This window comes from Streptomyces sp. NPDC086147, from assembly GCF_040702165.1.
Classification (GTDB): domain Bacteria; phylum Actinomycetota; class Actinomycetes; order Streptomycetales; family Streptomycetaceae; genus Streptomyces.
In genome coordinates this window covers 1-101,352 of sequence record NZ_JBFBJO010000021.1, presented here as the reverse complement: position 1 = coordinate 101,352, position 101,352 = coordinate 1, and the positions used below count along the sequence as shown (strand labels likewise).

The 101,352-nt window shown below is 74.5% G+C and carries 93 protein-coding genes; 51 read left to right on the top strand and 42 right to left on the bottom strand.

Annotation, left to right across the window (positions count from 1 at the left end):
* Nucleotides 1-142: 142 nt before the first annotated feature.
* A complete protein-coding gene (locus tag AB0398_RS29605; RefSeq protein ID WP_366378714.1) occupies nucleotides 143-1,045 on the top strand; it encodes a LysR family transcriptional regulator in 903 nt (300 codons plus the stop codon).
* A 27-nt stretch (nucleotides 1,046-1,072) separates the two neighbouring features.
* Here the strand turns inward: AB0398_RS29605 and AB0398_RS29600 are convergent, their stop codons facing one another.
* Nucleotides 1,073-2,881, bottom strand: coding sequence for a serine hydrolase (locus tag AB0398_RS29600; protein WP_366378713.1), 1,809 nt, complete (start codon nucleotides 2,879-2,881; stop codon nucleotides 1,073-1,075).
* 136 nt (nucleotides 2,882-3,017) lie between these two features.
* On the opposite strand from AB0398_RS29600, the gene AB0398_RS29595 reads away from it, so the two are divergent.
* The 3 genes from AB0398_RS29595 (at nucleotide 3,018) to AB0398_RS29585 (ending at nucleotide 6,315) form a co-directional block, all read left to right on the top strand.
* Complete coding sequence (locus AB0398_RS29595) at nucleotides 3,018-3,497, top strand: MarR family winged helix-turn-helix transcriptional regulator (protein WP_366378712.1); 480 nt, start codon at nucleotides 3,018-3,020, stop codon at nucleotides 3,495-3,497.
* A gap of 42 nt (nucleotides 3,498-3,539) precedes the next feature.
* Nucleotides 3,540-4,637 (top strand): ionic transporter y4hA, encoded by a 1,098-nt coding sequence (locus AB0398_RS29590; protein WP_366378711.1) that lies wholly within the window; start codon nucleotides 3,540-3,542, stop codon nucleotides 4,635-4,637.
* 169 nt (nucleotides 4,638-4,806) lie between these two features.
* Nucleotides 4,807-6,315 carry a fatty acyl-CoA synthetase gene (locus tag AB0398_RS29585; protein ID WP_366378710.1) on the top strand — a complete coding sequence of 503 codons (1,509 nt, stop codon included), beginning with the start codon at nucleotides 4,807-4,809 and terminating at the stop codon, nucleotides 6,313-6,315.
* Here the strand turns inward: AB0398_RS29585 and AB0398_RS29580 are convergent.
* Together AB0398_RS29580 and paaK are read right to left on the bottom strand one after the other, a co-directional pair.
* Entirely contained in the window at nucleotides 6,312-6,563 is a 252-nt protein-coding gene (locus tag AB0398_RS29580) for a hypothetical protein (protein ID WP_366378709.1), read from the bottom strand. The genes AB0398_RS29585 and AB0398_RS29580 overlap by 4 nt on opposite strands.
* A gap of 55 nt (nucleotides 6,564-6,618) precedes the next feature.
* Nucleotides 6,619-7,911, bottom strand: coding sequence for a phenylacetate--CoA ligase PaaK (paaK, locus tag AB0398_RS29575; RefSeq protein WP_366378708.1), 1,293 nt, complete (start codon nucleotides 7,909-7,911; stop codon nucleotides 6,619-6,621).
* A gap of 282 nt (nucleotides 7,912-8,193) precedes the next feature.
* Here paaK and AB0398_RS29570 point away from each other — a divergent pair, with 282 nt between their 5' ends.
* A complete protein-coding gene (locus AB0398_RS29570) occupies nucleotides 8,194-9,417 on the top strand; it encodes a cytochrome P450 (RefSeq protein ID WP_366378707.1) in 1,224 nt (407 codons plus the stop codon).
* A 73-nt stretch (nucleotides 9,418-9,490) separates the two neighbouring features.
* Nucleotides 9,491-10,312 carry a GNAT family N-acetyltransferase gene (locus tag AB0398_RS29565; RefSeq protein WP_366378706.1) on the top strand — a complete coding sequence of 274 codons (822 nt, stop codon included), beginning with the start codon at nucleotides 9,491-9,493 and terminating at the stop codon, nucleotides 10,310-10,312.
* Nucleotides 10,313-10,330: 18 nt separating this feature from the next.
* Here AB0398_RS29565 and AB0398_RS29560 read toward each other — a convergent pair whose 3' ends face one another.
* Nucleotides 10,331-11,146, bottom strand: a complete 816-nt coding sequence (locus AB0398_RS29560; protein ID WP_366378705.1) for a pentapeptide repeat-containing protein — start codon at nucleotides 11,144-11,146, stop codon at nucleotides 10,331-10,333.
* Nucleotides 11,147-11,270: 124 nt separating this feature from the next.
* Between AB0398_RS29560 and AB0398_RS29555 the strand changes: the two genes are divergently transcribed.
* Complete coding sequence (locus AB0398_RS29555) at nucleotides 11,271-12,794, top strand: alpha/beta fold hydrolase (protein ID WP_366378704.1); 1,524 nt, start codon at nucleotides 11,271-11,273, stop codon at nucleotides 12,792-12,794.
* 13 nt (nucleotides 12,795-12,807) lie between these two features.
* Here the strand turns inward: AB0398_RS29555 and AB0398_RS29550 are convergent, their stop codons facing one another.
* Entirely contained in the window at nucleotides 12,808-13,158 is a 351-nt protein-coding gene (locus AB0398_RS29550) for a helix-turn-helix domain-containing protein (RefSeq protein ID WP_366378703.1), read from the bottom strand.
* A 100-nt stretch (nucleotides 13,159-13,258) separates the two neighbouring features.
* Between AB0398_RS29550 and AB0398_RS29545 the strand changes: the two genes are divergently transcribed.
* The 4 genes from AB0398_RS29545 (at nucleotide 13,259) to AB0398_RS29530 (ending at nucleotide 15,441) form a co-directional block, all read left to right on the top strand.
* The gene (locus AB0398_RS29545; RefSeq protein ID WP_366378702.1) at nucleotides 13,259-13,927 is read left to right on the top strand and encodes an NAD(P)-binding domain-containing protein; all 669 of its coding nucleotides are present in this window, start codon (nucleotides 13,259-13,261) and stop codon (nucleotides 13,925-13,927) included.
* A 24-nt stretch (nucleotides 13,928-13,951) separates the two neighbouring features.
* Complete coding sequence (locus AB0398_RS29540; protein WP_366378701.1) at nucleotides 13,952-14,362, top strand: ACT domain-containing protein; 411 nt, start codon at nucleotides 13,952-13,954, stop codon at nucleotides 14,360-14,362.
* Between the two features lie 195 nt (nucleotides 14,363-14,557).
* Entirely contained in the window at nucleotides 14,558-15,058 is a 501-nt protein-coding gene (locus AB0398_RS29535) for a hypothetical protein (protein WP_351182495.1), read from the top strand.
* Between the two features lie 17 nt (nucleotides 15,059-15,075).
* Nucleotides 15,076-15,441: an RNA-binding S4 domain-containing protein gene (locus tag AB0398_RS29530; RefSeq protein ID WP_366378700.1), complete on the top strand. Its 366-nt coding sequence runs from the start codon at nucleotides 15,076-15,078 to the stop codon at nucleotides 15,439-15,441.
* A gap of 47 nt (nucleotides 15,442-15,488) precedes the next feature.
* Here the strand turns inward: AB0398_RS29530 and AB0398_RS29525 are convergent, their stop codons facing one another.
* From AB0398_RS29525 to AB0398_RS29515, 3 genes are all read right to left on the bottom strand, one after another.
* Entirely contained in the window at nucleotides 15,489-17,684 is a 2,196-nt protein-coding gene (locus AB0398_RS29525; protein ID WP_366378699.1) for a terpene synthase family protein, read from the bottom strand.
* A 162-nt stretch (nucleotides 17,685-17,846) separates the two neighbouring features.
* On the bottom strand, nucleotides 17,847-19,766 hold the full coding sequence (locus tag AB0398_RS29520; RefSeq protein WP_366378698.1) for an N-acetylmuramoyl-L-alanine amidase: 1,920 nt from the start codon (nucleotides 19,764-19,766) through the stop codon (nucleotides 17,847-17,849).
* Between the two features lie 339 nt (nucleotides 19,767-20,105).
* Nucleotides 20,106-21,233 carry an aminoglycoside phosphotransferase family protein gene (locus AB0398_RS29515; RefSeq protein ID WP_366378697.1) on the bottom strand — a complete coding sequence of 376 codons (1,128 nt, stop codon included), beginning with the start codon at nucleotides 21,231-21,233 and terminating at the stop codon, nucleotides 20,106-20,108.
* A 233-nt stretch (nucleotides 21,234-21,466) separates the two neighbouring features.
* Here AB0398_RS29515 and AB0398_RS29510 point away from each other — a divergent pair, with 233 nt between their 5' ends.
* Complete coding sequence (locus tag AB0398_RS29510) at nucleotides 21,467-22,960, top strand: hypothetical protein (RefSeq protein WP_366378696.1); 1,494 nt, start codon at nucleotides 21,467-21,469, stop codon at nucleotides 22,958-22,960.
* 50 nt (nucleotides 22,961-23,010) lie between these two features.
* On the opposite strand, the gene AB0398_RS29505 is transcribed toward AB0398_RS29510, so the two are convergent.
* Nucleotides 23,011-24,492, bottom strand: coding sequence for a SpoIIE family protein phosphatase (locus AB0398_RS29505; RefSeq protein WP_366378695.1), 1,482 nt, complete (start codon nucleotides 24,490-24,492; stop codon nucleotides 23,011-23,013).
* A 361-nt stretch (nucleotides 24,493-24,853) separates the two neighbouring features.
* Between AB0398_RS29505 and AB0398_RS29500 the strand changes: the two genes are divergently transcribed.
* Nucleotides 24,854-26,632, top strand: coding sequence for an NlpC/P60 family protein (locus tag AB0398_RS29500; protein WP_366378694.1), 1,779 nt, complete (start codon nucleotides 24,854-24,856; stop codon nucleotides 26,630-26,632).
* Between the two features lie 62 nt (nucleotides 26,633-26,694).
* A complete protein-coding gene (locus AB0398_RS29495) occupies nucleotides 26,695-27,225 on the top strand; it encodes a GNAT family N-acetyltransferase (RefSeq protein ID WP_366378693.1) in 531 nt (176 codons plus the stop codon).
* A 25-nt stretch (nucleotides 27,226-27,250) separates the two neighbouring features.
* On the opposite strand, the gene AB0398_RS29490 is transcribed toward AB0398_RS29495, so the two are convergent.
* Nucleotides 27,251-27,835 carry a YdeI/OmpD-associated family protein gene (locus AB0398_RS29490; RefSeq protein WP_366378692.1) on the bottom strand — a complete coding sequence of 195 codons (585 nt, stop codon included), beginning with the start codon at nucleotides 27,833-27,835 and terminating at the stop codon, nucleotides 27,251-27,253.
* A gap of 87 nt (nucleotides 27,836-27,922) precedes the next feature.
* On the opposite strand from AB0398_RS29490, the gene AB0398_RS29485 reads away from it, so the two are divergent.
* Nucleotides 27,923-28,837 carry a PfkB family carbohydrate kinase gene (locus AB0398_RS29485; protein WP_366378691.1) on the top strand — a complete coding sequence of 305 codons (915 nt, stop codon included), beginning with the start codon at nucleotides 27,923-27,925 and terminating at the stop codon, nucleotides 28,835-28,837.
* Nucleotides 28,838-28,906: 69 nt separating this feature from the next.
* Here the strand turns inward: AB0398_RS29485 and AB0398_RS29480 are convergent, their stop codons facing one another.
* Together AB0398_RS29480 and AB0398_RS29475 are read right to left on the bottom strand one after the other, a co-directional pair.
* On the bottom strand, nucleotides 28,907-29,263 hold the full coding sequence (locus AB0398_RS29480) for a DUF805 domain-containing protein (protein WP_366378690.1): 357 nt from the start codon (nucleotides 29,261-29,263) through the stop codon (nucleotides 28,907-28,909).
* A gap of 202 nt (nucleotides 29,264-29,465) precedes the next feature.
* Nucleotides 29,466-29,825 (bottom strand): SPW repeat protein, encoded by a 360-nt coding sequence (locus AB0398_RS29475; protein WP_366378689.1) that lies wholly within the window; start codon nucleotides 29,823-29,825, stop codon nucleotides 29,466-29,468.
* 329 nt (nucleotides 29,826-30,154) lie between these two features.
* Here AB0398_RS29475 and AB0398_RS29470 point away from each other — a divergent pair, with 329 nt between their 5' ends.
* Nucleotides 30,155-30,520: a cupin domain-containing protein gene (locus AB0398_RS29470; RefSeq protein ID WP_366378688.1), complete on the top strand. Its 366-nt coding sequence runs from the start codon at nucleotides 30,155-30,157 to the stop codon at nucleotides 30,518-30,520.
* On the opposite strand, the gene AB0398_RS29465 is transcribed toward AB0398_RS29470, so the two are convergent.
* Both AB0398_RS29465 and AB0398_RS29460 read right to left on the bottom strand, forming a co-directional pair.
* A complete protein-coding gene (locus AB0398_RS29465; protein ID WP_366378687.1) occupies nucleotides 30,502-31,977 on the bottom strand; it encodes a sulfatase-like hydrolase/transferase in 1,476 nt (491 codons plus the stop codon). The genes AB0398_RS29470 and AB0398_RS29465 overlap by 19 nt on opposite strands.
* The gene (locus AB0398_RS29460) at nucleotides 31,974-32,981 is read right to left on the bottom strand and encodes a TauD/TfdA family dioxygenase (protein WP_366378686.1); all 1,008 of its coding nucleotides are present in this window, start codon (nucleotides 32,979-32,981) and stop codon (nucleotides 31,974-31,976) included. Before AB0398_RS29460 ends, AB0398_RS29465 begins: the two co-directional genes overlap by 4 nt.
* Nucleotides 32,982-33,485: 504 nt before the next feature.
* Here AB0398_RS29460 and AB0398_RS29455 point away from each other — a divergent pair.
* The 9 genes from AB0398_RS29455 (at nucleotide 33,486) to AB0398_RS29415 (ending at nucleotide 44,391) form a co-directional block, all read left to right on the top strand.
* On the top strand, nucleotides 33,486-34,718 hold the full coding sequence (locus AB0398_RS29455) for an ROK family protein (RefSeq protein ID WP_366378685.1): 1,233 nt from the start codon (nucleotides 33,486-33,488) through the stop codon (nucleotides 34,716-34,718).
* 76 nt (nucleotides 34,719-34,794) lie between these two features.
* A complete protein-coding gene (locus tag AB0398_RS29450) occupies nucleotides 34,795-34,866 on the top strand; it encodes a putative leader peptide (RefSeq protein ID WP_313896399.1) in 72 nt (23 codons plus the stop codon).
* Nucleotides 34,867-35,243: 377 nt separating this feature from the next.
* Complete coding sequence (locus AB0398_RS29445; RefSeq protein WP_366378684.1) at nucleotides 35,244-36,842, top strand: ABC transporter substrate-binding protein; 1,599 nt, start codon at nucleotides 35,244-35,246, stop codon at nucleotides 36,840-36,842.
* 1 nt (nucleotide 36,843) lies between these two features.
* Nucleotides 36,844-37,788, top strand: coding sequence for an ABC transporter permease (locus tag AB0398_RS29440; RefSeq protein ID WP_366378683.1), 945 nt, complete (start codon nucleotides 36,844-36,846; stop codon nucleotides 37,786-37,788).
* 5 nt (nucleotides 37,789-37,793) lie between these two features.
* Nucleotides 37,794-38,651, top strand: coding sequence for an ABC transporter permease (locus tag AB0398_RS29435; protein WP_366378682.1), 858 nt, complete (start codon nucleotides 37,794-37,796; stop codon nucleotides 38,649-38,651).
* Nucleotides 38,648-40,582, top strand: coding sequence for an ABC transporter ATP-binding protein (locus AB0398_RS29430; protein WP_366378681.1), 1,935 nt, complete (start codon nucleotides 38,648-38,650; stop codon nucleotides 40,580-40,582). Before AB0398_RS29435 ends, AB0398_RS29430 begins: the two co-directional genes overlap by 4 nt.
* 137 nt (nucleotides 40,583-40,719) lie before the next feature.
* Nucleotides 40,720-41,544 (top strand): formylglycine-generating enzyme family protein, encoded by an 825-nt coding sequence (locus AB0398_RS29425; RefSeq protein WP_366378716.1) that lies wholly within the window; start codon nucleotides 40,720-40,722, stop codon nucleotides 41,542-41,544.
* Entirely contained in the window at nucleotides 41,541-43,883 is a 2,343-nt protein-coding gene (locus AB0398_RS29420) for an arylsulfatase (RefSeq protein WP_366378680.1), read from the top strand. Before AB0398_RS29425 ends, AB0398_RS29420 begins: the two co-directional genes overlap by 4 nt.
* Nucleotides 43,884-43,953: 70 nt before the next feature.
* Nucleotides 43,954-44,391, top strand: coding sequence for a nuclear transport factor 2 family protein (locus tag AB0398_RS29415; protein WP_366378679.1), 438 nt, complete (start codon nucleotides 43,954-43,956; stop codon nucleotides 44,389-44,391).
* Here the strand turns inward: AB0398_RS29415 and AB0398_RS29410 are convergent.
* Nucleotides 44,382-44,747: a hypothetical protein gene (locus tag AB0398_RS29410; protein ID WP_366378678.1), complete on the bottom strand. Its 366-nt coding sequence runs from the start codon at nucleotides 44,745-44,747 to the stop codon at nucleotides 44,382-44,384. The two genes, AB0398_RS29415 and AB0398_RS29410, sit on opposite strands and share 10 nt — an antisense overlap.
* A 144-nt stretch (nucleotides 44,748-44,891) precedes the next feature.
* On the opposite strand from AB0398_RS29410, the gene AB0398_RS29405 reads away from it, so the two are divergent.
* Together AB0398_RS29405 and AB0398_RS29400 are read left to right on the top strand one after the other, a co-directional pair.
* Nucleotides 44,892-46,130, top strand: a complete 1,239-nt coding sequence (locus AB0398_RS29405) for an MFS transporter (protein WP_366378677.1) — start codon at nucleotides 44,892-44,894, stop codon at nucleotides 46,128-46,130.
* A gap of 153 nt (nucleotides 46,131-46,283) precedes the next feature.
* Entirely contained in the window at nucleotides 46,284-48,518 is a 2,235-nt protein-coding gene (locus tag AB0398_RS29400) for a sulfatase-like hydrolase/transferase (RefSeq protein ID WP_366378676.1), read from the top strand.
* A gap of 36 nt (nucleotides 48,519-48,554) precedes the next feature.
* Here the strand turns inward: AB0398_RS29400 and AB0398_RS29395 are convergent, their stop codons facing one another.
* The 4 genes from AB0398_RS29395 to AB0398_RS29380 all read right to left on the bottom strand — a co-directional run bounded on the left by AB0398_RS29395 (nucleotide 48,555) and on the right by AB0398_RS29380 (nucleotide 52,373).
* A complete protein-coding gene (locus AB0398_RS29395; protein WP_366378675.1) occupies nucleotides 48,555-48,971 on the bottom strand; it encodes a universal stress protein in 417 nt (138 codons plus the stop codon).
* A gap of 1 nt (nucleotide 48,972) precedes the next feature.
* A complete protein-coding gene (locus tag AB0398_RS29390; protein WP_366378674.1) occupies nucleotides 48,973-50,496 on the bottom strand; it encodes an APC family permease in 1,524 nt (507 codons plus the stop codon).
* A gap of 293 nt (nucleotides 50,497-50,789) precedes the next feature.
* Nucleotides 50,790-51,227 (bottom strand): OsmC family protein, encoded by a 438-nt coding sequence (locus AB0398_RS29385; protein WP_351973942.1) that lies wholly within the window; start codon nucleotides 51,225-51,227, stop codon nucleotides 50,790-50,792.
* 492 nt (nucleotides 51,228-51,719) lie between these two features.
* Nucleotides 51,720-52,373, bottom strand: a complete 654-nt coding sequence (locus AB0398_RS29380; RefSeq protein WP_366378673.1) for a methyltransferase domain-containing protein — start codon at nucleotides 52,371-52,373, stop codon at nucleotides 51,720-51,722.
* A 120-nt stretch (nucleotides 52,374-52,493) separates the two neighbouring features.
* Here AB0398_RS29380 and AB0398_RS29375 point away from each other — a divergent pair, with 120 nt between their 5' ends.
* Entirely contained in the window at nucleotides 52,494-54,884 is a 2,391-nt protein-coding gene (locus AB0398_RS29375) for a molybdopterin cofactor-binding domain-containing protein (RefSeq protein ID WP_366378672.1), read from the top strand.
* Nucleotides 54,885-54,898: 14 nt separating this feature from the next.
* Nucleotides 54,899-55,378, top strand: a complete 480-nt coding sequence (locus tag AB0398_RS29370; protein ID WP_366378671.1) for a (2Fe-2S)-binding protein — start codon at nucleotides 54,899-54,901, stop codon at nucleotides 55,376-55,378.
* A gap of 175 nt (nucleotides 55,379-55,553) precedes the next feature.
* On the opposite strand, the gene AB0398_RS29365 is transcribed toward AB0398_RS29370, so the two are convergent.
* The 5 genes from AB0398_RS29365 to AB0398_RS29345 form a co-directional block, all read right to left on the bottom strand.
* On the bottom strand, nucleotides 55,554-56,453 hold the full coding sequence (locus AB0398_RS29365; RefSeq protein WP_366378670.1) for a PRC and DUF2382 domain-containing protein: 900 nt from the start codon (nucleotides 56,451-56,453) through the stop codon (nucleotides 55,554-55,556).
* Nucleotides 56,454-56,638: 185 nt separating this feature from the next.
* Nucleotides 56,639-57,472: a hypothetical protein gene (locus tag AB0398_RS29360; RefSeq protein WP_366378669.1), complete on the bottom strand. Its 834-nt coding sequence runs from the start codon at nucleotides 57,470-57,472 to the stop codon at nucleotides 56,639-56,641.
* Nucleotides 57,472-58,749, bottom strand: a complete 1,278-nt coding sequence (locus tag AB0398_RS29355; protein ID WP_366378668.1) for a VWA domain-containing protein — start codon at nucleotides 58,747-58,749, stop codon at nucleotides 57,472-57,474. Before AB0398_RS29355 ends, AB0398_RS29360 begins: the two co-directional genes overlap by 1 nt.
* A gap of 78 nt (nucleotides 58,750-58,827) precedes the next feature.
* Nucleotides 58,828-59,106 (bottom strand): DUF6296 family protein, encoded by a 279-nt coding sequence (locus tag AB0398_RS29350; protein ID WP_366378667.1) that lies wholly within the window; start codon nucleotides 59,104-59,106, stop codon nucleotides 58,828-58,830.
* Nucleotides 59,107-59,163: 57 nt separating this feature from the next.
* Entirely contained in the window at nucleotides 59,164-60,027 is an 864-nt protein-coding gene (locus tag AB0398_RS29345) for an N-formylglutamate amidohydrolase (protein ID WP_366378666.1), read from the bottom strand.
* Nucleotides 60,028-60,212: 185 nt separating this feature from the next.
* Between AB0398_RS29345 and AB0398_RS29340 the strand changes: the two genes are divergently transcribed.
* The 3 genes from AB0398_RS29340 to AB0398_RS29330 all read left to right on the top strand — a co-directional run bounded on the left by AB0398_RS29340 (nucleotide 60,213) and on the right by AB0398_RS29330 (nucleotide 63,054).
* The gene (locus AB0398_RS29340) at nucleotides 60,213-60,830 is read left to right on the top strand and encodes an HPP family protein (protein ID WP_366378665.1); all 618 of its coding nucleotides are present in this window, start codon (nucleotides 60,213-60,215) and stop codon (nucleotides 60,828-60,830) included.
* Nucleotides 60,831-61,208: 378 nt separating this feature from the next.
* Nucleotides 61,209-62,735, top strand: coding sequence for a SulP family inorganic anion transporter (locus AB0398_RS29335; protein ID WP_366378664.1), 1,527 nt, complete (start codon nucleotides 61,209-61,211; stop codon nucleotides 62,733-62,735).
* Nucleotides 62,736-62,829: 94 nt separating this feature from the next.
* The gene (locus tag AB0398_RS29330) at nucleotides 62,830-63,054 is read left to right on the top strand and encodes a DUF6458 family protein (RefSeq protein WP_351973659.1); all 225 of its coding nucleotides are present in this window, start codon (nucleotides 62,830-62,832) and stop codon (nucleotides 63,052-63,054) included.
* A 119-nt stretch (nucleotides 63,055-63,173) separates the two neighbouring features.
* Here AB0398_RS29330 and AB0398_RS29325 read toward each other — a convergent pair whose 3' ends face one another.
* Nucleotides 63,174-63,605: an ATP-binding protein gene (locus tag AB0398_RS29325; RefSeq protein ID WP_366378663.1), complete on the bottom strand. Its 432-nt coding sequence runs from the start codon at nucleotides 63,603-63,605 to the stop codon at nucleotides 63,174-63,176.
* A gap of 203 nt (nucleotides 63,606-63,808) precedes the next feature.
* Between AB0398_RS29325 and AB0398_RS29320 the strand changes: the two genes are divergently transcribed.
* Nucleotides 63,809-64,654, top strand: coding sequence for an RNA polymerase sigma factor SigF (locus AB0398_RS29320; RefSeq protein WP_366378715.1), 846 nt, complete (start codon nucleotides 63,809-63,811; stop codon nucleotides 64,652-64,654).
* An 83-nt stretch (nucleotides 64,655-64,737) separates the two neighbouring features.
* Here the strand turns inward: AB0398_RS29320 and thpD are convergent, their stop codons facing one another.
* The 6 genes from thpD to AB0398_RS29290 form a co-directional block, all read right to left on the bottom strand.
* On the bottom strand, nucleotides 64,738-65,622 hold the full coding sequence (thpD, locus tag AB0398_RS29315; RefSeq protein ID WP_366378662.1) for an ectoine hydroxylase: 885 nt from the start codon (nucleotides 65,620-65,622) through the stop codon (nucleotides 64,738-64,740).
* Nucleotides 65,623-65,700: 78 nt separating this feature from the next.
* Nucleotides 65,701-66,129, bottom strand: coding sequence for an ectoine synthase (locus AB0398_RS29310; RefSeq protein ID WP_366378661.1), 429 nt, complete (start codon nucleotides 66,127-66,129; stop codon nucleotides 65,701-65,703).
* A 64-nt stretch (nucleotides 66,130-66,193) separates the two neighbouring features.
* Nucleotides 66,194-67,465 (bottom strand): diaminobutyrate--2-oxoglutarate transaminase, encoded by a 1,272-nt coding sequence (ectB, locus tag AB0398_RS29305; RefSeq protein WP_366378660.1) that lies wholly within the window; start codon nucleotides 67,463-67,465, stop codon nucleotides 66,194-66,196.
* A gap of 67 nt (nucleotides 67,466-67,532) precedes the next feature.
* A complete protein-coding gene (ectA, locus tag AB0398_RS29300; RefSeq protein ID WP_366378659.1) occupies nucleotides 67,533-68,072 on the bottom strand; it encodes a diaminobutyrate acetyltransferase in 540 nt (179 codons plus the stop codon).
* 314 nt (nucleotides 68,073-68,386) lie between these two features.
* Nucleotides 68,387-69,190 (bottom strand): endonuclease, encoded by an 804-nt coding sequence (locus AB0398_RS29295; protein WP_366378658.1) that lies wholly within the window; start codon nucleotides 69,188-69,190, stop codon nucleotides 68,387-68,389.
* A gap of 199 nt (nucleotides 69,191-69,389) precedes the next feature.
* A complete protein-coding gene (locus tag AB0398_RS29290; RefSeq protein ID WP_366378657.1) occupies nucleotides 69,390-69,854 on the bottom strand; it encodes an Lrp/AsnC family transcriptional regulator in 465 nt (154 codons plus the stop codon).
* A gap of 196 nt (nucleotides 69,855-70,050) precedes the next feature.
* Here AB0398_RS29290 and AB0398_RS29285 point away from each other — a divergent pair, with 196 nt between their 5' ends.
* Nucleotides 70,051-71,121, top strand: coding sequence for an asparaginase (locus tag AB0398_RS29285; RefSeq protein ID WP_366378656.1), 1,071 nt, complete (start codon nucleotides 70,051-70,053; stop codon nucleotides 71,119-71,121).
* Between the two features lie 81 nt (nucleotides 71,122-71,202).
* Here the strand turns inward: AB0398_RS29285 and AB0398_RS29280 are convergent, their stop codons facing one another.
* Nucleotides 71,203-71,643: a GNAT family N-acetyltransferase gene (locus AB0398_RS29280; protein WP_366378655.1), complete on the bottom strand. Its 441-nt coding sequence runs from the start codon at nucleotides 71,641-71,643 to the stop codon at nucleotides 71,203-71,205.
* A gap of 188 nt (nucleotides 71,644-71,831) precedes the next feature.
* Between AB0398_RS29280 and AB0398_RS29275 the strand changes: the two genes are divergently transcribed.
* A complete protein-coding gene (locus tag AB0398_RS29275; protein WP_366378654.1) occupies nucleotides 71,832-72,614 on the top strand; it encodes a hypothetical protein in 783 nt (260 codons plus the stop codon).
* Between the two features lie 74 nt (nucleotides 72,615-72,688).
* On the opposite strand, the gene AB0398_RS29270 is transcribed toward AB0398_RS29275, so the two are convergent.
* A complete protein-coding gene (locus tag AB0398_RS29270) occupies nucleotides 72,689-74,068 on the bottom strand; it encodes an NAD(P)/FAD-dependent oxidoreductase (protein WP_366378653.1) in 1,380 nt (459 codons plus the stop codon).
* 254 nt (nucleotides 74,069-74,322) lie between these two features.
* The gene (locus AB0398_RS29265) at nucleotides 74,323-75,471 is read right to left on the bottom strand and encodes a YncE family protein (RefSeq protein ID WP_366378652.1); all 1,149 of its coding nucleotides are present in this window, start codon (nucleotides 75,469-75,471) and stop codon (nucleotides 74,323-74,325) included.
* 232 nt (nucleotides 75,472-75,703) lie between these two features.
* Between AB0398_RS29265 and AB0398_RS29260 the strand changes: the two genes are divergently transcribed.
* Entirely contained in the window at nucleotides 75,704-76,135 is a 432-nt protein-coding gene (locus AB0398_RS29260; RefSeq protein WP_366378651.1) for a protein-tyrosine phosphatase family protein, read from the top strand.
* Nucleotides 76,136-76,156: 21 nt separating this feature from the next.
* Here the strand turns inward: AB0398_RS29260 and AB0398_RS29255 are convergent, their stop codons facing one another.
* Together AB0398_RS29255 and AB0398_RS29250 are read right to left on the bottom strand one after the other, a co-directional pair.
* Entirely contained in the window at nucleotides 76,157-76,738 is a 582-nt protein-coding gene (locus AB0398_RS29255; RefSeq protein ID WP_366378650.1) for a dienelactone hydrolase family protein, read from the bottom strand.
* A 123-nt stretch (nucleotides 76,739-76,861) separates the two neighbouring features.
* Nucleotides 76,862-77,197 (bottom strand): hypothetical protein, encoded by a 336-nt coding sequence (locus AB0398_RS29250; RefSeq protein WP_366378649.1) that lies wholly within the window; start codon nucleotides 77,195-77,197, stop codon nucleotides 76,862-76,864.
* A gap of 193 nt (nucleotides 77,198-77,390) precedes the next feature.
* On the opposite strand from AB0398_RS29250, the gene AB0398_RS29245 reads away from it, so the two are divergent.
* The 5 genes from AB0398_RS29245 (at nucleotide 77,391) to AB0398_RS29225 (ending at nucleotide 82,406) form a co-directional block, all read left to right on the top strand.
* Nucleotides 77,391-78,599 carry an RNA ligase gene (locus AB0398_RS29245; RefSeq protein WP_366378648.1) on the top strand — a complete coding sequence of 403 codons (1,209 nt, stop codon included), beginning with the start codon at nucleotides 77,391-77,393 and terminating at the stop codon, nucleotides 78,597-78,599.
* 2 nt (nucleotides 78,600-78,601) lie between these two features.
* Nucleotides 78,602-79,519 carry an AAA family ATPase gene (locus tag AB0398_RS29240; protein ID WP_366378647.1) on the top strand — a complete coding sequence of 306 codons (918 nt, stop codon included), beginning with the start codon at nucleotides 78,602-78,604 and terminating at the stop codon, nucleotides 79,517-79,519.
* Nucleotides 79,520-79,573: 54 nt separating this feature from the next.
* Nucleotides 79,574-80,278, top strand: a complete 705-nt coding sequence (locus AB0398_RS29235; RefSeq protein ID WP_366378646.1) for an RNase H family protein — start codon at nucleotides 79,574-79,576, stop codon at nucleotides 80,276-80,278.
* A gap of 287 nt (nucleotides 80,279-80,565) precedes the next feature.
* The gene (locus AB0398_RS29230; RefSeq protein ID WP_366378645.1) at nucleotides 80,566-81,249 is read left to right on the top strand and encodes a GNAT family protein; all 684 of its coding nucleotides are present in this window, start codon (nucleotides 80,566-80,568) and stop codon (nucleotides 81,247-81,249) included.
* A 95-nt stretch (nucleotides 81,250-81,344) separates the two neighbouring features.
* Nucleotides 81,345-82,406: an enoyl-CoA hydratase/isomerase family protein gene (locus AB0398_RS29225; RefSeq protein ID WP_366378644.1), complete on the top strand. Its 1,062-nt coding sequence runs from the start codon at nucleotides 81,345-81,347 to the stop codon at nucleotides 82,404-82,406.
* Nucleotides 82,407-82,438: 32 nt separating this feature from the next.
* Here AB0398_RS29225 and AB0398_RS29220 read toward each other — a convergent pair whose 3' ends face one another.
* On the bottom strand, nucleotides 82,439-83,149 hold the full coding sequence (locus tag AB0398_RS29220) for a lysophospholipid acyltransferase family protein (RefSeq protein ID WP_366378643.1): 711 nt from the start codon (nucleotides 83,147-83,149) through the stop codon (nucleotides 82,439-82,441).
* A gap of 214 nt (nucleotides 83,150-83,363) precedes the next feature.
* On the opposite strand from AB0398_RS29220, the gene AB0398_RS29215 reads away from it, so the two are divergent.
* The 3 genes from AB0398_RS29215 to AB0398_RS29205 all read left to right on the top strand — a co-directional run bounded on the left by AB0398_RS29215 (nucleotide 83,364) and on the right by AB0398_RS29205 (nucleotide 86,721).
* Nucleotides 83,364-83,828, top strand: coding sequence for a hypothetical protein (locus AB0398_RS29215; protein ID WP_366378642.1), 465 nt, complete (start codon nucleotides 83,364-83,366; stop codon nucleotides 83,826-83,828).
* A gap of 140 nt (nucleotides 83,829-83,968) precedes the next feature.
* Nucleotides 83,969-86,260, top strand: coding sequence for a protein translocase subunit SecD (secD, locus tag AB0398_RS29210; protein ID WP_366378641.1), 2,292 nt, complete (start codon nucleotides 83,969-83,971; stop codon nucleotides 86,258-86,260).
* A gap of 62 nt (nucleotides 86,261-86,322) precedes the next feature.
* Complete coding sequence (locus AB0398_RS29205; RefSeq protein ID WP_366378640.1) at nucleotides 86,323-86,721, top strand: DUF6193 family natural product biosynthesis protein; 399 nt, start codon at nucleotides 86,323-86,325, stop codon at nucleotides 86,719-86,721.
* Between the two features lie 7 nt (nucleotides 86,722-86,728).
* Here the strand turns inward: AB0398_RS29205 and mgt are convergent, their stop codons facing one another.
* Nucleotides 86,729-87,925, bottom strand: coding sequence for a macrolide-inactivating glycosyltransferase (gene mgt, locus AB0398_RS29200; protein ID WP_366378639.1), 1,197 nt, complete (start codon nucleotides 87,923-87,925; stop codon nucleotides 86,729-86,731).
* Between the two features lie 277 nt (nucleotides 87,926-88,202).
* Here mgt and AB0398_RS29195 point away from each other — a divergent pair, with 277 nt between their 5' ends.
* The 3 genes from AB0398_RS29195 to AB0398_RS29185 all read left to right on the top strand — a co-directional run bounded on the left by AB0398_RS29195 (nucleotide 88,203) and on the right by AB0398_RS29185 (nucleotide 91,590).
* Nucleotides 88,203-88,970 carry an NPP1 family protein gene (locus AB0398_RS29195; RefSeq protein ID WP_366378638.1) on the top strand — a complete coding sequence of 256 codons (768 nt, stop codon included), beginning with the start codon at nucleotides 88,203-88,205 and terminating at the stop codon, nucleotides 88,968-88,970.
* 84 nt (nucleotides 88,971-89,054) lie between these two features.
* On the top strand, nucleotides 89,055-91,040 hold the full coding sequence (locus AB0398_RS29190) for an NAD-binding lipoprotein (protein WP_366378637.1): 1,986 nt from the start codon (nucleotides 89,055-89,057) through the stop codon (nucleotides 91,038-91,040).
* Nucleotides 91,041-91,143: 103 nt separating this feature from the next.
* Nucleotides 91,144-91,590, top strand: a complete 447-nt coding sequence (locus tag AB0398_RS29185; RefSeq protein ID WP_366378636.1) for an ATP-binding protein — start codon at nucleotides 91,144-91,146, stop codon at nucleotides 91,588-91,590.
* A 43-nt stretch (nucleotides 91,591-91,633) separates the two neighbouring features.
* Here the strand turns inward: AB0398_RS29185 and AB0398_RS29180 are convergent, their stop codons facing one another.
* The gene (locus AB0398_RS29180; protein WP_366378635.1) at nucleotides 91,634-92,404 is read right to left on the bottom strand and encodes a response regulator; all 771 of its coding nucleotides are present in this window, start codon (nucleotides 92,402-92,404) and stop codon (nucleotides 91,634-91,636) included.
* Nucleotides 92,405-92,510: 106 nt separating this feature from the next.
* On the opposite strand from AB0398_RS29180, the gene AB0398_RS29175 reads away from it, so the two are divergent.
* Nucleotides 92,511-94,118, top strand: coding sequence for a CHASE3 domain-containing protein (locus AB0398_RS29175; RefSeq protein WP_366378634.1), 1,608 nt, complete (start codon nucleotides 92,511-92,513; stop codon nucleotides 94,116-94,118).
* Complete coding sequence (locus tag AB0398_RS29170) at nucleotides 94,115-95,317, top strand: fused response regulator/phosphatase (RefSeq protein ID WP_366378633.1); 1,203 nt, start codon at nucleotides 94,115-94,117, stop codon at nucleotides 95,315-95,317. The genes AB0398_RS29175 and AB0398_RS29170 overlap by 4 nt, the downstream gene beginning before the upstream one ends.
* Nucleotides 95,318-95,333: 16 nt before the next feature.
* On the opposite strand, the gene AB0398_RS29165 is transcribed toward AB0398_RS29170, so the two are convergent.
* Nucleotides 95,334-96,095 carry a class I SAM-dependent methyltransferase gene (locus AB0398_RS29165; RefSeq protein WP_366378632.1) on the bottom strand — a complete coding sequence of 254 codons (762 nt, stop codon included), beginning with the start codon at nucleotides 96,093-96,095 and terminating at the stop codon, nucleotides 95,334-95,336.
* 190 nt (nucleotides 96,096-96,285) lie between these two features.
* Between AB0398_RS29165 and AB0398_RS29160 the strand changes: the two genes are divergently transcribed.
* On the top strand, nucleotides 96,286-97,461 hold the full coding sequence (locus tag AB0398_RS29160; RefSeq protein ID WP_366378631.1) for a lactate 2-monooxygenase: 1,176 nt from the start codon (nucleotides 96,286-96,288) through the stop codon (nucleotides 97,459-97,461).
* A gap of 20 nt (nucleotides 97,462-97,481) precedes the next feature.
* Here the strand turns inward: AB0398_RS29160 and AB0398_RS29155 are convergent, their stop codons facing one another.
* Nucleotides 97,482-98,756 carry an aromatic acid exporter family protein gene (locus tag AB0398_RS29155; RefSeq protein WP_366378630.1) on the bottom strand — a complete coding sequence of 425 codons (1,275 nt, stop codon included), beginning with the start codon at nucleotides 98,754-98,756 and terminating at the stop codon, nucleotides 97,482-97,484.
* Between the two features lie 254 nt (nucleotides 98,757-99,010).
* Between AB0398_RS29155 and AB0398_RS29150 the strand changes: the two genes are divergently transcribed.
* Nucleotides 99,011-99,688, top strand: coding sequence for an HAD family hydrolase (locus AB0398_RS29150; RefSeq protein ID WP_366378629.1), 678 nt, complete (start codon nucleotides 99,011-99,013; stop codon nucleotides 99,686-99,688).
* On the opposite strand, the gene AB0398_RS29145 is transcribed toward AB0398_RS29150, so the two are convergent.
* Nucleotides 99,619-101,202 carry a helix-turn-helix transcriptional regulator gene (locus AB0398_RS29145; protein ID WP_366378628.1) on the bottom strand — a complete coding sequence of 528 codons (1,584 nt, stop codon included), beginning with the start codon at nucleotides 101,200-101,202 and terminating at the stop codon, nucleotides 99,619-99,621. The two genes, AB0398_RS29150 and AB0398_RS29145, sit on opposite strands and share 70 nt — an antisense overlap.
* Nucleotides 101,203-101,352 lie beyond the last annotated feature (150 nt).

Here is a 101,352-nt window from a genome sequence, read left to right as displayed (position 1 = left end):
CGGGGGGGGGGGGGGGTTGGGGGGCCCCCCCCCCCGCGGGGGCGGGCCCCGCCGCCCCCCCCCCCCCCCCCGCCCGGGGGGGGCCGGGGGGCCCCCCCCCCCCCGGACCGGAGCGGACCCTCCGGCCTGCGAGACTGGGGACATGATCGAAGCGCGGCGGTTGCACATCCTCCGTGCGGTGGCCGACCACCGCACGGTCACCGCGGCGGCCGCCGCGCTCTACCTCACCCCCTCCGCCGTCTCCCAGCAGCTCGCCGCTCTGGAGCAGGAGACCGGCCACCGTCTGGTCGAGCGGAGCGCCCGGGGCGCCCGCCTCACCCCGGCCGGCGAGATCCTGCTGAGCCACGCCAACGCCGTCCTGGCCCAGCTGGAGCGCGCCGAGGCCGAGCTCGCCGCCTACGGCTCCGGCGAGGCCGGCACGGTCACGGTCGCCGCCTTCGCCACCGGCATCGGCCTCGTCGTGGCCCCCGCCCTCACGGCGCTCGCCCGCACCGCGCCCGGCATCCGGGTCCGGGTGCGGGACGCCGAGGGCGACGAGAGCCTGCTCATGGTCCTGGACCGGCAGGTGGACGTGGCCGTCGCCGTCGAGTACCGGGGCGCCCCCGGCGAGGACGACGACCGCCTCACCCGCGTGCCGCTCTACGCGGAGCCCTTCGACGCGGTCCTGCCGCCCGGCCACCCCCTGGCGGCCGGCGGGCGGGTCGCGCTCTCCGCCCTCGCCAAGGACGACTGGATCGGGCAGTCCACCGGCAACCCCTGCCACGACGTCACCGTCCTGGCCTGCGAGTACGCCGGCTTCGCCCCCCGCTTCGCGCACGTCTCCGACGACTTCCGCGCCGTCGTCGCCCTCGCCTCCGCCGCCGCCGGGGTCGCCCTCGTGCCGCGCTCGGCGCTGCGCGGGATGGACCTCACGGGCGTCGAGGTCCGCCCGGTGGAGGGGGTCGCCCCCACCCGCCGGGTCTTCGCGGCGGTACGGCGCGGAGCCGAGGAACACCCCCTGATCAGCCCGCTCCTGACGGAGCTGCGCACGGCCGCCGCCGACTGAGGGCGGCCCCGGGGCCGGTCCGGCCGGTCAGTCCCGGGACGCCGTCCAGCCCACCGCCTCGATCCGCGCGCCGTCCGCCGGCCGGGCCTCGTCGAAGAGCGGGCGCCCCGCGCCGTCGAGGACCCGCACCCCGTCCACGTACACCCCGCGTCCGACGTACCGCGCGTCCGTCGCGTACCGCCACCGCAGCCGTACGGGGACGGATCCCCGGGCCGCCTCCGGCACCTCGGCCGCGAGCCGGTGCCAGGCGCGCCCGGACCAGCCGCCCGCCGTCCCCGCCGGGTGCGGCGACGGCTCCTCCCTCGGACGCGCGGTGACGAACGGCAGCGGCTCCCAGGTCACCCCGCCGTCGCGGGACGCCTCCAGGAAGACCGCGTCCGCGTCCGGTTCGGTGTCCCACCACAGCGCGCACTCCAGCCGCGCGGCGCCGGGGACCGGGGGCAGGGCGAGGGTGGCGGTGGCGCCGCTCCCCATGCCGGAGAACCAGGCCGTGCGTCCCCGGGCCGGCCGTACCGGTACGGCCCTGGCCAGCCGGTTCGCGGTGGCGACGCGCGGCGCGGAGCCGGAGCGCCAGGAGCGCACCGGGTGCACGGAGTTGCCGAGGACGATCAGGAAGGCGTCGGTCGTCGGGTCCAGGACGAGGCTGGTGCCGGTGAAGCCGGTGTGCCCGGCCGTGCGGGGCGTGGCCATCGCGCCCATGTACCAGTGCTGGTGGAGCTCGAAGCCGAGCCCGTGCGCGTCGCCGGGGAAGGCGGTGTTGAAGTCGGTGAACATCAGCTCCACCGACGCGGGGGAGAGGATGCGGGCCCGGCCGTACGCCCCGCCGTTGAGCAGGGCGCGGGCGAGGACCGCCAGGTCCCAGGCGCGCGAGAAGACCCCGGCGTGCCCGGCGACCCCGCCGAGCGCGTACGCGTTCTCGTCGTGGACCTCGCCCCACACCATGCCCCGGTCCAGGCCCGACCAGGGCGGCCGGGCGTCCTCGGTGGCGGCGATGTCCGGCCGCCAGGAGGGCGGCGGGTTGAAGCGCGTGCGGTCCATCCCGAGCGGAGCGGTGATCTCGTCGTGGAGCAGGACGTCCAGGGCGCGGCCGGTGACCTCCTCCAGGACCGACTGGAGCGAGATCAGGTTGAGATCGGAGTAGAGGTACGCGGTCCCCGGCGGGTTCGCGAGCCGCTCCTCCCAGAGCAGCCGCAGCTTCCCCTCCCGCGTCGGCTCCCGGTACAGCGGGATCCAGGACCGGAAGCCGGAGGTGTGGGTGAGCAGTTGGCGCACCGTCACGTCCCCCTTCCCGCCGCCGCCGAACTCCGGCAGGTACGCCGTGACCCTCGCCTCCAGATCGAGCACCCCGCGCTCGATCTGCTGCACCGCCAGGATCGAGGTGAACAGCTTGGAGACCGAGGCCAGGTCGAAGACGGTGTCCTCGGTCATCGGCCGCTGCCGCTCCGGCGGCAGTTCGACGCCGGTGCCGGTCTTCTCGTCGTACGCGGCGTACCGCACGGCCGAGCCGATCGCCCGGTGCAGGGCCACGGTCCCGCCGCGCCCGGCGAGCAGGACGGCGCCCGCGTACCAGGGGTGCGCGGGGGAGGGGGCGAGGAACGCCTCGGCCTCCGTCACCAGCCGGTCCAGGTGCGGCGCGAGCAGTCCGGCCCGCGCGGCCGAACCGCGCCGCAGCGTGGTCCGCCGCGCGACGGACCCGGCCCCGGACCCGCCTCCGGCACCCGCCGCGAGGCCGGCCCCCGGCACCGCACCGATCGCCACGGCTCCTCCGAGGGCCAGCAGCCCGCCGCCGAACGCGCGCCGGGTCGAACGTCCTTGTCTCGCCGCATCCTCCGTCATGCCCACTGTCTCCCACCGGGGGCAGCCGCCAAACGGCCCTGCTCGAACATGCCTTCCGGTAGCATCGTCCGTAAAGATATCTTTGCTTTGAAAGCAAAACGAAGAGTGTGAAACCGAAACGAAGGGGGAAGGTGCGATGGCGAACGCCCACGAGGAGGACGAGGACCCCGGACCGGATCTGGACGAGGCCGTACGCACGTTGCTGCTGCTGATGCCTCGGACGGTCGCACGGGTCAAGCGCGTCAGGATCCCCGAGGACCTGCAGTCGCTCACCCTCGCGCCCCGCCACCTCTCCCTCCTCGCCCACCTCCTCTTCGACGGACCGCTGAGCGTCAACGAGCTCGCCGCCCACCTGGAGGTGGCCCCCACCACCGTCAGCCTGATGGCGGGGGACCTGGTGAAGAAGGGCGTCCTGGAGCGGGTCGAGGACCCCGCCGACCGCAGGCGGAAGATCGTCTCCATCTCCGAGCGGTACCGGGCCGCCATCGACGGCTGGCTCGGACGCAGCGCCGACGCCTGGCGTACGGCCCTGGCCCCGCTCGACGCGCGGGAGCGGCGGATGTTCATCGAGACGCTCGCCGCGTACGAGCGAGGCCTCACCGAACCCCTGGAATGACCGAAATCGGGCGAAAGCCCCCTTTGTGGCAGGATGCGGATCATGAGTTCGAGCACGGCGGCAATGACACGTCAGTGGACCACCTGGGGACCAGTGGTGGCGGCGCTGGCCATGGGCGCGGCCTGGGGGCGTGACCTCCCCGGCTTCGCCGTGGGGCTGATCGCGCTCTGCCTCCTCGTGGCGGTCCTCGCGGCGGTCCACCACGCCGAGGTGATCGCCCACCGCGTCGGCGAACCCTTCGGCTCGCTCGTCCTCGCCGTGGCCGTCACCGTCATCGAAGTCGGACTCATCGTCACCCTGATGGCCGGAGGCGGCGACAAGACCTCCACCTACGCCCGCGACACCGTCTTCGCCGCCGTCATGATCACCTGCAACGGCATCGTCGGCATCTCCCTCCTCGTCGGCGCGCTCCGCAACCGCGTCGCCGTCTTCAACGCCGAGGGCTCCGGCGGCGCGCTCGCCATCGTCTGCACCCTCGCCACGATGACGCTGGTCCTGCCGACCTTCACCACCAGCCACCCCGGCCCCGAGTTCTCCGGCGCCCAGCTCATCTTCGCCGCCGTCGCCTCCCTCTTCCTGTACGGCGTGTTCGTCGGCGTCCAGACGGTCCGGCACCGCGACTACTTCCTCCCGGTGCCGCGCCCCGGCCACGAGTCGGAGGACGAGCACGCCGCCCCGCCGGGCAGCCGCGAGGCCTGGACCAGCCTCGGCCTGCTCCTCCTCGCCCTCGTCGCCGTCGTCGGCAACGCCAAGCTGGTCTCGCCCACCATCGAGGACGCCGTGGAGTCGGCCGGTCTGCCCAAGGCGGTCGTCGGTGTCGTCATCGCCCTGATGGTGCTGCTCCCCGAGACCCTCGCCGCCGTCCGCGCGGCCCGCCGGGACAGGATGCAGACCAGCCTCAACCTCGCCTACGGCTCCGCGATCGCCAGCATCGGCCTGACCGTCCCGGCGATCGCGCTCGCCTCGATCTGGCTCTCCGGGCCCCTGGTCCTCGGCCTGGGCCCCCTCCACCTGGTCCTGCTCGCCCTCACCGGTGTGGTGAGCGCCCTGACCGTGGTGCCGGGACGGGCCACGCTCCTCCAGGGCGGCGTCCACCTCTCGATCTTCGCCGCCTTCGTGTTCATGTCGTTCAGCCCCTGACGGGCCCCCGGCCGGTCGGTCCCGTCGGCCGCCAACCGCAGCGCCGGCGAGCGCGGGACGCCCTTCTCGTGGAAGCGGGAGGCCGCCCGGCGCTCGTCGGCGCACAGCCGTGTCCCGGCGCGCCGCCGAGTACTTGACCCCGCGTGCGGTGCGCGCCGAGGATCGCGCCATGAGCCGACTCCCCAGCCGCACCGTCGACGGCGTCCTGCGCGCGAGCGCCCGGCGCGTCCCCGACCGGACCGCCCTCCGCTACGCCGACCGGAGCTGGACGTACGCGGAGCTGGACGCGGCCGTCTCCACCGCCGCCGCCGTCCTGCGGGAGGCCCACCACGGCATCGGGCTGCCGGAGTACGCCCGGGTCGCCACCTACGGCCACAACTCCGACGCCTATCTGATCGCGTTCCTGGCGTGCGCCCGGGCCGGCCTGGTCCACGTGCCGGTCAACCACCACCTGACCGGCGACGACCTCGCGTACGTCCTGGAGCAGTCGGACAGCTCGCTCGTCCTCGCCGACCCCGCCCTCGCGGACCGGATCCCGGACGGCTTCCCCGTCAAGCCGCTGCGGGACGCGCCCGGTTCCCTGCTCGACGCGCTCGCCGAACCGGAGGCGTACGACACCGACCGCGACGCCCGCGACCTCGCCCAGCTGCTCTACACCTCGGGCACCACCGCCCAGCCCAAGGGCGCGATGATGACCCACCTCGCCCTGGCCCACGCGTACGCGAGCGCCGTCGAGGCCCTCGACCTGCGCGAGGACGACCGGCCCGTGCACGCGCTGCCGCTCTACCACTCGGCGCAGACGCACGTCTTCCTGCTGCCCTACCTCGCCGTCGGCGCCGAGAACACCCTCGTCGACGGCCCCGACCCGGCCGTCCTCTTCGACCTGGTCGAGGCGGGCCGGGCCGACAGCCTGTTCGCCCCGCCGACGGTCTGGATCGGCCTCGCCAACCACCCGGAGTTCGCCACCCGCGACCTCTCCGCGCTCCGCAAGGCCTACTACGGGGCCTCGATCATGCCCGTGCCCGTCCTGGAGGGCCTGCGCGCCCGTCTGCCGGAGCTGCGCTTCTACAACTGCTTCGGCCAGTCCGAGATCGGCCCGCTCGCCACGGTCCTCGGACCCGACGAGCACGAGGGCCGGATGGACTCCTGCGGCCGCCCGGTCCGCCACGTCGAGGCCCGGGTCGTCGACGAGAAGGGCGACGACGTCCCCGACGGCACCCCCGGCGAGATCGTCTACCGCTCGCCGCAACTGTGCGAGGGCTACTGGAACAAGCCCGAGGAGACCAGGGCGGCCTTCAGGAACGGCTGGTTCCACTCGGGCGACCTCGCGGTCCGCGACGCCGAGGGCTACTACACGATCGTCGACCGGGTGAAGGACGTCATCAACTCCGGCGGCGTCCTGGTCGCCTCCCGTCAGGTCGAGGACGCCCTCTACACCCACCCCGGGGTCGCCGAGGCGGCCGTGATCGGCCTCCCCGACGAGCGCTGGATCGAGGCGGTCACGGCGGTGGTCGTCCCGCGCGGCGAGGTCACCGAGACCGAACTCCTCACCCACGCCCGCGAGAAGCTCCCCCACTTCAAGGCTCCGAAGCGCGTCCACTTCCTGCCCGAACTGCCCCGCAACGCGAGCGGCAAGATCCTCAAGCGCGAACTCAGGGACCGGTTCGCGGAAGCCTAGGACGTGCCCGGCGGGTCAGGGGCGCGGCCCCGGCCATGATCCGCCGCGCACCGCTGCTCGTCCTGCTCGCGGAGCGCAGCCGCACCCATCGCGCCGCCGAGGTCGCCGACCGGGTCCGGCGCGCGCTCCCGGAGGCCGAGGTGGTCCTGCTGCCCGGAGCCGCCCACCACTCCCTGCCGCTCGTCGAACCGCACCGGCTCGACGAGCGGCTGCTCGGCTTCCTGGGCCGACCGCACCGGCCGGAGCACGTTTCCCCGGCCCACCGGACAGGACCTGTCCGGACAGGTCCCACCCAAACGGGAGCTACGCGGAGTCCCGCAGGTCCACGATCCGCCGGATCTTGCCCACCGAGCGCTCCAGCGTCTCGGGGTCGACCACCTCGACCCCGACCGAGACGCCGATGCCGTCCTTGACCGCCGCCGCGATCGCCCGGGCCGCCTCCGCCCGCTCCCCGGCCGTCGCGTCCGGCCGGGCCTCGGCCCGTACGGTCAGGACGTCGAGCCTGCCCTCCCGGGTCAGGCGCAGCTGGAAGTGCGGGGCCACGGCCGGGGTGCGCAGGACGATCTCCTCGATCTGGGTGGGGAAGAGGTTCACCCCGCGCAGGATGATCATGTCGTCGCTGCGCCCGGTGACCTTCTCCATCCGCCGGAAGACCCGCGCGGTGCCCGGCAGCAGCCGGGTCAGGTCCCTGGTCCGGTAGCGGACCACCGGCATGGCCTCCTTGGTGAGCGAGGTGAAGACCAGCTCACCCTCCTCCCCGTCCGGCAGCACCTCGCCCGTGAACGGGTCCACGACCTCCGGATAGAAGTGGTCCTCCCAGATGTGCAGGCCGTCCTTGGTCTCCACGCACTCCTGCGCCACGCCCGGCCCCATGACCTCCGACAGTCCGTATATGTCGACCGCGTCGATCGCGAACCGCTCCTCGATCTCCTTGCGCATCTCCTCCGTCCACGGCTCGGCCCCGAAGACGCCCACCTTCAAGGAGGTCGACCGGGGGTCCACGCCCTGCCGCTCGAACTCGTCGAGGAGGGTGAGCATGTACGAGGGGGTGACCATGATGACCTCGGGCCGGAAGTCCTGGATCAGCCGCACCTGCCGGGCCGTCATGCCGCCCGAGGCGGGGATCACCGTGCAGCCCAGGCGCTCCGCCCCGTAGTGGGCGCCGAGCCCGCCGGTGAACAGGCCGTAGCCGTACGCCACGTGGACCTTGTGCCCGGGGCGCACGCCGGCGGCGCGCAGCGAGCGGGCCACCACGTCCGCCCAGACGTCCAGGTCGCCCTCGGTGTAGCCGACGACGGTGGGCCGGCCGGTGGTGCCGCTGGAGGCGTGGATCCGCCGGATCCGCGACGGGTCGACGGCGAACATCCCGAAGGGGTAGTGGTCGCGCAGGTCCGACTTGGCGGTGAAGGGGAACCGCGCCAGGTCCGCCAGCGTGCGGCAGTCGTCCGGGGAGACCCCGGCCGCGTCGAAGGAGCGCCGGTGGAAGTCCACGTTCTCGTACGCGTGCCGCAGGGTCGCGCGCAGCCGCTCCAGCTGGAGCGCCGCCAGCTCCTCCCGGCCGAGCCGCTCGCCGCCGTCCAGCGGTTCTTCCGTCATGCGCCGCTCCTCCACGCTCTTCACCGCGCTCCTCGCCGTACTCTCGAAGCAACCTACCGATCATTCGGTAGATCCGCTCGGGCCAGTAAAACCGGAGGTACGGGGGGCTTGGCAAGGGGTCGGACGCGAGGGGGCCGGAGACGGGGCGCCCGATCGCCCGCATGGACCACGCCTCCCGCGCCGTCCAGACCCCTTTGTGTGCTTTCGCGGCGGCCCGGTGCCCGTGGCCGGGCGGGGCGGGAAGGAGGGGAGCGCCCCCGTCCCGCAGAAAGACAGGTCCCCGTGCTCGACGCCCCCGCCCCCGACGCCGCCGACGCCCCCCGGATCCGCTTCTGGGCCGTCCCCCACCTCACCGGCCTCGACTTCGACCCGCTGCTCGCCGAACTGCTCCACGAGGACCCCGTCACCCGGATCCGGCTGCCGCACGGCGACGGCCACGCCTGGCTCGTCACCCGCTACGAGGACGTCAGGTTCGTCTCCGCCGACCCCCGCTTCAGCCGCCGGGCCGCCCGCGGCCGCCCCGTCACCCGGGTCGCGCCCCGGCCCGTCCCGCTGGAGGGCGACGTCGGCTTCGCGGACCCGCCCGACCACACCCGGATGCGCCGGGTCCTCGCCCGCGCCTTCGGCCCCGGCCCCCTGCGGACCCTGCGCGACCGCGCCCAGGAGGCCATGGACCGGCTCCTGGACCGCGTCGAGGACCACGGCGCCCCCGCCGACCTCGTGGAACTCGTCCACCGGCCCTTCCCGCTCGCCGTGGCCGGCGCGCTCATGGGCGTGCCCGAGGGCGACCGGCCCCTGCTCGCCCACTGGGCCGCCACCGCGGTCTCCGCCGACGCCGGCCGGCGCGCCGGCGAACGGGCCAGGGCCGACGCGGTCCGCTACTTCACCGAACTCGTCGGCCGCAGCCACGGCAGCGGCGGGGAGACCCTCGCCGCCGTCCTCGCCGACGCCGTCGACGACGGGGCCCTCACCGGACGCGAGGCCGCCGGACTCGCCTTCCTCGTCCTGACCGGCGGGACCCACGCCGTCCGCAACAACACCGCCCACATGGTGTACGCGCTGCTCACCCACCCGGAACACCTCGCCCGGCTGCGCGCCGAACCCGCCCTGCTGCCGCGGGCCGTCGACGAACTCCTCCGCTACATCCCGCACCGCGACGCCGTAGGGCTCCCCCGGATCGCCCTGGAGGACGTCGAGGTCGGCGGGGTCGTCATCCCGGCCGGGGACCCCGTCTACGTCTCCCACCTGACCGCCAACCGCGACCCGGCCGTCTTCCCCGAACCCGACCGGCTCGACTTCGACCGGGACCGGGCCCCGCACCTCGCCTTCGGCCACGGCCCCCACGCCTGCCCCGGTGCCGCCCTCGCCCGGATCGAGTCCGAGGTCCTCGTCGCCTCCCTGTGGGACCGCTTCCCCGACCTGCGCCTCGCCGTCCCCGCCGAACGGCTCCGCTGGCAGCGCGGCACCTCCGTCCGGGGCCCCGAAACCCTGCCGGTGACGTGGTGACCCGCCGACCGGGGCCGCGCCCACCCGCCGAAACCCGTTGCCGGGCGCGGGCCCGGCTGCTGGAGTGGCCGCCATGGAATCCCCGCACCCGAGCACCCCGCACCCCGCGCGCGACCCCCGTGAACTGCTCGACCTGTACGACCGCCAACTGCGCCGAGAGGCCCGCCCCGACGGCCCCGGCAGCCGCGTCGAACGCGTCGGAGCCGTCGTCCGCCAGACCGGCCCCGCCCACGCGTGGAACGGCGTCCTCTGGTCCGGACTCGACGCCGGCGACACGGCGGGCGCCGACGCCGCCGTCGCCGCGCAGATCGCCCACTACCGGACCGCCGGCCTGCCCTTCGAATGGAAGCTGTACGGGCACGACGCCCCCGCCGACCTCGGCGACCGGCTCCGCGCGGCGGGCTTCACCGCAGGGGAGCCCGAGACCCTGATGGCCGCCGAGGCCGCCGCCCTGCCCCGGGACGTCCCGCTGCCCGAGGGCGTCGAACTCCGCGCCGTCACCGACGAGGCGGGCGTGGGCCAGGTGGTCGAGGTCCACGCACGCGCCTTCGGCACCGACAGCGCCCCTATCGGGCGCCAGCTCCTCGACCACCTCGCGGTCGCGCCCGACGCCGTCGCCGCCGTCGTCGCCGTCGCCGACGGCGAACCCGTCAGCGCGGCCCGCCTCGAACTCCACCCCGGTACCGACTTCGCCGGCCTCTGGGGCGGCGGCACCGTCGAGGGCTGGCGCGGGCGGGGCCTCTACCGCGCCCTCGTCTCCCACCGCGCCCGCGTCGCCGCCGACCGGGGCCACCGCTACGTCCAGGTCGACGCGGCCCCCACGAGCCGCCCGATCCTCCGCCGCCTCGGCTTCCTGGAGCTGACGACCACGACCCCGTACACGTACGAGCTCTGAACCGGCCTCCCCGGCCGCTCAGGCCGTCCAGTGCGCGGGACGCTCGAAGGCCTCCGGGAGGCGGGTGGCGGCGTCCCCGCGCGCCGCGTTCAGCTGGGGCTGGGTGAGGAACAGGGCGTCCGTCAGGTCCGCGCCGGACAGGTCGGCGTCCCGCAGGTCGGCGCCGATCAGATCGGCGAGCGACAGGTCCGCCCCCGTCAGGTCGGCGGCGATGAGCAGCGCCCCGCGCAGGTCCGCGCCCCGCAGTTTCGCCCCGCGCAGCCGCTTGCCGATCAGGTCCGCCCCGCGCCGGCTCTTCGGCCGCCCGCCGGCCGTGGCGCGGACCAGCTCGCTCGTCCGGAGCAGCAGCGGGTTCACCTCGCCCCGCACGGCGTTCACGTCCAGCTTCCCCAGCGCGTCCGGCGTTCCCGCCGCGAGCGCCTCGACCCGGGCGAGCGCCGCCCGCACCTCGGCGTGCACGGGCCGGGCGGCGCGCAGCGCCAGCGCCTCGGTGAGGTACCGCAGCAGCTCGTGGAGCCCGCGCACCACCGGGAACACCTCGTACATCGGCCGGGCCGTCTCCGGTGCCTCGCGCCACGACACCCCGCCGAAGGTCACCTGCGACACCCGCTGGCCCGCGCCGAAGCAGTCGTACACCGTGCAGCCCTGGAAACCGCTCGGCCGCAGCCGCGTGTGGATGCCGCAGCGGAAGTCCTCCCGCAGGTTCCGGCAGGGCTCGCCGGAGGACTTGTCCACGGCGAAGTCCGCCGACTTGGCGAAGGGCAGCGCCACGCAGCACAGGCCGAAGCAGTTGGCGCAGTCGCCGCGCAGCGCGGATTCCCGGGTGTCGGGCACGGTGAAACGGTTCCTTAGGGGTGAGGGAGAGCGCCGGGGACGGCCCGTCCACCGTATCGCGCCCGGTCCCGCGCTCTCGGCGAAATACGTTGCCAAGATCATCGGGGCCGGTGAGGATCGGCGCATGCCGACGTTCACCACGTATGACGGAACCGAACTCGCCTACCGCACGCAGGGGGAGGGCGAGCCGCTGGTGTGCCTGGCGGGCGGGCCGATGCGGGACGCCGCCTACCTCGGTGACCTCGGCGGGCTCGCCGCCCACCGCACGCTCGTCCTCCTCGACGCCCGGGGCACCGGGGCGAGCGCCGAGCCCGCCGACCCCGGCACGTACCGCTGCGACCGGCAGGTCGGCGACGTCGAGGCGCTCCGCGCCCACCTCGGCCTGGAGCGGATCGACCTCCTCGGCCACTCGGCGGGCGGCAACCTCGCGACCCTCTACGCCGCCGCCCACCCCGAGCGGATCCGCTCCCTCGTCCTGGTCACCTCCGCCGCCCGCGCGCTCGGCGTCACCACCACCGACGAGGAGTGGGACGCGGCCGCCGAGGTCTTCGCCGACCGGCCCTGGTACCCGGAGGCCAGGGCCGCGCTCGACGCGACCGGCCCCGAGACCCCGCTGTCCCGCGTGTGCGCCGTCGCCGCGCCCTTCGCCTACGGCCGCTGGGACGAGGCCGCCCGGGAACACGCGGCCGCCGCCGACCGGCAGACCCGCTGGGAGGCCGCCGGCACCTACCACGGCGAGGGCGCCTACGACCCGGCGGCGACCCGCCACGCCCTCGCCGCGCTCACCGCGCCGGTCCTGGTCCTGGCGGGCGAGCACGACGCCGGACCGACCCCCACCAAGGCCGCCGAGGCGGCCGCCCTCTTCCCGTCCGCCGAGCTCGTTGTCCAGCCGGGCGCCGGCCACCACCCCTGGGTGGACGACCCGGACGCCTTCGTCCGCGCGGTCGCCGCCTTCCTCGATCCCGCCGTCCGCACGGTCACCGTGGACGGCGTCCGCCTCGCCCACCGGGTCACGGGCCCGGAGGACGCCCCGCCCGTCGTCCTGGTCCACGGACGCGGCGAGAACGGCACCACCTGGGCGCGGGTGGCGGCCGACCTCGCCGCCGACCACCGGGTGTACGCGCTCGACCTGCGCGGCCACGGACTCAGCGGCCGACGCCCCGGCGGCTACGGCTTCGACGCCTTCCGCGACGAGCTCGGCGGCTTCCTCAGGGCCCTCGGCCTCACCGGCGCCACCGTCGTCGCCCACTCGATGGGCGCCGCCGCCGCGTACCTCCTCGCCCGGGACGAGCCCGGCCTCGTCGGCCGCCTCGTCCTGGAGGAGCCCCCGGTCTTCTTCCCGCTCGACCCGCCGCGCCCCGTCGCCGAGCGCCCCGAGGGCCCCCTCGGCTTCGACTGGGAGATCGTCCCGGCCACCGACGCCCAGCTCAACGACCCCGACCCCGACTGGCGCGACCGGCTCGCGTCGATCACCGCCCCCACCCTGGTCCTGGCCGGCGGCCCGACCAGCCACGTGCCCCAGGAGCGGCTGTCCTGGCTGGCCGGCCGGATCCCCGGAGCCCGCCTCGCCACCCTCGACGCCGGACACCTCGTGCACGCCGACCGCCCGGACGAATTCCTTTCAATGGTAAGGGAGTTCGGCCTGTAGGGAGAGACCCCTCTCACCCGCCGTGCCGCTCCTGCGCGGCCATCACCTCGTCGCCGTGCTCGAAGGCCCACTCCCCGAACGCGCCGATCGGGCCGAGCAGGGTCCGGCCCAGCGGGGTGAGCGCGTACGCGGCCCGGGACTCCGCCCCGGCGCTCACACGCCGCTCCACCAGGCCGTTGAACTCAAGCCGCCGCAGCGTCTCGGTGAGGACCTTGGAGCTGATGCCGCCGATCCGCCCGCGCAGCTCGACGTGGCGGCTCGGGCCGTCGCGCAGGGCCCAGAGGACCACCGAGTTCCAGGTGTTGGCGAGCAGGTCGAAGGCCAGGCGGGCACGGCAGTCCGCGAGGTATGCGTCGGAAGTCACGTACCGGATGGTGCCCGACCGGCTCCCTAGTGTCATCCCCGAAGTGCCGGACGACGGCACCGGAGGACCGGGAGACCGGACGACCCGAAGGACAGGAACGATGAGGATCGGTGTACTGGGAACGGGCAACATGGCGGACGCCCTCGCCACCCACTGGGTGCGGGCGGGCCACGAGGTGCTCGTCGGCGGCCGGGACGGACGGCGGGCGGAGCGGCTCGCCGCCCGGCTGGGCGGCGGGACGCGGCACGGGACCCCGGAGGAGGCGGCCGGGTTCGGGGCCGTCGTCCTCGCCGCGCTGCCGTACGGTGCCGGGGCGGAGGTCGTCGCGGACGTACGGGCCTCCCTGGCCGGGCGGGTCCTGCTGGACTGCTCCAACCCGGTGGGCCCCGGCTTCCGGCTGCTGACGGAGGGCGGCCCCTCCGCCGCCCGCCGACTGGCCGACGCGGCGCCCGGGGCGCGGGTCGTCAAGGCCTTCAACCTCTGCCACGAGGACGTGTGGCGGATGACCCCGCCCGTCTTCGACGGGAGCCCCCTCGCCGTCCCGGTCTGCGGCGACGACGGGGAGGCGCTCGCGCTGGTCGGGGAGCTGGTGCGGGACGCGGGCTGCACCCCGCTGGCCGGGGGCGGCCTCGACCGCGCCGGCCTGCTCGAAGCGACCGCCGCGCTCTTCATCGGGCTGTGGGTCGGGGAGGGCGCGGACGCCCGGGCGATCGCCCCGCCCCTGGCGTTCGCGACGGGACCGGCGGAGGGCGCCCCGCCGCGCCCGTGACCCCGGCCGCCTACCCTGGCGCCCATGAACGCGGAACGTGATCTGACCCGGCTCCTCGCCGGCCTGCGACCGGAACTCGACCCCGGCCGGTACGTCTTCACCACGGTGGACGGCCCCGCCCCGGCCGGGCTCGCCCCGGTGGTCACCGTCGCCGAACCCGAGGGGCTCACCCTCGTCGTACGGCAGGAGGAGGCGGACGCCGCCTCCCTCGCGTACGACTACGTGGCGGGCCGGATCACGCTGCGGGTGCACTCCGCGCTCGACGCCGTCGGGCTCACGGCCGCCGTCGCGCGCGAACTCGCCGACGCCGGCCTGAGCTGCAACGTGGTGGCCGGGTTCCACCACGACCACCTCTTCGTCGAACACGCCCGCGCCGAGGAGGCCTTGGACCTCCTGACCCGGCTCGCGGAGCGCTCCGGGGGCCGGGGCGAGTGACGCGTACGCGTGGCCCCGGGCCCCGGCCGGCCCCATGGGCGCGCCGAGGCCCGGTCGCCCGAACGGCGCACCCGGGGCGACCGGCCGGACACCCCGGGTGACCGCCGGGGCGCCCGGCCTCCGGGCGCGATCGGGACGGCCGTACGGAGCCGCCCGGCGCGTCGCGTCCCGCCCCGGGGCACGTACCATGGCCGTATGTCCTTCCTCCGCCGCCGCAGCGCCGCCACACCCGCGGGTCCGGACTTCGACGTCCTGGCCATGGACCCGGGGGACTGGCCGGGCAATCTCGGCGCCGGCCTGCTGCCCGCGCCCGACGGCTCCTGCCAGGGCGTGTTCCTCCGGTACGACCTGTTCGGCGGCCGCGGCCCCGCGATGATCATCGGCAACCTGCCGGCGGGCTCCCCGGCCCGCGAGCTCGCGGACGGCCAGATCCCCTTCGAGGTGGCGCAGCTCCTCGCCGCCCTGGAGAACGACGAGCCGGTCGAGGTGCTCGACACCGAGGACGTCCCCGTGATGCAGGGCGACAACCTCCTCATCGTCCGCCGCCTCAAGCTCTCCGAGAGCCGCATCTCCTGCGTCCAGTTCGACCGCAGCGACAACGTCCTCGTGACGATCGCCAGTTGGGACCGGCCGATCACCGACGACCTGTACGCACTGCTCAAGCCGCTGCCCGCCGAGCTGTTCCAGCAGGGCTGACGGGGGAACGGGGCAGCGTGAGCGCGCGCGTCGACAGCTGGATCTGGGCGGTCCGCCTGACCAAGACCCGCTCCCAGGCCGCGGCGGCCTGCCGGGCCGGACACGTCAAGGTCAACGGTGAGCGGGTCAAGCCCGCCCAGCCGGTGAAGCCCGGCGACGAGGTCCGGGTCTTCCACGGCGGCCGGGAGCGGATCGTCGAGGTCAAGGTGCTGCACACCAAGCGGATCGGCCCGCCGGTCGCCGCCGAGGCGTACGTGGACAACAGCCCGCCCCCGCCGCCCCGCGAGCACGTCGCGGTCGCCGCCGTCCGCGACCGGGGCGCCGGCCGCCCCACCAAGCGCGAGCGCCGGGAGATCGACGAACTGCGCGGCCGCCGCGCCTGAGACCTGAATGAAGGCCCCCGGGAATTCCCCGGGGGCCTTCGCACGCGTCAGCGGGGCACGGCCCCGAGCAGCTCCGTCACCCGCGCGGCCGAGGTGCCGAGCCCCTTCGGGCCGTGCCGCAGGAGCGGGGTCCCGGCGCCCGAGCGCACGTCCTCGGCCCGGTAACGCCGCACGTTCCGGTGCCAGTTGAGGATCCCCGCGAGCCAGTCCTCCAGCTCCCGCAGATACGCCCCGAAGGCCGCCCTGCCCTCCTCGTCGAGCCCGAAGTCCTCGTACAGCAGCGGCACTTCGTGCTTCTTCACGTGCTCGTACTGGCGCAGCCTGCCCCGCATCAGGTCGTCGACCATCGCGACCGCCGTCGGGTAGTCGCAGTCGAAGAACTTCTGGAGCACGAGCACGCCGTTGTGCACCTCGCCCTCGACCTCGATCTCCTTCTGGTACGAGAAGAGGTCGTTGAGGAGCGTCGCGTAGTCCATGACCGACCGCTCCAGGGCGCGCACCGTGCCCGTGCGGTGGAGCGCGGCCGGCAGCGCGTCGGCGTGCCGCAGCCGGCACAGCAGGGTGGTCAGCTCCGAGCCGAAGGTGGAGCGGCGCATCTCGATGTAGTCGACCGGGTCGGGCACCCGGTGCTGCGCCTGGTTGTGCAGCTCCCACAGCCAGCTGTCCAGCATGGCGTCGAGCGCGTGCCGCAGCTGCCCGCGCGCCTCCGGCGGCATCGGGCCCGCCGTCCGCGCCCACAGGTCGGCGAGGGAGCGCTCCATCGGGTTCACGGCGAACGCCGCCCCCAGGGCCGGGTCCTCCAGCGGCATGCAGGCCTTGAACCGCTCGGTCTGTCCCTTCGCTCCGGCGAGGTCGCGCGGTCGGCCGAAGACCAGCGGGTAGTGGTCGTCCCCGTACGTCCCCCAGGTGAGCCACTCGGAACTGAGCTCCAGTTCCTCCAAGGTGGCGTCCGGGTCGAGTCCCGCCGCGCACAGCGCCAGGTCGAAGCCGTCCATCATCGGCCGGTCCCAGATGTCGTCCAGGAGGCCCATCCGCTCGGCCCAGTCCCCGGAGCGCCGCTTCGCCTCCGCGTGGTGCGGGCTGAGCGCCAGCGGGTACGGCAGGTCGAACTCGGGCAGCAGCGACGGCCCCACGTACTGGTGGGGCACATGGGTGAGGGCCCGCAGCCGCGAGGCCGCCGGCCGCCCGAAGAGGTTCCGGACGTCCAGGGCCGAGGTGCCGACGACCCCGTCCAGGTGCGAGGAGCCGCCGACCATGCCCTCGTTCATGTACCGGCTGGAGCGCATGTGCCACTCGTGCCCGCCGGACTGCCAGTCCTGGAGCCCCTTCGCGTACGCCGCGACGGCCGCGCACTCCTCCGGCGTGAGTCCCTTCTCGGCGGCGAGCGCCGGCACCTCGGTGAGGGCCGTGTTCTCGAACTGGTGGAGCCGCGAGGTCAGCAGGTCGTTGACGGCGTTCGCCGCCTCCTGCGTCGTGCAGCCGAGGAACCGCTCCAGGACGAGCACGCCGTTGCTGTTCTCGCCCTCCTCCTCCACCTCGCGCTGGTACGAGAAGAGGTCGTTGCGCAGGTGCACCGCGTCCGAGAAGGTGTCCCGCAGCACGCACAGCGGCCGGGAGCGCGCCACCCGGTCCGGGACCTCCGCCCCCGCCGCGTACTCGACGAGCCCCGCCGACCAGGGCGCCCCGCCCACCTTGCGGCGCATCTCGATGTACTCGACGGGGTTGGCGACGCGCCCCTCGTTGATGTTGTCGAGCTCCCAGAGCGACTCGTACAGCAGGTGCTCCGTGGCCTCCGCGAACCGCTCGCGCCAGCCCTCGGACATCGCGGGAACGGTCCGCCGCCAGAGGTCCGCGAGACCCGCCTCGACCGGGTTGGTCGGCTCGGGCACGACCGCCGGGTCCGCCGGCATGAACATCGGCAGCCGGTCCAGATAGGCCTTGCCCCCGGCCCGGTCCTGGGTGCGCTTGAAGACCTCCAGGAAGTGGTCGTCGAAGAAGAAGACCCAGGTGTACCAGTCGGTGACGAGGTTCAGGACCTCCTCGCCGCAGTCCGGGTGGGTGTAGGCGCAGAGCAGCGCGTAGTCGTGGGAGTCGAGGTCGTGCTCCTCCCAGACCCCCGAGCCCTCCAGCATCCCCCTCCCGCGCGCCCAGGCACGCGTGTGCGTGCGGGCGGCCTCCACGTGGGGGTTGAGGCGCGCCGGATACGGGACGTAGAAATCCGGCATGACGAAGGGCTGCGGCATGTGCTGGGGGGCCTTCCGGTGTATGAGGAGCGGTCCGACCGGCCCAGCCTTACCCCTCGCCCGTACGGCGCACACGATCTCCTGAATAGTCGTATGAACGCCGACGGGGTGGCGCCGGACCGTGCGTCCGGCACCACCCCGAGGCTTTCGGCCATCCCTCCGTCAGATGCGGGAAACCCGCACGTCGGCGGCCTTCACGAAGGCCACCCGATGGCCGAACTGGATCTCGTAGTACTCCTCCCGGCCCCGGACGACCGTGTGCCCGGCCGTGTCGAACGTCGGTGCGAAGAGGTACTCGCCCGGGGTGCGGCCGCCCACCACGTACCGCTGACCGGCGAGCAGCCCGTACGGCAGCGGCGACACCGCCTGCACCGGCACGCCCGCCGGATAGGCCGAGGCCTCCGGGTAGGCCCGCCCGTACACCGGCACCTCCGCGAGCCCCGGCCTCGGCGTCAGGACGAGCCCCCGCCCGTCCACCGCCGTGGGCTGCCTGCGCGGGTTGTGGAACCACGCCTTCTGACCGAGGTACCAGACCGCCGTCCAGTCGCCCCGGCGCTCCGCCACCGCGAAGCTCTGCCCCGTCGAGGCGCGCGCCCCCGTGTCGTTGACGCCGGTGGTGGAGTCCTCCCCGCCCGGCCGCAGCCCGACGTCCTTGACCAGGGGCGCGTCGGCACTCGGCGCGGTGTGCAGGCGCACCGCCCCGCTGCCGTGCGGCGCGCACGCCGTCCCCGCCGTCACGCAGCCCGTGTGGACCGGCCGGTGGGCGTCGTAGTCCGGCCGGATCGTCACCACGCCCGCGTGCGGACCCGCGCTCGGGACGATCGGACGGCCGAGCAGACGGAAGTAGTGCGCCCAGTCCCAGTACGGACCCGGGTCCGTGTGCATGCCCCGGATCGAGGACGTCACCGTGCCCGGCACGTTGTCGTGGCCCAGGACGTGCTGCCGGTCCAGCGGGACGTCGTACCGGTCGGCGAGGTACCGCACCAGGCGCGCCGACGACCGGTACATCGCCTCCGTGTACCAGGAGTCCGGCGCGGTCAGGAAGCCCTCGTGCTCCAGGCCCACCGACTTGGCGTTCACGAACCAGTTGCCCGCGTGCCAGCCGACGTCCTTCAGCGGCAGGTGCTGCGCGACGTGCCCGTCGGAGGAGCGCAGCGAGTACTGCCACGACACGTACGCCGGGTCCTGCACCAGCCCCAGGGTGACGTCCCAGGTGGCCTCGGTGTCGTGGATCACGATGTAGTCGATCGACTGGGAGACGGGCCGGTCCGCCTTGTCGTGGTTGCCGTAGTCCCCGTCGCCGAACTCCTCGTACGGCGCGGGGATCCACTCGCAGGCCACCGTCCGCGGGCACTCCACGGGACCGGCGGCCGGCGCGCGCAGGCCGAGCGCCGACACCTGCCCCGTGGCGGGCGCCACCGACGGGTCGGCCGGGAGCGTCACCACCTGCCCGCCGTCCGTCGTCCGGGTCTCCCCGGTCCGGATCACGTCGAACACGTCGTTCGCGTACGTGGCCGCCGTCGCCGAGTCGTCGGCGCCGGAGTACCGCGCCACGGCCCCGTACCAGTCGGCCGGGTCCGCGCTCGCGGGCAGCCCGGCCTCCCGCTGCGCGGTGGCGAGCAGGGCCGCGCCGCCCTCGATGTTGGCGGCCGTCCGGGTCCGCAGCTCCTCGGCCGGGATCCCGGACAGCGCGGACGCCCGCTCCAGGGTCCGCAGCCGCTCCGGCAGCCGGCCGGCGGACGGCACCGGCGCGGGCGCCCCGGTGCGCGCCGGGCGCGAGGAGTCGCCGCGCGGGTCCTCCTCGCCGTCCGAGTGGTGCGGGGCGGCCCGCGTCAGGGCCGTCACCGCGTCCGTCAGGTGCATCGGCCCGTACCCGCCGGTCACGCTCGGCGCGCCGCCGTGGCCGTCCCACCGCGACTGGAGGTAGGAGACGGCGAGCAGCACGCTCTCGGGCACGCCGTGGCGCGCCGCCGCCCGGGCGAACTGCCCCTGGAGGGCACCCGCCTCGGGCGCGTCGGCACCGGCCGGCGGCGCGGCGGACAACAGGGGGAGCAGCAGGGCGGCGGACGCCAGGGCGCCCACCGCCCTCGGTGTGCGTCGGGGGAACCCGGAACGGAGCAAAGCGGCCTCCAGGGGCGTGGGGGTGGCACGGAGGGGCGTGCGGGGCCGAACCCGTACAGGGGTATCGGCTCCCGGACGATCCGTCAATCACACCCGCGACGAGGGAAGTTCCCACGTCAGAGCCGGAATGGAGGCCGGACGGCGGAGTTTCGCGGCGACGGGCCCCGGGCCTGGGACGCGTCACTGGAGTGGACCACTGGAGGGGCGGGCGCGGCCGGGAAGGCCGGTGCGCCGCGTCCCGGTGTGTCGGCACCGGGCGCACGGCGCACCACCCCCGTGGGGGTCGGCAGGACCCGCTCCTCAGCGCGTCCCGACCGCCGCGCGCACGGCCCGCCGTGCCATGGCGCAGTCGTCGTGCAGCCGCCTCAGGAGCAGCCGCTGTTCCTCCCCGGGCGCCAGCGCCCCCGAGGGCACCGGCACGGAACCGGCCGGCGGGGCCTCCTTCATGGTGCGCTGCACCGCCGTCTCGTAGGTGCGGATCTCCCGCGTCAGCACGATCATCAGGTTCACCAGGAAGGCGTCCCGGGAGGCCGGGCCCGCCTGCTGGGCGAGCTGACTGATCTGGCGCCGGGCCAGCGGCGCGTCACCGAGCACCGCCCACAGGGTCGCCAGGTCGTAGCCGGGCAGGTACCAGCCCGCGTGCTCCCAGTCGACGAGGACGGGACCCGCCGGGGAGAGCAGGACGTTGGAGAGCAGCGCGTCGCCGTGGCAGAACTGGCCCATGCCCTGGCGGCCGCCCGCGTGCGCCAGACCGTGCAGGAGCTTCTGCAGGTCGTCCCGGTCCCGGTCGGTGAAGAGACCGAGCTCGTGGTAGCGGGCGATCCGGGCGCCGTAGTCCAGCGGGGCGTCGAAGGTGCCGGCCGGCGGCCGCCAGGCGTTGAGCCGGGCGATCGCGCCGAGCGCGGCCCGCACGTCGGCGCGGGGCGGGGCCTCGGCGGGGTGGCGCGAGAGCGCCGCCGCCCGTCCGGGCATCCGCTCGATCACCAGCGTGCAGTTCTCCGGGTCCGCCGCGATCAGCCGGGGCGCCCGCACCGGCGGACGGTGCCGGACGAAGGCGCGGTAGGAAGCTATTTCGTGCCGGAACCGCTCGACCCAGGCCGGCGAGTGGTCCAGTAAACACTTCGCGACCGCCGTGGCCCGTCCGGTCGTCCCGACGATCAGTACGGAACGACCGCTGCGCCGCAGGACCTGCACCGGCTTGAACTCCGGGCAGATGCGGTGAACCGAGGCGATCGCCATCTTCAGCTGCGCGCCCTGGGGGCCGGACAGATCGATTCTTCCGCTGACCGGCTGGGTACCGGTGCCGCCCGCCCAGCGCCTCGGCCGGACGGCCTGGGGAGCGGGGGCCAGGTACGGTCCGGCGCCGGCCGGGACGATGCGGTGCTGCGGCCGGGGCGGGGCGGACACGGAGGACGATGCTGTGTACATGGAGGTGACAGATCCCTTCGTGCGCCGACGAGTTGCGTGCGTCGCCCCGCCCGCCCCCGGTCCGCACCCTGGGGAATGAGGGCCGGTCGGCGGGGCGGGGTGGCGCGTTCCTACCTGACACCCGCGCGCGGGTGGCGGAACACCGGGCGACCCCTGGCGAAAGCCTGGCGAATAGTCCCCGGCCCCATGACAGGGGTTACTGTCAACTCAGCCGAGAACCTGGGGGCTTAGACGTGACCGGAGAAACCAACACCCGCCTTGCGGACCTGTTCGGCCTGGCCGGATGGTCCAAGGGCGAACTCGCGAGGCTCGTCAACCGGCAGGCGGCGGCCATGGGCCACCCCCAGCTGGCGACCGACACCTCGCGGGTGCGGCGGTGGATCGACCGGGGCGAGACCCCGCGCGATCCCGTCCCCCGGGTGCTGGCAGCACTGTTCACCGAGCGACTCGGCCGTGTCGTGACCATCGAGGACCTCGGGTTCGTACGACACGGGCGTGCGGGGAAACGGCAGGACGTCGGCAAGACGGAGAACCCTGACCAACTGCCCTGGCCACCCGATCGTACGGCGGCGGTCCTCACCGAATTCACGGGAATGGACCTCATGCTCAACCGACGCGGCCTGGTGGGCGCGGGTGCCGCGCTCGCCGCCGGCTCCGTACTCAGCAACGCCATGCACGACTGGCTGCAGACCGACCCCGCCCGCCCGGGCGCCGTTCCGCGTGCCGCCGATCCCCTCCACGCCGACCCCGCCGGGTTCGACCGCTACGAGGCCGCCCCCATCGGGTCGGAGGAGATCGACGCACTGGAGCGTTCCGTGGAGGTGTTCCGTGCCTGGGACGCCTCCCGGGGCGGCGGTCTCCAGCGCAAGGCCGTGGTGGGCCAGCTCAACGAGGTGGGCGGCATGCTCGCCTATCGCCACCCCGACCACCTCCAGCGGCGCCTGTGGGGCGTCGCCGCCAACCTGGCCGTCCTCGCGGGCTGGATGTCCCACGACGTCGGCCTCGAACCCACGGCGCAGAGGTACTTCGTCATCGCCGCCCACGCGGCCCGCGAGAGCGGCGACCGGCCCCGGGCCGGCGAGGCGCTCTCCCGCGCCGCCCGTCAGATGGTGCACCTGGGCCGGCCGGACGACGCCCTCGACCTGATGAAGCTCGCCAAGACGGGCTCGGGCGAACGGCTGCTGCCCAGGACCCGGGCCATGTTCCACACCATCGAGGCCTGGGCGCAGGCGTCGATGGGCCGGGGGCAGGCCATGCGCCGCACCCTCGGCGAGGCCGAGGACCTGTTCGTGTCGGACCGGCGCGACGAGGCGACGCCGAACTGGATGCAGAACTTCGACGAGGCCGACATGCACGGCATGGAGGCCCTCGCCTACCGCACCCTCGCCGAGCACGACCCGGCCGCCGCGATCCCCGCGCAGCGCCACGCCAAGCTCGCTCTCGACCTGCGGAGCAAGGGGCACGAGCGGTCCAAGCTCTTCGACCACATCTCCCTCGCCTCGGCCTGCTTCATCGCCGACGACCCGGAGCAGGCCGACCGGTACGCCCGGCTCGCCCTCATCTCCATGGGGGACACCTCCTCCCACCGGACCTGGGACCGGCTGCGGGAGATGTACCGGCTCACCGGCCAGTACGCCGACCACGCCAGGACCGACAGCCTGCGCGAGGAGATCGAGCTGGCCCTGACCCGGTCGCCCGTGGTCCGCCCGAGGCCCGGACAGGCCTGATCCCCGGCCCTTCGGGGGACCGGGGACCAGAACCGCGGTCGCCGGGCGGCTCAGTGGCCGACCCGGACCACCATCACGCAGGCGTCGTCCTCGCGCGACTCCTCGCCGAACTCCTCCACCACCATCCGTACGCCCTCCTGCGCGTCCCGCGCCCCGGCGAGCCGGGGGCCGAGGGCGAGCAGTCGCCGTGCGCCCGTGTCGTCGTCGTGCGCGGCACCGCCGCCTCGGGTCAGCCCGTCGGTGTGCAGGACGAGCAGGTCGCCCGGGAGCAGCCGGGTCTCGGCCTCGTCGTACGCGGCGCCGGTCGTCGCCCCGAGGAGGACGCCCTCGGGCCGCCGCAGGGCGCGCCCCGTCCCGTCGCGGAAGAGCAGCGGGGCGGGGTGGCCGGCCTGCGCCCAGGTCAGGGTCTGGGCGACGGGGTCGTACCGGCAGCACATCGCGCTGCCCAGCGCGGGCTGTACGGAGGTCTCCAGGAGCTGGTTGAGGTGGCCCATCAGGGCGGCGGGACGGATGCCGGCGACGGCCATGCCGCGCAGCGCGCCGAGGAGCATCGCCATCGAGGAGGTCGCGGCGACCCCGTGGCCGGTCAGGTCGCCGACGGTCAGCAGGGCGTCCCCGTCCGGCAGCGCGAGCGCGTCGTACCAGTCGCCGCCGATCAGTCCGGTGCTGGCGGCCGGGAGGTAGTGCGCGGCCACATCGAGCGGGGCCGGTCCCTCGTGGGCGAAGTGCAGCGAGCCGTGCCACGGCGGCAGGACCGCCTCCTGGAGTTCGACGGCGACCCGGCGCTCGGTGCGCTCGATGTCCCGGCTGCGCTCCAGGCCGGCCCGGCTCTCCCTGACCGCCCGCTGGCTGCGCCGCAGTTCGCTGACGTCGCGGACGACGGCCCACATGGAGGCGGTGCAGCCGTCGGAGTCGAGGACGGGCTCGCCCGTCATGTGGACGGTGCGCACCCGGCCGTCGGTCCGTACGATCCGGAACTCGCCGTCGATCGGCTTCCCGTCGATCAGACAGTCCGTCACCATCCCCTGGAGGAGGGGCTGGTCCTCGGCGAAGACCATCGTGGGCATCTCGTCGAGCGACAGCGGGCCGCTCTCCCGGGTGCGGCCGAAGATCCGGTACAGCTCCTCGGTCCAGCTCACCTCGTCGGTGAGCAGGTTCCACTCGGCGCTGCCGACCCGCGAGAGCAGCGCGCCGGTGCGCGTCGGGGCGGCCTGGCCGTAGGCGGTGCCGGGGTCGGTCGCGAACCCGGTGTCGGGGACGGCCTCTCCGCCGGCCTCCGCCCCCGGCGGGACCTCCACCGGGACGCCCGCCCGGAGCTGGCCCAACTGGGCGCCAAGATCGTCGAGTTGGTGCACGGCGAGGTCGCACAGGGCACGCTGCCACCGCTGCTGCGGGTCGTCCTCGTTCGCCACGGCGTCCCGGCGGACGGCGTCGACGTCGCCGCGCAGGCGGCGGGTCTGCGAGATCAGCGCGTCCACCGCACCCGGCACCGGCGGCTGGGCGGGGCGGTCCGCGAACAGAGGGGACGGCATGTCGTACTCCGATACAGGCGCGGCACGGCCACGTGTGAGGGGAAGGCCCGCATACGACTGTCGCACAGCCCGGGACGGCTCGTAAGAGGTTTGGCAACACTCGATCCGGTGGTGCTCCTGGCATATGTCAAAGGCCCGACGGCTATCGGCCACGAAGGGGCCCTCCATGGCGGAAGACGGTCGGTGGCCGCGGAAACGCGCTGGTGGGACGTGGGCGGGGGAGGAGCGGGACGGACGGGGCAAAGGTTCGAAGCGTGCGGAAGCGTGTACGAGTCCGGTCGAGGAGAGGACGATCGGCCCCACCCCGGCTTTTCGGCACCCGGTCGCGGACCGCCTCCCGGCCGTCCGGATGATGGCTCCCATGACTCACACCTCCCACGGCGGCGGCACCTCCCGGCGCACCCTGCTGACCGCGCTGACCGCCACCGCGGCCGCCGTTCCCCTCGCCTCGCTGGCCGCGACCCCGGCCCGCGCCGCGCAGGCGGCTGCTCCCGCCGCCGCCCCGACCGGCGCCGCGCTCCCGGCCGGCCTCGGCGGCCCCCGTTCCGCCGTGACCGTCGCCCCTCTCGGCGCCGACTGGTTCACCTCCGTGACCCTCGGCGCGCTCGACACCGCCGTACTGCCCGGCACCCCGGCCCGCACCGAGGTCACCTCCGGCGGCAGACGCGTCGCGCTCCTGACGCACGGCGCCCGCACGGTGGTCCTCCCGGGTCCCGAGCGCACCTTCACCGAGGACAAGAGACCCTTCGTCGACGACTTCCGGCGCACCCTGCCGGACCCGGCCCTCCCGGAGGCCGACCGCGTGTACTGGGGCACGGCGCCCGGCGGTGGCGGCTGGACCACCCTCGGCGGTCCGGCCGACGACTACGCGGTCACCCCCGGCGCCGGCGTCATCAACCTGACCACGGACTACGCGAGCCGCCACGCCAGCGTCCGCGACGGCGAGATCACCGACGTCGACGTGCGCGCGACGGCCTCGTTCGACAAGGTGCCCACCGGCCAGGCGTGTTCGTACGCCCTGTCCTTCGGCTACCAGGACACCCGCAACAACTACCGGGCCCGGCTGTCGTTCACGACCTCGGGCGCGGTCGAGCTCCGCGTCGAGAAGGAGGTCGCCGACACCGTCACGCAGCTGGCGCCGGCCGTCCCCCTGGCCACCGGGGTCGCCGCCGGCACCGCGTGGACCGTACGGGTCCGCCGCGAGGGCACCGGGATCAGGGCCAAGGCCTGGCGCACGGCCGGCGCCGAGCCCGCCGCCTGGACCGTCGAGGCCGACGACGCCACCTTCGGCAAGGGCCGGGTGGGACTGCGCGCCCTCGCCAACGACGGCTGCACCAACCTGCCGGTCAGGCTGACCGTGAGCCGCTTCGAGGTGACCGCCGCGACCTGGGAGGCCCCGCCGACCGTCACCCACGGCGACTGGGTGCGCGTCCTGGACCGGCCGTTCGACGGCACGTGGACCCCGGACCTCGAGGCGCGCGTCCGGGCCTGGGCCGGTTCGACCGCACCCGACGTGCTCGCCTGCGCGGCGATGTTCCTGCCGGGCGGCCCGGCCGTGACCGCGGGGGCCGGTCCCGCGGCGGGCCGCCAGGTCCTCGGCCGGGCCGGCTACGGCAACCTCGACCCGCGGGGCAACCGCTACGAGGGCGCCGACTTCCACGAGTACATGAACCTCGGCTGGACCTTCCCGGACGGCACGTACACCGGTCCGTCGAGCGCGCAGGTCGGCAACCTGGACTGCTCCGGCTACACCCGGATGGTCTTCGGCCACCACCACGGCGTCCCCCTGGCGGCCGGGGCGGACACCTCCGGGACCCGGCTGCCCCGCAAGTCCCGCGACATGGCGGACCACGCGCCGGGCGTCCGCGTCGACCGGACGGCCGGCGGCGCCCCGCCGGCCGCGGCCCAGCTCCAGCCGGGCGACCTGGTCCTCTTCAACGCCGACTCGGGCGACGACGGCCAGACCGCCGCGGTCGACCACGTCGGCGTCTACCTGGGCAGGGACACGAACGGGAAGCGCCGCTTCCTCTCCAGCCGCAAGACCTGCAACGGACCGACCATGGCCGACCTGGGCGGAGCCTCCACCCTGGACGGCACGGGCACGTACGCCGTCAAGCTCCACACCGTGCACCGCCTCTGACACGGCGGACCGGGGCCCGGGGCCGCTCCGCGCCGGGCCGGACGGGCTGAGAGGATGGACCGGTGCCCACCTCAGAGAGCCCGGCCCGGGCCCCGGTCCCGGCGGCGCGGCCGCTCCGCACCGAGCGGCTGCTGCTGCGGCCCGTCCGCGCCGGCGACCTGCCGGCCGTGACGCGGCTGTGGACCGATCCCGACGTACGGCGCCACCTCGGCGGCCCCGTCACCGAACCCGTCATCCGCATCCGGCAGCGGCGGATCGTCGGAGCACCCGGCTTCCACGCCGTGATCCGCGCCGAGGACGGCGTCCTCCTCGGGCTCGTCACGGTGCAGGACGGCGGACGGGACGGAGAGACGGAGGTCTCCTACCAGTTCCTGCCCGAGCACTGGGGACACGGCTACGCGCGCGAGGCGGTCGGCGCGGCCGTCGCGCGGGCCCTGGAGAGCACGCCGAGCGTGGTCGCGGTCACCCAGGAGGCCAACCACCGCTCCCGTGGGCTCCTGGAGGCCGTCGGCCTGGAGCACGCGGAGTCCTTCGTGGAGTGGGACGCCCACCAGGTGCTCTACCGGCGGCGCCGGGACGACCGGGCCGCCTGAACCCCTCCGCGCCGCCCGCCGTTTCTCACCGCGGCCGCCCGCCCGCCGCCAGCGCCGCCACCGCCCGCTCCAGCCGCGCCGCCCTCGTCCCGGCGGTGCGGGCCTGCCAGAGGCTCAGGATCACCAGGTAGCGGTCCGTCCTGCCCAGGGCCTCGAAGGCCGCCGCGGCGCGCGGCTCGGCCGCCAGGGCCGCCGCGAGGTCGTCCGGGACGGTCGCGTCCTTCTGGGAGGGGTACGCGGCCTCCCACCGCCCGTCCGCCCGCGCCGCCCGCACCTCGGCGAGGCCCGGCTCGCGCATCCGGCCGGCGGCGGTCAGCTCCTCGACCTGCCGCACGTTGACCTGGGACCAGAGGCTCCGGGGCCGGCGCGGGGTGATCTTCTGGAGGTAGCACCGCTCGTCGCGCGCCATGCGCTTGCCGGTGATCCACCCGTAGGCGAGCGTGGCGTCCAGGATCTCCCCGGCCGTCGGCGAGGCCAGGTCCGCGCCCTTGCGGGCGAGCAGCAGCCAGATGCCCGGGGTGTCGCCGTGGTGGCTCTCCAGCCAGTCCTCCAGCTCCTTTCCACCGCCGAACGACACGACCGCGAGTCCCTCGACCGTCTCTGTCTCCACCCGAACCTCCCCACGACAGGACCTGGACGGTGACACGATACGGTCGGCGGCCGGGACGCCCGCTCCCGCTCCGAGGAGATCCGACCCATGTCCTTCCTGGTGATCGGCGAGTGCGTCGCCGACATCGTCCGCGCGCCCGGCGCCGCCGACCGCGTCCACCCCGGCGGCAGCCCCGCCAACGTCGCGTACGGACTCGCCCGCCTCGGCCGGGACGTCACCCTGCTCACCCAGCTCGCCGACGACCCCGCCGGGCACCTGATCGGCGCCCATCTGAAGGGCGCGGGCGTACGGGTGGAGACCGGCGGCCACCCCGGGCGCACCCCGTCGGCGGTCGTGGGCCTCGACGCGGAGGGCCGGGCCGCGTACGCCTTCGACATCGCCTGGACGCTGGAGGCCGGAGCGCTGCCCGCGCGGGCGCCCGCCCATGTGCACATCGGCTCGATCGCGGCCGTCACCGCTCCCGGCGCGGCGGCCGTCCTGGCCGGGGCCGAGCGGTTCCGCGACCGGGCCACGGTCAGCTACGACCCCAACGTGCGGCCCGAGCTGATGGGGGAACACGCCCCGGCCGTCGCCCGGGTCGAACGCTGCGTCGCCCTCGCCGACCTGGTCAAGGCGAGCGACGAGGACCTGGCCTGGCTGTATCCGGGGGAGGAGCCGGAGGCGGTCGCCGCCCGCTGGCTGGCCCTCGGCCCGGCCGTCGTCCTGGTCACCCGGGGCGCGGCCGGCTCCTTCGCCGTCACGCGGCACCACACGGTCGCCGCCGGGGCGCCCCCGGTCGACGTCGTCGACACCGTCGGCGCGGGCGACTCCTTCATGTCCGCCGTCCTGGACGCGCTGGCCGCGCGGGACCGGGCGGCCCTCGGCGCCCTCTCCGCCGGTGAGTTGGCCGAACTGCTCGCGCGGGCCGGGGCGGCGGCGGCCGTGACCGTCTCCCGGGCCGGGGCCCACCCGCCCGACCGGGCCGAACTGGACGCGGCCCGCCGGGATCCGGCCGGGGCGTGACACGGCCGTGGCCCCCGGAGGAATCCTCCGGGGGCCACGGGCATGTGTGGTGCTTCGGCGCGGGGACCGTCAGTAGGCCGGGGCCAGCTTCGGGTTCGGGCCGTACGCGTTCTGCTGCTGCTCGCCCTCGAGGCAGTTGAAGACCAGCAGGGTGATGCCGCCGACGATCGGGACTATGCCGAACAGGAGCCACCAGCCGGAACGGCCGGTGTCGTGCAGGCGGCGGACGGACACGCCGAGGGAGGGCAGGAAGACGGCCAGGGCGTAGATGCCGTACAGCAGCGGGAAGGTGCCGAGCAGCGAGTCGACGGTCGCGAGGACGGCGATCGCGATCACGTTGAAAAGCGCGAACATCCAGAATTCCTTGCGGCGCGCTCGGCCGCTGAACACCGCGTACTTCTTGAGAACGTCGAGGTACCAGTTCACTTTGTCCCCCCAAGGACTGGGTATGCGAGCGGGAGAGCCTGTCCCTGTGGAGCAAGCTTTACGCAGAACTTAGGTGGCCGAAACCGCGTGGGTCAATTCGTTACCGTGTGGATGCGGTTCGCCCGTGGGGGACGGCGAACGGCGGCACCTCCTGGGAGTTGAGGTGCCGCCGTTCCGGACGGGGTCGGGGAGGATCCGGAGATCACGTCCTCCGCTTGCTCATCAGCAGTCCGCCGGCCGTGAGGGCGAACAGGCAGACGCACGCCCCGGTGATGACGTTGTTGAGGATCATGCCCGTGTCGGGGCCCCGCGTGACCACCCACGGCGAGACGATCAGCCACGCACCGAGCAGCAGGACCACGAAGTTCAGGTCCTGCGACCGCTCCGGGACCATCGACATGCACAGGCCGAGGACCGCGATGCCGATGCCGACGACCAGGTTGCTGATGGCGAGTTCCGGTCGTGCCGCGGCGAAGTGGACCGTCCACGCCGAGATCGCGGTGTAGATCCCGGCGAGGATCACGAGTTCCTCGACCGCCGCCACACCTCGGGTCTGGAGCATACGGGCGTATCGGTCCCGCATTTCCGGTGCGTCGGGGTGTCCCGAGATATCACCGTGGCGATGAGAGACGTCGGCCATGTGACTCGCCTCCTTCTGGCGTCTTGCATGTCGGGCCGCGCTTGCGGCGCATTGCGCCGCTGTTTCATTGTGCTCTTATCTGGCCTTTATGTGTAGTTCTGTCCCCTGGGGGATGTGTACAGAATTCGCACTGCGGATGTGCTGGGTTCCGCCAAAGGGAATCGACCGTTCGGCAAGCGGCCGGCCTGCGGAGAACGGCGTAGCCTGGAAGGGAACTCGGGGAACCGACCTTTCAGCGCCGGGAGCGGACGATGACCGGCATCGTGCGGAGAAGCTTCGATTCAGCCGACGAGACCCGTCCCTTCGAGGACGGCAAGGGCAGGCTCGACCTGCTGACCGACGAGCGCGGCCCGGTCGGCCGCGCCGTGTTCGAACCGGGCTGGCGGTGGACCGAACACGTCGGGCCGATCGCGGGCACCGACAGCTGTCGGGCCGCCCACGTCGGGTACGTCGTCAGCGGCCGGTTGAAGGTCGTCATGGACGACGGCGAGACCGAGGAGTTCGGACCGGGCGACTTCATGAAGGTCGAGCCCGGTCACGACGCGTGGGTCCTCGACGACGAGCCGTGCGTGGTCCTCGACTGGTCGGGCTTCGGCGACTACGCCAAGCCTGCCTGACCTGCCTGACCTGCCTGACCTGCCTGACCCGTGGTCGCGCGTCTCAGTGGTGCCCGAACCTCACCCCCCTCCCACGGCACCCGCCCGTGCGGGAAGGAGTCCGGGCTCCGCTGGGGGAGCGAGCGCGGCTCGGCCGGTTCGACCGCCGGCTCCGTCCCCTCCACCCGCAGCAGCCACCCGGCCAGCGCCTCCCGCAGCCCGTCGGCCACCTCCCGGTGCGAGGCGAGCCCCACCAGGTTCTCCAGCTCGTACGGGTCGGAGTCCAGGTCGTACAGCTCCGTCTCCCGGTAGCGGTCGGCCGCCGTCTCGCGCCAGGCGTCGGTCCCGGGCGGCGCCGACACCACGTACTTCCACCGCTCGGTCCGTACGGCCCGGCCCACCTGGTCCTCGCTGATCTGGACGAAGACCGACTCCGGCCGGCCCGGGTCCGTCCCGCCGCCGACCAGCGGCAGCAGCGACCGGCCCTGCACCCCCTCGGGCACGTCGAGCCCCACCGCCTTGACCAGCGTCGGCATCAGGTCGGCCGTGGACACCGGCCGCCGGACCAGCCCGCCGCCCCGGAAGCCGGGACCGGTCAGGGCCCACGGCACCCGCACCGAGGAGTCGTGCGCGGACCGCTTGTACTCGGAGTTCCGCGTACGGAAGTGGGAGCCGTGGTCGGCGGTCCAGGCGAGGACCGTGTCGTCCTCGACGCCCAGGGAGCGCAGCGCGTCCCGGAGCCGGCCCACGCCCTCGTCCACCCGCCTGACCTGCCCCAGATAGCCGCCGAGGTGCCGGTGCGCGCCGCCGTGCGGGGCGCCGGGGCTCAGCGCGGCGAGGTCGGGCGGCAGCCAGCGGCCCTCGTACCGCTCCCGGTACCCGGCGGGGGCCGGGTAGTCGTCCGTGGGGTTCTGGTGGTGCGGTTCGAGCAGCGAGAGGAAGAGCAGGAACGGCCGGTCGTGGTGGTCGGCGACGAACCGGATCGCCGCGTCCACCAGGGCGTCCGAGCGGTAGCCCGGCAGCCGGACCGGCTCGCCCTCCTCGTCGTGCACCACCGTGCGGTACGCGTCCGAGGTGAACTCCAGCCGGTCCGAGGCCAGCCAGTGGGCGTAGCCGCCCCGGAGCCCGGGCGGCACGGGGCCGTCCGGGTTCTCCTCGCCGGCCAGGTGCCACTTGCCGATGTAACCGGTCGCGTACCCCGCCGCGCCGAGGACCGAGGCGAGGGTGGGGACGTCCTCCGGCAGCGGGAGGCCGTTGCGGAAGACCCCGGTGGAGGTCGGCCAGCGGCCGGTCTGGAGCGCCGAACGGGCCGGCGCGCAGACCGGGTTGGGGGTGATCGCCCGCTCGATCAGCGTGCCCTCGCGGGCCATCCGGTCGAACTCGGGGGTCACCCCCGCCGGGTTGCCGTGGACGCCCGCGGTGTCCCACCGCTGCTGGTCGGTGAGGACCACGATCACCCGGGGCGGGACTCCCGTCATGCGGCGGAGGTCTCCGCCACGCCGGCCGCCGCATCGGCCGTCGCGTCCGCCGCCGAGGCGCCGGAGGCGATGCCGAACGCCGGGTCCGGCACCGACTCGGGCGCGAGCAGCACCGAGGAGCGCCCGTCCACGCCGACGGGCACGTCGCCGTCGATGGTCACCCGGCGCAGCTTGCGGTCGTGCTCGTCGGAGTCGTCCACGCCGTAGTGCTGGGTGGCGCGGTTGTCCCAGATGGCGACGTCGCCGACCTGCCACTGCCAGCGGACGGTGTTCTCCGGGCGCTCGACATGCCGCTGGAGGAGGGAGAACAGGTCCCGCGAGTCGGCGCCCGTCAGACCGCTGATCCGCTGGACGAAGTTGCCGATCAGCAGGGTCCGCTCGCCGGTCTCCGGGTGGACCCGTACGACCGGGTGCTCGGTCAGGAACTTGGTGGAGGAGAAGATCTCGCGGAAGCGCGCGAGCTGCTCGGGCAGGATGCCGGGGCGCAGGGCCGCGTAGTCGTAGTCGTTGGAGTGCACCGCGCGCAGGCTGTCGGCCAGCGCCCGCAGCGGCTCGGGGAGGTTCTCGTACGCGGTCGCCGTGTTCGCCCACAGAGTGTTGCCGCCGTACGGCGGGACGACGACCGCGCGCAGGATCGAGAAGGCCGGGTAGGCCGGGACGAAGGTGACGTCGGTGTGCCACTGGTTGGCCCGGCCGCCGAAGTCCGAGTCGATCGGCAGCGAGTAGCGGCCGTCGGCGGAGGGGACGGTGGGGTGGGCGACGGGCGTGCCGAGGAGGCGGCCGAAGGCCTCGTGGGCCTCCTCGTCCAGGTGGTCCTGGCCGCGGAAGAAGACGACCTTGTGCGCCAGGAGCGCGGCGCGGATCCCGGCGACGGTCTCGGCGGGCAGGTCGCCGCCGAGGCGGACGCCGGAGATGACGGCGCCGAGGCGCCCGCCGACCTTCCGGACGGTGATCCCCTGGTCGGTGTCCTGCCGGACGTCGGGAGAGGTGGTGGCGGTCGCCATGGCGGGTCCTTTCGGAGGTCCGGGTGAACAGGCCCGGAGGAATTAATCTCGGAGCGGAAGTAATGAACCGACGGAGAGGCCGGACCGGAGGCGTATGCCCACCGGGCCCGGGAGCGGGGTGAAGAGCCCGGTGCGGTACGGAGCGGGTCCGGCGGCGGCCGGGTCACGGGAGCGGAGCCGGCGAACCGGTCACGCGGAGGGTCGCGAGGGTCAGACGCCGGAGACGGCGGGACAGGAGGAGGTCGCGAACATGTCCCGGAGCCTCGCAGCGCCCGCCGCCGCCCGTCAAGCGCCCGTCCGCTCCCCGAACCGCCGCCCCCGGTGGTTGAATCGGCGCCTGCCCGGTGCCGCCGGCCCGCCCTCCCGCACCCCGCCGGACACCCCTTGACCAGCGATGATCCCCTCCCGTCCGGCGGACGCGGCCGGTTCCGTACGGCAGGCGGCGGCCGTACCGGCGGGCGTACGGGATTTCACACCGCCGCAACAGTGACCAGAGAGGCACCCATGACCACGACCAGCCCGCACGGCCCCCGGATGGCGGGCGACGGCAGGCGCGAGGCGAACGCCGCCACCGTCCTGCGGACCGTCCTCGACCACGGGCCCGTCGCCCGCAGCGCCGTCGCCCGGCTCTCCGGGCTCAGCCCCGCCGCCGTCTCCCGCCAGGCCACCGACCTCACCCGGCTCGGCCTCCTGCGCGAACTGCCCGAACTCGCCGGCGGCGGGGGAGTGGGGCGGCCCCAGATCCCCGTCGACCTGCACATCGGCGCCGGTGGAGGACCCGTCGTCGGCGGCGTCCACCTCGGCGTCCCCGGCTCGACCTTCGCCCTGGTCGACCTGCGCGGCCGGGTCCTGGCCCGCCACACCCACGCGCACGGGGGCATCGCACCGGACGACCTGCCTGGGGAACTCGCCCGCGAGCTGCGCGGCTTCCTCGACGAGCACACCCGGAGCCGGCCCCTGCTCGGGGTCGGCGCCGCGATCGGCGGCTGGGTGGACCCCGCCGAAGGGACGGTGGTCCGCCACGACGCCCTCGGCTGGCGCCGCAGACCGCTCGCCGCCGAACTCGCCCGGGGCCTCGGCGGACGTACCGTGCGCCTGGACAACCACGCCCGTTCCATCGCCCAGTCGGAGATCCTCTTCGGCCGTCCCGCCGCCCGCCGCAGCCTCGTGCACCTCTTCGTCGGCAACGTCGTCGACGCGGCCGTCGGGCTCGCGGGGGTCGTGCACCAGGGGCCCGGGGCGGCGGCCGGCGACGTGGCGCACCTGCCCGTCCCCGACTCCACGGTCCCCTGCTCCTGCGGGCGTTCGGGCTGCCTGGAGGCGACCGCGTCGAACACCGCCCTCGGACGGACCGCCGTGCGCCGCGGCATCGTGCCCGAGCCCGACACCTCCCTCGTGGTGGACGCGGCGGCGGCCGGGGACCGGCGCGCCGACCGGCTGCTGCGCGAACGGGCCCGCGCGGTCGGCCGCGCGGTGGCGCTCCTGCTCGACGTCCTCAACCCCGACCTGGTCGTGGTGACCGAGCAGGCCAGCGTCATCGAACCGGAGTACCTGGAGGAGATCCGGGGCGCCGCGATCGACCTCTCGCACGTCTGCGGAGACCCCGAACGCATCGTCAGTCCACATGCCGGACCGGCCACACTGCCCGTCGCGGCGGGCACGGTTCTCCTGAATCCCCTGTTCAGAAGGCCTCTTGAGACCCTCGAAGAGCTTCTGCCCACAGGGGAGGGAGAGTGATTCCGTCTCGGAATGCGGTCAACGCCGGTTGACCGCTCCGCGAAGCCGCTGTCATATTGCTCCCGTGAATCCGGACATGCGCCTCATCTCCCGCAGGCACGTCGACCTCTGTCGACAGGCCAGCGCGGTCTGTGCCGTCCGCGCCTGACCCCGGCGCCGGTCGTCGCACCGGCCACGCCCCTCCCGCACCGGCCCCGCCGGACCCGGGCCGCCCGCCGCACCCCCGTCGCCGACGGCCGGCGAGCGCCCCGACGCTCCGGCCGCCGACCGGTCGCACCGCCACGGCTCCGTGACGCGAAGGCCCCGAAGCCTCCTCCGCGGCTCCGTGGCACGAAGGTCCCGGAGCCCGCGGCTCCGTGACCCCCGGCTCCCCGCCACCGCACCCCTTCGCCGCCCGTAGCCGGTCCCGCGCACCTCCGTACCCGGCTCCGCGCACCCTCGTACCCCTTCGTAGTTCTTTCCTTCCGCAGCGGAAACAATTCCGCGCGCCCTGCGGACCTCCACCCCTTTCACAGGCAGGCACCGATGACCGAGCTGCACCCCACCACGCCCACCGCCCTCTCCCGGCGCACCACCCTGCGCGCCGCGGGCGGCGGCACCCTGCTGCTCGGGCTCGGCCTGGCGGGCTGCCGTTCGGCGGTCTCCGAGGCCGGACCCGAGGCGGCCGGCGCCGAGGCGGCGGCGAAGCCCCGGCGCGGCGGCACCCTCAGCGTCGCCGTCAACTCGGACTTCACGCCCAGCCTGCTCTTCGCCCAGAGCAGCCAGTCGCTCCAGCAGCGCCTGGTCTACAACACCCTCATCCGCTACGACGACCGACTGACGCCGCAGCCGGAGCTCGCCACCTCCTGGGAGTACGCCGAGGACGGCCGCGGCATCACCCTGAAGCTGCGCACCGGCGTCACCTACCACGACGGCCGGCCCTTCACCGCCGACGACGTGATCTTCGCCGTGAAGAACCTCCAGAACCCGCTGCGCGCCGCCCAGTTGAGGTCAACCGCCGCCGCGATCACCGGTTTCGAGAAGCGCGGCGACCACGAGCTCGCCCTCAAGCTCGCCCACCCGGTGAACAACCTGTTCGACCTCTTCGAGTTCATGATCATCACCGACCGGAACAGCGTCGAGGAAGCCGTCGCCGGCAAGAAGCTCAACGGCACCGGCCCCTTCAAGCTCACCAAGTGGAGCCCCGGCACCGGCCTCAGCCTCACCCGCAACGAGAAGTACTGGCAGCCCGACCGCCCCTACCTGGACGCCGTCGAGTTCCGCGTCATCTCCCAGGCCGACGCACTCCTCTCCTCCCTGCGCACCGGACAGACCCAGCTCTCCTACGGCGTCCCCGGCCGGAACCTCGCCACCCTCGCCGCCGATCCCGAACTCGTCATCAGCGAGTACGCCACCGGCGGCGGCGCCCACTACCTCGGCGTCAACACCACCGTCGCCCCGCTGAACGACAAGACCGTCCGGCAGGCCCTCGCGTGGGGCATCGACCGCGAACGGATCCTCAAGCAGGTCCTCGGCGGCTACGGACTCGCCTCCGCCACCCCCTGGCCCAAGTCCTCGCCCGCCTTCAGCGAGGCCGGCCGCACCCACTACACCTACGACCCGGGCAAGGCCCGCGAACTCCTCAAGTCCGCCGGCCACACCACCCTCGACCTGCCGCTCCTCCACATCAACCTGCCCGGCGACACCGCGGTGGCCGAGGCCGTCCAGTACGACCTCAAGCAGATCGGCGTCCGGGTCACCCTCGGACCCACCGACCCCGCCACCGCCCAGAAGAACCTCATCTCCCAGTCCATGCCCGGCCTCTGGACCATGAGCCACGGCTTCGCCCAGGTCCAGCCGTCCACCCTCGCCGTCAGCGCCTATCCCTTCAACGAGGCCAAGAACACCTCCAGGTTCCGCTCCGCCCACTACACCAAGGTCGTCCGCGACGCCTGGACCACCCCCGAGACCGGCGCCCGCGCCAACGCCCTGCGGCAGCAGATCACCGACACCCTCCTCGACGAGGCGTTCATCATCGACCTCGTCATCCGGGGCTCCGTCCAGGTCGCCGCCAAGAAGCTGCGCGGCGTCACCCTCAACAAGTTCACCTACCTCAACCTCGACGACGCCCACCTGGCGGGCTGAGATGCGCGGCTACCTGCTGCGGAGGCTCCCCTCCGCGCTCCTCGTCCTCCTCGTCGCCTCCTTCGTCGCCTTCGCCGTCCTCCGGCTCGTCCCCGGCGACCCGGCGGCCGTCCTCGCCGGACCCGACGCGAGCGCCGAGACCGAGGCCGCCATCCGGGCGCGCCTCGGCCTCGACGAACCCCTGCCCGCCCAGTACCTCCGCTGGCTCGGCGACCTCCTCACCGGTGACCTCGGACCGTCCTACGCGATCGGCGGACAGACCGCCGACCTCATCGGCGACGGACTCGGCGCCACCGTCGAACTCACCCTCGGCGCACTGCTGTTCGTCGTCGTCCTCGGCGCCGCCCTCGGCATCCTCGGCGCCACCTCCCGCAACCGCTGGGTGCGCACCGCCGTACGGGTCCTCACCACGGGAGCCCTCGCCGTGCCGCCCTTCGTCACCGGCGTCCTCCTCGTCCTCCTCTTCTCCGTCCTCCTCGGCGTCCTGCCCCCGGGCGGCCGCGTCCCCCTGCTCGCCGCACCCGACCTGGGCGTCCAGTACCTGCTGCTGCCCGCCCTCTGCCTCGCCCTGCCCAGCGCCGCCGTCCTCGGCCGCTACCTCAAGGACGGCATCGAACGCGCCCTCGGCGAGGACTACGTCCGCACCGCCACCGCCGCCGGCGTCGCCCCCCGCCGCCTGCTGTGGCGCCACGCCCTGCCGAACGCGCTCCCGCCCGTCGTCACCCTCCTCGGCATGCAGACCGGCAACCTCCTCGGCGGCGCCGTCCTCGTCGAGGCGATCTTCGCCTGGCCCGGCCTCGGCCAGCTCGCCGAACAGGCCCTGGTCCGCCGGGACTACCCCGTCGTCCAGGACCTCCTGCTCCTCCTCGTCACCGTCTTCGTCCTCGTCCAGCTCCTCACCGACCTCGTCCACGCCTGGCTCGACCCCCGGATCAGGTGGGAGTGACCGCCATGAGCACCCTCACGAAGGCCGCGCCGCCCCTCGCGCGCCGGCCGCGCCACCCCTACCGGGCCGCCCTCGCCACCGCGCGCGGCCGCACCGGACTCGCCCTCGTCGGCCTGGTCGTCCTCGCCGGACTCCTCGCCCCGCTCCTCTCCGGCCACGGCCCCACCGACCAGAGCGCCCTGACGCTCGCCGGACCCGGCACCCCCGGACACCCGCTCGGCACCGACGACCTCGGCCGCGACCTGCTGTCCCGGCTGCTCCACGGCATCCGCGCGGACCTCGGCATCATCGCGGTCTCCGTGCCGCTCGGCGCGCTCCTCGGCTGCCTCCTCGCCCTGGCCGCCGCCGCCCACCCGGTCGCCGACACCGTCGTCCAGCGCCTCTTCGACCTGGTCCTCGCCTTCCCCGGACTGATCCTGGCGCTCGCCATCACGGCCATCCTCGGCCCCGGCCGGCTGCCCGTGATCCTGGTGATCGCCCTGGCCGAGATCCCCGTCTTCGGACGGCTGCTGCGCACGGGCATCCTCGTCCAGCGCGGCCGGGAGTACGTGACGGCCGCCCGCGTCGGCGGCACCTCCGGCGGCCGGATCCTCACCCGGCACGTCCTGCCCAACGCCGCCGACCCGCTCGTCGTCCAGATCGCCGTCTCCCTCACCGTCGCCGTCTTCATCGAAGGCGCCATGAGCTTCCTCGGCGTCGGCGTCCGGCCGCCCGAACCCACCCTCGGCGCCGTCCTCAGCCAGTCCATGCCCTATCTGGCCCAGGCCCCGCACTTCGCCGCCGGACCGCTCGTGACCGTGACCGCGCTCGTCCTCGGCCTCTCCCTGGTCGCCGAGGCACTGAACCGGGAGATACGCCGATGACCACCCCTCCGCTCCTCGAAGTCCGGGGCCTGGACGTGGGGTTCACCACCCCCGACGGCCGGCCCCTGCACGCCGTGCGGGACGTCTCCTTCACGCTCCGCAGGGGCGAGACGCTCGCCGTCGTCGGCGAGTCCGGCTCCGGGAAGTCCACCACCGCCCTGGCCCTGCTCCGGATGCTCCCCGGCACCGGCCGGATCACCGGCGGCTCCGTCCTCCTCGACGGGGAGGACCTCGCCACGGCCACGGAGGACCGGCTGCGGGAGGTGCGCGGAGCCCGGATCGGCATGATCTTCCAGGACCCGATGACGGCCCTGAACCCCGTCCTCAGCATCGGCCGCCACCTCGACGAGGTGCTCAGGGCGCACGGCGACCGGGACCGCACGGGCGCGAACGGCACCGGCACCGGCACCGACGGGGCCGCCGACAGGCCCGCCCGCCCCGACAGGCCCGCCCGCCCCGGCAAGGCCGCCCGCCGCGCCCGCGCCCTCGAACTCCTGCGCCTCGTCGGCATCCCCGACCCCGAGCGCCGCCTCGACGACCACCCGCACCAGTTCTCCGGCGGCCAGCGCCAGCGCATCCTCATCGCCATGGCCCTCGCCGGCGAACCCGACGTCCTCCTCGCCGACGAGCCCACCACCGCCCTCGACGCCACCGTCCAGGACCAGATCCTCACCCTCCTCGGCGACCTCACCCGCACCACCGGCACCGCCCTCGTCCTCATCACCCACAACATGGGCGTGGTCGCCCGCGCCTGCGAACGGGTCCTCGTCATGTACGGCGGCACCGTCGTCGAGGACGGCCCCACCGCCGAGGTCCTCACCCGCCCCCGGCACCCCTACACGGCCGGCCTGCTCGCCGCCGTGCCCCGGCTCTCCGCGCCCTCCGGCACCCGTCTCACCGGCATCCCCGGCACTCCTCCCGACCTCTCCCTGCCCCTCGCCGGCTGCGCGTTCGCCGCCCGCTGCGCCCTCGCCGAGGACCACTGCCACACGACCGCGCCCCCGCTCGTCGCCCTCACCGGCACCGTCCGCGCGGCCTGCCTGCCCGCCGCCGAACGCGCCGAGCCGCTGCCGCCGCCCCCGCCGCCCGCCCGGATCGACCGGCCCGCGCCCGGCGCCGTCGTCCTGGCCGCCGAAGGGCTCCGCAAGACGTACCGGGGCCGGGGCCGCCGCACCTTCACCGCCCTCGACGACGTCTCCCTCACCCTCGCGGCGGGCGAGACCCTGGGCATCGTCGGGGAGTCCGGCTCCGGCAAGTCCACCCTCGCCCGGGTCCTCGCCCACGCCCACCCGTCCGACGGCGGCCGGATCCTCCTCGACGGAGAGGACGTCACCCGCCCCGGCCGCGCCGAGCTGCGCGCCGTGCGCCGCCGCGTCCAGATGGTCTTCCAGGACCCGTACGCCTCCCTCAACCCCCGCATGAGCGTGGGGGAGATCGTCGCCGAGCCGCTGCGGGCCTTCGGGACCGTCGCCCCGGCCGAGCGGGCCGACCGCGTCGCGGAGCTCCTGCGCCTCGTCGGCCTCGACCCGGCCGCCGCCGACCGGCACCCGCGCTCCTTCTCCGGCGGCCAGCGCCAGCGCGTCGGCATCGCCCGCGCGCTCGCCCCGGAGCCGTCCGTCCTCATCTGCGACGAACCCGTCTCGGCGCTCGACGTCTCCGTCCAGGCGCAGATCGTCGGCCTCCTCACCGACCTCCAGCGCGACCTGGGCCTCGCCCTCGTCTTCATCGCCCACGACCTGGCCGTGGTCCGCCAGGTCAGCCACCGCATCGCCGTGATGCACGAGGGCCGGATCGTGGAGACCGGCGCCGCCGACGAGCTGTGCGAGCGGCCCCGCGACCCCTACACCCGCGCGCTGCTCGCCGCCGCGCCGGAACCCGTACCGGTCACGGCCGCGCCCGTGCCCGCCACCGCCGGGGCGGTGTCCGCGTGAGCGCCTGCTGCACCCCCGGCCGCACCTGCGCGGGCGGGAGCGGCCACCCGGCCGCCGTCGAACTGCTCCCGCTGCCGACCGTACGGACCGCCCCGCCGCCCCAGCCCCTGCTCGAACTGGCGGGCGGCGCCTTCCGCATGGGCGACGCCTTCGGCGAGGGCTACCCCGCCGACCACGAGGGGCCCGCCCGGGAGGTGACCGTCGCCCCCTTCGCGATCGGCGCCACCGCCGTCACCAACGAGCAGTACGCGCGGTTCGTCGAAGCCACCGGACACCGCACCGATGCCGAACGCTTCGGCTCCTCCTTCGTCTTCCACCTCCTGCTCCACCCCGCCGCCGAGCGCCACGTCCTCGGCCGGGTCCCGCAGGCCCCCTGGTGGCTCGGCGTCGAGGGCGCCTCCTGGCACGCCCCGGAGGGCCCCGGCTCCGACCTCGAAGGCCGCGCCGACCACCCCGTCGTCCACATCTCGTACGACGACGCCCTCGCCTACTGCGCCTGGGCGGACGTCCGGCTGCCCACCGAGGCCGAGTGGGAGTACGCGGCGCGCGGCGGCCTCGACGGCGCCCGCTACCCGTGGGGCGACGACCTCACCCCGGACGGCCGGGAGAGGTGCAACACCTGGCTCGGGGACTTCCCGCACCGCTCCGACCGGCCCGGCGGACGCGTCGGCACCGTCCCGGTCACCGCGTACGAGCCCAACGGCCACGGCCTGTACAACACCTCCGGCAACGTCTGGGAGTGGTGCGCCGACGCCTTCGCCCCTGCCGACGCCTTCGACCCGACCGGTTCCGCGGAGACGGCCGAGCGCGTCATCCGCGGCGGCTCCTACCTCTGCCACTCCTCCTACTGCAACCGCTACCGGGTCGCCGCCCGCTCCCACAACACGCCCGACTCCTCGACCGGCCACGGCGGCTTCCGCGTCGCCCGCTCGCTCCTCCCGGAAGGACCCGCCCCCGCATGACCACCGGCACCCCCGGCGAAACCGCCCCGACCGCCCCCCGCCGCGACCCCTACGAGGGCTTCGCCGGACGCGTCGGCCGCACCTTCGCGGAGTCCGAACCCGCCTGGCCCGCCCGTACCGCACCGCCCGCCAAGGCCCCCAACATCGTCGTCGTCCTCGTCGACGACATGGGCTTCAGCGACATCGGCCCCTTCGGCTCCGAGATCCCCACCCCGGTCCTCGACGCCCTCGCCGACGACGGCGTGCGGCTCACCAACTACCACACCATGCCGCTCTGCTCGCCGGCCCGCGCCGCCCTGCTCACCGGCCTCAACCCGCACCGCGTCGGCTACGCCATGGTCGCCAACTCCGACCCCGGCTTCCCCGGCTACGGCATGGAGATCGCCGACGACATCCCCACCCTGGCCGAACTCCTCCACGACGCCGGCTACGCCACCTACGCCGTCGGCAAGTGGCACCTCGTCCGCGACTCCGCCTCCAACGCCGCCGACCACCGGGGCAACTGGCCGCTCCAGAAGGGCTTCGACCAGTACTACGGAGTCCTGGAGGGCCTCACCAGCCTCTTCCACCCGCACCAGCTCGTCCGGGACAACAGCCCGCTCGACATCGACGAGTTCCCCGACGACTACTACTACACCGACGACATCACCGACCAGGCGATCTCCATGGTGAAGTCGCTGCGCGCCCACGACCCCGACAAGCCCTTCTTCCTCTACCTCGCCCACAACGCCGTCCACGGCCCGCTCCAGGCCAGGGCCGAGGACATCGCCCGCCACCGGGGCCGCTACGACGAGGGCTGGGACGTCCTGCGCGAGCGCCGCTTCGCCGCCCAGCTCGCCGCCGGACTCTTCCCGCCCGGCACCGAACTCCCCGCCCGCAACAGCGAGGCCGGACTCGACGTGCCCGCCTGGGACTCCCTCACCGAGGAGCGACAGCGTCTCTACGCCCGCTACATGGAGGTGTACGCGGCCCTCGTCGACAACATCGACCAGAACCTCGGCCGGCTCACCGCCACCCTCGACGCGCTCGGCGAACTCGACAACACCATCGTCGTCTTCACCTCCGACAACGGCGGCACCGGCGAGGGCGGCGCGGAGGGCACCCGCTCCTACTTCAGCCGCTTCGTCCACCACCCCCGCCTCCCCGGCGACTGGAACCCCGACGTCGACCGCGACCCCGAGCTGATCGGCGGCCCCCGCAGCCTCGTCCACTACCCGCGCGGCTGGGGCATGGCCTCCAACACCCCCTTCCGCCTCTACAAGGGCCACACCTACGCCGGCGGCGTCCGCGTCCCCTTCGTCCTGTCCTGGCCGGAGGGCGTCCGCGACGGCCGCCTCGCCGCCGGGCTCCGTCCCCAGTACCAGTACGTCACCGACATCGCCCCCACCCTCCTCGAACTCGCCGGTCTCGCCCGGCCGGAGAGCCGCCGGGGCGTCCCCCTCCAGGAGCCGGACGGCGTCAGCTTCACCCCCGTCCTCGCCGACCCGGCCCACGACTCGACCCACCCCGAGCAGTACTGCGAGATGACCGGCAACCGCAGCCACTACCGCGACGGCCACAAGCTCGTCACCCTGCACCGCCCCGGCGCCCCCTACGACGACTCCGAGTGGGCCCTGTACGACATCAGGACCGACCCCACCGAGATCCACGACCTCGCCGCCGACCACCCCGACCTCGTCAAGGAGCTGTCGGCCGCCTGGGAGGACGCCGCCCGGCGCAACGGCGTCTTCCCGCTGCCCGACCACAGCGGCGCCCTCGCCCGCCGCAACCCCGCCGAGCAGCGCCTGACCCGCCCGCTCACGCTGCTGCCCGGCACCCCCGAGCTGGAGCGCTACCGCTCCTCCCGGCTCGTCTCCCTGCGCTCCTTCGAGATCGCCGTCGACATCGAGGAGACCGGCGACGGGGTCCTCGTCTCCCACGGCGACCAGGGCGGCGGCTACAGCCTGTACGTCGAGGACGGGCGCCTGGTCCTCGCGTACAACGAGTACGGCACCCTCCACGAGACCGACGCCGGACCCCTCGGCCCCGGCCCGCACGACGTCCGCGTCACCGCCACCGCCGAGGAGGGCCTGCGCTGGCGGTTCGCCGTCACCGTCGACGGCGAGCACCGGGCCGCACCCGACAGCGTCCACCAGCTGATCGGCATGGCCCCCTTCCAGGGCATCAGCGTCGGCGTCGACCGCAAGTCCCCCGTCTCCTGGCCGCTCCACGAACGCCACCGCTCCTTCCGCTTCACCGGCCGCCTCCGCTCCGTCACCTACCGGCCCGGCGCCCCCGGCCCCGATGCGCCCGAGACCGTCGCCGCCGCCCTGAAGGAGGCCGCCGCGGCCTTCGAGTAGGAGCCCGCCCCGTATCCGCCGACCCGGAAAACGCCTGGTCGGCGGGTACGGGGGAGGGGACAATCCCGTCATGGAACAAGACCGCCGAGCGCTTCCCGCCGACCATCCCGACCCCTCCGGCCACCCCGACGTCGCCGAGGCCGTCGAGGGCGAACTGCGCCTCCTCGACCCGGCCGTACGCCTCTCCCGCCCGCTCGCCGCCGAACTCCTCGACCCCGAGTTCACCGAGGTCGGGGCCTCGGGCCGCCGCTGGACGTACGAGGAGATGCTCGCCGCCCTCCCCGACATGGCCGGCGACCCCGAGGACGGAACGCACTACCGGCCGTCCGCCGTCACCGGGACACCGCTCGCGCCCGGCGTCGTCCACCTCACGTTCGAGACGGTCCGCGACGGCCACCGGGCCCGGCGCAGCTCGGTCTGGCGCCGCGCCCCCGAGGCCGACGGCGGACGCATGCGCATGTACTACCACCAGGCGACGCCCGTGCCCGGGGAGGACGCTCAGCCGTAGGCGTCCGTCACGCAGTCGGCGGCGCACCGCCCGTGCTCGTACCGGCGCCGCAGCGCCGCCGCCGCGTGCCGCCGCTCCACCGTGTCGTACCCGTAGCGCTCCTCCGCCGTCCGCACCACGGCCGCCACGGTGACGATCGCCGGTTCGCCCTCGCCGGCGGCCCGGCGGGCCGACGCGATCACGTGGTCGGCCGCCCGCTGGAGGTTCCGGGAGTACTCCCGCTGGGCGAAGCCACGCGCGCGCGAGGCGGCGAACGGCCGCACGGACCACCCCTCGCGGAACATGCCCGTCGCGATGAGTCCCAAGGCGGTCAGGACGACGAGCACCCCCACCAGGGCGTCGACGCTCCACCTCATCACCGGCTCCCTTCCGCCTGGACCTCCCGATTTTAGGACCCGCCGCCCGGCGTACGAGCGCGCATTTGGCCGGGGCGCCCCGATCCGGCTTTGATGGGCGGCCGGTGCGCGACCGCGCCGGGACGACGAGAGGGGTACGGGCACATGGCGGGCGGGACGCCCCTCGGGCGGGACTTCGGACGGCTGTGGGCGGCGTACGCGGCCAGTGCCGTGGGCACCCGGCTCGCGTTCGACGCCTTCCCGCTGATCGCGATCACGGTGCTGCACCGGGGCGCCGCCGAGGTGTCGGCCCTGGCAGCCCTCGGGGCCGCCGTGGGCGCGGCCGCCGCGATCCCGCTCGGCCCCTGGACGGAGGCCCGCCGCAAACGGCCCGTGATGGTCGCGGCGGACCTCGTCCGCTGCGCGGCCTTGCTGAGCGTCGCCGCCGCGTACGCGTTCGGCCTGCTCGGCTTCACCCACCTCCTGGTCGCCGCCGTCGTCGTGGCGGCCTCCGACATCGTCTTCGGCGCGGCCTCCGGCGCCTTCCTGAAGTGGCTCGTCCGCCCCGACGACCTGGTCACCGCCCAGGGACGCCTGGAATCCACGAACTGGACCGCCACCGTCCTGGGACCGCCGCTCGGCGGCGGCCTGATCGCCCTCCTCGGCCCGGTGGCGACGGTGGTGGCCGACGCGGTGAGCTACGTCCTCTCGGCGGCGGGCCTCCGGTCGATCCGGGCGGAGGAGCCCCGCAAGCATCCCGCCGGGCGGCCGCCCCGGCCGGACGCCGGGGACCTGCTCACCGGCTGGCGCCACATCCTCGCCCACCCCGTCCTGCGCCCCCTCTTCCTCCACACCGTCCTCGTCAACGGCCTGATCATGGCCGTCGCGCCGCTGCTCGCCGTCCTCATGCTGGGACCGCTGGGCTTCCCGCCCTGGCAGTACGGCCTCGCCTTCGCCGTCCCCTGCCTCGGCGGCCTCCTGGGCGCGCGCCTGGCCGGACGGCTCGTCGCACGGTTCGGCCGGCACCGGGTCCTGCGCACCGCGGGCACGCTGCGCGCCCTCTGGTCGGTCGGCCTCGCCTTCGTCCACCCCGGCGTCACCGGCCTCCTGCTCGTCATGGCGGTCGAGTTCGCGCTGATCGCCTGCACGGGCGTGTTCAACCCGGTGTTCGCCGCCCGGCGCCTCACCCTGACGCCCTCCGACCGGGTCGCCCGCGTCCTGACCGCCTGGTCGGTCACCGGCAAGATCTCCATCGCTGCCCTGACCGCCCTGTGGGGCCTCCTCGCCGCGGTCACCGGGCCCCGGACCGCCATCGCCCTGGCGGGCGTCCTGCTGCTCGCGACCCCGCTGCTGCTCCCGCGCCGGGAGGCCCGGGAGGAGACGGAGCCCGCGCGCACGCCGTGACCGGCCCCCGCCCGGCGCCGTGTCACACGTTCTTCATGCCCCGTGCATGGTCCGCCGGGCCGGGCGCGTCCATGATCGGCGGGGGCCGGAAGCCCGTACGGCTGCTTCCCGGCCCTCCCGTCCCTCACCCGCCCTCTGCCCGAGGAGCCCGCCATGCCCAGCCGCCGCCGTTTCCTCGCCGGGTCCGCCGCCACGCTCGGCCTCGGCGCCCTGCCGGCGACCGGCACCGCCGAGGCGCGGGAGACCGGGACGGCGCGGCAGGCGTCCGGGACGGCCGCCGTCCGGCCGCCGAACCTGATCGTCGTCCTCGCCGACGACCTCGGGTACGGCGAGCTCGGCGTGTACGGCCAGAAGCTCATCTCCACCCCGCGCGTCGACGCGCTCGCCGCCGACGGACTGCGGTTCACCGACGCCTACTCGACGGCCGCCGTCTGCGCCCCCTCCCGCTGCTCGCTCCTCACCGGCCTGCACACCGGGCACGCGACCGTACGGGCCAACCCGTCCGGGGCCCAGGGCTCCCTCACGGCCGCCGACACCACCTTCGCCCAGCTGCTCGGGGCCCGCGGCTACCGCACCGGCCTCATCGGCAAGTGGGGCTTCGGACCGGAGAGCGCCGGCCAGGACAGCCACCCCAACGCCCGGGGCTTCGAGGAGTTCCACGGCTACATCGACCACGGCCACGCGCACCAGTACTACCCGGCGTACCTCTGGCACGACGGCGCCAAGGAGACGATCCCCGCCAACGCGAACGGAGCGAAGGGCGCCTACGCGCCGGACCTGCTGAGGCGGCGGGCCCTCGACTTCATCGACCGGCACGCGGCCGAACCGTTCCTCCTCTTCCTCACCCCGACCGTGCCGCACGCCCCCAGCGACGTCCCCGACACCGGCGCGTACGCCTCCCGGAACTGGAGCGAGGCGAACAAGGGGCACGCCGCCCAGGTGAGCCTCTTCGACGCCCTCGTCGGCGACGTCGTCGACCGGCTGCGCGCCCTCGGCCTGGAGGACGACACCGTCCTCCTCGTCACCAGCGACAACGGCCCCCACGAGGAGGGCGGGGTCAACCCGGACCTGTTCGACTCCAACGGACCGCTGCGCGGCTACAAGCGCAACCTGTACGAGGGCGGCGTCCGCGTCCCCCTCGTCGCCTGGGGTCCCGGCCGGGTCCTGCCCGGCACCACCGACCGCCCGACCCCGCTCACCGACCTCCTGCCCACCCTCGCGGAGCTCGGCGGCGCCCCCGCCCCCGCCGACGTGGACGGACTGTCGGCCGCGCCCCTCCTCACCGGCGGCACGGAACCGGCCCGCCACGACCACCTCTACTGGTACCGCGACGAGAAGGGCGTCACCTCCCGCGCCAACGCCCAGGACAAGCAGCGCGCGACCTGGCTCGCCGAGGCGCTCCGCAAGGACCGCTGGAAGGCGGTCCGCTTCGCCCCCGTCCGCGACCGCGCCCTGCCCGACGACCAGTGGCAGGTCGAGCTGTACGACCTGGCCACGGACAAGGGCGAGACGTCCGACGTCGCGGCCCGGTACCCGGCCCGGGTCGCCGAACTGGTCGCCCTGATGCGCTCCTCCTGGAGCGACCGGTACCCCCGCACCCCGTTCGGCGCGTCCCTGACGGTCCCGCCCCTCGCCGTGCCGGGAAAGCCCTTCACCGCCACCGCCGTCCTCGCCAACGGCTCGGCGCGCCCCTGGACCTCGGCCGCCCTCGCCCTGAACGCCCCGGCCGGCTGGACCGTGCGCGCCACCACGGCCACCACCGCGGCGCGGCTCGCCCCCGGGGCGCGGCTCACCGCCGCCTGGCAGGTCACCCCGCCCGCGGGCGCCCCGGCGGGCACCCCGTGGACGCCGACCGCCGAGGGCACCGCCACCGCCCCGGGCGGCCCGGTGCGGTACGCGGCGGCCGGATCCGTCACCACTCCGCCCCCGGCGCCCACCCGGGACAGCCACCTCTCCGATCTGCCCTGGATCAGCGCCGTCAACGGCTGGGGCCCGGTCGAGCGCGACGCCTCCAACGGCAAGAACGCCGCGGGCGACGGCACCCCGATCTCCTTCGGCGGCACCACGTACCCCAAGGGCCTCGGCGTCCACGCGTACAGCGACGTCGCCTTCCACCTGGGCGGCGTCGGCGACCGCTTCACCGCCCTCGTCGGCATCGACGACTTCTCGGCCCGCCAGAGCTCCGTCGGCGCCACCCGCGCCACGGTGTACGGCGACGACCGCGTCCTGCACGCCACCGGCGTCCTGACCGCCGCCACCGGCCCCGTCGCCCTGGACCTCGACGTCCGGGGCGTCCGGGTCCTCCGCCTGGAGGTCACCGACGCCAACGACCGGACCTCCTTCGACCACACCTCCTGGGCCCTGGCCCGGGTCACGGTCGTCCGCTGACCCGGCCGTCCCCGGGGCCCGCCGTCCGGACGGCCCTCACTCCTCCGGCGGCACGCAGAGCACCGGCACCGTCGACATGTGGAGGAGCTTGTGCGGGGTGGAGCCGAGGAGGGCGCCGCGGATCGGGCTCTCGCTCCAGCTGCCGACCACGATGGCCCGGGCCGCGTGCCGGGTCGCCGCGTCGACGAGGGCCTGGGCCGGCTTCTCGTCGATCACCTCGACGACGGTCGGCACGCCCGCCCGGTCGGCCTCCGCGACCGCGTGTTCGAGGCCGGTGCGGCCGGCCTGCCGGATCGCGTCGTAGTGGGAGCGGTACTCCTCCCCGGTGGGGCCGGGGGCCGCCGCCCCGTAGACCAGGACGAGGGTCTCGTCGAAGGCGGCCGCCACCTCGACCGCGATCCGCAGCGCGCGGGCGGCCCCCGGCGACTCGTCGTACCCGAGCACGATCGACATCTCAGCCCTTCCCTCCGTGACCGTCCCCGCCGTCCCGGACGCCCCGGACCACGTCCGGATCGGCCACTCCCGGGCGTTCGTCCCAGAACGCGGGCGCCCGCAGCCGCCACACGATCATGACGACCACCCCGACGGCGGCGATGCCGAGGCCGATGACGAGCGGCGGGCCGAGACCGAGCCACGAGCTGCCGCTGTACGAGTTCGCGGGGTCGGCCATGTCCGAGACCGACCGCACGAGCAGCCACGTCAGCAGCCCCGCGCCCACCAGCGGGCCGAGCCCGATCAGCAGGAAGTTGTGCAGGCTCTCGAAGAGGTGGCGGCGGTAGTAGACCGCGCAGGCCACCCCGGTGAGCGCGTAGTAGAAGGCGATGAGCAGCGACAGGGCCGTGAGCGAGTCCAGGAGCGCGTTCTCGCTGATCTGGTTCACCGTCAGGTACCAGGCGATCGCGATCCCGGCGACCCACCACGTACTGACGTCGGGGGTGCGGAAGCGGGTGCTGATGTGCCCGTAGTACGCGGGCAGCGCCCGGCGGCGGGCCATCGACAGGGCGGTCCGGGAGGCCGGGATGATCGTGGTCTGGGTGGAGGCGATCGCCGACGTGCACACGGCGAGCAGCAGCACCCAGTCCCAGCCGCCCAGGACGTCCCCGGCCAGCTGGGCGAAGACGAACTCCTCCTCGCCGGCGTTCTCGGCGAGGAACGCGGGACCGGCGTAGGCCACCACCGCGAACCCCACGGACACGTAGGTCACGAGCAGGATCACGGTCGACCACAGGCCCGCCTTGCCGGGGGCGGTCGCGGAGTCCTCGACCTCCTCGGTGAGGTTGACCGCCGACTCCCAGCCCCAGTAGATGAAGACGCCGAGCAGCAGTCCGCCGGTGAGGGCCGCGCCGCCGGCGCCGAACGGGTTCAGCCAGTCGAGCGACGGATCCACCGAGTCGTACGAGCTGGTCCCGGCGTACACCTTGGCCAGCGCCACGCAGACGAAGACGAGCAGGAAGGCGACCTGGGCCAGGATCAGCACGTTCTGCACCTTGGCGGACAGCTCGGTGCCGATGACGCAGACGGCCGTCATCACGAGGATGAGCAGCACGGTGAGCAGCTGGCGCACGAACGCGTTCTCCACCCAGCCGTCGAGGCCGACGGCGAGCAGTCCGAAGCTCACGGCCACGTCGGCGAGCGAGCCGACGACCAGGACGCCGGTCATCGCGATGGCCCAGCCGCCCAGCCAGCCCGCCCAGGGCCCCATCGCCCGCGTGACCCACGAGAAGGTCGTGCCGCAGTCCTGGTCGGCCTTGTTCAGGTAGTAGAACGCCGACGCGATCAGCAGCATCGGGACGAAGGACGCGACCATCACCCCGGGGGCGTAGATCCCCGCGAGCGCGACGATCGGGCCGATGACGGCGGCGATGGAGTACGCGGGCGAGGTGGAGTTGAGCCCGATGACGAGCGCGTCGACGAAGCCGATCGCGTTGTGCTTGAGATCCGCCGGCCGGCCCTCGGAGGCGGGGTCCTCGACTGCCATGTTCCCTCGCTCCCGTTCCGCTCGGACCGAGCGGAGAGACGTGTCCCTCCACCGATCGTAGGAAGGGGTGGTCCCGCCCGCATGCCGGGCGGCCCGAACCATCGTCCGTCCGGGGCGCCGGCCGCCGGCATCGCGGGGGCCCGCCGCCCCCTCCGCTCACGGATCGGACCGCCCGTCTTCTCGTACGGGGGCCACGCCCCCGGCCCCGTGCGCCTCGACCCGCGCGAGCCGGACGCGCTGCGCTCCGCGCGGTTCGGGGAACACGAGGCGACGGGGCCCGGCCCCGCCGCGCCTCAGCCCTCGAAGCCGACCGTGCCGTCCGGCAGGACCGCCTCGACCCGGGCGCCGTGCTCCACGGTCCGGCTCACCGTGCAGAACTTCTCGTGCGTCAGACGCACCCCGCGCGCGAACACCTCCGCCGCCTTGGGGTTGCTGTCCGGCAGGTCGAACTCGTAGCTGACCCGGATCCGGCCCACCCGGCCGTCGTCCTCCGGGCCGGAGACCGACTCCACCACGATCCGCAGGTCGTCGTGGTCCACCGCCCGCGCGGTCCGGTCGATCACCAGGCCGCCGCAGCCGCCCATCGCGGCGAGCAGCAGCTCGACCGGAGTGAACGAGGGCTGCGCGTCGGCGTCGTCCGCGGCGGCCATCCGCACCTCCGCGCCCCGGTCGTTGCGGGCGGTCCAGTTCCGGTACCCGGTGCGGACGGTCTCGATCCGGTAGTCGGCCATGGCGGCGGGGCTCCTTCGTGCTCGTACGGTCGGCCCGCCCACGGTACGCCGGGGCGGTTCGGCGGGCTCGCGCGGACGGACGCCGGCCCCGGCGGCGAACTCCCCGGGACCCCGTGCGCACCCCCGCCTGAGTAGCGCGGCGCGCGCGTCTGAGTACGCCGACCGATACGGCGGGCGCCCGTCCGCCGCTTGACTGGGGACATGACCTCCGAAGCCCGGCGCACCCGCCCCCTCCAGCACGTCACCGCCACCGGTACGGCCCTCGCGGTGGCCCTCGGGCCGGTGCTCGTCGGCGCCCTGATCGCCCGGTCGGTCGGCGCGGACCCGATGGCCTCCGTCAACGCCCTGATCGCGGGCGGCGGCCAGCGCGCCCGGATCTCCCGCGCCCAGCTCAGGAGCGGCGCGGGACTCCGGAAGGGGGCCGGGCTCCGGAAGCGCGCCGGCTCCCGGAGCGGTGCGGAGGCCCGGTGCGGCGCGCGCCCCCGGTTCGGTTCAGCCGCGCGGCCTGCGCGCCAGGAGGAAGCCCTGCGGCGTCTTCTCCTCGGGATCCGGCTCCCGCACCAGGCGGGCCGACTCGACGAGACCTGCCGCGGCCAGGAGTTCCGCGACGCGGTCGGGTGACCGGCGGTACACGTCGAGGGCGACCTCGTGCCCGTACGCCCGTTCCAGCCGCACCCGCTCGTCGCCCACCTCGAAGGCGATCAGGAGCCGCCCGGCCGGTACCAGGACGCGGTGGAACTCCGCGAAGGAGGAAGCGAGTTCGTCCTCCGGCATGTGCACCGTCGAGTACCGGGACAGGACCCCGCCCAGCGAGGCGTCCGGCAGGTCGAGCGCCGTCGTCGACCCCACCTCGAAGCGCACCCCCGAACAGGTCGCGCGGGCGACCGCGACCATGCCCGGCGACAGGTCCACCCCGAAGGCGTCGGCGCCGAGGCTCCGCAGGTGGGACGTCACCCGGCCCGTCCCGCAGCCCAGGTCCCCGATCGTGCGGGGCCCGCCGGCCCGTTCCACCTCCTCCACGAGCCCGGCGATCACCGCCCGGTCCAGCGGGACCGCGTCCAACTGACCGGCGAGCAACCGCGCGTAGTCGGCGGCGACGGTGTCGTACGAGCGGCGGGTGGCGGTGACGTGCGCGGCTTCGGTCATGGCGGCACCCTACGATCGCCTCCTCCGACCCCTCCCCGCGGGCCGCCCACATGAGCGATGATCGGCGCATTCGAGGTGACCCGGCGGTACGGGCCGGGGCCGTGGGGAAAGGGCAACCGGATGACGAGGCGCCGCCCGGGGCGTGACGACCACCAGACGAGCGGCGCCGACGGGCCGTACACGGACGGCGAACCGGGCCCCGGCGACGGGACCGGCATCGATCGCCGCCGCTTCCTCGGCTACGTCCTCGCCGCCCCCACCCTCACCGTCGCCGCGCAGTTCGGCGCCGAGGTCCTCGCGCCCCGCGAGGCCGTCGCGGCCCCGGCGCTCGTCCCCTCGCTCCCGGGCCCGGCCGAACTCCTCGACCTCAACGACCTGCTCACCCTCGCGGCCCTGCCCACCAGCCACCTCCTCACGATCCGCCTGGACCCCGACGGCACGGCCCACCTCGCCCTGCCCCGCGCCGAGGTGGGACAGGGCGTCACCACCTCCAGCGCCATGCTCGTCGCCGAGGAGCTCGACCTCCCCCTGGAGAAGGTGCGGGTCACGCTCGCCGACGCCCGGCCCGAGCTGCTCTTCAACCAGCTCACCGGCGGCTCCAACACCACCGTCTCCACCTACACGCCCCTCCGGGTCGCCGCCGCCGTCGCCCGGGGCCGGCTCCTGCACGCCGCCTCCCTGGTCCTCGGCCAGGCCGTCGGCACCCTCACCACGAAGGCCGGCGCCGTCCTCTCCCCGACCGGCGCGCTCCTCGGCTACGGCGAACTCGCCGCGAAGGCGGCCGCGGTCTCCGACTCCGCCGTCGCGGTCACCCTCAAGGACCGCTCCCGCTTCCGGGTCGTCGGCACCGGCCGGAACAGGATCGACGCCCTCGCCGCGGTCACCGGGCGCAAGAGGTTCGCGATGGACCTCCCGGTCCCGGACGCGCTGCCCACCATGGTCTGCCGCCCGCCCACCATCAACGGCAGGGTCCGCTCCGTCGCCAACCTCGCCGAGGTCCGGGCCATGCCCGGCGTCACCGACGTCGTCACCGTCTCCACCGGCGTCGCCGTCCGCGGCCGCACCTTCGGCCAGTGCGTCGACGCCGTCCGCGCCCTCCGGGTCGACTGGGGACCCGGCACCGCCGAGGGCGCCTCCGACGCCACCGTCCTGGCGAAGCTCCGCCGGGCCGAACTCCCGCTGGTCGTCCCGCCGCTGCCGCTCCTCACCAAGGCCGTCGACGCCCGCTTCACCTTCCACTTCGCCAGCAACGCCGCCCTGGAGACCAACTGCGCGATCGCGGACGTCCGCGAGGACTCCGCCGAGATCTGGGCCTCGCTCAAGGCCCCGGTCGTCGCCCAGGAGCAGATCGCCCTCGCACTGGGCCTGCCGCCCTCCGCCGTCCGCGTCCACGTCACCGAGGGCGGCGGCTCCTTCGGCCGCAAGCTCTTCCACGACGCCGCCCACGAGGCCGCCGAGATCTCCCGGGCCCTCGGCAAGCCCGTCAAACTGATGTGGCACCGCACCGACGACTTCCGCCAGGGCCGTACGCACCCGATGTCCACCTCGCGGGTGCGGGCCACCTACTCGCTCGGCGAGATCCTCACGTACGAGCAGCGCCACACCTCGATCGCCACCGACTTCGGGCACGGCATCGGCGAACTCCTCACGGCGGAGGCGGCCCGGCTGCCCGTCGCCGACCTGACGTTCTCCGAGACGATGTTCCAGCTCACCCAGATCAGCCCCTACCACCTCGGCGTCACCACCCAGCTGCTCGCCGAGACCGACAAGGGCTTCAACACCGGCTCCATGCGGAACATCTACTCGCCCAACGTCCGCTGCGCCCAGGAACTCGTCCTGGACGAGGTGGCGAAGCGCACGGGCCAGGACGGGTACGCGCTGCGCCGCCGCCTGGTGAAGGACCCGCGGGCCCGCGCCGTCCTCGACGAGGTGGCGCGGGCGGGGAAGTGGGGCCGGACCATGCCCGCCGGCACCGCCCAGGGCGTCGCCGTCCACACCGAGTACCACTCGGCCGTCGCGGTCCTCGCCGAGATCGACTGCCGTCCGGAGACCACCGGCCGGAAGGTCCCGAACGCGTACACCGGTCCGCGCGTCACCAAGGTGGTCTGCGCCGTCGACGTCGGCCTCGCCGTCAACCCGCGCGGCCTGGAGGCCCAGATGATGGGCGGCATCGCGGACGGCATCGCCCTCACCCTGACCTCCGGGCTCCACCTGGAGGACGGTCACTTCCTCGAAGGCAGCTGGGACCAGTACTTCTACACCCGGCAGTGGAACACCCCGCCGGAACTGGAGATCATCGTGATGCCCGCGACCGGCGACGAGCCGGGCGGCGCGGGGGAGCTGGCGGTCGCCGGGGCCATGGCCGCCGTCGCCTGCGCCTACGGGCGGGCGACCGGCACGATGCCGACGGTCTTCCCCCTCAACCACGCCGAACCGCTCGCCTTCACCCCGCTGCCGACCGTCCCGCCGATCCCCGCCTCGCCCGTCGACGGCCGCGACCGCGCCCGCTGAGACCTGGAGTCCCCGTGCCGCAGCACACCTTCATCCTGAACGGCGAGGCCGTCACCGTCGACGTCGAGGGCGACGTCCGGCTGCTGTGGGTCCTCCGGGACGTCCTCGGCGTCACCGGCCCCAAGTACGGCTGCGGGGTCGGCGTCTGCCGGGCCTGTACGAGCCACCTCAACGGCAGGGAGTTCACGCCCTGCGCCGTCCCCGTCGAGGACCTCGCGCCGACCGACGAGGTCACCACCGTCGAGGGCCTCCCGGACACGGTCGGGAGCGAACTCCACCCGATGCAGGAGGCCTGGCTGGACCTCGACGTCGCCCAGTGCGGCTACTGCCAGCCGGGGCAGATCATGACGGCGGTGGCGACGGTCCGGCGGGCGCGGGAGGCCGGCCGCGAGGTCACCGAGGCCGACCTCGACGCGATCCGCAACATCTGCCGCTGCGGCACCTACCACCGCATCCGGCAGGCGGTCCTGGAGGGCGCCCGCCGCATGCCGTGACGGACCGCCCCGACGGGACAAGGCCGGTGGCCCGCCCGCGAAAGGCCGGTGGCCCGCCCCCGGAAGGGCGGGCCACCGGCGCGGCGCGACTTCGCCTTCGCGCCGGGGAGCGTGAGCTCCCGTACGGGGGGTGCCGCCCCGGCTCGCGGGGCGGCACCGGTCGTTCGTCGGTCGGTCAGTACCCGCGGCCGCGGCTGCGCGGGGTGTCGGGGTCGTCCGGGTCCTCGAGGCCCTCGACCTCGATCTCCTCCTTGCGGACCTCGCCCGAGACGGTCTGTTCCTCCGTGACCTCGTCCGCCGTGAGGCTCACCCGCTCGACCGGAACGGTCCGGGTCTCCACGACGGGGCGCTCCTCGTGGAGGATGACCTCGTGCTCGGCCTCGGTGATCTCCGCGCCGGACAGGGCCTCGCCGCGGTTGGCGTCCGTGATCGGCTCCCGCTCGATCCGCACCTCCTCGTGGGACACGGGAATGGTCTGCTGGACCTCTTCCGTCACCACGTACTTGCGCAGCCTGACCCGTCCGGCCTCCGTGCGCTCGACGCCGACGTGCATCTGCTCCTCAGAGCGGGTCATCGCCTCGTCGCCGGTGTCCGCGACGCGTCCGGCGGCGCTGCCGGCCGTGAACCCCTCCGCGGTGCCCATGGGGCCGGTCGCGGTGCCGGTCTCCATGCCGGCCGCGGTGCCCGCCGCCGTTCCGGTGCCGCCGTGGGCCCAGCCGCCCTCACCGGGCTGGTTGGCCTGCTGCCAGGCGTCGTCCCACGCGATGCCGTAGTGCTCGAAGAGACGGTGCTCCTCGCTCTCGGAGAGGTGTCCGCCGGCGTCGACGTCCACGTTGGGCGCGTCCTTGATGGTGGACTTGGGGTACGGGACCTCCAGGTGGTCGTCGACCAGAGCCGCGTCCTTGATCGGGACGAAGGATTCACTGGTGCCGAACATGCCGGTCTTCACCGTCACCCACTCCGGCAGGCCGGTCGCGTCGTCGACGAAGATGTGCTTCGCGTCGCCGACCTTCTTGCCCTCGGCGTCGTAGACGGGGTGGTCCAGCACGGCGTGGATCTGCTCTCGGGCGATCATGTCGACCCTCCTGCTCTCTCTCGGCTCGTTATCCACGCCTCTTACCAGACGAACCTGTCGGAAACGGGGCAAATCCATCTAATTATATTGAATGGTCAACGGCCTGGACCGTAGAGGCGGCCCGGGACGGGCGAAGGCCCCCGCCGCGTCGGAGCGGCGGGGGCCTTCGGCGGCTCGGGGGAGGGTCAGGCGGCCGGCGGGACCCGGGACGGACGGCCCGCGCCGCGCGTCAGGACGTAGCCGCCGATGCCGGCGAGCGCCGCGAGGACGCCGCCCGCCAGGGTCCAGAGCCAGCGGTCGGACCACCAGCCGGAGGACCAGCCGTCCTCCGGCGCCGCCGCCTCGACGGCGGACGGACGGCCCGCGTCGGCGTCCGCCTCCGCCTGGTCGGCGGTCACCGCGCCCGGCACGAGCGGCGCGGCGAGCGCTCCGTCCGTGGCGTGGGCGCCGCCCTCGTCCTTGACGTCCACCCCGAGCCGGGCGTCGAACGGCTGGCCGAGGTCCTCGTCCGGCAGGCCCGTGACGGTCAGCCGGACGTAGTAGCTGCCCGGCAGCGGATCGTTCGCCCAGGCGTCGGCCGAGGCGCGGACCGGACGCAGCACACAGGCGAGTTCCACCTTCGGGGCGTCCTTGCCCGCCGTGCGGGACTGCGTCCCGTACATGCACGGCTGACGGCGCCGCAGCCCGTCGTACACGTCGATCCGCCAGGTGGAGGGCCCGTGCCGCAGGGCCGCGTCCGGCAGGGTGACCGCGGCGTTCACCGTCGGCCGCTGCCCGGTGTCCGCCGGGAACACCCAGTACAGGTAGTCGCCCGTGGCGGCCTGCGCGGTCGCCCGCTGCCCCGGCAGGAACCGCGCGGCGGTGCGGAAGGTGGTGCCCGCCTCCGTCGGCCCGGCGGTGGAACCGGTGTCCGGGGACGCCGTGGCGGAGGGGGAGTCGGCGACGGCGGCCGGAGCCCCGAGCCCGAGCAGGGCCGCGCCCGCGAGCGCGGCCGCGGCGAGCGTGCGTACGGTGCGCATCAGTGGGTCCTCCAGACGGCGACGCGCCAGCGGGAAAGCCAGCCCCAGATCAGACCGGCCAGGAAACCGGCGAGCACCAGCCCGCCGAGCAGCCACCAGCCCCGGCCGAGACCGAACGAGGCCACGTCCGAGGCGGTCGAGGGACCGTCGACGACGTCCACGGTCAGCTCGATCGGCATGCCGGGCGCCGTCTTGACCGACGGGGGAGCGGAGAAGGAGTTGCTGACCTGGAGGCAGACCGTCTCGGCGGCCGGCTTGAGGTCGTCGGCGTCGACACCGTCCAGCTCCGGCTTCGGGTAGCGCAGCCCGGTCGATATGACGTCCGTGCGGCCGTCGCCGGCCTCGGAGCCGCGCGTGATCTCCCGGCCGTGGCGGGTGACGGCGCGCAGCAGCACCCCGTAGTCGTTGTTGACGGCGCGATCGGCCGACACGCTGACGGAGGCGCGCAGTTCCTGGCCGGGCAGCAGGTCCACCCGGTACCAGCGGTGCTCGCCGAAGGTCTCGCGGTCCGTGTAGAGGCCGGGCTTCAGCTCCGGCGCGTCGGCGCACCGCGCGGTGCCCCTGGTGGCGACGGGCGTGACGACCGGGTCGGCCGCGCGATCGACCAACTGCCGTACGCGACGCGAGAGTTCCTCGGTGCGGTGGACCGAGGTGTACGTGCCTCCGGTGGCCTCCGCGATGCAGGTGAGCTGCTGCCGGGTCTTGGCGTCCGGCACCAGGCCCAGGGTGTCGATGACGAGGTGGATGCCCTTCGCCGCGATCTCCCGCGCCACCTGGCAGGGGTCGAGCGGGGCGCAGGTGTCCTCGCCGTCCGTGATGAGCACGATCCGGCGGGTGGCGTCACCGCCCTCCAGGTCCTTCGCCGCGCCGAGCAGCGCCGGACCGATCGGGGTCCAGCCCGTGGGGGCCAGGGTGGCCACCGCGGTCTTGGCCTCGGTCCGGTCGAGCGGCCCCACCGGATAGAGCTGGCGGGTGTCCTTGCAGCCCTGCTTGCGGTCCTGTCCCGGATAGTCGGCGCCCAGGGTGCGGATGCCCAGCCGCACCTCCTCGGGCACCGCGTCGAGGACCTCGTTGAAGGCCTGCTTCGCCGCGGCCATGCGGGACTTGCCGTCGATGTCCTGGGCGCGCATGGAGCCGCTGACGTCGAGCACCAGCTCGACCTTGGGGGATTCCTTCGCCACCGGTGTGTCGGCGGCCGCGTGCGTCGGCAGGAGCGCGGCGCCCAGGGCGGCGAGCAGCGCGCAGGCCCCGGTCGCCAGCCGTTTTCTCGTGATCATCGCCGGATCGTATTGACGATCGTCCGACAAACCAAAACGGGGGTGGCGACCGGGGCCCGGGGCGGAAGGCGCGCGGTGTCAGGCGGAGGACGCGGAGGGATCGGTACCGGCCGGATCCTCCGCTTCGCCCTCGGGGAGGGCGCGGGCCCGTACGGCGTGGGCGGGGTCCTGGTGCCCTCCCGAAGGCATGACCCGGACCTCGCCCCGGTCGCTGATCTCGGCGCGGATGATGCCGGTCGGGTCGGTGTAGATCGGATGCCCCCCGGAACCCTTGTAGAGGGTGCGCTCCACGACCACGACGTCCTGGGTGGCGCCCGTGACGTCGGTGAACACCAGCTCGTACCTGGATATGCTCATTTGCCCTATTTTACGCCAGTATGGACATGGTCCTGTCCGAGCCGGCGGGGACACCGCTCAGGCCGTACGGGACACGGCGTCCACCAGGTCCGCCAGCGCCGCCCCCAGGGCCTCCGCCCCCGGGCCCGCCGCGCCGCCCGGCTCGCGCATGTAAAGGTCCCGGCGTATCTCGATCATCAGCGCCCCGACCCGCGGGTCCCGGCCGTAGTACGGCAGCGGCACGTAGGTCCCTGCGAAGGGGCTGTCCGTCCCCACCCCGCCGAAGCCGCCGAACGCCTCCCGCGCCGCGTCGAGCAGCGCGGGAGGCGTGTGGAAGGCGTCCGTGCCGAGGCAGACCGGCGGCCGGGGCCCTTCGCCGTGCAGCTCGTACGGCAGCGGTTCGCTCGGGTACGAGTGGACGTCGATCACCACCGCACGGCCCGTCGCCGCCAGCCGGTCGGCCACGGCCTCGGCCATGCCCCGCGCGTACGGCGCGAAGTAGCGGTCGAGCAGCGGCTCCGGGTCGAACCCGGCCGGCCGCAGCTCGGCCCGGTGCGTGGTGCGGGTGTACACCGCGCCCATCCCGACGGCCGCCATCTCCTCCCGCTCGTCCGGGAAGCGCTCGGGGTCGACGACGAGGCGGGAGAGCCGGTTGACGAACCGCCAGGGGGCCGTGCGGGCCGCCTCGGCGGCCGAGGCGGCGATCCCGGCCGTGTGGGCGTCGGTGATGTGGTCCAGTTCCCGACCCAGTTCGTCGTCCCCGAGCAGGATCCCGGCCCGCACGTCCGCGGGCACTGCGCGGGAGGAGTGCGGCACGTGGAGCAGGACGGGGGAGTCCGGGGCGCCGGGGAGGAGGTGGAAGGAGGGGGCCGTGTCGTACGGGTCGGGCGTGTCGTACGGGCCGGGTGCGCCGGTCGTGTCGGCGGACGGAGTCTCGTTCATGCCGGGATCCTCCCCCGACCCCGCCCGCGACGCCACGAAACCGCTGGTTAGAGTGGTGGGAGGTCGCGCCGCCGCACCAGGACCGGGCGCGAGACCGGGCCGACTGTCGACCACAGGGACCCGTACGACCACCCGTCCCCACTTCGCCCGGCCCACGGCCGCCCGCCCCGGAAACACCGCATCGCATGAGTACCGACACCGCCCCCGCCGCTCCCCGCACCACCCCCGGCGCCGTCCCCGCCGCTCCCGACTCCGGCACCACCCCCGGCTCCGGCTCCGTCGCCGCCCCCGGTCCGGAAGCCCCCCGGCGGCCGAGGCTGGCCGGGCGGGCCCCCGCCCGCCCCGCGCCCGCGGCCGCCGTCCACAGCGTCAGCGCCGCCACGGCCACCCTCCTCGGGCTCGTCGGCCTCGGCGCCCTCCTCCACGAACCCGTCCTGATACCCCCGCTCGCCGCCAGTGCCGCCCTGGTGCACTGCGCCCCCGCCCTGCCCCTCGCCCAGCCCCGGAGCGTGGTCGTCGGCCATCTGCTCGGGGCCGCCGCCGGATACGCGGTGGCCGCGGCCGCGAGCGGCAGCGCCTGGGCCGCTGCGGTCGCCGCCGGCGTCACCCTCGCGCTCACCACCCTGGCCCGCACCCCGCACTCGCCGGCCTGCGCGACCGCCGTCGTCGTCGTGCTCCAGGCGCCCGCGCCCGGCCGGTTCGTCCCGCTCCTCCTCGGCTCCACGGTCCTGCTCGTCCTGACCGCGTTCGCCGCCTCCCGCGTCCGCCGCGCGGCACCGAAGTACCCCGCCTACTGGTGGTGAAGCCGGGCCCGGTGCCCGGGTGAGCCCCGGCCGGGCGACCGTACGCCCTCCCGCCGTGCGCGTGTGCGGGCGCCTGTGACCCGATGCGCCCCGGCACTCCGCGCCCCCGCGCGCCCTCCGCGGGGGTGATCGCGTCAACTTCCGTCCGGTTCCAGTCGGAAAACCCCACCGGGGGCCGGGTTGTTCACGGTCGGGCCCACCAGTGCGTATTACCCTTCGTTGGTCTTCGCTTGACCTTGTCTTGGTGAAGCGTGATGCCGGTGGGACTCCGGGGAGGGATGCGCCGTGCCCGGCCACGGGCCGTCCCGGCCCGTCCCGTTCGCCCGCGCGACCACCGGCCCGCCCCCCGCACCTCGGATCCCATGAGGGGAGATCCGCATGCCGCCCTCCTTGCCCCGCCTCCGGGAACTTCCCCGCCTACGGCAGGACTTCGCAGCCTCCCTCGTCGTCTTCCTCGTCGCACTGCCGCTCTGCATCGGCGTGGCCGTCGCCTCCGGCGTGCCCGCCGAGCTCGGCCTGATCACCGGCATCGTCGGCGGAATCGTCACCGGCCTCATGAGAGGCAGCAGCCTCCAGGTCTCCGGGCCCGCCGCCGGCCTCACCGTCCTCGTGTTCGAGGCGGTCCGCACCTTCGGCCTCGCCGCGCTCGGCGTCATCGTGCTCCTCGCCGGACTGCTCCAGATCCTCATGGGCCTGCTGAGATGGGGCCGCTGGTTCCGGGCCATCTCCCTCTCGGTCGTCGAGGGCATGCTCGCCGGCATCGGCCTCGTCATCGTGGCCGGCCAGCTCTACGCCGCTGCCGGGCTCGACGCCCCCGACTCCGGCCTCGCCCGGCTCGCCGGGCTGCCGGCCGCCCTGGTGGGCGCGCTGACCGCCACCGCCAACCTGATCCCGCTCGCCGTCGCCGCCGGCACGATCCTCGTGATCGTGGGCTGGCGACACCTGCCCCCGAGGGCGCGGGCCGTGCCCGGCGCGCTCGTCGCGGTCCTCCTCGCGGGCCTCGCCACCGCCCTCCTCGACCTGCCGGTCGCCACCGTGAAGGTGGGCGGCGTCCTGGACGCGGTGCGCGTGCCCGGCGCGGACGCCTTCGCCGGCCTGGCCGACGTCGCCCTGCTCGGCACCGTCCTCGCCTTCGCGCTGATCGCCTCGGCCGAGTCGCTGTTCAGCGCGGCGGCCGTGGACCGGCTGCACGACGGCCCCCGCACCGAGTACGACCGGGAACTGCTCGCCCAGGGCGTCGGCAACACGGTCTGCGGCGTGCTCGGCGCCCTGCCCATGACCGCCGTGATCGTACGGAGCTCGGCCAACGTCCAGGCGGGCGCCAGGACCAAGGCCTCCCGGGTCCTCCACGGCGTGTGGCTGCTGCTCTTCGCGGCCCTGCTGCCCGCCACCCTGGAGTACGTGCCGCTCGCCGCGCTCGCCGGGATCCTCGTCCACGCCGGCTGGAAGCTGATCCCCTTCAAGGGACTGGCCGCGCTGTGGCGCGGCCACCGGGGCGAGGCGCTCGTCCTCGTCGTGACGGCCCTGGCGATCGTCACGGTCAACATGTTCGAGGGGGTCCTGATCGGACTCGTCCTCTCCGTCGCCAAGGCGGCCTGGGACGCCTCCCACCTGCGGGTCGAGCGGACCGACGACGGCCACGGGCCGGTGCGCGTCAGCCTGTCGGGGAACGTCACCTTCCTGCGGCTGCCGAAGATACTCGACACACTGGAGGACCTGCCGAGGGACCGCCCGGTCGAACTCGACCTCTCCGGGCTCCAGCACCTCGACCACGCCTGCCGCGCCGCCCTGGAGACCTGGGCCGAACGCCACTCCGCCGGCCCCGACTCCGTACGGCTGCACGGTCCGCCGGAGCACGTGCCCGGACCGTCGAAGGAGGACGAGCCCGCGCGGACGGGTTCCTGACTTACGGTCACCGAACGGCCTGTGAAAGGACATCGGGGATGAGGACGCCGGTCCGGGGTACCCGATGACCGTCCAACCCACTAAGGGAGGAATCATGGGTCTGGGAGCTTTCATCATTCTGATCGCGGTGGGGGCCATTCTCACGTTCGCGTCGGACTGGCAGATGGAGGGGGTCAATCTCGACCTGGTCGGCCTGATCCTCATGGCCGTCGGCATCATCGGAACGGCGGCCTACGTCAGCGTGCTGCGCCGTCGCCGCATGATCGTCCCTCCGGTCGCCCCCACGGTCACCGAGGACGACCGTCGGGACCTCCTCTGAACAAACGTTCCGTCATCATCCCCGTAAAGGGGTACGCGAGAGGGGTGACCACGCTTCGGGCGTGGTCACCCCTCTCGTCCTTCCGTCCGCCGACCCGCGCGTCCGGGCGGGTCCGCCGCTCACCTGTCCACCGTCACCGCCGCGTGGATGGTTTTGCCGTCCGGCCGGGCGTCCACGGTGACCTCCCGGCACAGGCGCAGCACGATCGGCCAGCCGAAGCCGCCGGGACGCAGCTCGTCGTGGAGGTCCTGGCGCGGTGCCTCCCCGCTGGCGTCCGCCACGGACACGGTCACGCGGTCGGGGCCGACGGCTATGCCGAAGTCGGTGACCCCGCCCCCGTGCCGGTGCGCGTTCGTGACCAGCTCCGACGTGACGAGCAGCAGGTCGTCGATCTGGTCCGTCGGCAGGGGGCCGAGGGCCGCGAGCGTGTGGCAGACCAGCTGCCGCGCCTGCGCGGGCGTACCGATCGGCGACGGCCCGTACGCTCCGGCGCCGGGACGGGCCGTCGGGGCCGCTGGCGTACGGGACCGGGTGTCGCTCCGGGTGTTCATCGCAGGTCCCTTTCTTCCTGGTTCATCAACACGTGATGTAATTCGCCTGCCCGTTCGCGCAGAAGTGATGCCCGCCACTCCGGGCGGAGCCGACGCCCCTTCTCGGGGAGTGCGTTCGGGAAGCGGGGGTACGAGAACCGGAACTGCTGAACGGACCGTGAGGAAGAGGAGGTTGTCGCGTGCGGACCGAGACGGCCAAGGCGATGGCGACGTACGTGACCAGCGGTACGTGTGAGGACCTGCCCGTCCTGGAGGCTCCCCACGAGGTGGCCCCACAGGACGCCCGCAACCTGACGAAGGTGTTCCTCCGCGAGCTGGCGGAGCGGGAGGAGGGCACCGAGGCATACCAGTACGTCCGGAACACCCTGATCGAGATCAACATGTCGCTCGTGCGGTACGCGGCGGGTCGGTTCCGCGCGCGGGCCGACGAGATGGAGGACATCGTCCAGGTCGGCATGATCGGCCTGATCAAGGCGATCGACCGCTTCGACCTCTCGCGCGAGGTGGAGTTCGCCACCTTCGCGGTGCCGTACATCGTGGGCGAGATCAAGCGCTTCTTCCGCGACACCACCTGGGCGGTGCACGTCCCCCGCCGGCTCCAGGAGGCGCGGGTGGAGCTGGCGAAGGCGACCGACGAGCTGAGTTCGCGGCTCGGCCGGGCCCCCAGGGTCGCGGAGCTGGCGTTGCTGATGGGACTCCCCGAGGAGGAGGTGGTCGAGGCGCAGATCGCCTCGAACGGCTACAACTCGACCTCGCTGGACGCCGCGATCAACGGCGGCGACGAGGAGGACGAGGCGGCCCTGGCCGACTTCATCGGCGGGGAGGACCCGGCGCTCGAACTCTTCGAGGACTTCCACACCCTCGCCCCGCTCGTGGTGGCCCTCGACGAGCGCGACCGGCTGCTGCTCCACCTCCGCTTCGTGGAGGAGCTGACGCAGGCGCAGATCGGCGAGCGGCTCGGCGTCTCCCAGATGCACGTCTCGCGGCTCCTGGCCCGCAGCCTCAACCGGCTGCGCGAGGGCATGCTCGGGCGGCCGAGCGCCGGGTGAGCGTCCGGCGCACGTCGACGGAAGGGGCCCGCACTCCGATTCCCCCGGAGTGCGGGCCCCTTCCGTGTCCGTGCGCCCGGGGGCTACGGACGCGCGGCGATGAAGGAGGGGCGCCGGACCGGGGCGGCGAAGGGCGCCTCCGGCAGGTTCTCCACGCTGTTGAAGACCAGGAACACGTTGCTGCGGGGGTACGGGGTGATGTTGTCGCCCGACCCGTGCAGGGCGTTGCAGTCGAACCAGGTGGCCGAGCCGGCGGGCCCGGTGAAGTGCCGGATGCCGCAGGCCTCGGCGAAGGTGGTGAGCGCCTCGTCCGAGGGCGTCCCCGCGTCCTGCATCCGGAGCGACTTCTTGTAGTTGTCCCGGGGGGTCTCACCGGCACAGCCCAGGAAGGTGCGGTGCGAACCCGGCATGATCATCAGGCTGCCGTTGGTGGTGTGGTTCGGCGTGAGCGCGATCGACACCGAGACCGTCCGCATCTGCGGCAGGCCGTCCTCGGCGTGCCAGGTCTCGAAGTCGGAGTGCCAGTAGAAGCCGCTGGCGCCGAAGCCCGGCTTCACGTTGACCCGCGACTGGTGCACGTACACGTCGGAGCCGAGGATCTGGCGGGCGCGGCCGACGACCCGCGGGTCCTCGGCGAGCCGGCCGAAGACCTCGCTGATCCGGTGCACCTCGAAGACGGAGCGGATCTCCTGGGAGCTGGGCTCGACGATCGCCCGCTCGTCGGCCCGGACGGCGGGGTCGGTGACGAGCCGGTCCAGCTCCGCCCGGAGCGCGTCGACCTCGTCCGGGGTGACGAGTTCGTCCACCGTGACGAACCCGTCGCGGTCGTAGTCCTCCAGTTCGCGCGCCCAGAAGGGGCCGGGCGTACCGGGCTCGGACCACACGACGGGGTCCTTGCGGCCGATCAGCTCCTCCCGGGGACCGCGGGTGGGGTAGAGGTCGACGGGGCGGGTGGGTGCGGAGGCCATGGGGCGGTGTGCCTTCCTTTCGTGCGTCTCGTACGGGTGCGTGCGGGGCGTGCGGTGGAGCGCGGCGGGACAGTCGGGTCAGGCGTCGTCCGCGGCGCTCGCGTCGGTCGGCTCGGGCTCGCTGAGCAGGGGGTAGACGCCGTTCTCGTCGTGGTCCTCGCGCCCGGTGACGGGCGGGTTGAAGACGCACAGGCAGCGGAAGTCCCGCTTGACCTTGAGGGTGTGGCGCTCGTGCCCGTCGAGCAGGTACATCGTCCCGGGCACGATGGTGTGGGTGAGGCCCGTCTCGTGGTCGGTGAGTTCGGCCTCGCCGGCCGTGCAGACGACGGCCTCGACGTGGTGCGCGTACCACATGGAGGTCTCGGTCCCGGCGTACAGCACCGTCTCGTGGAGGGAGAAGCCGACCCGCTCGCGGGCCAGGACGATGCGCTTGCTCTCCCAGGTGCCCGAGGCGGCCCTCACGTGCCGCTCGGTGTTCTCCAGCTCGTCGAAGGAACGGACGATCATGTTTTCCTCTCGCGGTGTCGCGGTGTCGCGGTGTGGCGGACGGGGTGGGTCGCTGCCGGACGGGTCAGGCGGTGTGGCGGACGGAGCGGGCCAGGATGCCGAGGCCCTCGTCGAGCTCGTCGTCCGTCGCGGTCAGCGGCGGGAGCAGCTTGACCACCTCGCCGTGCGGTCCGGACGTCTCCAGGAGCAGGCCGATCTCGAAGGCCCGCCGGCACACGGCGTCGGCGCGCTCCCCGTCGGCGAACTCCAGGCCCCACACGAGGCCGCGTCCGCGCACCGCGATGCCCGACCGCTCGTCGTCCCCGCACAGGTCGAGCAGGGCGCTCTCCACCCGGCCGGCCCGGCCCAGGGTGCGCTCGCGCAGGGCGCCGTCACGCCAGTACGCGTCGAGGGCGGCGGTGGCGGTGACGAAGGCGGGGTTGTTGCCGCGGAAGGTGCCGTTGTGCTCGCCGGGCTCCCACACGTCGAGCTCCGGGCGGAACAGGCAGAGGGCCATGGGCAGGCCGTAGCCGCTGATGGACTTGGACAGGGTGACGATGTCGGGCGTGATGCCCGCCTCCTCGAAGGAGAAGAAGTCACCGGTGCGCCCGCAGCCCATCTGGACGTCGTCCACGATCAGGAGCATGTCGTGCCGGCGGCAGAGGTCCGCGAGGGCGCGCAGCCACTCGGCGCGGGCGACGTTGATCCCGCCCTCGCCCTGGACGGTCTCGACGATGACGGCCGCCGGGTGGTCGAGGCCGGAGCCCGGGTCCTCCAGGAGCCGCTCGAACCACAGGAAGTCGGGGACCTGCCCGTCGAAGTAGTGGTCGAAGGGCATCCGGGTGGCGTTGGGCAGCGTCACGCCCGCCCCGGCGCGCTTGGCGGAGTTGCCGGTGACGGCGAGCGAGCCGAGCGACATCCCGTGGAAGGCGTTGGTGAAGGAGACGACGGTCTCCCGCCCGGTGACCTTGCGGGCGAGCTTCAGGGCCGCCTCCACCGCGTTGGTGCCGGTGGGGCCGGGGAACATCACCTTGTAGGGCAGGGCGCGGGGCTCCAGGACCGCCGAGCGGAAGGCCTCCAGGAAGTCGCGTTTGGCGGTCGTCGACATGTCGAGGCCGTGGGTGATGCCGTCGTCGGCGAGGTAGTCGAGGAGGGCGCGCTTGAGGACGGGGTTGTTGTGCCCGTAGTTCAGCGAGCCGGCTCCGGCGAAGAAGTCGAGGTACGGCCGCCCCTGCTCGTCGTACAGCCTGCTGCCGGAGGCGCGCTCGAAGACGACGGGCCAGGCGCGGCAGTAGCTGCGGACCTCCGATTCGACGGTCTCGAAGACGGAGGAAGGGGCGAGGTCGGTCAGGGTCACGGAGTCTCTTCTCCCAGGTGTGGTTCGGGGTGCGGGTGGATGCGTGCGGGAACGGCCGGCGGACGGCTCAGGAGGCCGGGAGGTCCAGGGGGCCGATGCGGTACAGCACTTCGGCCTCGTGCCCCGAGGTGGGGAACGAGGCGGCCGGGAAGAGGACCTCTCGCGTCAGCTCGGCGCCGTGACGGCGCGCGTAGGACCGGAACATCCGGTCGGACGCCAGGTTTCCCGGCGTGACGGTCGCCTCCACGCGGTCGAGTCCCCGCTCGGCCGCCACTCGGGCGGACAGAGCGTCGAGCAGGGTCCCGGCTACCCCGCTTCCGCGGTGCGAATCCTCCACGGCGACCTGCCAGACGAAGAGCGTGCCCGGCGCCTCGGGCCGCAGGTATCCGGTGACGAAGCCCACCGGGCGTCCGGAGGCGTCACGGGCGACGGCGGTCGTGTCGGCGAAGTCGCGGCACCACAGCAGGTAGCTGTACGGCGAGTTGAGGTCCAGCTCTCCCGAGCCGCGGGCGATCCGCCAGAGGTGGGCGCCGTCCTCGATCTCGGCCGGGCCGACGGAGACATCGGTCCGGGCTGTCGCGGGGGCAGTGGTCTGAGCAGTGGTCATGGAGGCCGAAGCTACCCAGAGGATCTCGGAACTTCCTCGGCCTGAGGGGTTGTTCGGGCTGGTGGAACATGATAGATGCAGTCGGCACCTTGATGAGGGGAATCCCTCTTTCCCGCTACGGCGAACCGCAGCATAAGCGGACAGAATGCCCGTTTATAACGGATGGGTAACGGCTTCGGAGTGAAGGATTCGCTCTTTCAAAAAGCGTGAGAACATCCCCAGTTTCGCGTTTGGGGCCGCCGGGAGCGGTCATGTGCATGGGTCACCCCGTGCCGCGCCTTCGTCGGCCCGCGGCACGGGGTGACCCGGTCGGACTACCAGATCGCCTCGACCCACTCCGGGTGGTCGACGAACGGGTTCCGGTTGCCCTGGTAGGTGCCGAAGATGATGTCGTTGCGGCGCTTCTCGAAGGCGCTCGGCGGGTCCAGCTCGTTCCACTGCTTCAGGACCGAGAGGCGGCCGTGGTACGGGACGCTGCCGTTGGAGGTCGACTCGTTGGGCTCCAGGTCCGCCCAGGAGTCGCCGCCCTCGTAGCGGACGGCCATGTAGAGGAGCATCCGCGCCACGTCGCCCTTGTCCGCGTCGCGCGGCTCGAAGGAGTTGCTGTCCGTGTAGCTGCCGGGCGCGCCGCTGACCGGGCTGCCGCCGTTGTCGAAGTCCTTGTTGCCGCGGGTGCTGTTGACCTGGACGTCCGCCGCGCGCAGGTGGTGCAGATCGGTGCCGGGGCCGGCCGAGGTGCCGAAGTTGCCGTGGGACTGGGCCCAGGTGTGCTCGCGGTTCCAGTTGCCCACCGCGCCGCCGTTGAGGGACTTGCTGCGCGAGATCCCGCTGTAGAGCAGGATCACGTTGCCGGAGTTGTTCGGGTCCTGGTCGACGGTCTTCAGCGCGTTCCAGACCGCGTCGTACGAGATCTTGCTCTGGCTGCTGATGATGGTGTGCAGCGAGGACTTGAGGGCCGGACCGGTCTTGCCGACCGCGTCCTTGTAGTACGTGCTGTCGTACGGGGAGGTCGTGGCGTTCGCGGGAGCCGCGGTGACCGCGGGGAGGGTGAGGGTGGCGAGGACGGCGGCTATGGAAGCCGCCCAGGCCTTCCGACGGCGGGGCTGTGCGACGGACATGGGGGGTGCCCTTTCCCGGTGGGGGCACGCGCCGGGGCACGGCACCGGCTCAAGGGCACCGCGCTCTACGCGTGTTGACTTCTTGTCAGCCGGGAGCGTGGCACGGGGGAGCGGCCCGCCGTGTAACCGGGAGGAGGCGTTTCCGTGACGTTCTCGCATACACGGGCACCAGGGGCCCGCGCGCCCGTCCGGGACCTCCTCAGACGCCCCGGACGTCCACCGGCAACCCCTTCGGCTCCTTGATCCGCTTCATGATGATCTGGGAGTTGACCTCGGTGACCCCGGCCAGCGTCGTCAGCCGCTCGATCCACAGCCGCTCGTACGCCGCCAGGTCCGCCACCGCGATCCGCAGCAGGCAGCCGGGACTCCCGAAGAGCCGGTACGCCTCGATCACGTCCGGCACGTCCCGCAGCGCCTCCTCGAAGGCCTCCACCGTCTCCCGGTCCCGCCGCACCTCCACCGAGACGAGCACCTCGAAGCCCCGCCCCACCGCCTCCGGGTCGATGATCGCCCGGTAGCCCCGGATCACCCCGTCCTGCTCCAGCTGGCGCACCCGCCGCAGACAGGGGGAGGGGCTGAGCCCCACCCGCTGGGCCAGCTCCTGATTGCTCAGCCGGCCGTCGTTCTGGAGCTCGCGCAAGATATGGAGATCGATTCGGTCCATGGCGCAATATTCTCCCACGAAGAAACATTTCAGCGGCTCATTCGGCAATCGTCTTGCGTGCTGTTTGTCCTATCCTTGCGGGCTGAGGGGCCTCGGGAGAGGACTTCTGCGGGCCCTGTCGGCACAGGCCCGTTCCCAGGGCCCCCGCCACGGGGCGGAGCCCCTTTTCGTCGGTACGGAGTCGAGGACAGCAGCCATGAAGCGGACGCACGACGGGGAAGCGCGCCGGATCGTCGTCATCAGCACCGGCGGAACGATCGCCAGCCGCTGGCAGGGCACCGGCTACGCGGCCGACGCCTCGGGCAGCGACGTCCTGGCCACCGCCCCCCTCCCCGAGGACGTCACCGTCGAGGTCGTCGACCTCTTCAACGTCAACAGCTCCCGCATGACCGCGGCCCATCAGCTCGCCCTCCTGCGCACCGTCCACGAGACGTTCGCCGATCCCGGCGTCGACGGCATCGTGATCACCCACGGCACCGACACCCTGGAGGAGACCGCCTTCCTCCTGGACCTGCACCACACCGACGCCCGCCCGGTCGTCCTCACCGGCGCCCAGCGTCCCTTCGGCACCGGCGACGGCGACGGCCCCGGCAACCTCTACGACGCGCTCCAGGTCGCGTCCACCGTCCGCGACCTCGGTGTCCTCGTCGTCTTCGACGGGCGCGTCCACGCGGCCCGCGGCACCGTCAAGTACCGGACCCTGGACGCCGACGCCTTCTCCGACCCGTCGGCCGAGCGCCTCGGCCGCGTCGGGTTCTCCCGCGTCGACATCGAGCGGCAGCCCGAGCGTCCGGCCCCGCTGCCCCTCCCCGCCGCCGCGCGCCCGGCCGCGCCCGGCACCGCCCCGCTGCCCCGCGTCGACATCGTGACGCACCACTCCGACGGCGACCCGCTCCTCCTGAACGCGGCCGTCGCCGCCGGCGCCCGGGGCATCGTCCTCGTCGCCACCGGCGCGGGCAACGCCACCCCGGAGGTCGCCGCCGCCGTCGCGGACGCGGTCGCCCGAGGCGTCCTCGTCGCCGTCACCACCCGCGTCCCGGCCGGACCGCTCGCCGAGATCTACACCGGCGGCGGCGCCGTCGACCTCGTCGCCGCGGGAGCCCTCCTCACCGGCACCCTCCGGGCCGGCCAGGCCAGGATCGCCGTCCTCGCCGCGCTCCTCGCCGAGGAGGGCGGCGCGAGCGACCCGGCCCGCGCCACCGCGCTGCTGCGCCGGCTCCTCGACGGCCCGGTCCGCGCCGAACCGGCCCTCGCCACCCGCGCCTGACCGGGTGGCCCCCCGAGGACCCCGGCTCGCGGACGGAGCCCCCCAGCCCGTCCGCGAGCCGGAATCGACCCGCCGCGTCCGTCAGCCCAGCCGCAGGGTCACGAACGGAACGGTGTCCCCGGGCAGGACGTACCGCTCCACCTCCACGAAGCCCCGCGCCAGGGCGAACCGCAGCCCCTCCTCGTTGGAGGCCAGGACCACCGTCTCCACGCCCTCGCCGCCCAGCGTCCGCGCGTGCGCGAGCCCCCGCTCGTACAGCGCGGTCCCGAAGCCCCGCCCCCGGAAGCCGGGCAGCGTCCGGGCGATGACGGTCGCCGCCGCCGTCTCCCCGTCCGGCGGGCGCACCGTCGAGCAGCCCACCGCCGCGTCCCCGAGATAGGCCACGTCCAGCCGGTTCCGGCCCGCGCGCTCCCGCACCTCGTCGGGCGAGAGGACGGCCGTGGGGACGATCGTGTTGTGGACGGCGCGCCAGTCCGCGAGCCGCGCCCCGCTCAGCGCCCGTTCGATGTGAAGATCGTTCATCCGGGCAGCCAACCGCCCCCCGTCCGGCCGGTCAACCGCTTTCCGGGCCCGCCCGGAGACACCCGGGAGGGCGCGTCCGTACGGGTGGGGGCGGAGGGACCGCGGCAGCACCGCCCGCCGAGCGGGTACGGATCGCTGCACTGTCCCCCCGGTCAGATCCCCGCCCCGCTCAGGAGGAACGCCGTCCCATGCCCGTCCGCAAGGGCACCCCCGCACTGCTGAGCGCCGGCACGCTGTGTGCCGCCCTGCTGCTCACCGGCTGCGGCAGCCCCGCCGCCCCGCCCACTCCCGCCCCCACTCCCACGACCGCGCCGGCCGCCGAGACCGGCCCGCGTCCGGGCTCGCCCGGCAAGGCCACCGCCTCCGCCCCGGTCCCCGAGACCCGGCTCCCCGGTATCGGCCCCGTCACCCACGCCTCCGTCCCCGACGACACCTCCCAGGCCCTCGTGGTCACCGGCGCCTCCGCCGACTCCACCAGGTCCACCGCGACGCTCTACTCCCGCGACCCGGTCGGCGGCTGGAAGCGCCAGGCCGGACCCTGGCCCACCCACAACGCGCTCCGGGGCTGGACCGCCGACCACACCGCGGGCGACCTGCGCACCCCCATCGGGGTCTTCCGGCTCGGCGACGCGGGCGGACGGCTGCCCGACCCCGGCACCCTCCTGCCGTACGACCAGGACGAGCAGTTCGCGATCAGCGGCACCGGCTTCGCGGGCGAACCCCTCGAAGGCTCCTTCGACCACGTCGTCGCCATCGACTACAACCGGGTCCCCGGCCGCAGCCCGCTCGACAAGGAGCGCCCCCTCGGAGCCGAGAAGGGCGGCGGCGTCTGGATCCACGTCGACCACGCCGGCCCCACCCAGGCCTGCGTCACCCTGGAGCGCGAGGAACTGCGCGAGCTGCTCCGCGCCCTCGACCCGGCCCGGGAACCGGTCGTCGTCATGGGCCCCACCACCGAACTGGCCCGCTGACGGAGCCCGTCCACACACACGCCACGGGGCGCCCGGCTCTCCGCCGGGCGCCCCGTGGCGTCTTCGCCGGTTGCTCAGCTCCCGCCGGACGCGATCGCCCCGTGGAACGACGCCGTGTGGCTGCGGACCTGGTCCGGCGACAGGTACGCGTCGGTGTACTCGAAGTCCTTCAGCGTCCCCGCCTTCGAGGCCAGGAACCCGGTCCGCACGTAGTCGTCCCCGGCCAGGGCGTTGAGCACCCAGTTCGTCATCACCCGGGTCTTCGCCACGTTGGTCCGCAGCGCGCCCCAGTGGTAGGCGCGGGCCACGGCCTGTGCCGGCATCCCGTGCAGCTCCACGCCGAGCGGCCGGGAGACCCCGTCCATCCCGCCGAGGTCCACCACGAGCCCCAGGTCCTTGTGCCGGTACGGGTGGAGCGGCTCGCCGCGCAGGGTTGAGACCAGGTTGTCGGCGACCGCCTTGCCCTGCCGCATCGCGTGCTGGGCCGTCGGCGGGCAGACCGCTCCCTCCTCGCCCTTGGCGAGGTCGGGCACCGCCGCCGCGTCCCCGAGCGCCCACACCCCGTCGAGCCCCGGCACGGCCATCTCGGGCGTGACGACCGCCCGGCCCTTGAGGGTCTCCGTGCCGAGCGTGCCGATCAGGGGGCTCGCCACCACGCCGGCCGTCCAGATCAGCGTCCGGCTCGGCAGCACGCGCCCGTCCGTGAGGGTCACCGTCTTCTCGTCCACCGACGCCACCGAGACGCCGAGCGACACCTCGATGCCGCGCTTGGTCAGGATGTCCGTCGCGGCCTTCCCCAGCTTCTCGCCCAGCTCGGGCATGAGCCTCGGCGCGATGTCCACCAGGTGCCACTTGATGAGGTCCGGGTCGAGCCGCGGATAGCGCTTGACCGCGTTGTGGGTGAGCAGCTGGAGGCAGGCCGCCGTCTCCGTACCGGCGTAACCGCCGCCGACGACCACGAACTGCAGCCGGGCCGCCCGCTCCGCCTCGTCGTTGCTCGCGTCCGCCAGGTCGAGCTGGGCGATGACGTGGTCGCGGACGTACACCGCCTCCGCGAGCGTCTTCATTCCGCGCGCGTGCTCGGTGAGGCCCGGGATGTCGAAGGTCCGGGTCACGCTGCCGGGCGCGAGCACGAGATGGTCGTACGGCTCGTTCACGTACTCCCCGGAGATCGTCCGCACCACGCAGACCTTCGCCGCCGTGTCGATGCCGACCACCCCGCCCGGGACGATCCGGGTCCGGTGCCGTTCGCTGCGCCGCAGCGACAGGGCGACCGACTGCGGGGTCAGCACCCCCGCCGCCACCTGGGGGAGCAGTGGCAGATAGAGCTGGTACGAGAACGGCGAAAGGAGCGTGATGACCGCCTCCCGCTCCGCCAGCCGCCGTTCGAGCCTCCGTACGCAGGCCACTCCGGCGAAGCCGGCGCCCACCACGAGAATCCTCGGTCGCGTCACGCTGTCCGCCCTTCCGTATGAGCGTGCAAGGAGCCATTGGCTGTGGCCGGGTACGGCCGCATGGCAACTTTTTGCCGACTACCCCTTGTTTACCCTTTTTATCGTCATTGCCGATGGACCGCTCTTCGGCGGTGTCCGTCCCGGTCCCGAGGGACCCGGCACCACCGGTTGCGCCCTCTGCTACCCCCTCGGGGCCGTTCCCACCGCCCCGTCCCACGTCCGGAACCCCGAAAGGCCGCGGCACCGCCGCCGCTTCAGAGGACCGCGATCCCCAGCGGACGCGACCCCGCCGCCAGCCGGCGGGTGTCGCCCGAGGCGAGGTCCACGACCGTCAGACCGTCCCTGTACCCGTCCCGGGTGAACCCGCCGGACACATAGGCCGTGCGCCCGTCCCGGGACACGGCCACGCCCTCGTGCGCCCCTTCCAACGGGTACACCCGCTCCTTCCCGTCCGGCGCGCGCACCGTCAGGGACGGCCCCCGGTCCGCCTCCGGGTCGATCGGCCCCGTGCCCACGGCCAGGAGCGTCCCGTCGGCCGTCACGGCGACCCCGTGCTGATGGGTGTTCGCGGTCATCGGCTCGATCTCCGTCCGGCCGGTCCGGGGATCGACCACGGCGAGCCGCTCGCCCTCGAACGGCAGGAGCAGCCTCCCGTCCGAGGGCCGCACCGCCGCGTAGTGCGGCTTGAGCCAGGAACCGAGCCCGCCCTCCGTGCCGTACGGGGCGACCTCCACCCGCCGGGGCTCCAGCGTCCCCGCCGCGACGACCGTGACGTCGAAGGAGTCGTGGTTCGTCGCGTAGACCTCGGCGCCGTCCCGCGACACGTCCACGTCGAACGGGCGCCGGCCGACCGGCACCGCGTCCGTGACCCGCAGCGCCGCCGTGTCGATCACCTCCAGGGCGCCGTTCCCGCCGGGCACGTTGACCCCCACGTACGCCCGGCGCCCGTCCGGCGCGAGCGCGATTCCCATGCCGCCGCCCCGGTACTCGCCCGTGGTCACGGGCCCGGTGTCCGTCCGGTACGGGATCAGGGCGAGCCGCCTGCGGGCCGCGGTGTCCACGACCGCCACCCCCTCGGCGGTCGCCACCCACGCGCGCCCGTCGGCGCCGAGCGCCACGCCGTACGGTGCGGTCCCCACCCGCACGGACCCGGTGGCTCCCCGTACGGGGTCGACGAAGGTGACGGTGTCGGAGCCGAAGTCGGTGACGAGCAGGGTGCCGGGGGCGGACCCGCCGCCGGGATCGGCGGAAGGCGTCGCGGTCGCGGTCGATCCGGCGGACGCCGCCGGGCCCTCCGGGGCCGCGCCTCCGGAGCCCCGGGCGCACCCCGTGAGCAGGACGGCGGCCACCGCGCCGGGCAGGAGCACCTGGGCGGTGCGGGACGGACGGCGGGACTTCCCCATGACGGACTCCTCGGTACGGCGACCGCGCGGACGGCTCCCGGAGGCCCGTCCGACGGATCGTGGCCGAGGGGGAGAGGGTCCGCGCCCTGTGTCGATCCTCCGCCCGTGCCCGCCCCCGCACGGTCCACCGGGCGTCCCGGCCCCGGTGCCGGAACGGACGACACCGGGGTCGGCCGAACGGATGATCCCGTCCCCGCCCCGGGAGGGCCTTTCCGGCGGTTACGGTGGCGCGATGACCGAGCTCTGGCAGGAGTCCTCCCCGGGCGTCCTGCGCCTGCCCTCCGGACGTCTGGTCCGCGGCCGGGGCCTGCGCCGCCCGCTGCCCGACGGCCCCGTCCCGACGTACGCCGTGCACCTCCTCGGCCGGACGCCTCCCGAGGTGCCCTGGGAGTCCACCTGGCTGCGCTGGCCGGACTTCCGGCTCCCCGCCGACCGGGACACGGCCCGTGCCGTCCTCGCCGAGGCCCGGGAACGCGCCGCCGGGGAGCGCGTCGAGGTCGCGTGCGGCGGCGGCCGGGGACGCACCGGCACGGCCCTGGCGGTCCTCGCCGTCCTCGACGGGGTCCCGGCCGGGGAGGCGGTCGCGTACGTGCGCCGCCACTACGACCGGCACGCGGTCGAGACGCCCTGGCAGCGCCGCTACGTCCGCCGGTTCACCGTGTGAGGAGGAGCCTCCGGCCGGGGCTCACGCCCCGACGCCGTCCAGGAGGCACAGGGCCCGCTCGGCGCACAGCGCCGCCGCCTCCGGGACGTGGGACGGGGCACCGGACTCCGCGAACAGGTGCGCGGTCCCGGGGTACAGGAAGAGCCGGCGGTCCGCCGCGCCCGCCACCAGCTCGCGCGCCGCCGCCAGGTCCCCCTCGCCGGCGAAGTAGGGATCGGCGTCCATTCCGTGCACCTGCACGGGCACGCCCTCCGGCCAGGCCGCGCCGAACGTGTCGACCGGGACGCAGGCGCTGAACAGCAGGGCGCCGCGCGCTCCGGACCGGGTCTGGGCCAGCTTCTGCGCGGGCAGCACGCCGAGCGAGAACCCGGCGTACACGAGGCCTTCCGGAAGGCCCTCGGCCGCTCGCGCGCCGCGCTCCACGAGCGCGCCGAAACCGATCTCCTGGGCGTGTTCGCCCCCGGCCTCCAGATCCTCGAAGACGCGCCCCTCGTACAGGTCGGGCACGTGGACCGTGTGCCCGGCGCGCCGCAGCCCGTCCGCGAAGGCGCGCACGCCCTCCGTCAGCCCGAGCGCGTGGTGGAAGAGCAGAACCTCGGCCATGTCGTCATCCCCTGGTCGCCGTGCGCGGCCCGCCCCCTCGCGGCACGGACCGTCCCGGGAGGCAGCATGGCGCACGGCACTGACAACGCCCCGGGCCCGGGACTCCCGGCCCGCAGGGGGCCGCTAGCGCTGCGGCCGGTGCGCGACGACGGCGCCCGCCGCCTGGCCCACGACGCCCATGGGACCCGTGACGCCCATCGGGCCGCCCGGGCCCGTCGGAGCCCCGGCACCCATCGGGCCCATCGGACCGCCCGCGCCCATCGGGGCACCGGGGTGCGGCGCGCCCGCGTGCGCGACGCCACCCTGCTGCGGGGCGGGAGCGGCCTGCGGCGGAACCTGGATGACCCGGCTCAGGTCCCGCAGGACCTCCTCCGCGGTCTGGCGGACGTCACCGGGAACATCCCCCCGCTCCCGTATGAGCTCGGCATAGATCGGTGCCGTGCCGTCCGAGTGGTTCATGGGGCTCGCTTCCTTCGTCTGCGCCGGCGTGCGTCACCGACAGGGCGACGGCGAGTCTACGGGGCACCACCGACACGGCCGGGCCCGGGCGCCCGGTCGTCACCCCGACGGACACTTCCCGGTCCGATAATCACTGTTCTCCGCGTCCCTTCCGTCCGAGAATGGATCATCGAACACCACGGGAGGGGACCCCATGAGCCAGGACACCCTGACTCTGCACGACCTGATGACGCCCGACGAGCTCGCCGCCGCCCTCACCGACGGGCACGTGACGCGGAAACCGCATCCCGAGCTGCCGCTGTCGATCTACACGTACACGCGCGCGTGCCAGTACGCCCAGCACTGGAACCGGGCCACCCTCCGCTGCCGCGGCCTCGTCGCCGACGACACCACCGGGCGGATCGTCGGACTGCCCCTCCCCAAGTTCTTCAACCTCGCCGAGCACGCCACCGGCAGCCCCTACGCGCCCCCGCTGCCCGACGAGCCCTTCGAGGTGTACGACAAGGTCGACGGCAGCCTCGCCGTGGTCTTCCACTACGCGGGCCGCTGGCACGCCGCCTCCAAGGGATCCTTCACCAGCTCCCAGGCCGTCTGGGCGCAGCGCCGCCTCGACGCCGCCGACACCACGGGCCTGGCGCCCGGCACCACCTACCTCGCCGAGATGCTCTACCCGGGCAACCGCATCGTCGTGAACTACGGCGAGCGCCGCGACCTCGTCCTGCTCGCCGCCTTCGGCCCGGACGGCACCGAGGTGCCGCTCGCCGAGGCCGCCGCCTCCTGGGCGCCCCTCGGCAGCGTCGTCCGCACCTGGTCCGTCGCCACCCTCGACGAACTCGTCGCCCTCACCGAGTCCAACACCCTGCCGGGCGGACACCCGGCCACCGGCACCGACGCCGAGGGCTTCGTGCTGCGCTTCGCCTCCGGCCTGCGCGCCAAGGCCAAGCTGAGCGAGTATGTCCGCCTCCACAAGGTGCTCACCGGCGTCACCGAGCGGGACATCTGGCGCGGCCACGGCGTCCAGCGCTTCGCCGGACTGCCCGCCGGCCAGGTCGCCAAGGGCCTCGGCTGCGCCGTCGCCGACGTCGAGGCCTCCGGCGGCAAGCCCCTCGACGCCCTCCTGGAACAGGTCCCCGACGAGTTCGACCAGTGGGTGCGCGGGGTGATCGCCCGCCTGGAGGAGACCGTCGCCGAGCGCGGACGGGCCGTCGACGAGGCGTACGCCCGCCTGGCCCACCTCGCCGGCGACCGGGCCGCCTTCGCCCGCGCCGCCGCCGGCCTGTCCGACAAGGGCCTGCGCGCCGCCCTCTTCCTGCGCCTCGACGGGCGCCCGACCGACCTCCTCCTCTGGCGGCAGGTCCGCCCCGAGGCCACCGACCCCTTCGCACACGACCAGGAGAACTGACCGTGCCCGTCGTCCACGTCATGACCGGCCTGCCCGCCTCGGGCAAGACAACGGCCGCCCGCGCCCTGCAGGCCGACGCCGAGGGCCGCGTGCGCCGCGTCAACCTCGACGACCTGCGCACCATGCTCGACCTGCCCGACCCCGAGCGCGGCCGCTCGCACACCCGGGAGCAGACCGTCCTCGCCGTACAGGACGCCGCCGTCCGCGCCGCCGTCGACGGCGGCTTCGACGTCGTCGTCGACAACACCCACCTCACCCCGCACATCCCCAAGCGGCTCAAGGCCGCCGTCGCGGGCCTGGACGTCACCTTCGCCGTCCACGACTTCACCGGCGTGCCCGTCGACGAGTGCGTCCGCCGCGACGCCGCCCGCGAGCGGCCCGTCGGCGAGGAGATCATCCGGATCCTCGCCGACAAGCACGCCAAGGCCACCCGGGGCGGCTGGCGGCTCACCGCCGACTGGCTCAACGACCGCCCGGCCGTCGAGCCGTACGTCGCGGACCCGGCGCTCCCCACCGCCGTCATGTGCGACATCGACGGCACCCTCGCCCTGCGCGTCGACCGGGGCCCGTACGACTTCACCCGCTGCGACCGCGACGCCCTCAACATCTCCGTCCGCGACGCCCTGCGGGCCTTCCGGAACGCCGAGCGCGACCGGATCGTCCTGCTCTCCGGCCGCAGCGAGGACCACCGCGCCCTCACCGAGGAATGGCTCGCCCGCCACGAGGTGCCCTACGACGAGCTGTGGATGCGGGCCTCCGGCGACGGCCGGGGCGACGACCTCGTCAAGGCGGAGCTCTTCGACGCCCACGTGCGCCACCGCTACGCCGTCCGCGTCTCCCTCGACGACCGCGACCGCGTCGTGGCCCTCTGGCGCCGCATGGGCCTGCCCACCTGGCAGGTCAACTACGGCGCCTTCTGACCGGTGGCCCGGGGGCGGCGCCGACCGCCCCCGGCGCCGTGCCAGGATCGTGGGATGGTGGAAAAGATCATCGCGGCGTGCGACGGCGCGTCGAAGGGAAACCCCGGCCCCGCGGCCTGGGCGTGGGTCATCGGCCGGTCCGACGGATCGGTCGACCGCTGGGAGGCGGGCCCGCTCGGCCGGGCGACCAACAACGTGGCCGAACTCACGGCCCTGGAAAGACTCCTGGAGTTCCTCGACCCCGACGCCCCCGTCGAGGTCCGCATGGACTCGCAGTACGCCATGAAGGCGGTCACGACCTGGCTGCCCGGCTGGCGCCGCAAGGGCTGGAGGACCGCCTCCGGCAGCCCCGTCGCCAACAAGGACCTGGTGGTCCGCATCGACGCGCTCCTCACCGGCCGCGACGTCGACTTCGTCCACACCCCCGCGCACCAGGTCGACGGCGACCCCCTCAACGACGCCGCCGACCGCGCGGCCAGCCACAGCGCCCGCACCCAGGAGGCCGCGGGCTCCGACTCCGGATCCCCGCTGCCCCCGCCGGAAGCGCCCGCCAGGGCCTCCGCGCCCCGCTCGCGCTCCTCCGCGCCGTCCGGCTCCCGGACCGGGTCCGCGAGCGCCTCCGCCACCCGCCGGACACGCCCGTCCGGCGGCACGCTCAAGGCGAGATTCGCGGGCCGCTGCCGCTGCGGCAAGGCCTACGACAAGGGCGAGACCATCAGCAAGAACCCCGACGGCTGGGGCCATCCCACCTGCGTCTGAACGGCCGGGCCGTCCGACTGGCGGGCGGCCCCGTCCGTTGCTTGAGACCGGCGCGACCGGGGCGCGCGAGAGGCTTCACCCACCCGTGTACGCGGGTTCGTCCGGGGTTCTGTTCTCCGAGCGGCCGGGGCTGCATACTGTCCTCCTCGCACCGGTGACGAACCGCTCTCACCTGCTCATTCGTCGTTCTCACGACATGGTCGGCACCGGCGAGAACCTCCCTCCAGCTACCGCCGCGGACTCTCCGTGACGGGAGCCTCCCCTGCCCGTGAAAGACCCGAGGTTCCGTGCCAGTACCTGTTCTCCTGACCGGGCGCTCCGTGCGCCTGGAGCCGCTGGCGATGCGGCACGCCGAAGCCCTCGCCCGGGCCGGCGGGGCGGACCGATCGGCCTACGCCTTCACCCCCGTTCCCGACGGCCTCGAATCGGCCCTCGACTACATCGCCCGCGCCCTCGCTGACCAGGCGGCGGGCCGTTGCCTGCCCTTCGCCGTGGTCAGTACCGCCGACGAACGGGTCGTCGGCTCCACCCGCTTCCTCGAACTCGACTACTGGCGGGGCCCGCTGGTCTGGCCCCCCGTCCCCGGCATGCCCCACGGCGATCCCCTGACCGCCGTCCCGGACGCCGCCGAGATCGGCAACACCTGGATCGCGGGCGCCGCCCGGGGCACCGGCATCAACACCGAGGCCAAGTACCTCATGTTCCGGCACGCCTTCGAGGTCTGGGGGGTCCGGCGCCTCACCCTGCGCGCCGACGCCCGCAACACCCGCTCCAGGATCGCGATCGAACGCCTCGGCGCGACCTGCGAGGGCGTCCGCCGCGCCCACTCCCGCGGGCTCGACGGCGCCGTCCGCGACACGGCCTTCTACTCGATCCTCGACGACGAATGGCCCGCCGTCCGCGACATCGTCGAACTCCGCATGTCCGCTCCGCGCCAGGTCCGCGTCCCCCAGGACCTGCTCCCGGCCTGAGGCCCGCGACCGCCGCCCCGGCTCCCCGGGGCGGCGGTCGCATGCGCCCCGGTACGGTGGCCGGGACAGCGAGCCGTACCGCCCGAAGGGACCGAGTGACCGTGCCGACCGGAACCACCGACGTACTCCTCCGGACGGAGGGCCGCGCCGGGTTCGTCACCCTGAACCGGCCCCGCGCCATCAACGCGCTCACCCACGCGATGGTCCTCGCCGTCGACGAGGCCCTCACCGCCTGGGAGCACGACCCGGCCGTCGAGACGGTCGTCATCGACGGCGCGGGCGAGCGCGGCCTGTGCGCGGGCGGCGACATCCGCGCCATCCACGACGACGCCCGCGCCGGAGGCACCGCGTCCGCCGCCTTCTGGCGGGACGAGTACCGGCTCAACGCCCGGATCGCCCGCTACCCCAAGCCGTACGTCGCCCTCATGGACGGCATCGTCATGGGCGGCGGCGTCGGCGTCTCCGCCCACGGCTCCCACCGCGTCGTCACCGAACGCTCCAAGGTGGCCATGCCCGAGACCGGCATCGGCTTCGTCCCCGACGTCGGCGGCACCCACCTCCTCGGGCGCGCCCCCGGCGAACTAGGCACCCACCTCGCCCTCACCGGGAGCCCCGTCGGGGCCTCCGACGCGATCCTCACCGGCCTCGCGGACCGGTACGTTCCCGCCGCCGAACTCCCCGCCCTGGCCGAGGACCTGGCGCTCCTGCCGGCCGACGAGGCCCTCGCCCGCCACGCCGCCACGCCCCCGCCCGGCCTCCTGGCCGGGCAGCGGGAGTGGATCGACGCCTGCTACGCCGCCCCGACCGTCGCGGAGATCGTCGAGCGCCTCTTCGACACCGGCGTGCCCGCCGCCAAGGAGGCGGCCGCCACCCTCCTCACGAAGTCCCCGACCGCCCTCGTGACGACCCTGGCCGTCCTCCGCCGCTCCCGCGCCCTCGCCACCCTGGAAGAGGTCCTGGACCTGGAGTACCGCGCCTCCTGTGCCGCCCTGACCACCCACGACCTCGTCGAGGGCATCCGCGCCCAGGTCGTCGACAAGGACCGCGACCCGCACTGGAACCCCGCCGCCCTCGACGCCGTCACGGACGCGGACGTCGCCCGCTCCTTCGCCCGGCCGCCCGGCGGCGACCTCGGCCTGGCCGCCGGGGAGCGATAGACCGGGCGCCCGCGAAGCGGTCCCGGGAGGCCTCAGCCCCGGCGCCGACGCGCCCGAGGCGCCTCGACAGGCCTCCCGCAGGTGCCGAGGGCTGCCGGTTCCCCCAGGGCCCCGGCCGCCGTCCGCCAGGCCTCGGTGACGGCCCCGTGCGCGAGCGCCGTCGCCTCGGCCACGTCGGCGGGCAGCGTCAGCGGCGCCCCGATGTGGACGTGCAGGCCGGGCCTGCGCACCGGCGCCGTGAGCACCCCGGCGAGCTGCTTCGCCCGCCCGCCGGAGGTGATCCGCCGCGCCCCCGCCTGACCGATCGGCACGACCTGCGCCCCGGTGGCCAGGGCAAGCCGGGCGAGCCCGGTCCGGAACGCCTCGGGCGGGTTCTCGGCGGAGTCCCGGCGCGGCGGTATGCGCCCCTCCGCGTACAGCATCACGTGCCGCCCCGACGCGAGCGCGACCGCCGCCCGGTCGAGGGCGGCCGCGGCGTGGGCCGTGCCCCGGTGCACGGGCACGTATCCCTCGCGGGTGAGCGCCCGGCCGAGGACCGGGATCCGCCAGAGCCCCGAGGCGGCCATCAGGACGGGCTCGACCGCGAGGTGCCCGCGGAGCGCGGCGAGCACGAGCGCCGGGTCCGCGAGCGAGGTGTGGTTCGCGACCAGGATGCTGCCGGGCGCGAGGCGCGCCCCCGGGTCGGCGGTGACGGTCAGTCGCCCGAAGAACGGGACGACGCGGGCGGCGATGCGGCTGAGCACGGACGGGCCCCCTGGAGCCGAGGACGATGCGCTGACCCCGTCATCGTCGCGGGACCGGGGCGGCCCCGGCATGAGCGGACGTACTCAGCCGTCGTACTCAGGACGGGAGTCGGGGAGCCCGTGAGCCGGTGGCCGGGTGGTTTCCCCGCCGGTCTACGCTGAGCCCCGGAGGCCCGGGACGACGGGGCGGCACGGACGGGGGAGGTGCGGGGCGGTGGAACGTTCCGCACGACGGCTCGCGACCCTGGTGCCCGCCCTGCTCTGCGTCCTCTGGTCCCTGATCCTGACCCCGGCGGCCTCCGCCGCGGACCCGACCGCGGCCCCGGCGACCCACACGACCCCGGCCCGTACGGTCCAGGGCCCCACCGGCCCGACCCCCGGGGACCCGAAGCCGAACCGGGCCCCGGCGGACCGCGCCGCCCCGGCACCCGCCCCCGCCCACCGCCTCGCGCCGCCGGAGCCGCACCTCGCGCCCGCCGCCGTCGTGGGGCTCCCGGCCGTCGTCGAGTACTCCGTGCGGTTCCCGGCGGTGCCCGCCGCCCCCGCGGCCGTGCCCGTCGACCTCTCCCTCCCCCCGCGCGGCCTCCTCGCCGGCGATCCCCGCCGCGAGCGGGCGCCGCCCGGCGGTCCCCACGTCCCGAGGGACCCCAGGGGCCCTCCCTCCACCCGGCACAGCTGACGTTCCTCCGCGTCGCCGTCCGGGCCATCGGCATGTCCACGGACCGGTCGCCGACGCGCACCCGACCGTACGTCCGGCACGGGAACGGCCCGCGCCCCCTCCGGGGCGGCGCCCGCCCGTGCGCTGCCTGTGGAGTACCCATGTCCTCTCGTGCCGTGCTGTGGCGCGCGCTCCTCGCGCTCGCCGTCGTCGCGCTCTCCCTCTGGATCACCCTGACCACCCCGCCCCGCCTCGGACTCGACCTGCGCGGCGGCACCCGCATCGTCCTCCAGACCGAGGACGGCCCCGTCACCCGCGCCGACGCCGCGGCCACCGACCGCGCCCTGGAGGTGCTCCGCAAGCGCGTCGACGGCCTCGGCGTCGCGGAACCCTCCCTCGCCCGCTCCGGCGAGCGCCGCATCGTCGTCGAACTCCCCGGCCTGCGCGATCCGCGCCAGGCCGCCGAGACCATCGGCCGCACGGCCCAGCTCACCTTCCACGCCGTCACCGGCGAGGCGGAGGGACCGGCCGGACCGCCCGCCGCCGGCGGCACGCGCGTCCTCGCCGACCCCGACGCGCCCGGACGCTTCCTCGCCCTGGCCGCCCCCGCCCTCACCGGCGACGGGGTCGAGAACGCGGAGGCCGCCCTCGACACCACGAGCGTCCGCGGCTGGACCGTCGACCTCTCCTTCCGCGACCGGGCCGCGGGCGACTGGGCGCGGATCACCGGCGCCGCCGCCTGCGCGTCCCCCGGGGACCCGGCCCGCAGGGTCGCCGTCGTCCTCGACGACCGGATCGTCTCCGCGCCCGGCATGCAGACCGGCGTCCCCTGCGGGGCGGGCATCGGCGGCGGCTCCGCGCAGATCACCGGCGGCTTCTCCGCCCAGGAGGCCCGCGACCTCGCCGCGCTCGTCCGGGGCGGCGCGCTGCCCGTCCCCGTGACGACGGTCGAGCAGAGCACCGTGGGCCCGACGCTCGGCGCGGAGGCGATCCGGGCCAGTGCCCTGGCGGCGCTGATCGGCCTCGCCTGCACCGGCCTCTTCGTCATCGCCGTCTACCGGCTCCTCGGCCTCCTCGCCACCGCCGCCCTCCTGCTGTACGGCCTGATCTCGTACGCCGCCGTGGTCGCCCTGGGCGCCACCCTCACCCTGCCCGGCCTCGCCGGCTTCGTCCTGGCCGTCGGCATCGCCGTCGACGCCAACGTCCTGGTCTTCGAACGGGCCAGGGAGGAGTACGCGGCCCTGGGCCGGTCCGCCGGGCGCGATCTCCGGCGGCCGGTCACGACGGCGTTCGGCAAGGTGTGGAGCGCGGTCGCGGACTCCCACATCACCACGCTGCTCGCCGCCGGACTGCTGTTCGCCTTCGCCACCGGACCGGTCAAGGGCTTCGGCGTGACGCTCGCCGTCGGCGTCGTGACCTCGCTCCTCACCGCCATGGTGATCACCCGGCTCCTCGCCGACCTGACGCTCCGGCTGCCCGTCGTGCGCAGGCGGCCGGCGGTGACCGGCATGGCGGAACTCGGCAGGCTGCGGACCCGGCTCACCCGCCGCGTCCCGCGCCTGACGGCCCACCGCCGCCGCTGGCTGACCGGCTGCGCCGGGCTCCTCCTCGTGGCCCTCGCCGGGATCGGCGTCCGGGGCGTTGAGCTCGGCGTCGAGTTCACCGGCGGCCGGGTCGTCCGGTACGCGGCCGACCGCCCGGTGGACGCCGACGCGGCCCGCGCCGCCGTCACGGCCGCCGGCTTCCCCGACGCCGTCGTGCAGACCACCGGAGACGGGGACGTGTCGGTACGGGTGAAGGAGACCGGCGACGGCGGGCAGCGGGAGATCCGGGAGGCGCTCACCGGGGTCGCCGGACCGGTGACGGTGGAGCGCGACGACCTGATCGGCCCGAGCCTGGGCGGCGAACTGCGCACCCACGCCCTGCTCGCGCTCGGCCTGGCGGTCGCGGCGCAGCTCCTCTATCTGACGGTGCGGTTCCGCTGGACGTACGCGACGGCCGCCGTCGCCGCCATGACCCAGGACGTCCTCCTGGTGATCGGTCTGTTCGCCTGGCTGGGCAAACCGATGGACAGCGTCTTCCTGGCCGCGCTCCTGACCGTCGTCGGCTACTCGGTGAACGACTCCGTGGTGGTGCTCGACCGGCTGCGGGAGCTGCGGCGGCGCGGCGGCCGCGTACCGCTGCCCGACCTGGCCGACCGGGCGGTCGCCCAGACCCTTCCGCGCACGGTCAACACCGGCATGGGCGCGCTCTTCGTCCTGGTGGCGCTCGCCGTCCTGGGCGGCGACTCGCTGGAGGACTTCTCGGTCGCGCTGCTCGCCGGCGTCGTCCTCGGCATGGCGTCCACCGTCTTCACCGCCATCCCGCTGGCCGTGACCCTGGAGACCCGCCACCCGGCCCCCGCTCCGGCACCGGCGCCGGTGAAGCGCCGCCGTACGGGCGCCGTCGTCTGACCCGTTCCCCGTCGCTCCGTCGCCCCGCCGTCCACGGCGGGGCGACGGGGGAGAATCAGGCCATGACGACGAACATCCCGAGCGACTCCGTCGTGGAGGCGGCGTGGCGCGAACTGCTCGCCTCCGACCGGGTGAGCGCCGATCTGGTCGCGGCGGCGTACGCCGAGCCGCGGCTGCGGCGGCTCTTCCCCTGGACCGGCATGTGGGAACTGCACTTCAGCCGCTGCACCGAGCAGCGCTGGACGTGGGACGTGCCCTACATCGGTCCGACGGCGGCCGGCCCGGACCACACCGGGCCGTACTACGTCGAGGGCCCCGCGCGGTCGCGGAGGATCGGCGAGGCCGGCACGGCGCGGGAGGCGGTCGCCATGGTCGTCGAGCGCCTCCCGCCCGGCTGCGGCCCGGCCTTCGTCGGCACGCCCGCGGAACTCGCCGCGTGCGAGGGCGGGAAGGAGAGCTGACCGCCCGTCACCCCGGCAGTTCGGCCTCGATCAGGTCGGCGGCCCGCCGCGTGCCGCCCTCGCGGGCCATCGACTCCTGGATCTCGCGCGAGCGGCGGGCCACCTCGGGGTCGTCGACGAGCGCGAGGACGGACTCCCGCAGCAGTTCGGGGGTCACCTCGCCCATCGGCAGGTGCCGTGCCACGCCCAGGGACTGGAGCATCTCGGCGTTCCCGAACTGGTCGGCGGCCAGGGGCACGGCCACCATGGGGGTGGCGGTGGACAGGCCCTCCTGGCTGCCGCCCGCGCCCGCGTGGGTGACGAAGGCGTCGGCCTGCCGCAGGATCGCCAGCTGGGGCACCCAGGTGTGCACCTCCACGTTGTCCGGCAGGGCGCCGAGTTCGGCCGGGTCGACGAACTTCCCGATCTGCAGGACGAGGTGCCAGCCCGGCAGGCCGCCGAACGCCTCGACGCAGGCCCGGTAGAAGTCGGGCTGCTTGGTGAAGGCGGAGCCCAGGGAGACCAGGAGCACCTTCTCCGCGCCGTCCGGCCGCCGCCACTCGCCCTGGTCGGCGCGCTCGCCCTGGCAGGCGCCGACGAAGGTGTACACGGACTCGTCGACCCGGTCGGCCTGCGGCTGGAGGGCGCGCGGGATGAGGACGATCGCGCGGCGCGGACGGGCGACGAACCGGTCCGGCGGGGTGTCGATGCCGTGCTCGGCGAGCCACTCCTCGAACCGGGCGAAGTACGCCTTGCCGCGCGGCGAGGCCTTGAGCTCGGCGTACATCGGCTCGGCGACCTCCTCCTCGTACCCCTCCCACGGCACGAGGTTCGGCCAGAGGGAGACGGCGGGGACGCCCCACGTGTGGGCGAGGACGCGGGCCGGGTACGAGGTGATGTCGTGGAGCACGAGGTCCGGCCGGTCCCCGTCGAAGGCCTCGGCGAGCTGGGGGAGCGCCTGCACGGCGTCGTTCAGGAACGGCTCGATGTTGTCGATGAGTTCGGTGCCCCAGGCGTCCGGGTCCTCGTCGGTCGGCAGCGTCGAGGTGTAGACGACCGGGGTGGCGCCGGCCTCCGTGACCTTCGCGGCGAAGGACTCGGGGACGGCGTAGCTGACGCGGTGGCCCCGGGCGACGAGTTCGCGGATGACCTCCAGGCTCGGGTTCACGTGGCCGTGGGCGGCGATCGAGAACATGGCGATGTGTGCGGGGGATGGGGTGATCATGAGTCCACCTTGAACGAGACGATACGTATCGTCTAGCAATTTTGTCCTGAGCCCCCAGTCTGCCGGACCGCCCGTCGAACGGAGTTCACCCGGGAGTGCGGTCCACGCCTCCCTATATTGACGTGGCCATGCCACGATGACGCGTACCGCGCGGCGCACCCGGCGCCGTACGCCCTCGCGCCGGGTGCTCGCGCACGCCGTACGACCCCGCACACCGCGTGCTCCCGCGCGCCGTACACCCCGCACACCGCCGTCGTCCGACCCGAAGGGGACGCAGTTGAAGACACCCGCGTACGCCGCCCGGGGCGCCCTCGCCCTCGCCGGCGCCCTCGCGCTGGTCATCGCCCTCCCGGGCAGCGCGCTCGCCGCACCGCCCCCCGCCCTGCCCGGCAACGCCGACGCCCTGGAACGGGCCTTCCAGCCGGCCTTCGACTACGACACGGACGGCTGCTACTCCACCGCCGCGATCGGTCCCGACGGCACGCTCAACGGCGGCCTCAAGCCGTCCGGCGCCCTCAACGGCCAGTGCCGCGACGCCTCCGACCTCGCCGGCACCAACGGGTACTCCCGCGCGAAGTGCAACAACGGCTGGTGCGCGATCCTCTACGGCCTCTACTTCGAGAAGGACCAGGCGGTGTCCGGCAGCGGCCTCGGCGGACACCGCCACGACTGGGAGCACGTCGTGGTGTGGGTGCGGAACGACCGGGCGGAGTACGTCTCCACCTCCGCCCACGGGAACTTCGACACCTACGCCCGCGACCGGATCCGCTGGGACGGCGACCACCCCAAGGTCGTCTACCACAAGGACGGCATCGGCACCCACTGCTTCCGCCCCGCCAGCGCCAACGACGAACCGCCCGAGAACCACCGGCAGACCTGGCAGTTCCCGGCCCTGGTCGGCTGGAACGGCTATCCCGCGGGCATCCGCGAGAAGCTCGTCGCGGCCGACTTCGGCAGCGCGCACTTCGGCCTCAAGGACGGCAGCTTCGCCGCCCACCTCGCCAAGGCCAAACCCGCCGGGATCACCTTCGACCCGAACGGCTGACCCGTGTCACCCCGGACGATCACGAAGGGATGAATCCACGGCGATGACGCCCCGCCGGACACGGCGGGGCGCCACGCTGCCGACGTGCGCAGAGAAGGCAGCAAGGCCGTTCCCGGACAGCGGAACGCCGCACGGCGACCCGGCGCGGACCGGGCCGCGGACACCACGGCCGCCCGGCCCCGGCGGGCCCACCCCGCCCCCTCCGCGGAGGCGCGCCTCCGCTACTGGTTCGACACCACCCTCGCCCGCGGCATACCGGCCCTCTGCGGCTGGCTCGCCCTCGGCTGCCTGGCCCTCGTCGTCCCCGTCAGCGCCCTCCTCGTCTGGACCGACCAGCAGGCCCCCGCCACCCTCGGATCGAGGATCGCGGCGGTCTGGCGCAGCACCGGACAGACCATGCGCCTGGGCGGCGAGGTCGGACCGCCCCTGCGCGTCCTCCTGTCCGTGCTCCTCGCCCTCATCGCCCTCCTGTACGTCTCCACCCTGGTCAGCCTCATCACCACCGGACTCACCGACCGGCTGATGGCCCTCGACCGGGGCCGGGCCGCGATCCTGGAGCGCGGCCACACCGTCGTCCTCGGCTGGTCCGAGCAGATCCCGACCGTCGTCTCCGAACTGGTCGCCGCCCGCACCGACCGGCGCCGCCGCGTCATCGCGGTCCTCGCCGACCGGGACAAGGCCGCCATGGAGGAGGACCTCGCCACCACCGCCCGCGCCACGGGCCGCGCCCGCGTCCTGTGCCGCACCGGCCGGCCCACCGACCCCGCCGTCCTCGCCCGCGTGAGCCCGGCCACCGCGGACTGCGTCCTCGTCCTGCCCCGCGACGACCCCCGGGACGACGCCGAGACCGTCAAGACCCTGCTCTCCCTCTCGGCCGCCCTGGGGGAGGACCGGCGGGTCCGCGTCGTCGCCGCCGTGCGCGACGACCGCCACCTCGCCGCCGCCCGGCTGGCCGGCGGCCCCCGGACCACCGTCCTGGACGTGGACGACATCTCGGCCCGGCTCGTCGTCGACTGCGCCCGGCAGCCCGGACTCTCCCTCGTCCACCAGGAACTCCTCGACTTCGCCGGACACGAGTTCCACACCCTGCGCGACCCCGTCCTGCCCGGCCTGACCTTCGAGGAGGCCGCCGGGGCCTGCCCGGAGTCCGTCGCCGTCGGCATCGCCCACGACGACGGCACCGTGACCCTCAACCCGCCCCTGTCCACCCGGTTCCGGGAGGGCGACGGCCTCCTCGTGATCGCCCGGGACGAGCACTCCACCCGGCTGTCCGACCTCCCCGTGCCCCACGACCCGAGGGCCCTCACCCACGCGCCGGCCCCGGTCCCCGCCCCGGCCGAGCGCGTCCTCCTCCTCGGCTGGAACCGCAGGGCGCCCCGGATCGTCGACCAGCTCTCACGGCGCACCCCGCCCGGCTCGACCCTCGACGTCGTGGCCGGACCGCGCGCCGCGACGGCCGCCGCCGTCCGGTCCGCCGCCGAAGCCCTCGCCCCCCGCATGCCGGTGCGCCACCACCCCGGGGACCCCGCGCTGCGGTCGACGACGGACGCCCTCGACCCCACCGGCTACGACGTCGTGATCGTGCTCGGCCCCGACCCCCGGCCCGGCCGCGGCGAACCGGACGACCGGACCCTCGTCACCCTCCTGAACCTGCGGGCCCGGGAGGAGGAGAGCGGCCGTCAGGTGCCCGTCGTCACCGAGATGACCGACGACCGCAACCGGCTGATCGCACCCCGGCCCGCCGGGGCCGACTTCGTCGTCAGCGGCAGGCTCATCGGGCTCCTCATGACCCAGATCTCCCAGAACCCGCACCTGACCGCCGTGTTCGAGGAACTCCTCTCCCCGGCCGGCAACACCCTCCACCTCCGCCCGGCCGCCCACTACGTCACCACCGGGCGGACGGCGTCCTTCGCCGCCGTCGCCGCGTCGGCCGCCCGCCGCGGCGAATGCGCCATCGGCTACCGCTCCGCGACCGCCTCCGGCCACGGGATGCGCATCAACCCGCCCAAGGCCCGCGTGCGGTACTGGCACGCACGGGACCAGGTCGTCCTCATCGCACCGGGCGACTGACACCGCCCCGGCCGGACCACCCCGCTCCACCACGCCGGAGAACACCTATGGTGGACACGACTTCATGGCGGGCGGACGCGCGCGTGAACACGGGGGGAAGACGATGACGACGACGGCCGACGCCGACGGAGACGACTGTGCCCTGCCCGAGGACGACCTCAGGCAGGTCGGATACGCCTGGGACGAGGGCGAGGGGCTGGTGGCCGAGGCCCGCGACCGCGCCACCGCGTTCCTGGAGAAGGCCCGCACCGTCTGGGGCGTGCCCGTGTCCGAGCGCGCGGAGGAACTCACCCGGCTCGTCGTCAGCGAGCTGGTCACCAACGCCCGCAGACACGCCCCCGGCCCGGTCCTGCTGCAACTGCGCATCGGGGCCGGGACCGTGGACGTCGTGGTGTGGGACAGCGAGCCCACGGTTCCGGCGGCCCATGCCGCCGATCCGGACCGGATCGGTCAGCACGGGCTGGAGATCGTCAAGGCCGTCGCCCGGGACCTCCACATCCGGCGGGAACCGGTCGGCAAGCGCGTCACCGCCCGCGTCGACCTGGCCTGAACCCGCCCCGGACGTCCTCTCCCGGATGTCCTCTGCCGGACGGTCAGGGGCGCGGCCGCGCCGCGGTGTCGAGGTAGAAGGCGTCGATGCTCTGGACGGCCCGCTCGAACTCCTCCAGGTTGACCGGCTTGGTCACGTAGGCGTTGGCGTGGCTGCTGTACGCGCCGGTCACGTCGTCGGGCGCCGTCGACGTGGTCAGGACCACCACGGGGATGGTCTGGAGATCCTCGTCGGACTTGAGGACCTTCAGCAGCTCCCGGCCGTTCATCCGGGGCATGTTCAGGTCGAGGACGATGAGGTCGGGCCGGGCGGCGTCCGGGGCGCGCAGGTGCTCCAGGGCGGCGACCCCGTCGGTGACCTGGACCAGGTTGCGGGCCCCGCGCTCGGAGAGTGCCTCCTCGATGAGCATGGCGTCGGCGACGTCGTCCTCGACGAGCAGGACGTCGAAGGGGCGGGCGGGGGTGGTCATGATGGGTTGCTCCGTGGGTTTGTCGTATGAGTGGTCGAAGAGCCCCGGCCAGCGGCGACGGGCGCCCTGGCGGGTCATGCCGCAGGCCGCGCCGAGCTGCGGATAGCCGGCTCCCGCGCGGGCGCCGGCCACGACCGCTTCCTGCTGGAGCCGCTCGGCGGCCTTCTGGACGTGGTCCAGGACGTGGAGCAGGGCCAGGGCCCGCGCACGGTCGTCCGGTGCCGGACGCGAGGGATCGTTCAGGAGCCGACGGACGAGGCGCTGCGCGAGCTCGTCGACCGCCGCGTCCGCCGCGGCGGCCGTTTCCTGCGGAGTGGTCCGCAACACGAAGTTCTTGCCTGGCACACCGGCACTCTAGGTCCCCGGGAGGCCTGGCGACAACAACCGTTGTCGCCCATTACAGTGATCGCGCCGCACTTTCGGCGGCCGTCGCAGCAGAGGAGTCAGCACCATGACCGTCGAGGGGAAGCGACCGCGCGAGCGGGGACTGTCCACATGGACGACCCGGCGGTGGCTTCGCGTGGGCGCGGCCGTCTCCCTGGTCGTCCTGACCCTGCTCGGGGTGACGGGGGGCTGGATCCTCCTGCGCACCGAGACGCTCAGCAAGGAACTCGTGGACGTGCGGTCCCCCGCGCTGACCGCGGCGACCCGCCTGGAATCGGCGGTCCTCAACCAGGAGACCGGGATCCGCGGCTACGGCCTGACCGGCACCCCCGACTTCCTCACTCCCTACCGGGAGGGAGTCGCCGAGCAGGAGTCGCGGACCGCGCAGCTCTCCGGGCTCCTGGCCGGCGACCGGGCCGCCCTGGCCGACCTCGCGACCGTACGGGACGCCGTGGCCGTGTGGCAGGAGCGGATCGCGCGGCCGGTGGCCGCCGCGCCGCCCGGCTCGCCCTCGCCGCTGGCCGCCGAGCGGGCGACGGAGGGCAAGGAGGCCTTCGACGCGGTCCGCGCCGCCCTGGACGAGCAGCAGGAGCGACTGCGGGCGGACCGCGTCCGGACCAGGGACGACCTCATGAACACGATGGGCGTCCGCAACTGGGTGTTCGGAGCCATCGCGGCGCTCATCGTCGTGCTGACGACCCTGATCTTCGAAGGGCTGCGCCGGGGCATCAACGAACCCCTCGACCGGCTCGGCTCGGACGCCCGGACCATCGCCGGCGGCGACTTCGAGCACCCCATCACCCCGTCCGGCCCCGCCGACCTGCGGCGCCTCGGCGAGGAGATCGACTCCATGCGCCGGCGCCTGGTGCGGGAACTGGCCTTCACCGAGGAGGCCCGCATGCGCCTCGACGCGCAGGCCGCGGACCTCCAGCGCTCCAACGCCGAACTGGAGCAGTTCGCGTACGTGGCCTCCCACGACCTCCAGGAGCCGCTGCGCAAGGTCTCCAGCTTCACCCAGCTCCTCCAGCGGCGCTACGGAGGACAGCTCGACAGCCGGGCCGACCAGTACATCGACTTCGCCGTCGACGGGGCGAACCGCATGCAGGTCCTCATCAACGACCTGCTCGACTTCTCCCGCGTCGGGCGCCTCCACAACGCCCACCAGAGCGTCGACCTGGACGACGTCCTGGAGCGGACCCTGTCCGCGCTGAGCGTCGGCATCGAGGAGGCCGGAGCGGTGATCACGCACGACCCGCTGCCGGCCCTGGTCGCCGACCCCACCCAGATGGGGATGCTCTGGCAGAACCTGATCGGCAACGCCGTGAAGTTCCGCCGCCCCGACGAGGCGCCGCGGATCCACGTCACGGCGGCCCGGGAGGGCGAGCTGTGGCGGTTCACCGTCACCGACAACGGCATCGGCATCGCCCCGGAGTACGCCGACAAGGTCTTCGTGATCTTCCAGCGGCTGCACACCAAGGACGTCTACTCCGGCAGCGGCATCGGCCTCGCGATGTGCAAGAAGATCGTCGAGTTCCACGGCGGCGCCATCGCCGTCGACACCGATTACCGCGACGGGGCGCGCATTACCTTCACCCTGGCGCCCGAACCGCCGGAGACGCCCGGCCGTTCCGCCGTGCCGCAGGCCGTCCCCGCGGGCGCGGAGCGGACGAGATGAGCGCGACCGCGAGCGGCCGGGGCACGGCGCCCCACGAGCCGACGTACCGCATCCTCCTGATCGAGGACGACCTGGGCGACGCCCTGCTCGTCGAGGAACTCCTCCACGACACCGGGCTGCGGTTCGAGCTGACCACCCGGACCACCCTGGCCGAGGCCCGCGCCGAACTGGCCGGCGCCCCGATCGACTGCATCCTCCTCGACCTGCACCTGCCGGACGTGTCGGGCACCGACGCGGTCACCGCGGTGCGGGCCGCGGCCCCCCAGACCGCGGTCATCGTCCTGACCGGCCTCGCCGAGGCGCAGGCGGGCCCCGACGCCATGGCCGCCGGTGCCCAGGACTACCTCGTCAAGGGCAAGGTCGAGGCGGACCTGCTGCACCGGACGGTCCGCTACGCCGTCTACCGCAGCGAGACCGAGCGCGCCAACTCCGAGGCCCAGGCCGCCCGGCTGCGGGCCGAGGAGAACGCGCGCCTGGAGCGCGGCCTGCTGCCCCAGCCGATCCTCGACACCTCCGCGGTGCGGGTGACCTCCCGCTATCTGCCGGGCGCCACCCTGGCCCTGCTCGGCGGTGACTTCCTCGACGTGGTGGAGGGCGACGACGGGCTGCTGCACGCCGTCGTCGGCGACGTCAGCGGACACGGACCCGACGCCGCCGCCCTCGGCGTCTGTCTGCGGATCGCCTGGCGCTCCCTGGTGCTCGGCGGGCACCGCGGCGACGACCTGCTGCACCTGATGGAGCGCATCCTGCTCGCCGAACGCGGCGGCCAGCAGATGTTCGCCACCTGCACCCTCCTCACGCTCGACCAGAACACCGCGACCGCCACCCTCCACCTCGCCGGCCACCATGAGCCCCTCCTCACCACGCCCGGGGGGACCCGGGAGCTGGAGGCCGAGCACGGCATCGCCCTGGGCATCTTCCCCGGACCGCACCTCTGGCCCGCCACGGTCGTCCCGCTCCCCGCCACCGGCGCCCTGACCCTCTACACCGACGGACTCACCGAGGGCCACAGCGGGACGGCGAACGAGCGGCTCGGCGTCGAAGGACTGCTCGACCTGATCGCGACCCTGCCGTCGGACGACCCGGCCGTCCACGTCGACCTCCTCATCAAGGAGACCCACGAACGGAACGCCGGCCGGCACTCCGACGACCTCGCCGTCCTGCGCCTCGACTGGGGGATCCCGCCGGCGCGCTCCTGAGCGGGGCCCGCGCCCGTCACGCGGCGGGCCGGCGCGCCTCGATCAGGGTCCGGGCGGAGTGGGCGACGAACGGCCCCTCCGCCCGGATCCGCGCGTCGAGGTCGCGCAGCCGTGGGAGATGGGCGTCGATCGTGAACCCGGGCACGATCCAGATCACCTTGCGCAGGAACCAGACGACCGCGCCGACGTCGTGGAACTCCATCCGCAGCCGCTCGGTGCGCAGGTCCACGACGTCGAGTCCGGCCGCCCGCGCCGCCGCGGCCTCGTCGTCGGGGTGGCGCGCCCGGGCCGCCTCCGGCTGCGGACCGAGGAAGTGCTCCACCACCTCCCAGACGCTGGCGGGCCCGACGTGCTGGGCGAGGTAGGTGCCGCCCGGACGCAGGACGCGGGCGATCTCCGACCACCACACGGTCGCCGGGTGCCGGCTGGTGACGAGGTCGAAGGCGGCGTCGCCGAAGGGCAGCGGCGGCTCGTCGGGGTCGGCGACGAGCACCACCCCGCGCGGGTGGAGGAGTCCGGTGGCCCGGGCGACGTTCGGGGGCCACGACTCGGTGGCCGCCATCGTCGGCGGCAGCACCGGCACCCTGGCCAGGACCTCGCCGCCGCCCGTCTGGATGTCGAGCCCGGCCGAGGCGGTGGCGAGCCGTTCGGCGAGGAGCCGGTGGTAGCCCCAGGAGGGGCGCCGCTCGGTGGCCCGTCCGTCGAGCCAGGAGAAGTCCCAGCCGTCGACCGGGGCCGCGGAGGCCTCCGCCACGAGTTCTTCGAAGGTGCGGGTCATCCCCTCATCATCACGTCCGGTCCCAGGGCCTCGCACCCGCATAAACCACCACGTGAGGGCGCGAGCCTCTCACAACGCCCTGCTCCGGCCGCTCCCGCCCCATGGTCACGGAGGCCCGCGACGGGCACCCTGGACGGCACCACGGCGGGCGGCCCGGGCGCCCGCCCCCTGACGTGAAAGGGCGGAGTCCATGCCCCCGCACTTCGGCGACTACCAGAACGAGATCTACTTCGAGGGCCTCTTCGGCACCGTCCCCCCACTGCCGATGACCTTCGCCGAACTGGAGTCGAAGGCGCGGGCGGCCCTGTCGCCCTCGCTGTGGTCGTACGTGGCCGGCGGCGCGGGCGACGAGCACACCCAGGAGGCCAACGCCACGGCCTTCCGCGCCTGGGGGCTCGTCCCGCGCATGATGGTGGGCGCCGCGCGGCGCGACCTCTCGGTCGACCTCTTCGGCACGACGCTGCCCTCGCCGCTGTTCATGGCGCCCGTCGGCGTCATAGGCCTCTGCGCCCAGGACGGACACGGCGACCTGGCGACCGCCCGCGCCGCCGCCCGCACCGGCGTGCCGATGATCGCCTCCACGCTCACCGTCGACCCCCTGGAGGACGTCGCCGCCGCACTCGGCGACACCCCCGGCCTCTTCCAGCTCTACACGCCCACCGACCGGGACCTCGCGGAGAGCCTGGTGCACCGCGCCGAGGCGGCCGGCTTCCGGGGCATCGTCGTCACCCTCGACACCTGGATCACCGGCTGGCGCCCCCGCGACCTCGCCACCAGCAACTTTCCCCAGCTGCGTGGGCACTGCCTGGCCAACTACACCTCCGACCCCGTCTTCCGGGCCCGGCTCCCCAAGCCCCCCGAGGAGGACCCGCGCGCCGCCGTCGTGGAGTGGGCCGGGATCTTCGGCAAGCCGCTGGTCTGGGACGATCTCGCCTGGCTGCGCTCCCTCACCGACCTGCCGATCCTCCTCAAGGGCATCTGCCACCCCGAGGACGTCCGCCGCGCCCGGGACGGCGGTGTCGACGGCATCTACTGCTCCAACCACGGCGGGCGCCAGGCCAACGGCGGCCTGCCCGCCCTCGACGCCCTGCCCGGGGTGGTCGCCGCCGCCGACGGTCTGCCGGTCCTCTTCGACTCCGGCGTCCGCACCGGGGCCGACGTCGTCAAGGCCCTGGCCCTCGGCGCCACGGCGGTCGGCGTCGGCCGCCCGTACGCGTACGGACTCGCCCTCGGCGGTACGGACGGCGTCGTCCACGTCCTGCGCTCGCTCCTTGCCGAGGCCGACCTGATCATGGCCGTCGACGGCTACCCCACCGTCGGCGACCTGCGCGCCGACGGGGCACTGCGGCCCGTACGGCCCGTCTGAACCGTGCTCCGGGAGGGGCTTCAGGAGGAGCGGCGCGCGCGGCCCGCCAGGGAGGCGACCTTGCGCCGCCGCTCCTCGCGCAGGCGCGTGTGCCGGTCCAGCTCCTCCATGAGCCGGCGGCCCCGGTGGCCCGGGTCCAGCTCGTTCAGGACGCGGTCGATCTCGGCGAGGAGGGCGCCGTACAGCTGCCAGCGGCCCGCGTCGTCCACCGCCTCCGCCCTCAGCATCCCGGCGGCCCGGTCGCGGGCCTCGCGAGCCGCCTCCAGCTGCTCGGCGAGCCGGTTCTCCGCCGTCTCCGCGCCGGAGCTGGAGTGCGAGGTGACGAGGACCGCGAAGCTCACCAGGGTGTCCCCGAGGTGCCGCACCACCTCCTGGAGGGTGCGGGACGTCTCAGGGCGGAAGAGCACCGCCCCGTCCCGCTCCCGCGCCAGGTCGGTCAGGGTGCGGGTGAGGACCCGCAGCACCACGGCGGAGATCTCCAGGGTGTCCAGCCCCGTCCGCAGCACGATCCGGTGCAGCAGCCCCTCCTTCACGCGCGGGTTCAGCCGCAGGCTGTCCTCCGCCTGCCGCAGGGCCGCGTCCACGTCGGCGACGTCGTTGTCGAGGCGCCGCGCCTCGTAGAGCCGCGCCGCCGCCAGATCCACGGACGACGGCCCGTCGAAGTCGCCGAACGGATCGGGTTCGGCGGGGACGTCCGGGTCTGTGAGCTCCTCGCCCAGACCGAGGAGCAGCTGCCGCATCCGCCGGGCCAGGTCCACGATCGAGTCCCCGGCGGTGTCCACCCAGACCGGCGGCACGAGCACCATGTTGAACACCATGCCCACGATCGCGCCGATCAGGGTCTCCAGGACGCGGTCCCAGGCGGTGTTCGCCACCTGGGTGACCCCGAGGACCAGCATCGCGCTGATCGCCACCTCGGCGACGAACTCCTCCACCCGCACGAACCGGCCCACCACGAGGGCCGCCAGGATGACCAGCGCGAGGCTCCACCACGTCAGACCGACGAGGACGCTGAACGCGATGGCGATCAGCACGCCGACGACGACGGAGTTCACCCGCCGCAGACTCGTCACCAGCGTCGAGTACAGCGTCACCTGCACCACGAGCAGCGCCGTCAGCGGCGCGGTCAGCGGCGCCGGCTCGGAACTGAGCTGGAGGGCGACGACGTACGAGATCGTCGCCGCCGCGGTGGAACGCAGGGTCTGGACCACGAAGGGGTCCCGCCGCTGGCGCTCCCACCACCGCCACAGGCGCCCTTGGCGCAGCGAGGCGAGCGATACGGAGCGGTGGGGCATGAAGTACTCCTCCTCCGGTCGGTGAGGGACGCGTCCCGGGCCGGGCGCGATCTTGTGCGCGCCTACCCGCCCGTCGCCTTCGCACCGCGATGCTCCGTGGTGCCGCCCCGCGAAGGCGCGCCGACGCGCCGACGGGCCCCGAGGAATCCCGCGGGCGGGGAGGCGGCCGGGGCGGCGACTGAAAGGAGGCGTTCCGGGTAGCCGCCGGGTGCCCTTCCCGCACCACATCCGCGCCCCGTGAGGAGATCCCGACCATGGACCGCGACCGCGCAGCCCTCTTCGACGTCGACGGAACCCTGGCCGACACCAACCACCTGCACGCCGTCGCCTGGTGGGAGGCGCTGCGCCAGGGCGGCCACCGGGTGACCACGCACGCCGTGCACCGGGCCATCGGCCTCCCGGGCGGACGGCTCCTCGACCACCTGCTCGGACAGGACCGCGACCGGTCGGACGACGAACGCCTCAGCACCGCGCACGACACCCTCTACGGGACGTACTTCGAGCGGCTCCAGGCCTTCGACGGAGCCGCCGACCTGCTGCGGAAGCTCGCGGGCGACGGCTGGAAGGTGGTCCTGGTGACCTCGGCCAAGAGCCGCGAGCTGACGGCCCTGCGCCGGGCGATCGACGCGGACGACGCGCTCACGGACACCGCCACCTCCGACGACGTCGACGAGGGCAAGCCCTCCCCCGACCCCGTCGAGCACGCCCTCTCCCTCGTGGACGTGCCCGCCGACCGGGCCGTGTTCGTCGGCGACAGCGTCTGGGACATGAAGGCCGCCCGCCGCGCCGGGGTGACCGTCGCCGGGCTGCTGTGCGGCGGCATTCCCGAGGCCGACCTGACCGGAGCGGGCGCCGTCGCCGTCTACGACGACCCGGCCGACCTCCTCGCCCGGCTCGACACCAGCCCCTTCGCCTCCGTACCGCCCTCCTGAGCCGGGGCCGGGTGATCGGGGCGGGCCATCCCCGGGAGCTCGACCCGGGAGCGGATGCCCAGCCGGGCGAAGACCCCCCGGAGGTGGTGGTCGACCGTGCGCGGGCTCAGCGTGAGCCGGTCGGCGATCTCCCGGTTGGTGGCCCCCTGCGCGGCGAGCCGGGCGATCCGCTGCTGCTGCGGCGTGAGCAGGCCCCACGCCGTCCGGTCGGCGGTCCCGCCGCCCGCGCCGCCGGTGGCGCGCAGCTCGGACCGGGCCCGGTCGGCCCAGCCGTCCGCCGCCGCCCGCTCGAAGGTGACGAGCGCGTCCCGCAGCGGCCCCCGCGCCGCGCCCGGCCGCCGCCGGCGCCGCAGCCACGTCCCGTACGCCAGGAGGGTCCGGGCCCGCTCGAAGTCGTTGCCGCAGCCGTCGTGGCGGCGGACGGCCTCGCCGAACCAGTACGCCGCCCCCTTGCCCTCCCCGCCTGCCGCGCCCTGCGCGAGCAGCGCCCGGCAGCGGGCCAGCAGGGCCGGCGCCGGACCGTCGACGCCCTGCGCCGCCCACACCGCGTACTCCCCGGCCGCCGCCCCTGCCTCGGCCGCCCGCCCCGAGGCCACGGCCGCCTCCACGAAGCAGGGCACCACCAGCATCCGCAGCGCGAAATGACCGCCCCGGGGCCCGGCCCGCACGAGCGGGGCGAGCCGCGCGGCCGCCTGCGCGGCCAGACCGCGCCCCAGCTCGCCCCGGGCCAGCGCCCACTCCGCGAGCGTCGCCGCCTGGGCGAGGCCGTGCGGGCGGGCCGTGCCGAGGGCGAGCTCCGCGTGCTCCGCCACCGCCGGCCCGTCGCCCGCCACCGAGGCCGCCAGGGCCAGTACGGCGTGCTGGTGGGCGGCCGCGTTCCGCTGCCCCGTCAGCTCCGCCGCCGCCAGCCCCTCCCGCGCGGTGCGCGCGGCCCTGCTGTACCGCCCGTCCCGCAGCTCGGCGTACGCGAGGTGTTCGAGGGCGCGCGGCAGCAGGGCCGTGCGGTGCTCCGCCCGGGCCCGGGCGAGCGCCCGGGCGTGGATCCGGGCCGCCGCCGCGGTGTCGCCGAGCACCAGCGCGGCCGACCCCGCCCGCAGCAGCAGCCGGGGATCGTCCTCGGCGCCGTCCCGCGCCACCACCCGCGCCAGGGCCGGGCGGGCCTCGTCGAGCCGTACGGCCAGGGCGGCGCCCAGCCCGTCGAGGAAGTCGCGCTCCGTGCCCCCGGCGTCCCCGCCGCAGCCGAGGGCGGCCAGGCACGCGCCGACGTCACCCCCGGCCCAGGCGGCCTCCATCGCGAGGAACCGCGCGTCGGACGCCTCGGCGGGCGCCCGGTCCCGCAGCAGCTCCGCCGCCCGCAGGAGGGCCTCGTGCGCGTCCATGACCGGCCCGTCCGCCAGCGCCGCCAGACCGCGCACGAGGTGCGAGCGGCCCCGGACCACGGGGGTGAGGGCGCGTACGGCGGCGGGCGGTCCGAGCCGGTCGGCGCGGTGGCGCTCGCCCCGGGCGCGCGCCACCCCCCGACGGGCCGGCCCGGGCGCGCCCCCCCCCCCGGGGCCCCCGGGGGGGGCCCCCCCCCGGGGGCCCCCCCCGCTTCGGGGCGGATCGGTCCGGGGACCGGTCAGCCCTTGAAGCACTCCTTCTCCGTGCCCCGGTGCAGGGACAGG

What these genes read in the sequence shown, in the direction of transcription:
- AB0398_RS29605 (WP_366378714.1), top strand. Translation starts at nt 143, where the DNA reads ATGATCGAAGCGCGGCGGTTGCACATCCTCCGTGCGGTGGCCGACCAC.
- AB0398_RS29440 (WP_366378683.1), top strand. Translation starts at nt 36,844, where the DNA reads ATGCGCGGCTACCTGCTGCGGAGGCTCCCCTCCGCGCTCCTCGTCCTC.
- AB0398_RS29555 (WP_366378704.1), top strand. Translation starts at nt 11,271, where the DNA reads ATGCCGACGTTCACCACGTATGACGGAACCGAACTCGCCTACCGCACG.
- AB0398_RS29435 (WP_366378682.1), top strand. Translation starts at nt 37,794, where the DNA reads ATGAGCACCCTCACGAAGGCCGCGCCGCCCCTCGCGCGCCGGCCGCGC.
- AB0398_RS29175 (WP_366378634.1), top strand. Translation starts at nt 92,511, where the DNA reads ATGACCGTCGAGGGGAAGCGACCGCGCGAGCGGGGACTGTCCACATGG.
- AB0398_RS29535 (WP_351182495.1), top strand. Translation starts at nt 14,558, where the DNA reads ATGTCCTTCCTCCGCCGCCGCAGCGCCGCCACACCCGCGGGTCCGGAC.
- AB0398_RS29600 (WP_366378713.1), bottom strand. Translation starts at nt 2,881, where the DNA reads ATGACGGAGGATGCGGCGAGACAAGGACGTTCGACCCGGCGCGCGTTC.
- AB0398_RS29285 (WP_366378656.1), top strand. Translation starts at nt 70,051, where the DNA reads ATGAAGCGGACGCACGACGGGGAAGCGCGCCGGATCGTCGTCATCAGC.
- AB0398_RS29325 (WP_366378663.1), bottom strand. Translation starts at nt 63,605, where the DNA reads ATGAACACCCGGAGCGACACCCGGTCCCGTACGCCAGCGGCCCCGACG.
- AB0398_RS29455 (WP_366378685.1), top strand. Translation starts at nt 33,486, where the DNA reads ATGACCACGACCAGCCCGCACGGCCCCCGGATGGCGGGCGACGGCAGG.
- AB0398_RS29375 (WP_366378672.1), top strand. Translation starts at nt 52,494, where the DNA reads ATGACGAGGCGCCGCCCGGGGCGTGACGACCACCAGACGAGCGGCGCC.
- AB0398_RS29350 (WP_366378667.1), bottom strand. Translation starts at nt 59,106, where the DNA reads ATGAGCATATCCAGGTACGAGCTGGTGTTCACCGACGTCACGGGCGCC.
- AB0398_RS29335 (WP_366378664.1), top strand. Translation starts at nt 61,209, where the DNA reads ATGCCGCCCTCCTTGCCCCGCCTCCGGGAACTTCCCCGCCTACGGCAG.
- AB0398_RS29540 (WP_366378701.1), top strand. Translation starts at nt 13,952, where the DNA reads ATGAACGCGGAACGTGATCTGACCCGGCTCCTCGCCGGCCTGCGACCG.
- AB0398_RS29405 (WP_366378677.1), top strand. Translation starts at nt 44,892, where the DNA reads ATGGCGGGCGGGACGCCCCTCGGGCGGGACTTCGGACGGCTGTGGGCG.
- AB0398_RS29395 (WP_366378675.1), bottom strand. Translation starts at nt 48,971, where the DNA reads ATGTCGATCGTGCTCGGGTACGACGAGTCGCCGGGGGCCGCCCGCGCG.
- AB0398_RS29585 (WP_366378710.1), top strand. Translation starts at nt 4,807, where the DNA reads ATGAGCCGACTCCCCAGCCGCACCGTCGACGGCGTCCTGCGCGCGAGC.
- AB0398_RS29330 (WP_351973659.1), top strand. Translation starts at nt 62,830, where the DNA reads ATGGGTCTGGGAGCTTTCATCATTCTGATCGCGGTGGGGGCCATTCTC.
- AB0398_RS29185 (WP_366378636.1), top strand. Translation starts at nt 91,144, where the DNA reads ATGACGACGACGGCCGACGCCGACGGAGACGACTGTGCCCTGCCCGAG.
- AB0398_RS29420 (WP_366378680.1), top strand. Translation starts at nt 41,541, where the DNA reads ATGACCACCGGCACCCCCGGCGAAACCGCCCCGACCGCCCCCCGCCGC.
- AB0398_RS29470 (WP_366378688.1), top strand. Translation starts at nt 30,155, where the DNA reads ATGACCGGCATCGTGCGGAGAAGCTTCGATTCAGCCGACGAGACCCGT.
- AB0398_RS29340 (WP_366378665.1), top strand. Translation starts at nt 60,213, where the DNA reads ATGAGTACCGACACCGCCCCCGCCGCTCCCCGCACCACCCCCGGCGCC.
- thpD (WP_366378662.1), bottom strand. Translation starts at nt 65,622, where the DNA reads ATGGCCTCCGCACCCACCCGCCCCGTCGACCTCTACCCCACCCGCGGT.
- paaK (WP_366378708.1), bottom strand. Translation starts at nt 7,911, where the DNA reads ATGACGGAAGAACCGCTGGACGGCGGCGAGCGGCTCGGCCGGGAGGAG.
- AB0398_RS29515 (WP_366378697.1), bottom strand. Translation starts at nt 21,233, where the DNA reads ATGTACACAGCATCGTCCTCCGTGTCCGCCCCGCCCCGGCCGCAGCAC.
- AB0398_RS29345 (WP_366378666.1), bottom strand. Translation starts at nt 60,027, where the DNA reads ATGAACGAGACTCCGTCCGCCGACACGACCGGCGCACCCGGCCCGTAC.
- AB0398_RS29415 (WP_366378679.1), top strand. Translation starts at nt 43,954, where the DNA reads ATGGAACAAGACCGCCGAGCGCTTCCCGCCGACCATCCCGACCCCTCC.
- AB0398_RS29545 (WP_366378702.1), top strand. Translation starts at nt 13,259, where the DNA reads ATGAGGATCGGTGTACTGGGAACGGGCAACATGGCGGACGCCCTCGCC.
- AB0398_RS29205 (WP_366378640.1), top strand. Translation starts at nt 86,323, where the DNA reads ATGACGACGAACATCCCGAGCGACTCCGTCGTGGAGGCGGCGTGGCGC.
- AB0398_RS29355 (WP_366378668.1), bottom strand. Translation starts at nt 58,749, where the DNA reads ATGATCACGAGAAAACGGCTGGCGACCGGGGCCTGCGCGCTGCTCGCC.
- AB0398_RS29255 (WP_366378650.1), bottom strand. Translation starts at nt 76,738, where the DNA reads ATGGCCGAGGTTCTGCTCTTCCACCACGCGCTCGGGCTGACGGAGGGC.
- AB0398_RS29290 (WP_366378657.1), bottom strand. Translation starts at nt 69,854, where the DNA reads ATGGACCGAATCGATCTCCATATCTTGCGCGAGCTCCAGAACGACGGC.
- AB0398_RS29595 (WP_366378712.1), top strand. Translation starts at nt 3,018, where the DNA reads ATGGCGAACGCCCACGAGGAGGACGAGGACCCCGGACCGGATCTGGAC.
- AB0398_RS29250 (WP_366378649.1), bottom strand. Translation starts at nt 77,197, where the DNA reads ATGAACCACTCGGACGGCACGGCACCGATCTATGCCGAGCTCATACGG.
- AB0398_RS29235 (WP_366378646.1), top strand. Translation starts at nt 79,574, where the DNA reads ATGGTGGAAAAGATCATCGCGGCGTGCGACGGCGCGTCGAAGGGAAAC.
- AB0398_RS29565 (WP_366378706.1), top strand. Translation starts at nt 9,491, where the DNA reads ATGGAATCCCCGCACCCGAGCACCCCGCACCCCGCGCGCGACCCCCGT.
- AB0398_RS29265 (WP_366378652.1), bottom strand. Translation starts at nt 75,471, where the DNA reads ATGGGGAAGTCCCGCCGTCCGTCCCGCACCGCCCAGGTGCTCCTGCCC.
- AB0398_RS29400 (WP_366378676.1), top strand. Translation starts at nt 46,284, where the DNA reads ATGCCCAGCCGCCGCCGTTTCCTCGCCGGGTCCGCCGCCACGCTCGGC.
- AB0398_RS29160 (WP_366378631.1), top strand. Translation starts at nt 96,286, where the DNA reads ATGCCCCCGCACTTCGGCGACTACCAGAACGAGATCTACTTCGAGGGC.
- AB0398_RS29385 (WP_351973942.1), bottom strand. Translation starts at nt 51,227, where the DNA reads ATGGCCGACTACCGGATCGAGACCGTCCGCACCGGGTACCGGAACTGG.
- AB0398_RS29465 (WP_366378687.1), bottom strand. Translation starts at nt 31,977, where the DNA reads ATGACGGGAGTCCCGCCCCGGGTGATCGTGGTCCTCACCGACCAGCAG.
- AB0398_RS29485 (WP_366378691.1), top strand. Translation starts at nt 27,923, where the DNA reads ATGTCCTTCCTGGTGATCGGCGAGTGCGTCGCCGACATCGTCCGCGCG.
- AB0398_RS29390 (WP_366378674.1), bottom strand. Translation starts at nt 50,496, where the DNA reads ATGGCAGTCGAGGACCCCGCCTCCGAGGGCCGGCCGGCGGATCTCAAG.
- AB0398_RS29360 (WP_366378669.1), bottom strand. Translation starts at nt 57,472, where the DNA reads ATGCGCACCGTACGCACGCTCGCCGCGGCCGCGCTCGCGGGCGCGGCC.
- mgt (WP_366378639.1), bottom strand. Translation starts at nt 87,925, where the DNA reads ATGATCACCCCATCCCCCGCACACATCGCCATGTTCTCGATCGCCGCC.
- AB0398_RS29155 (WP_366378630.1), bottom strand. Translation starts at nt 98,756, where the DNA reads ATGCCCCACCGCTCCGTATCGCTCGCCTCGCTGCGCCAAGGGCGCCTG.
- AB0398_RS29505 (WP_366378695.1), bottom strand. Translation starts at nt 24,492, where the DNA reads ATGCCGTCCCCTCTGTTCGCGGACCGCCCCGCCCAGCCGCCGGTGCCG.
- AB0398_RS29525 (WP_366378699.1), bottom strand. Translation starts at nt 17,684, where the DNA reads ATGCCGCAGCCCTTCGTCATGCCGGATTTCTACGTCCCGTATCCGGCG.
- AB0398_RS29590 (WP_366378711.1), top strand. Translation starts at nt 3,540, where the DNA reads ATGAGTTCGAGCACGGCGGCAATGACACGTCAGTGGACCACCTGGGGA.
- AB0398_RS29410 (WP_366378678.1), bottom strand. Translation starts at nt 44,747, where the DNA reads ATGAGGTGGAGCGTCGACGCCCTGGTGGGGGTGCTCGTCGTCCTGACC.
- AB0398_RS29475 (WP_366378689.1), bottom strand. Translation starts at nt 29,825, where the DNA reads ATGCTCCAGACCCGAGGTGTGGCGGCGGTCGAGGAACTCGTGATCCTC.
- AB0398_RS29275 (WP_366378654.1), top strand. Translation starts at nt 71,832, where the DNA reads ATGCCCGTCCGCAAGGGCACCCCCGCACTGCTGAGCGCCGGCACGCTG.
- AB0398_RS29170 (WP_366378633.1), top strand. Translation starts at nt 94,115, where the DNA reads ATGAGCGCGACCGCGAGCGGCCGGGGCACGGCGCCCCACGAGCCGACG.
- AB0398_RS29260 (WP_366378651.1), top strand. Translation starts at nt 75,704, where the DNA reads ATGACCGAGCTCTGGCAGGAGTCCTCCCCGGGCGTCCTGCGCCTGCCC.
- AB0398_RS29500 (WP_366378694.1), top strand. Translation starts at nt 24,854, where the DNA reads ATGACTCACACCTCCCACGGCGGCGGCACCTCCCGGCGCACCCTGCTG.
- AB0398_RS29295 (WP_366378658.1), bottom strand. Translation starts at nt 69,190, where the DNA reads ATGTCCGTCGCACAGCCCCGCCGTCGGAAGGCCTGGGCGGCTTCCATA.
- AB0398_RS29320 (WP_366378715.1), top strand. Translation starts at nt 63,809, where the DNA reads ATGGCGACGTACGTGACCAGCGGTACGTGTGAGGACCTGCCCGTCCTG.
- AB0398_RS29165 (WP_366378632.1), bottom strand. Translation starts at nt 96,095, where the DNA reads ATGACCCGCACCTTCGAAGAACTCGTGGCGGAGGCCTCCGCGGCCCCG.
- AB0398_RS29430 (WP_366378681.1), top strand. Translation starts at nt 38,648, where the DNA reads ATGACCACCCCTCCGCTCCTCGAAGTCCGGGGCCTGGACGTGGGGTTC.
- AB0398_RS29280 (WP_366378655.1), bottom strand. Translation starts at nt 71,643, where the DNA reads ATGAACGATCTTCACATCGAACGGGCGCTGAGCGGGGCGCGGCTCGCG.
- AB0398_RS29245 (WP_366378648.1), top strand. Translation starts at nt 77,391, where the DNA reads ATGAGCCAGGACACCCTGACTCTGCACGACCTGATGACGCCCGACGAG.
- AB0398_RS29460 (WP_366378686.1), bottom strand. Translation starts at nt 32,981, where the DNA reads ATGGCGACCGCCACCACCTCTCCCGACGTCCGGCAGGACACCGACCAG.
- AB0398_RS29380 (WP_366378673.1), bottom strand. Translation starts at nt 52,373, where the DNA reads ATGACCGAAGCCGCGCACGTCACCGCCACCCGCCGCTCGTACGACACC.
- ectA (WP_366378659.1), bottom strand. Translation starts at nt 68,072, where the DNA reads ATGACCACTGCTCAGACCACTGCCCCCGCGACAGCCCGGACCGATGTC.
- secD (WP_366378641.1), top strand. Translation starts at nt 83,969, where the DNA reads ATGTCCTCTCGTGCCGTGCTGTGGCGCGCGCTCCTCGCGCTCGCCGTC.
- AB0398_RS29425 (WP_366378716.1), top strand. Translation starts at nt 40,720, where the DNA reads ATGGGCGACGCCTTCGGCGAGGGCTACCCCGCCGACCACGAGGGGCCC.
- AB0398_RS29445 (WP_366378684.1), top strand. Translation starts at nt 35,244, where the DNA reads ATGACCGAGCTGCACCCCACCACGCCCACCGCCCTCTCCCGGCGCACC.
- AB0398_RS29365 (WP_366378670.1), bottom strand. Translation starts at nt 56,453, where the DNA reads ATGATCGCCCGAGAGCAGATCCACGCCGTGCTGGACCACCCCGTCTAC.
- AB0398_RS29150 (WP_366378629.1), top strand. Translation starts at nt 99,011, where the DNA reads ATGGACCGCGACCGCGCAGCCCTCTTCGACGTCGACGGAACCCTGGCC.
- AB0398_RS29310 (WP_366378661.1), bottom strand. Translation starts at nt 66,129, where the DNA reads ATGATCGTCCGTTCCTTCGACGAGCTGGAGAACACCGAGCGGCACGTG.